This window comes from Ureibacillus terrenus, assembly GCF_006569205.1.
Classification (GTDB): Bacteria; Bacillota; Bacilli; order Bacillales_A; family Planococcaceae; genus Ureibacillus; species Ureibacillus terrenus.
Genome location: NZ_VIGD01000002.1, coordinates 115,344 through 209,636 on the forward strand (window position 1 = coordinate 115,344; position 94,293 = coordinate 209,636).

At 46.3% G+C, this 94,293-nt stretch carries 97 protein-coding genes, 1 pseudogene and 1 riboswitch (1 of these 99 cut by a window edge); of the genes and pseudogenes, 58 read left to right on the forward strand and 40 right to left on the reverse strand.

The genetic code is table 11. The features are described from left to right. Together dptG and dptF are read right to left on the reverse strand one after the other, a co-directional pair. Positions 1-340 carry the beginning of a DNA phosphorothioation-dependent restriction protein DptG gene (gene dptG, locus FKZ59_RS02570; RefSeq protein ID WP_141601168.1) on the reverse strand. Its footprint begins 1,025 nt before the window's first position, so only the first 340 of its 1,365 coding nucleotides appear in the window; its start codon is at positions 338-340; its stop codon lies beyond the left edge, outside the window. A gap of 5 nt (positions 341-345) precedes the next feature. Next, positions 346-2,601 carry a DNA phosphorothioation-dependent restriction protein DptF gene (dptF, locus tag FKZ59_RS02575; RefSeq protein WP_141601169.1) on the reverse strand — a complete coding sequence of 752 codons (2,256 nt, stop codon included), beginning with the start codon at positions 2,599-2,601 and terminating at the stop codon, positions 346-348. Positions 2,602-3,154: 553 nt separating this feature from the next. On the opposite strand from dptF, the gene FKZ59_RS02580 reads away from it, so the two are divergent. The 5 genes from FKZ59_RS02580 to FKZ59_RS14620 all read left to right on the forward strand — a co-directional run bounded on the left by FKZ59_RS02580 (position 3,155) and on the right by FKZ59_RS14620 (position 6,361). Further along, entirely contained in the window at positions 3,155-3,610 is a 456-nt protein-coding gene (locus FKZ59_RS02580; RefSeq protein ID WP_141601170.1) for an SgcJ/EcaC family oxidoreductase, read from the forward strand. A 234-nt stretch (positions 3,611-3,844) separates the two neighbouring features. Continuing rightward, entirely contained in the window at positions 3,845-4,177 is a 333-nt protein-coding gene (locus tag FKZ59_RS02585) for a hypothetical protein (protein WP_141601171.1), read from the forward strand. 86 nt (positions 4,178-4,263) lie between these two features. Then, complete coding sequence (locus FKZ59_RS02590) at positions 4,264-4,881, forward strand: flavin reductase family protein (RefSeq protein WP_141601172.1); 618 nt, start codon at positions 4,264-4,266, stop codon at positions 4,879-4,881. 65 nt (positions 4,882-4,946) lie between these two features. After that, entirely contained in the window at positions 4,947-6,182 is a 1,236-nt protein-coding gene (locus FKZ59_RS02595) for a sensor domain-containing protein (protein WP_141601173.1), read from the forward strand. A 41-nt stretch (positions 6,183-6,223) separates the two neighbouring features. After that, entirely contained in the window at positions 6,224-6,361 is a 138-nt protein-coding gene (locus FKZ59_RS14620; protein ID WP_181733148.1) for a hypothetical protein, read from the forward strand. Between the two features lie 151 nt (positions 6,362-6,512). Here FKZ59_RS14620 and FKZ59_RS02600 read toward each other — a convergent pair whose 3' ends face one another. Then, positions 6,513-6,695, reverse strand: coding sequence for a hypothetical protein (locus FKZ59_RS02600; RefSeq protein ID WP_141601174.1), 183 nt, complete (start codon positions 6,693-6,695; stop codon positions 6,513-6,515). 152 nt (positions 6,696-6,847) lie between these two features. On the opposite strand from FKZ59_RS02600, the gene FKZ59_RS02605 reads away from it, so the two are divergent. Next, positions 6,848-7,435, forward strand: a complete 588-nt coding sequence (locus tag FKZ59_RS02605; RefSeq protein WP_141601175.1) for a YdhK family protein — start codon at positions 6,848-6,850, stop codon at positions 7,433-7,435. A gap of 49 nt (positions 7,436-7,484) precedes the next feature. On the opposite strand, the gene FKZ59_RS02610 is transcribed toward FKZ59_RS02605, so the two are convergent. Beyond that, complete coding sequence (locus tag FKZ59_RS02610; RefSeq protein WP_141601176.1) at positions 7,485-7,682, reverse strand: hypothetical protein; 198 nt, start codon at positions 7,680-7,682, stop codon at positions 7,485-7,487. Between the two features lie 297 nt (positions 7,683-7,979). Here FKZ59_RS02610 and FKZ59_RS14625 point away from each other — a divergent pair, with 297 nt between their 5' ends. After that, the gene (locus FKZ59_RS14625; RefSeq protein WP_181733149.1) at positions 7,980-8,123 is read left to right on the forward strand and encodes a hypothetical protein; all 144 of its coding nucleotides are present in this window, start codon (positions 7,980-7,982) and stop codon (positions 8,121-8,123) included. A 43-nt stretch (positions 8,124-8,166) separates the two neighbouring features. Here the strand turns inward: FKZ59_RS14625 and FKZ59_RS02615 are convergent, their stop codons facing one another. The 3 genes from FKZ59_RS02615 to FKZ59_RS02625 all read right to left on the reverse strand — a co-directional run bounded on the left by FKZ59_RS02615 (position 8,167) and on the right by FKZ59_RS02625 (position 10,269). Then, positions 8,167-8,466 carry a hypothetical protein gene (locus tag FKZ59_RS02615; protein WP_141601177.1) on the reverse strand — a complete coding sequence of 100 codons (300 nt, stop codon included), beginning with the start codon at positions 8,464-8,466 and terminating at the stop codon, positions 8,167-8,169. 138 nt (positions 8,467-8,604) lie between these two features. Then, positions 8,605-9,771 (reverse strand): aminotransferase, encoded by a 1,167-nt coding sequence (locus FKZ59_RS02620; protein WP_141601178.1) that lies wholly within the window; start codon positions 9,769-9,771, stop codon positions 8,605-8,607. Further along, the gene (locus FKZ59_RS02625; RefSeq protein ID WP_141601179.1) at positions 9,772-10,269 is read right to left on the reverse strand and encodes an Lrp/AsnC family transcriptional regulator; all 498 of its coding nucleotides are present in this window, start codon (positions 10,267-10,269) and stop codon (positions 9,772-9,774) included. Positions 10,270-10,562: 293 nt separating this feature from the next. Here FKZ59_RS02625 and FKZ59_RS02630 point away from each other — a divergent pair, with 293 nt between their 5' ends. Continuing rightward, positions 10,563-10,892, forward strand: a complete 330-nt coding sequence (locus FKZ59_RS02630; RefSeq protein ID WP_141601180.1) for a hypothetical protein — start codon at positions 10,563-10,565, stop codon at positions 10,890-10,892. Positions 10,893-10,984: 92 nt separating this feature from the next. On the opposite strand, the gene FKZ59_RS14630 is transcribed toward FKZ59_RS02630, so the two are convergent. Then, positions 10,985-11,128 carry a hypothetical protein gene (locus FKZ59_RS14630; protein WP_181733150.1) on the reverse strand — a complete coding sequence of 48 codons (144 nt, stop codon included), beginning with the start codon at positions 11,126-11,128 and terminating at the stop codon, positions 10,985-10,987. Positions 11,129-11,355: 227 nt separating this feature from the next. Here FKZ59_RS14630 and FKZ59_RS02635 point away from each other — a divergent pair, with 227 nt between their 5' ends. Then, a complete protein-coding gene (locus tag FKZ59_RS02635) occupies positions 11,356-11,637 on the forward strand; it encodes a hypothetical protein (protein ID WP_141601181.1) in 282 nt (93 codons plus the stop codon). Between the two features lie 60 nt (positions 11,638-11,697). On the opposite strand, the gene FKZ59_RS14635 is transcribed toward FKZ59_RS02635, so the two are convergent. Continuing rightward, positions 11,698-11,850, reverse strand: coding sequence for a hypothetical protein (locus FKZ59_RS14635; RefSeq protein ID WP_181733151.1), 153 nt, complete (start codon positions 11,848-11,850; stop codon positions 11,698-11,700). A gap of 242 nt (positions 11,851-12,092) precedes the next feature. Here FKZ59_RS14635 and FKZ59_RS02640 point away from each other — a divergent pair, with 242 nt between their 5' ends. The 4 genes from FKZ59_RS02640 to FKZ59_RS02655 all read left to right on the forward strand — a co-directional run bounded on the left by FKZ59_RS02640 (position 12,093) and on the right by FKZ59_RS02655 (position 14,960). Beyond that, the gene (locus FKZ59_RS02640) at positions 12,093-12,515 is read left to right on the forward strand and encodes a hypothetical protein (protein WP_141601182.1); all 423 of its coding nucleotides are present in this window, start codon (positions 12,093-12,095) and stop codon (positions 12,513-12,515) included. A 113-nt stretch (positions 12,516-12,628) separates the two neighbouring features. After that, positions 12,629-13,234: an NADPH-dependent FMN reductase gene (locus tag FKZ59_RS02645; protein WP_141601183.1), complete on the forward strand. Its 606-nt coding sequence runs from the start codon at positions 12,629-12,631 to the stop codon at positions 13,232-13,234. Positions 13,235-13,601: 367 nt separating this feature from the next. Then, complete coding sequence (gene epsC, locus FKZ59_RS02650) at positions 13,602-14,504, forward strand: serine O-acetyltransferase EpsC (protein WP_246045786.1); 903 nt, start codon at positions 13,602-13,604, stop codon at positions 14,502-14,504. A 117-nt stretch (positions 14,505-14,621) separates the two neighbouring features. Continuing rightward, a complete protein-coding gene (locus tag FKZ59_RS02655) occupies positions 14,622-14,960 on the forward strand; it encodes a rhodanese-like domain-containing protein (RefSeq protein ID WP_141601185.1) in 339 nt (112 codons plus the stop codon). Positions 14,961-15,027: 67 nt separating this feature from the next. Here FKZ59_RS02655 and FKZ59_RS02660 read toward each other — a convergent pair whose 3' ends face one another. Continuing rightward, a complete protein-coding gene (locus tag FKZ59_RS02660) occupies positions 15,028-16,389 on the reverse strand; it encodes a PFL family protein (protein ID WP_141601186.1) in 1,362 nt (453 codons plus the stop codon). Positions 16,390-16,403: 14 nt separating this feature from the next. Further along, entirely contained in the window at positions 16,404-16,685 is a 282-nt protein-coding gene (locus FKZ59_RS02665; RefSeq protein WP_141601187.1) for an ACT domain-containing protein, read from the reverse strand. 73 nt (positions 16,686-16,758) lie between these two features. Next, positions 16,759-16,835: riboswitch (glycine riboswitch) on the reverse strand. Between the two features lie 343 nt (positions 16,836-17,178). Between FKZ59_RS02665 and FKZ59_RS02670 the strand changes: the two genes are divergently transcribed. After that, on the forward strand, positions 17,179-17,709 hold the full coding sequence (locus FKZ59_RS02670; protein WP_141601188.1) for a YceI family protein: 531 nt from the start codon (positions 17,179-17,181) through the stop codon (positions 17,707-17,709). A gap of 205 nt (positions 17,710-17,914) precedes the next feature. After that, the gene (locus FKZ59_RS02675) at positions 17,915-18,151 is read left to right on the forward strand and encodes a hypothetical protein (protein ID WP_141601189.1); all 237 of its coding nucleotides are present in this window, start codon (positions 17,915-17,917) and stop codon (positions 18,149-18,151) included. A 48-nt stretch (positions 18,152-18,199) separates the two neighbouring features. On the opposite strand, the gene FKZ59_RS02680 is transcribed toward FKZ59_RS02675, so the two are convergent. Further along, positions 18,200-19,594: an amino acid permease gene (locus FKZ59_RS02680; RefSeq protein WP_141601190.1), complete on the reverse strand. Its 1,395-nt coding sequence runs from the start codon at positions 19,592-19,594 to the stop codon at positions 18,200-18,202. Positions 19,595-19,927: 333 nt separating this feature from the next. Between FKZ59_RS02680 and FKZ59_RS14640 the strand changes: the two genes are divergently transcribed. Next, the gene (locus tag FKZ59_RS14640) at positions 19,928-20,065 is read left to right on the forward strand and encodes a hypothetical protein (RefSeq protein ID WP_181733152.1); all 138 of its coding nucleotides are present in this window, start codon (positions 19,928-19,930) and stop codon (positions 20,063-20,065) included. A 10-nt stretch (positions 20,066-20,075) separates the two neighbouring features. On the opposite strand, the gene FKZ59_RS02685 is transcribed toward FKZ59_RS14640, so the two are convergent. Continuing rightward, a complete protein-coding gene (locus FKZ59_RS02685) occupies positions 20,076-20,681 on the reverse strand; it encodes a class I SAM-dependent methyltransferase (protein WP_141601191.1) in 606 nt (201 codons plus the stop codon). A 118-nt stretch (positions 20,682-20,799) separates the two neighbouring features. Here FKZ59_RS02685 and FKZ59_RS02690 point away from each other — a divergent pair, with 118 nt between their 5' ends. The 5 genes from FKZ59_RS02690 (at position 20,800) to FKZ59_RS02705 (ending at position 26,320) form a co-directional block, all read left to right on the forward strand. Then, positions 20,800-21,072 carry a DUF1450 domain-containing protein gene (locus FKZ59_RS02690; protein WP_141601192.1) on the forward strand — a complete coding sequence of 91 codons (273 nt, stop codon included), beginning with the start codon at positions 20,800-20,802 and terminating at the stop codon, positions 21,070-21,072. A 165-nt stretch (positions 21,073-21,237) separates the two neighbouring features. Beyond that, a complete protein-coding gene (locus FKZ59_RS14645) occupies positions 21,238-21,387 on the forward strand; it encodes a hypothetical protein (protein WP_181733153.1) in 150 nt (49 codons plus the stop codon). Positions 21,388-21,907: 520 nt separating this feature from the next. Then, entirely contained in the window at positions 21,908-24,043 is a 2,136-nt protein-coding gene (locus FKZ59_RS02695; RefSeq protein WP_141601193.1) for a sensor domain-containing protein, read from the forward strand. A gap of 319 nt (positions 24,044-24,362) precedes the next feature. Beyond that, positions 24,363-25,427, forward strand: coding sequence for a branched-chain amino acid aminotransferase (locus FKZ59_RS02700; RefSeq protein WP_141601194.1), 1,065 nt, complete (start codon positions 24,363-24,365; stop codon positions 25,425-25,427). Between the two features lie 107 nt (positions 25,428-25,534). Next, positions 25,535-26,320 (forward strand): PhzF family phenazine biosynthesis protein, encoded by a 786-nt coding sequence (locus FKZ59_RS02705; RefSeq protein ID WP_141601195.1) that lies wholly within the window; start codon positions 25,535-25,537, stop codon positions 26,318-26,320. Between the two features lie 136 nt (positions 26,321-26,456). Here FKZ59_RS02705 and FKZ59_RS02710 read toward each other — a convergent pair whose 3' ends face one another. Then, entirely contained in the window at positions 26,457-26,873 is a 417-nt protein-coding gene (locus FKZ59_RS02710; protein WP_141601196.1) for a hypothetical protein, read from the reverse strand. After that, on the reverse strand, positions 26,860-27,081 hold the full coding sequence (locus FKZ59_RS02715) for a helix-turn-helix transcriptional regulator (protein WP_141601197.1): 222 nt from the start codon (positions 27,079-27,081) through the stop codon (positions 26,860-26,862). Before FKZ59_RS02715 ends, FKZ59_RS02710 begins: the two co-directional genes overlap by 14 nt. 286 nt (positions 27,082-27,367) lie before the next feature. Between FKZ59_RS02715 and FKZ59_RS02720 the strand changes: the two genes are divergently transcribed. The 13 genes from FKZ59_RS02720 (at position 27,368) to cyoE (ending at position 40,086) form a co-directional block, all read left to right on the forward strand. Continuing rightward, positions 27,368-27,661 (forward strand): RNA polymerase alpha subunit C-terminal domain-containing protein, encoded by a 294-nt coding sequence (locus FKZ59_RS02720; RefSeq protein ID WP_141601267.1) that lies wholly within the window; start codon positions 27,368-27,370, stop codon positions 27,659-27,661. Positions 27,662-27,924: 263 nt separating this feature from the next. Beyond that, the gene (locus tag FKZ59_RS02725; protein ID WP_141601198.1) at positions 27,925-29,541 is read left to right on the forward strand and encodes a peptide ABC transporter substrate-binding protein; all 1,617 of its coding nucleotides are present in this window, start codon (positions 27,925-27,927) and stop codon (positions 29,539-29,541) included. 107 nt (positions 29,542-29,648) lie between these two features. Beyond that, positions 29,649-30,581 carry an ABC transporter permease gene (locus FKZ59_RS02730; RefSeq protein WP_141601199.1) on the forward strand — a complete coding sequence of 311 codons (933 nt, stop codon included), beginning with the start codon at positions 29,649-29,651 and terminating at the stop codon, positions 30,579-30,581. Between the two features lie 41 nt (positions 30,582-30,622). Beyond that, positions 30,623-31,516 (forward strand): ABC transporter permease, encoded by an 894-nt coding sequence (locus tag FKZ59_RS02735; protein ID WP_181733157.1) that lies wholly within the window; start codon positions 30,623-30,625, stop codon positions 31,514-31,516. Positions 31,517-31,530: 14 nt separating this feature from the next. Then, positions 31,531-32,583, forward strand: a complete 1,053-nt coding sequence (locus FKZ59_RS02740) for an ABC transporter ATP-binding protein (RefSeq protein ID WP_141601201.1) — start codon at positions 31,531-31,533, stop codon at positions 32,581-32,583. After that, positions 32,576-33,502 carry an ABC transporter ATP-binding protein gene (locus FKZ59_RS02745; RefSeq protein ID WP_141601202.1) on the forward strand — a complete coding sequence of 309 codons (927 nt, stop codon included), beginning with the start codon at positions 32,576-32,578 and terminating at the stop codon, positions 33,500-33,502. Before FKZ59_RS02740 ends, FKZ59_RS02745 begins: the two co-directional genes overlap by 8 nt. Before the next feature lie 141 nt (positions 33,503-33,643). Next, complete coding sequence (locus tag FKZ59_RS02750) at positions 33,644-34,168, forward strand: sigma-70 family RNA polymerase sigma factor (protein WP_141601203.1); 525 nt, start codon at positions 33,644-33,646, stop codon at positions 34,166-34,168. Beyond that, positions 34,158-35,321, forward strand: a complete 1,164-nt coding sequence (locus tag FKZ59_RS02755) for an anti sigma factor C-terminal domain-containing protein (RefSeq protein ID WP_141601204.1) — start codon at positions 34,158-34,160, stop codon at positions 35,319-35,321. The genes FKZ59_RS02750 and FKZ59_RS02755 overlap by 11 nt, the downstream gene beginning before the upstream one ends. Before the next feature lie 56 nt (positions 35,322-35,377). After that, positions 35,378-35,908 (forward strand): D-glycero-alpha-D-manno-heptose-1,7-bisphosphate 7-phosphatase, encoded by a 531-nt coding sequence (locus FKZ59_RS02760; protein ID WP_141601205.1) that lies wholly within the window; start codon positions 35,378-35,380, stop codon positions 35,906-35,908. 151 nt (positions 35,909-36,059) lie between these two features. After that, positions 36,060-37,511, forward strand: a complete 1,452-nt coding sequence (locus tag FKZ59_RS02765) for a protein adenylyltransferase SelO (protein ID WP_141601206.1) — start codon at positions 36,060-36,062, stop codon at positions 37,509-37,511. Between the two features lie 27 nt (positions 37,512-37,538). Continuing rightward, positions 37,539-37,805: a DUF1292 domain-containing protein gene (locus FKZ59_RS02770; RefSeq protein ID WP_141601207.1), complete on the forward strand. Its 267-nt coding sequence runs from the start codon at positions 37,539-37,541 to the stop codon at positions 37,803-37,805. A 148-nt stretch (positions 37,806-37,953) separates the two neighbouring features. Beyond that, on the forward strand, positions 37,954-39,009 hold the full coding sequence (locus FKZ59_RS02775; protein ID WP_141601208.1) for an AbrB family transcriptional regulator: 1,056 nt from the start codon (positions 37,954-37,956) through the stop codon (positions 39,007-39,009). Positions 39,010-39,198: 189 nt separating this feature from the next. Continuing rightward, positions 39,199-40,086: a heme o synthase gene (cyoE, locus tag FKZ59_RS02780; RefSeq protein ID WP_141601209.1), complete on the forward strand. Its 888-nt coding sequence runs from the start codon at positions 39,199-39,201 to the stop codon at positions 40,084-40,086. 373 nt (positions 40,087-40,459) lie between these two features. Here cyoE and FKZ59_RS02785 read toward each other — a convergent pair whose 3' ends face one another. Together FKZ59_RS02785 and FKZ59_RS02790 are read right to left on the reverse strand one after the other, a co-directional pair. Further along, positions 40,460-41,899, reverse strand: a complete 1,440-nt coding sequence (locus FKZ59_RS02785; RefSeq protein ID WP_141601210.1) for a tetratricopeptide repeat-containing diguanylate cyclase — start codon at positions 41,897-41,899, stop codon at positions 40,460-40,462. 213 nt (positions 41,900-42,112) lie between these two features. Further along, positions 42,113-43,507: a dipeptidase gene (locus tag FKZ59_RS02790; protein ID WP_141601211.1), complete on the reverse strand. Its 1,395-nt coding sequence runs from the start codon at positions 43,505-43,507 to the stop codon at positions 42,113-42,115. 228 nt (positions 43,508-43,735) lie between these two features. Here FKZ59_RS02790 and FKZ59_RS02795 point away from each other — a divergent pair, with 228 nt between their 5' ends. After that, positions 43,736-44,281: an RNA polymerase sigma factor gene (locus FKZ59_RS02795; RefSeq protein ID WP_141601212.1), complete on the forward strand. Its 546-nt coding sequence runs from the start codon at positions 43,736-43,738 to the stop codon at positions 44,279-44,281. Between the two features lie 162 nt (positions 44,282-44,443). Here the strand turns inward: FKZ59_RS02795 and FKZ59_RS02800 are convergent, their stop codons facing one another. From FKZ59_RS02800 to FKZ59_RS02815, 4 genes are all read right to left on the reverse strand, one after another. After that, positions 44,444-44,881 (reverse strand): MarR family winged helix-turn-helix transcriptional regulator, encoded by a 438-nt coding sequence (locus tag FKZ59_RS02800; protein WP_141601213.1) that lies wholly within the window; start codon positions 44,879-44,881, stop codon positions 44,444-44,446. A gap of 37 nt (positions 44,882-44,918) precedes the next feature. Continuing rightward, positions 44,919-45,329, reverse strand: a complete 411-nt coding sequence (gene spx / locus FKZ59_RS02805) for a transcriptional regulator Spx (protein ID WP_141601214.1) — start codon at positions 45,327-45,329, stop codon at positions 44,919-44,921. A 405-nt stretch (positions 45,330-45,734) separates the two neighbouring features. Then, on the reverse strand, positions 45,735-45,923 hold the full coding sequence (locus FKZ59_RS02810) for an SE1832 family protein (protein WP_141601215.1): 189 nt from the start codon (positions 45,921-45,923) through the stop codon (positions 45,735-45,737). A gap of 98 nt (positions 45,924-46,021) precedes the next feature. Next, positions 46,022-47,065 (reverse strand): PseG/SpsG family protein, encoded by a 1,044-nt coding sequence (locus FKZ59_RS02815; protein WP_141601216.1) that lies wholly within the window; start codon positions 47,063-47,065, stop codon positions 46,022-46,024. A gap of 232 nt (positions 47,066-47,297) precedes the next feature. Here FKZ59_RS02815 and FKZ59_RS02820 point away from each other — a divergent pair, with 232 nt between their 5' ends. From FKZ59_RS02820 to FKZ59_RS02865, 10 genes are all read left to right on the forward strand, one after another. Next, a complete protein-coding gene (locus FKZ59_RS02820; RefSeq protein ID WP_141601217.1) occupies positions 47,298-47,852 on the forward strand; it encodes an NADPH-dependent FMN reductase in 555 nt (184 codons plus the stop codon). 305 nt (positions 47,853-48,157) lie between these two features. Further along, positions 48,158-49,501: a spore germination protein gene (locus FKZ59_RS02825; protein ID WP_141601218.1), complete on the forward strand. Its 1,344-nt coding sequence runs from the start codon at positions 48,158-48,160 to the stop codon at positions 49,499-49,501. Beyond that, entirely contained in the window at positions 49,498-50,616 is a 1,119-nt protein-coding gene (locus FKZ59_RS02830) for a GerAB/ArcD/ProY family transporter (RefSeq protein WP_141601219.1), read from the forward strand. The genes FKZ59_RS02825 and FKZ59_RS02830 overlap by 4 nt, the downstream gene beginning before the upstream one ends. Next, positions 50,588-51,715, forward strand: a complete 1,128-nt coding sequence (locus FKZ59_RS02835; RefSeq protein ID WP_141601220.1) for a Ger(x)C family spore germination protein — start codon at positions 50,588-50,590, stop codon at positions 51,713-51,715. The genes FKZ59_RS02830 and FKZ59_RS02835 overlap by 29 nt, the downstream gene beginning before the upstream one ends. A gap of 95 nt (positions 51,716-51,810) precedes the next feature. Next, entirely contained in the window at positions 51,811-52,131 is a 321-nt protein-coding gene (locus FKZ59_RS02840) for a metal-sensitive transcriptional regulator (protein ID WP_141601268.1), read from the forward strand. Between the two features lie 19 nt (positions 52,132-52,150). Next, positions 52,151-52,357 carry a copper chaperone CopZ gene (gene copZ / locus FKZ59_RS02845; RefSeq protein WP_141601221.1) on the forward strand — a complete coding sequence of 69 codons (207 nt, stop codon included), beginning with the start codon at positions 52,151-52,153 and terminating at the stop codon, positions 52,355-52,357. A gap of 79 nt (positions 52,358-52,436) precedes the next feature. After that, the gene (locus FKZ59_RS02850) at positions 52,437-54,656 is read left to right on the forward strand and encodes a heavy metal translocating P-type ATPase (RefSeq protein WP_141601222.1); all 2,220 of its coding nucleotides are present in this window, start codon (positions 52,437-52,439) and stop codon (positions 54,654-54,656) included. Between the two features lie 313 nt (positions 54,657-54,969). Continuing rightward, on the forward strand, positions 54,970-55,605 hold the full coding sequence (locus tag FKZ59_RS02855; protein WP_141601223.1) for a YdhK family protein: 636 nt from the start codon (positions 54,970-54,972) through the stop codon (positions 55,603-55,605). Positions 55,606-55,804: 199 nt separating this feature from the next. Continuing rightward, positions 55,805-56,671: a glycosyltransferase family 8 protein gene (locus tag FKZ59_RS02860; RefSeq protein WP_141601224.1), complete on the forward strand. Its 867-nt coding sequence runs from the start codon at positions 55,805-55,807 to the stop codon at positions 56,669-56,671. Between the two features lie 201 nt (positions 56,672-56,872). Continuing rightward, the gene (locus FKZ59_RS02865; RefSeq protein WP_141601225.1) at positions 56,873-59,056 is read left to right on the forward strand and encodes a DNA topoisomerase III; all 2,184 of its coding nucleotides are present in this window, start codon (positions 56,873-56,875) and stop codon (positions 59,054-59,056) included. A gap of 154 nt (positions 59,057-59,210) precedes the next feature. Here the strand turns inward: FKZ59_RS02865 and FKZ59_RS02870 are convergent, their stop codons facing one another. The 5 genes from FKZ59_RS02870 to FKZ59_RS02890 all read right to left on the reverse strand — a co-directional run bounded on the left by FKZ59_RS02870 (position 59,211) and on the right by FKZ59_RS02890 (position 64,669). Further along, positions 59,211-60,455, reverse strand: coding sequence for a TRAP transporter large permease (locus FKZ59_RS02870; RefSeq protein WP_246045787.1), 1,245 nt, complete (start codon positions 60,453-60,455; stop codon positions 59,211-59,213). 14 nt (positions 60,456-60,469) lie between these two features. After that, positions 60,470-60,982, reverse strand: a complete 513-nt coding sequence (locus tag FKZ59_RS02875; RefSeq protein ID WP_181733154.1) for a TRAP transporter small permease — start codon at positions 60,980-60,982, stop codon at positions 60,470-60,472. 109 nt (positions 60,983-61,091) lie between these two features. Further along, on the reverse strand, positions 61,092-62,120 hold the full coding sequence (locus tag FKZ59_RS02880; RefSeq protein WP_141601228.1) for a TRAP transporter substrate-binding protein: 1,029 nt from the start codon (positions 62,118-62,120) through the stop codon (positions 61,092-61,094). Between the two features lie 335 nt (positions 62,121-62,455). Further along, a complete protein-coding gene (locus tag FKZ59_RS02885) occupies positions 62,456-63,589 on the reverse strand; it encodes a cupin domain-containing protein (protein ID WP_141601229.1) in 1,134 nt (377 codons plus the stop codon). Between the two features lie 129 nt (positions 63,590-63,718). Then, positions 63,719-64,669: a fumarylacetoacetate hydrolase family protein gene (locus tag FKZ59_RS02890; RefSeq protein ID WP_141601230.1), complete on the reverse strand. Its 951-nt coding sequence runs from the start codon at positions 64,667-64,669 to the stop codon at positions 63,719-63,721. A gap of 252 nt (positions 64,670-64,921) precedes the next feature. Here FKZ59_RS02890 and FKZ59_RS02895 point away from each other — a divergent pair, with 252 nt between their 5' ends. Beyond that, the gene (locus FKZ59_RS02895; protein ID WP_141601231.1) at positions 64,922-65,440 is read left to right on the forward strand and encodes a hypothetical protein; all 519 of its coding nucleotides are present in this window, start codon (positions 64,922-64,924) and stop codon (positions 65,438-65,440) included. A 78-nt stretch (positions 65,441-65,518) separates the two neighbouring features. On the opposite strand, the gene FKZ59_RS02900 is transcribed toward FKZ59_RS02895, so the two are convergent. Continuing rightward, positions 65,519-66,280 (reverse strand): IclR family transcriptional regulator, encoded by a 762-nt coding sequence (locus tag FKZ59_RS02900; protein WP_141601232.1) that lies wholly within the window; start codon positions 66,278-66,280, stop codon positions 65,519-65,521. Positions 66,281-66,462: 182 nt separating this feature from the next. Between FKZ59_RS02900 and FKZ59_RS02905 the strand changes: the two genes are divergently transcribed. After that, the gene (locus FKZ59_RS02905) at positions 66,463-67,653 is read left to right on the forward strand and encodes an FAD-dependent monooxygenase (protein ID WP_141601233.1); all 1,191 of its coding nucleotides are present in this window, start codon (positions 66,463-66,465) and stop codon (positions 67,651-67,653) included. Between the two features lie 68 nt (positions 67,654-67,721). Here FKZ59_RS02905 and FKZ59_RS02910 read toward each other — a convergent pair whose 3' ends face one another. Beyond that, entirely contained in the window at positions 67,722-68,474 is a 753-nt protein-coding gene (locus tag FKZ59_RS02910) for an IclR family transcriptional regulator (RefSeq protein WP_141601234.1), read from the reverse strand. Positions 68,475-68,601: 127 nt separating this feature from the next. Between FKZ59_RS02910 and FKZ59_RS02915 the strand changes: the two genes are divergently transcribed. The 3 genes from FKZ59_RS02915 to FKZ59_RS02925 all read left to right on the forward strand — a co-directional run bounded on the left by FKZ59_RS02915 (position 68,602) and on the right by FKZ59_RS02925 (position 70,576). Continuing rightward, positions 68,602-69,096: a DinB family protein gene (locus FKZ59_RS02915; protein ID WP_141601235.1), complete on the forward strand. Its 495-nt coding sequence runs from the start codon at positions 68,602-68,604 to the stop codon at positions 69,094-69,096. Between the two features lie 124 nt (positions 69,097-69,220). Then, positions 69,221-69,703: a Cys-tRNA(Pro) deacylase gene (ybaK, locus tag FKZ59_RS02920; protein ID WP_141601236.1), complete on the forward strand. Its 483-nt coding sequence runs from the start codon at positions 69,221-69,223 to the stop codon at positions 69,701-69,703. A gap of 207 nt (positions 69,704-69,910) precedes the next feature. Next, on the forward strand, positions 69,911-70,576 hold the full coding sequence (locus tag FKZ59_RS02925; RefSeq protein WP_141601237.1) for a YczE/YyaS/YitT family protein: 666 nt from the start codon (positions 69,911-69,913) through the stop codon (positions 70,574-70,576). Positions 70,577-70,801: 225 nt separating this feature from the next. Here FKZ59_RS02925 and FKZ59_RS02930 read toward each other — a convergent pair whose 3' ends face one another. Further along, positions 70,802-71,302, reverse strand: a complete 501-nt coding sequence (locus FKZ59_RS02930; protein ID WP_141601238.1) for a GNAT family N-acetyltransferase — start codon at positions 71,300-71,302, stop codon at positions 70,802-70,804. Positions 71,303-71,526: 224 nt separating this feature from the next. Here FKZ59_RS02930 and FKZ59_RS02935 point away from each other — a divergent pair, with 224 nt between their 5' ends. After that, positions 71,527-72,714, forward strand: a complete 1,188-nt coding sequence (locus FKZ59_RS02935; RefSeq protein ID WP_141601239.1) for a glycine C-acetyltransferase — start codon at positions 71,527-71,529, stop codon at positions 72,712-72,714. A gap of 45 nt (positions 72,715-72,759) precedes the next feature. Further along, a complete protein-coding gene (locus FKZ59_RS02940) occupies positions 72,760-73,827 on the forward strand; it encodes a nucleotide kinase (RefSeq protein WP_141601240.1) in 1,068 nt (355 codons plus the stop codon). Positions 73,828-73,958: 131 nt separating this feature from the next. Here the strand turns inward: FKZ59_RS02940 and FKZ59_RS02945 are convergent, their stop codons facing one another. From FKZ59_RS02945 to FKZ59_RS02960, 4 genes are read right to left on the reverse strand one after another with little or no spacing between them, the layout of a single operon-like run. Next, entirely contained in the window at positions 73,959-74,690 is a 732-nt protein-coding gene (locus FKZ59_RS02945; protein WP_141601241.1) for an ABC transporter ATP-binding protein, read from the reverse strand. A gap of 2 nt (positions 74,691-74,692) precedes the next feature. After that, positions 74,693-75,532 (reverse strand): ABC transporter permease, encoded by an 840-nt coding sequence (locus tag FKZ59_RS02950; RefSeq protein WP_408057425.1) that lies wholly within the window; start codon positions 75,530-75,532, stop codon positions 74,693-74,695. Between the two features lie 15 nt (positions 75,533-75,547). After that, positions 75,548-76,546, reverse strand: coding sequence for an aliphatic sulfonate ABC transporter substrate-binding protein (locus FKZ59_RS02955; RefSeq protein WP_328216034.1), 999 nt, complete (start codon positions 76,544-76,546; stop codon positions 75,548-75,550). 5 nt (positions 76,547-76,551) lie between these two features. Continuing rightward, positions 76,552-77,841, reverse strand: a complete 1,290-nt coding sequence (locus FKZ59_RS02960; RefSeq protein ID WP_141601243.1) for an O-acetylhomoserine aminocarboxypropyltransferase/cysteine synthase family protein — start codon at positions 77,839-77,841, stop codon at positions 76,552-76,554. 190 nt (positions 77,842-78,031) lie between these two features. Here FKZ59_RS02960 and FKZ59_RS02965 point away from each other — a divergent pair, with 190 nt between their 5' ends. Together FKZ59_RS02965 and FKZ59_RS02970 are read left to right on the forward strand one after the other, a co-directional pair. Continuing rightward, entirely contained in the window at positions 78,032-79,090 is a 1,059-nt protein-coding gene (locus FKZ59_RS02965; protein ID WP_141601244.1) for an LLM class flavin-dependent oxidoreductase, read from the forward strand. Further along, on the forward strand, positions 79,091-80,047 hold the full coding sequence (locus FKZ59_RS02970; RefSeq protein ID WP_141601245.1) for an ATP-grasp domain-containing protein: 957 nt from the start codon (positions 79,091-79,093) through the stop codon (positions 80,045-80,047). A gap of 136 nt (positions 80,048-80,183) precedes the next feature. On the opposite strand, the gene FKZ59_RS02975 is transcribed toward FKZ59_RS02970, so the two are convergent. The 6 genes from FKZ59_RS02975 to FKZ59_RS03000 all read right to left on the reverse strand — a co-directional run bounded on the left by FKZ59_RS02975 (position 80,184) and on the right by FKZ59_RS03000 (position 89,099). Next, the gene (locus tag FKZ59_RS02975; RefSeq protein ID WP_141601246.1) at positions 80,184-81,398 is read right to left on the reverse strand and encodes a dihydrolipoamide acetyltransferase family protein; all 1,215 of its coding nucleotides are present in this window, start codon (positions 81,396-81,398) and stop codon (positions 80,184-80,186) included. Between the two features lie 16 nt (positions 81,399-81,414). Next, a complete protein-coding gene (locus FKZ59_RS02980; RefSeq protein ID WP_141601247.1) occupies positions 81,415-82,449 on the reverse strand; it encodes an alpha-ketoacid dehydrogenase subunit beta in 1,035 nt (344 codons plus the stop codon). 30 nt (positions 82,450-82,479) lie between these two features. Continuing rightward, entirely contained in the window at positions 82,480-83,415 is a 936-nt protein-coding gene (locus tag FKZ59_RS02985; RefSeq protein WP_408057428.1) for a thiamine pyrophosphate-dependent dehydrogenase E1 component subunit alpha, read from the reverse strand. A 147-nt stretch (positions 83,416-83,562) separates the two neighbouring features. After that, positions 83,563-84,906, reverse strand: a complete 1,344-nt coding sequence (lpdA, locus tag FKZ59_RS02990) for a dihydrolipoyl dehydrogenase (RefSeq protein WP_141601249.1) — start codon at positions 84,904-84,906, stop codon at positions 83,563-83,565. Positions 84,907-85,133: 227 nt separating this feature from the next. Next, positions 85,134-87,728 (reverse strand): ATP-dependent Clp protease ATP-binding subunit, encoded by a 2,595-nt coding sequence (locus FKZ59_RS02995; RefSeq protein ID WP_141601250.1) that lies wholly within the window; start codon positions 87,726-87,728, stop codon positions 85,134-85,136. A gap of 180 nt (positions 87,729-87,908) precedes the next feature. After that, the gene (locus FKZ59_RS03000; RefSeq protein ID WP_141601251.1) at positions 87,909-89,099 is read right to left on the reverse strand and encodes a pyridoxal phosphate-dependent aminotransferase; all 1,191 of its coding nucleotides are present in this window, start codon (positions 89,097-89,099) and stop codon (positions 87,909-87,911) included. 160 nt (positions 89,100-89,259) lie between these two features. On the opposite strand from FKZ59_RS03000, the gene FKZ59_RS03005 reads away from it, so the two are divergent. From FKZ59_RS03005 to FKZ59_RS03020, 4 genes and pseudogenes are all read left to right on the forward strand, one after another. Then, complete coding sequence (locus tag FKZ59_RS03005; RefSeq protein ID WP_141601252.1) at positions 89,260-90,054, forward strand: carbon-nitrogen family hydrolase; 795 nt, start codon at positions 89,260-89,262, stop codon at positions 90,052-90,054. Positions 90,055-90,263: 209 nt separating this feature from the next. Further along, positions 90,264-90,771 (forward strand): annotated as a pseudogene (locus FKZ59_RS15190) (sigma-70 family RNA polymerase sigma factor); the annotation flags it as partial. A gap of 19 nt (positions 90,772-90,790) precedes the next feature. Continuing rightward, complete coding sequence (locus tag FKZ59_RS03015; RefSeq protein WP_141601253.1) at positions 90,791-91,840, forward strand: DUF4179 domain-containing protein; 1,050 nt, start codon at positions 90,791-90,793, stop codon at positions 91,838-91,840. Positions 91,841-92,042: 202 nt separating this feature from the next. After that, positions 92,043-93,410, forward strand: coding sequence for an RsmF rRNA methyltransferase first C-terminal domain-containing protein (locus tag FKZ59_RS03020; protein ID WP_141601254.1), 1,368 nt, complete (start codon positions 92,043-92,045; stop codon positions 93,408-93,410). Between the two features lie 229 nt (positions 93,411-93,639). Here the strand turns inward: FKZ59_RS03020 and FKZ59_RS03025 are convergent, their stop codons facing one another. Then, positions 93,640-93,972, reverse strand: a complete 333-nt coding sequence (locus FKZ59_RS03025; protein WP_141601255.1) for a DUF3784 domain-containing protein — start codon at positions 93,970-93,972, stop codon at positions 93,640-93,642. Between the last annotated feature and the right edge of the window lie 321 nt (positions 93,973-94,293).

Consider the following 94,293-nt stretch of genomic DNA (forward strand, 5'->3'; position numbering starts at 1 on the left):
TATAGATGATCGGATGAAATATTCTCATATTACCGGACTGATATATAAAGGTATCTACTATCCTTTCCAAATGGGGCTTATCTTCGTCGTCGGCCATGACGGTGTCGCAAATGCTCCTGATCAAACTGTCTCTTTCAATGGATGCGGACTTTACTCCGGCGATATTGCGAAATAGCTGCCCCAGTACAGGAGAGAATCCGTTTTTAAACTTCGCTCTTTCGGGATTTCTTGTCTGGAAGGGCAGAAACGCAGTTTTCTTGTTAATTGTATGCTTCAGTGTCTTCTTTCCATTTGTTTCTTTGACATTTAACGATTTTCGCAAATCCTCTAATCCGTGCAACTAAATCACTGCTCCCTGCTAAATGAATAAGATTCGAATTCTTCATTGTATTTAATGGTGAATGTCAAATGATGCTCCATGTCTTTGACAAGGATTTCTTCCACTTGTTTTCCATATGGAAGTAGTTTGTCAATAAAATCGATAAATTTGATTGAATCTTCCTTGTTTTTCTTGTTCAATTTATAGCCGTTCAGTACTTTAATCACCATTTCATATAATGGGAAATCGATTTCTACTTTGTGGATTTCATTGTGCGATTCGCATTTGAATCCAAGCAGTAGGGTAGTGGTGAATCTCTCCACGTACTCTTTAGCGTTTTTATTGTCGATGGTAATTACGGACGGCTTTAAAGTCAGAGGCTCGGCAATCCGGATTTTGCCTCCCTCATCGTCGATAAAGATGTAATTGTTTTTTGGGCTTCCTTTCCATAAATAGATGGCTTTCTGAATTTCGTAATATAAATCTTGAAGCAAAGGTTTCTTTCCGGAGTTATAGGCATACAAGTATTTCATGTATTTTGAATAAACATCATCTTTGAAAAATACATTTAGATGCGACTTGAACAAGAAGGCTGCCCTAATAAAGAGTTCACATAATTCGCGTTTTGTATCTTTATCGAGATAGGCGATGTCGTCGACGGTTTTTAAATGATTGATCCATATTTGGGCTGAGGAATCAAAAATGATATCCCTGAAAAACATGTAAAAGTCTCCGGAATTATTCAGCTCTATCAAATGTTCGTCGACTTCTTTGACCCTCATGTGGATCGGGTCATGTTTGGCCAATATTTTCAGCAAATAGGATTTCTCGGTGCCTTCAAACAGCAAGTTGGGCAACAGACTTTGCAGCATGTCGATAAAGTCCGCTGTCCGCAGTTCGTCCACAGTGTTTGGAACCAGAATATCATATATGAAATTGAGCAATTCCCGGGTTGAAATGATGACCTTATCCTTGATAATCGTTTTAATGATTAATTGAATGATTTGCTGCTGCAAGGACGGAGATGAAAACATCTCGTAATTTATAAGAAGAGGCTTTGCGACATTCGCTTCCCTGTCTTGCAGATAGGCCTGGTAAAATGGGTTGTCGGCCGTGTTATCCGTTATTTTTTTGAATAATTCGGTTAAATAGCCGGAAACCTGACCGTTTGCGGTCAACTCGAAACTTTTATAGTCGGCAAAGTTGATCAGCTTGAAATGTTCGTGTTCAGGAGGCATTGAAATCGTATTCGAATCGAAAACATTGGCATTTTGTATAAACTCTTTCAGTTTGTTGTATTTGGTTTCCGCATATTCGGATTCGATAAAATTGTTCAATACGCCCAAGTTGATTGCAACAATCAGCTTTTCTTTGCTTGACTCGATCCGTTCATCCGAAAAGGCATCCAATACCTCCGCAAGCGTATCCAGCGAATTTTTTCTCGGGTCGAAACTTTCCGTGGCATCATTGTGGATTTTAAATTGATCCATCAGTTCCGGATATTTGGTGGAAAAATAGCTGATCAAATGGGATTTTCCATCACCGACGCTTCCGCAAAGAAGGATGAGTCGGCTATTTTCGGCTTTTGCGCATTCACGCAAATAATTTTCGAGCCTCTTCTCGATTGGCCGGGACACATGCAAGTATTGTTTAAACCCGCTCAGACCTTTGTAACCTTCAACCGCATCTTGGGAAGACTCCCGCAAACGGTTCAGTTGGAATAACAATCTGGAACCATGAAGTTCGGGCAGTTCATCAGCCGAAACGTCTTGGTCGGGTGCAGTCCTGATGGTGCTTTTGTTCAAGAATTCCGGAAGAAGTTCCTTTAATAAATTTTTCACTGTGTCATCGAGAGTTTCCGGCTTTGGATCTTGATATTCCGGAACTTGGATATCATAACTGACATAGGATTCCATGAACCATTTCAGGGTGCTGTATAAATTGTTATGTACTTTAAGGCCATCCGCGATAGGGGTTTTTCTATCATCATGAGCCGCCCTATTGCCCATTCGCCGAATCCGGTCGAACAGTTTGAATAATTCTTCGTCAATCACCCCGTAGTTTTTTAACAGGACTAATCGCTCGGATTGATTCGTATATTCCGGGTACTCGATTTCTTCGAATTTATAAACATCTTTTATAACAAGTTCGGTCAGTTTTCTGGCCTTTACAAGAGAAGCATCAACGTCTTTGAAAAGTAATGATTCAAATTCTTTGGCAAGCGTCGCCCAGTCGGGATTATGTGCTTTTATAAATTCAAAAGCGGTTTCCTGTTTTTCCATACCACACCACCATTAAAATGTTTTAATTATTGTTATTATAATATAGAAATCTTTAAACTTTTAAGGCAAGTAATGGAATATCAGAGTTTTTACAACTTGAGAAAAGGTTATATCTATTATATAAACAAATAAATTATTTCGAGAAATTGAATTTTTATATTTTGATAAAAACAGCAGATTATTTAATGTATCGGATAAAAATGTTGCTATTAAAGGGTCAGGCAGGAGAAAAGAGAGAAGAGGATTGAAAGGGAGACATATTTACCGGACAGTTTAATATATAAATACGAAAGTCTCCCGGTTCTTCTCGGGACCCATTTTGCATCGGCGCGTGATGCCAACCGGATTCATCCCCAAAATCGGATTCTTCGTAAATTCCCTTTCTCCCAACCCGGATAAAATAATTCCGTCAAATTTCCCGTTTTCTATCGAAAAATTCCTCGTTTTCGAGTATGATACTATTCATAGCAACAATTTCATTAAGCGGAAGCGCTGGTCGGCAAAATGAAAGAATATTCGTACATTTGCAAGCGTTTTCTGTTGACGAGGAGGAATGGATATGTCCACTAGCCAAGAGGTTCAACGTCTATATGAAACATTGATCGATGCCTGGAATCGTCGGGATGCGGAAGGCATGGCGGCGCTGTTCGGGGAGGAAGGGGTGCAGATCGGTTTTGACGGAAGCATCGCGACCGGCAGGGAAGAGATTCTTTCCCATCTTGCGCCCATTTTTGAAAGCGGTCCGACGGCTTCGTATGTGGGGAAGGTGAAGGATATCCGCTTTTTGGGGAATAATGTGGCGCTGTTGCGCGCCGTTGCGGAGATGGCGGCGTCCGGGGAGGCGGATGCCGGGAAGGACGCCAATGCCCATCAGACGGTCATCGCTGTCAAAGACGGCGGCCGATGGTCCATTGAATTGTTCCAAAATACTCCGGCGACGGAGCTTTCGGAAGCCGTGACGGAAGGGCTGCGCCAATTGCTGCTGGACAAGATGCGGCAGCCGGGATGATGGATGAGGCAATCCCCAAGTTGCATTGGATTGCCTCATTTTTTTGACCGGATGCCGCCGATTCTTTTGGCAGGTCCCGTCTTTCCGAATAACCGCTCCCATCCAAATGGAGTCATAATTTCTTTTTTCCATAATACATTGTGGTAATAGGGGTGTCGCCGGCTTGCTGATTGCGGCGCTGCTGGCGGCGTTTTCGGCGGGCGGTGCACATGCATCCGCCGGTGGAGGTGCCGGATGTCCTTTGCGGATTGCGTTCATCGGCGGGATGCCCGTGCCGGTATTCGCCAAGTTCCTTCCGAAACGGCTTCCTTTTTCCATCATCTATCTCATCGCCTCCATTTTGTGGACGTTCATGTTTTTACGGGGAAAACGGGAAGAGGGGAGGCCTCCGTTTCATCCCTGTTCAATGGTGCCAAATGGTCGATAGCGCGGGTTCCCTTCCCCCGTTTCCCCTCCGCCATTGCCCATGGCGCGTGCCGTCCCGCCCCGGCTGCCCGTTTGGCGAAGACCTTTCTTCCCCCATCTTCCGCCGGATCCTCAAATTCATCCGAAATCCCAATCATCTGAAGGCAGGGTTTGCGCCGAATTATAATAAAATATACATAAGAGGCTATGATGGCCGGGACCAATTCCAAAGAAAAGGTGGCGTATCTATGATTTCAATCAATCTGAAAGACCAGAAGGAAAAGGAAAATTACAAGCTTCTGACAAGCACGATCATTCCAAGGCCCATTGCCTTTGTGACGACGCAGTCCCGGGACGGGGTGGTCAATGGCGCGCCTTTCAGCTATTTCAACATCGTTTCCGCCAATCCTCCGCTGATTTCCATTTCGGTTCAACGGAAAGAAAACGGGGAAATGAAAGATACCGCCCGGAATATTTATGATGCGGGGGAGTTTGTGGTCCATATCGCCGACGACGACAATATTGAACAATTCAATATGGCGGCGGCAAATTTGCCAAGCTGCGAAAGTGAACTTGAATATGCGAAATTGACGCCGATAAAAAGTGAGAAAGTCCGTGTTCCCGGTGTGCGGGAGGCGAAAGTCCGCATGGAATGCCAACTCGTCAAAAGCATCGTTTTGGGAGGAAACGGTGCTGAAGCCCCGGGCTGCGACTTTTTTATCGGCGAAGTGGTGTTTGTCCATTTGGACGAACAAATTTACGACGAATCCCGCATCAACATCCGGGAGTTCAAACCTGTCAGCCGCCTGGCGGGGACAAATTATGCCACGGTGGGCAATATTTTTTTCATGGAAAGGCCAAAATAATTAAATGAAACAAAACACGGAAACGCGCCTCATCAAGAGCTTTGATCCTTAAAGGAGAGGAATAGATGGAATATCGACATTCAGTGGACCCCAACGCTTTGGAAATTGTATGGAATCACGCGAATGAAGCCTTGTTTATTTTCGATTACGAAGGAAACATTTTGGAAGCGAATCCCGCTTTTGCCGAGCTTTTTGGAGGGAAGCCGGAAGATTTGCGGATTTCGGTCTGCTGCGAGGATTCGGAGGAATGCGAAGAATTGTTGGACATGTTAAAAAGGGGTGAAGACATTCCATTCCATTTCATCCAAAGAAAACGGAAAGACGGAAAGATATTGGATATTTTGGCTTCCTATGGCGCGGTGAACAAGGGAAAGGTTCTGGCTGTAGGAATGTACAAGGACTTTACCGGAAAGATGGAAATCCACCGGAAACTGAAATCAAGCCATGATGGCTATCGTAAGCTGTTGGACGAGTTTCCTTATGCGGTTCTGATGATCAAGGACGAAACCGTCATCTACGCGAACCGGGCCGGCCTTGAAATCGTCGGAGCAAGTTCCAAGGAAGTGCTCATTGGCAAGCCTATATGGCAGTTGATTCGACCGGAAGAGGAACAGTCCATCAGGCAGCGGCTGATGAAAGGAATGGAAGTGACCGTTCATGAAGAGATTGAGCGGTTCGATGGGAGAAAGCTGTGGGTGGAAATCGCCATGAGGCGCGTCTGCTATGAAAATGAATATGTCCTCCAAATGGTCTTGCGGGATGTCACCGAGAAGAGGAATTACGAGGAACAGTTGAAATTTTTCGCTTACCAGGATCCGCTGACCGGGCTTTTCAACCGGCGCTATTTTACAAAGGAAATGAAAAAGAGCGTGGAAGAGGCAAGGAAAAACAACCGGATGTTCGGCGTCATGTTCATCGATTTGGATGATTTTAAGAAGGTGAACGACTCCCTTGGCCATGAGATGGGCGACCAATTACTGATCCAGTTTGCCGACCGGCTGAAAAAGAAGCTGCGGGAAGGGGACATCATTTGCCGCTTCGGCGGGGACGAGTTTTTGGTGCTGATCAAAAATATCCGCGGGAAAAAAGCTCTTGTGGAAGTGGTCAACCGGCTGCAGGACGCATTGCGCCGCCCCTACCAATTGGGGGAGGAATCGGTGGTTGTCACATCCAGCATCGGCATCGCCATGTTTCCGCATGATGGAACGGATGCAAAGACGCTCCTTTCCTGCGCGGACCAGGCCTTGTACGAGGCGAAGGAGCAGGGGGAAGGTTTTCGTTTTTTCAGAAGCAGGGATTGAATTTGAGTTTTGCGTCCATACTTTATATTGAGGTGAAGGAAATGGAAAACTGGCAATATGCCGAATTGTCCGAAGAGCAATTGGCGGAAATCCGCGCATTGGAGAAGAAATTGGGCTGTGCGCTGATTGCCTACGAACATGAAAAGAACCGGGATGAAAAAGAAGAGTGGAAAAACTGATAGGAATGCTCTATCAGTTTTTCTCTTTTTATGGGGGGCTTGTTGACGGGAGGAGCATGCCCTTCCATGGACTTGGGGGTTTTAAAACGCCTTCCGCGAAAGTGCGGCAGGGAAACGCCGTTCATCCAGGTTTCCCTTTCCCGCGCTTCTTTCATTGCTTTTTGAAAATTTCCGGGTTTTCGATGCGGATGGAAACGACTTCGCCGCAATTTACACAAAACCGGTAGATTTTAAAACTGTATTTCAGGGATATTTTATTTTTTCTGAATCCGACGAAGTCCGAACCTTCCTCGAATTCCCTCCCCCCGCACTTCGGGCATTTTTCGTGTTCCACAGCGCACACCTCCTCTTTTGATTCTACGCTCTCTCTTCCAAGAAGTTTCAGTTTTTTTCATCTACCACAAATTGCTTTTGTATAAACGCCAAATTCATGTATATAAAGAAGAAAATTGCACCACCCTAAAAATAAAAAACAGGGTGATTTGGATGACAAAACATTGGGCATGGAAAATAGCGTTGTTCAGTTTGGTCCTTTTGTTGTCCGCCTGCGGAGGGAAGACGGCGGAACAAATGGACCGGGAGAAAACGGATAATGAAGCGGCTTCCGGGGAAGAAGTTGAAACGAAAGACGCCGATGAAATCAAGGACAGTTCCGGCTCCGTGCCGCTCAATTTGAAAATTGCGGAGAATCCAGCCTTTCCGGTCGGCAGCAAGGTGAAAATTTACGCGGATCATATGGAAGGGATGAAAGAAGCGGAAGGGGTCGTAGTGGCGGTTTATGATACAACGGCATATGAGATTTCCTATCGGCCGACAACCGGCGGCGAAGAAGTGAAACATTACAAATGGGTGATTCATGAGGAGCTGGATGCCTCCAGCGGCGCGCCGATGGAACCTGGAAGGGAATTGGTCATCAATGCCGACCATATTCCGGGCATGAAGGGGGCGACGGCGACAATCGAGTCGGCTGACGAAGGGCCGGTATATATCGTGGATTTTACAACGACCACAGGGGAAGAGGTCAAAAATTATAAATGGCTTGTGGAATCGGAAATAGCTTCCGCGGAAGAATAAATAAAAAAAGCTTGGTTCGCTTGGAACCAAGCCTTTTTTCATGCCCGGATCATCTGGAGAAGACTTTGATCAATAAACTGGCGGCAAATAACAGCATCCCCGCCTGGATCATGATATGCATCGTCCGTTCGAAAGGGGAGAGCCCGCTTTCCTTCCGCTTTTTCTCCAATTGGCGGAAATACACGGCACCTGTGAAAATCATGATGATGATGTAAATGTAAAGCAATATATCCGCGAATAGTTGCATGCCATCCACTCCATTTTTGATTTGCCGGCAGGGGATTGGATTTTTTCCGCTGACCGGCGCTTTATTTTTCTTCCAGCTTCATTTTTACTAATAAAACATATGTGAATCTTGGATCATCCGGCCGACTTCGTTTTCATCCCGCAAATCGTGGACGCCCATTTCATTTTCCGGATCCGCCCGGTTTAATTGAAAATCATAATTTAGCACGGTCCCAAAATGAAGTTCCTGAAAGGTTTTGCTGTATTTTGAGTCCGGATCGGCTTTGATGGCCGCAGCGTTTTCGGAGGCGGAACCGGTTTGATCTTCTTTGCCGGTGCCATCGCCGGAACAGGCGGGAGAAGGAAACAGGCCATTATGAGTGCGAATGCCAACCTGAATTTCCTCATTAAAAAGAGTGTAGCAGGGAAAGGGAAAAATCGAAAGTTTCCAATGTCCCGTTAAGATAAATTTTTTGAAGAATGAAAGGGAAATTGTGCCTATAGGGTCAATTCCCGTGCAGATGTGATTCTGCCGGGTTCATATAAAAGGCGGCATGGACATATGGAGTATCAACTTGGGCGGATGGATAGTTCACATGGGCGGATAAGGCAGCCGCTTGGGCAGATGAAGAGTTCATATGAGTGGATAGGTTTGTCACTTGGACAGATAGAGCAGTCGCTTGGGCAGATAGAGAGTCCACATGGGCGGATAGAAAATCTGCATGGGCGTATGGAGAATTAACTTGGGCAGATAGAGTGATTACATGGGTAGATAAGGATACAACATGGGCGGATAGAGGATCCACATGGGCATATTAGGGATACAACCGGGGCGTATAAAAGCATCCTCAAAACTTGCGCGTATCAGAATGCTGCTGTTATAAAACACCAAAAAGGCTGCCTGAAAAGCTTTCCTTTCCAGACAGCCTTTTTCGCAGCTCCAATTACAAAGAATTGATAAATCGTTTTATTCGTTTCATGGCTTCCCGCAATTCTTCCATGGATGTCGCGTAGGAGCAGCGGATGTGCCCTTCGCCGCTTTCGCCGAAAACATCGCCAGGAACGACCGCAACGCCTTCTTCTTTCAACAATCGCTCCGCAAATTCCTGTGAGCTCAATCCTGTCGATTCAATGGAAGGGAAGGCGTAGAACGCACCGCCAGGCATATGGCAAGTGAGCCCCATTTCATTGAATGAATTCACAATAAAATTGCGGCGGAGACGGTAGCTTTTCACCATTTTGTCCACATCTTCCCGGCCGTTTCTTAACGCTTCAAGCCCCGCATATTGGGAAGTGGTGGATGCGCACATCAGAGCATATTGATGCACTTTCAACATCTCTTTTAAAATTTCTTTCGGTGCGCAGACAAAGCCGAGGCGCCATCCTGTCATGGCAAAGGCTTTGGAGAAGCCGTTCACCAAAATCGTTCTCTCCCGCATGCCAGGAAGGGAGGCCATGCTTGTAAATTCTTCGTCATATGTAAGTTCGGCATAAATTTCATCGGAAATGACAAGCAAGTCGTGTTTCTTGATGACTTCAGCAAGGGCTTCCAATTCCTGTTTGTTCAACAGCGTACCTGTCGGGTTGTTAGGGAAGCAGATCATCAATGCTTTCGTTTTGTCCGTGATGGCCGCTTCGATTTGGCTTGGAAGAATTTTGAAGTCGTTTTCCTTCAATGCCTGAACAGGAACCGGTACACCTCCGGCAAGGGTTACCATCGGTCCATAGGAAACGAAGCACGGTTCAACGACAATCACTTCATCCCCCGGATCCAAAATCGTTCTCATCGCCGTATCGATCGCGGAGCTTGCCCCGACCGTCACGATGACTTCGGATGGGGAATATTCCACGTGATACCGGTTTTTCACATACTTCGTAATTTCTTCGCGCAATTCCGGAAGACCGGCATTCGGCGTATAGGAAGTGTAGCCTTCCTCGATGGAACGGATGGCCGCTTCCCTTACAGGCCAAGGAGTGACGAAATCCGGCTCGCCCACCCCAAGGGAAATGACGCCTTCCATGCCTGCAGCCAAATCAAAGAAACGACGAATTCCTGATGGTTTCAGTTCTCTAACGGTTTTCGAAACATAAGATTTACTTGTTGCCTTCATTTATGACACCACAATTCTCTTATCTTTTTTCTCTTGTTCCAAAATGATTCCATCATGTTTGTATTTCTTTAAGATAAAGTGAGTGGTTGTGGAAACAACGGATTCCAAAGTGGACAACTTCTGGGATACAAAGTTTGCCACTTCGTTCAACGTTTTCCCTTCAACAATCACGGATAAATCATAAGTGCCGCTCATCAAATACACGGATTGCACTTCGTCATACCGGTAAATCTTTTCGGCAATCTCATCGAAACCGACGCCTTGTTTAGGGGTCACTTTCACGTCGATCATCGCCCGTACTCCCTGATGATCGTCCACTTTAGTCCAATCTATCATCGTCAAATATTTTACAATGACTTTATCATTTTCGAGTTTTTTCATAATGGCTTCTGTTTCTTCCACAGTTAAGCCCACCATTTTCGCAAGGTCGGCAGTTTCGATTCGGGCATCTTTTTCCAAAACTCCAAGAATTTCTAATTCTTTTTCGCTTAATTTCATGGAATGACCTCCAAGGATAAGTAGAGTTTAATTAGATTTTAGCACTATGAATCAAGAGTTCAAGTTAAAACTGAAGATGGGAAAAATTTTTTTAAAGCGCATGAAAGGGGTTTTTTCCAGCGTTTCCATGCCGCTCCCTCCAGCCCCGAATGGCGTCCGATATTCTAAAAGATTATTGAAATATTTCATCTCATTGTATATATAGGAGTGGGAACAAATAAAGAATTTAGCAGAAAGTCCATCAATGAAGTTCTTTACTCAATGTCGGAGATGAGCATGAAGGGGGGAGATGCATGAAAATGTTGGGGTCGATCATCGGCATTGTTTCGGCGGTTGCCAGTGTCGTGTTCTGGGGCATCTTTTCTTTCGATAACCCATATTCCCGTCCGGATTCCGAAACGGTCGGCAATCTGTTCGTGGCAGCCGTGATTCCGGCGGCATTTGTTGTTGTAGGACAGTTTATCAAACCGAAATGGTTTATGTTTGTGGTTTTTCTTTTGTCGCTGCCTCTCGGAATTTATTTTTTGATGATGCCCGGGATTTTCCGCGGCTTCAGCGCCGCTTCATTGGGCTACCTTATCAGTTTTTTGTTGCTCTTGGCCGATCAACGAAAGGCCGGCTGATGTGCTATTAAAATATGAAAACGCTTTTAAATTGGTGAAGAATTCAAATAAAAGAGCGAATGGATTCGATTCGCTCTTTTTTTATTCCTTGGCTACGTATTTCTCGGTTTTCTGACTTCGGCTGGCGGATTGTTGTGAATGACCTGGTTGAACTCTTTGGAATATTCTTCCCTTTGGACAGACCGATTCTGTTCTTTTTTCTTTTTCTTGAAGCTTGTCTTATTTTTCTTGGCCATCTCCATCACCTCCCAAAAATTTTACCTTTAATGTGCGCCAATCCGATAAATCTATTCTTCCATGGAATAATTCAAGAATTTTGACATACGGATACGTTAGAGAGGTGAAGGCGATCATAAGAGCGTTTTCTTTTTTTATGGCCCTGCTTTTTCTGGCTTCATGCCAATCATCTGATGAAAAATTGACTTTTTCGGGCGGAACGGAAAATTGGCAGGTGGTTTATGAAGTGGCAAAGGAGAAGCCGGAAACAACCTCGAAAGTCAAAATCAAATACATCGGGGATAAACCGATTCCAAAACAAATCGCTTACCGCATCGATGCACCATCCGGTTCCGCGGTTGATATAGGAAGTTTAAACAAAGAGGGGGAGTTGACGATCCGGGAGGACGATTGTTTGGGATGCCAAGAGATGAATGAAGGGACGGAAATCAATGTCGCCATAGAATGGGGCAGGCAAATTGAAATGTTTACATTGCATTTCGATGAGCAATCCGGAAACCATAAATAAAAGAGCCGTTTCCGCCGTCCGAAACGACTCCTCTATTTGATACCCCTTTGTTTGCGTGGATTACATATCCGCTTCCATTTCAAAACGGGAGTATACAAAATTGTACGTATCCTCCAACATTCGGTCGGAAACGTTCAAAAGCTGCATCGGTTCCACGCCGAAATAAGTCACTAAAAATTGGATGATATTTTTGCGCTCCGTATTGCTTAGCATTATAGCCATCCCCTCCTTTGTGATGTATAACAATTATATTCAATTATTATCTGATATACAACAGGCAGAAGTCTAAATTTTCTTAAAAAAATGTGAACAATTTAATTTGTTGTGAAAAAGAATGAAATATCGGGCAAATGTTCACACTGAAATTTGTGAACCAGATTATATGGGAAAAAAAGCAAACCTGTCGCCGCTTCCATTTTTTGCTTAAGTGAACCCGCTTGAATGGGGGGAAAGAAATGAGCTACTTTCGTGGAGATGCCCATAAAATTTATATGCAGCTCAAGAAAAACCGGGATGCGATTCACGAATCCAAATATTTAAAAGAGCTGAAGGAAGTCCGGGAATTTTATGAGTCGTTGGAAAGCGATGTGCTGCAATTGGTTTATTACCGTTTAGTGAAAGAGAAAAACGGGTCGGGGATGATTCCGATTTTCGTTTCATCGGTTCCCTTTTTATTTTTAATTTTTTCCCGGCAGCTTCAGGAAATTTTGCTGGGGGACGGTTCGAGAAATTGGCTGATTTTCGTTGTTCTTTATATCATGGGCATTACGGCTGCATTGTTTTTTCATTTCAGGGAAAATGCCTGGGCGTCTTCCCATCTTGAAATGATCAAAGACATTTTGGAGGAGAGGAAACGACAGGAAAACGGGAATGCATAGTTTTTTCCGAGGAAGCCATTCCATGTTAATCGGATATTCCAAAGGGGTAAATGATAATAACTACTTCGATAAAGAACAGCATTGAATCAACAAGAACCGGGGAGGTGACGAATATGGGAATGATGGACAAACTGTTGGGGAAAAGTCAGGAGGAGGCGAATGAAATGGAAGTAAAATTGAAGATAGGAATCATTTTGGGAAGCACCCGGGAAGGCAGAGTGAGTCCGCAAGTCGGGGAATATATCAAAGAAATCGCCGAAAAACGGGATGAAGCGGATTTTGAAATTGTGGACATCGCCAAATATGATTTGCCGTTTTTGGGAACGGTCGAGGCGAACGATCCGCGCATCGCCAAATGGAATGAGAAATTGGCGAGTTTGGATGGATTTATTTTCATTGTGGCGGAATACAACCACAGCATCACAGGGGCATTGAAAAATGCGCTTGATTTGGCGAGGGAAGTCTGGAACAACAAGGCTGCGGGCATTGTCAGCTATGGATCCGTCGGAGGGGCCCGGGCTGCGGAACATTTGCGCGGAATATTGGGGGAACTTGCCGTGGCGGATGTCCGGACACATCCGGCGTTTTCGTTATTCACGGATTTTGAAAACATGACGAAATTCAAGCCGGCCGATTACCACAAAGAAATCGTATTGGAAATGGTCGATCAGTTGCTCAGATGGGCAAGGGCGCTAAAATCGATTCGAAATATCACTTAATATTCCGGTGGGAAGTGCTTAAGAGCGGGGGATCCGCTCTTTTTCTTTTTGATGGGCAATTTGGGGATTGGGATTTGTACAGAGGGGCTGCGGCTTGGATGGATGGGAATGGGATTTGGGCGGCTGAGAATGCAACTTTGGCGGATAGGATTTAATCTTGGGCGGACAGAGATGCGTCATGGGCGGATGGGATTTTGTTTTGGGCGGATGGACATAAAACCAGGGAAGATGTTAGTATCATATGTAAACTATTAAATGTATGTAAATATTTACCGGCAGAGAAATATTAGGCAGTTGATAAACATGGCAGAAGTTTTATATGATAGCAATAAATAAATTGAAATAACCTCGACAAAAAATTAGGGTGGTGAATTCATTGAGATTAGAGGATTGGTTGAACAAAGGGATACCGGACATTTCCAAATCATTAATGAAAGTCCACAAACACCATTTTCCCATCGAACAATCCCTTGGTTTTGAAGGCCAGGAAAAAATCATCAAAATCTTGAAGAATTTTCGCAAAGTGCTGTATCCATGCTTTTGCGACACATATAAAGATGAATTGCGCGTGGAGACGAATGTGGGAAATCTTTTAAGATCCACGGCGCTCGATTTGAAAAGCATCATTGCAAAAGTGCTCGAGAATAGCGGAGAAGGCCGGCCGGAAGCGAAGGCGGAGGAAATTGTCATCGATTTGCTCAATAAATTGCCGGAGATACGCGAAATCCTGCAAACTGATATTCAGGCGGCTTACAATGGGGATCCTGCGGCCTTATCATTGGAAGAAATTTTATTCAGCTATCCTTCCATCACAGCCATTACTATACATCGGATCGCTCATGAATTATATGAAGCGGGGGTTCCGATCATTCCGAGAATCATGTCGGAGCATGCCCACAGTTTGACAGGCATCGATATCCATCCGGGCGCCAAAATCGGCGAATATTTCTTCATCGACCACGGCACAGGCGTAGTAATCGGCGAAACAAGCACCATCGGAAAAAATGTCAAAATCTATCAAGGTGTTACCATCGGGGCAAAAAGCTTCCCATTGGACGAGCATGGAAATCCGATCAAGGGGATCAAACGCCATCCGGACATCGGCGATAACGTCATTATTTATGCAGGCGCAACCATTCTTGGCGGGGATACGAAAATTGGACATGATTCCATTATCGGAGGGAATATTTGGCTGACCCAATCCGTTCCGCCATACTCCAGAATCTACAATTCCCAACCGTTGCCTCAAATTAAGCAGAAAAAGGAATAGCGAGGCTTCCCCCTGAAGCAACCCGGATTGCTTGGGGGGGTTTTTGTGAGCGAAGAATGATTGTACGGCCCGGGGGAATGCCGGCCTTGAAGAAAAATTGCGCAGGAGGAATGGAAAGTGGCACTGAAAACCGTCACACCGGAAGAATTATCGGATAAAATCCGGCAAGGGGAGCAGCTCATCATTTTGGATGTGCGCGACCAGGAGAAATACAACCGATTCCATATTGAAGGGGGGAACATCCAATCCCTCAATATCCATAAAACGGAGATTTTCGGACTGGAAGAAAAGGAAGATCAAGAAATTCCGTCACTGCCGAAAGGGAAAGAGCTGATCGTCACGTGCACGACAGGCAACTCTGCGACCAAATGCGCAGCCATTCTGTCGGAGCGGGGATATGAAGTGGCGGTTTTGGAAGGTGGGTTGACGGCCTGGAAAGAATATTTGAAAAAGTGAGCATAAGAAAAAGAGCGGACCGGAAAGTTCATCCCCTTCCGGTTCCGCTCTTGTTCTTTTATTGTCACTAATTCCCCAGCGCTTGCAAAGGCGCCGGAATGTGTCCTCCGCGGCGGATCAGCTTTTCGGAGCTGAACGGATTGACGCCGATCACCGGAGCGCGTCCAAGAAGGCCTCCGAATTCGACCATATCGCCTTCTTTCGCGCCAGGCACAGGAATGACGCGCACAGCAGTTGTTTTTTTATTGATCATTCCAATGGCTGCTTCATCGGCAATCATTGCGGAGATAGTGCTTGCCGGTGCATCTCCTGTAATGGCGATCATGTCGAGGCCGACCGAACATACGCATGTCATGGCCTCCAGTTTCGATAAGCTTAATGCGCCTTCTTCAATGCCCCGGATCATGCCGTTGTCCTCGCTGACCGGGATGAATGCGCCGCTCAATCCCCCGACATAGGATGAAGCCATGGCGCCGCCTTTTTTCACCGCGTCATTCATTAGGGCGAGGGCCGCGATGGTGCCATGGGTGCCGACCCGTTCAAGCCCGATTTCTTCAAGGATTTCCGCAACACTGTCATTCATGGCATTGGTAGGGGCAAGGGACAGGTCCATGATGCCAAATGGCACACCCAAACGTTTGGCCACTTCACGTCCAATCAATTCTCCGGCGCGGGTAATTTTGAAAGCGGTTTTCTTGATGATTTCCGCCACTTCGCCCAAATCGGCATCCGGATAACGTTTTAAGGCATTCAGCACAACTCCGGGTCCGGAAACGCCGACATTCAGCACGACTTCCCCTTCGCCGGATCCGAGGAAAGCTCCAGCCATAAACGGATTATCTTCCACCGGATTGCAGAACACAACGAGCTTTGCGCAGCCAAGGCCGGACTGGTCTTTTGTCCGTTCGGCCGTTTCCTTGATGATTTCGCCCAATTGACGGACCGCATCCATATTGATGCCGGCTTTCGTTGTGCCGACAGAAACGGATGCGCAAACCCGCTCTGTTGAGGCCAAAGCTTCCGGAAGGGCATCGAATAATACTTGATCGCCCTTTGCGATGCCTTTATGCACAAGGGCGGAAAAACCTCCGATGAAATCGATGCCGAGGACCAAGGCTGCGCGGTCCAATGTTTTGGCAAGTTCGACGGCCTGTTCTTTGGTGGCGTTTCCCAGAAGGTCGGCAATCGGCGTTACGGCAATCCGTTTGTTGATGATCGGAATGCCATATTCTTTTGCCACCTTTTCGGCGACAGGTTTTAGATCTTTTGCGTAATGGGTAATTTTATCGTAGATTTTTTGCTTCATTTTATCGAAATCGGAATCGGCGCAGTCCCGAAGATTGATTCCCATTGTAACCGTACGGATGTCGAGGTTTTCGGTCCGGACCATCCGGATGGTTTCCAACATTTCCTGGATTTCAAAATTCATATTTGCACGTCCTTTCACACGCGATGCATTGCCTGGAAAATTTCTTCACGTTGTACCGTGATCACAACCCCGATGGATTTTCCAAGTTCATTCAATTCCTGCTGAAGGGATTCAAGATCTTTCAAATTCGTCACATCAATCACCATCATCATCGTAAAGTATCCCTGCAGGATTGTTTGGCTGATATCCAAAATGTTGATGTTGCGATTCGCAAGCACGTTGGTGACTTTTGCGATAATCCCCACCTGATCTTTTCCAATGACGCTCACAATGGCTTTTTTTCTACGTTCATTCATTTGTTTCACCTCAATTGATGGAATAAAAAAAGGATTGGTATCCCAATCCCAAAGCACAAAGAACAATACGTCCGATTACTCTTCTGTCCTTTTGCCTGAGATTGTGAATCCTTCGGCGCCACAAATCGTGGTCTCTCCAGAAGCTGCTCCTGACTGTAGTGTTACCCACAGCAATCATCGCCACACATATTCAATTTCATACTAAACGATACTAACACCTTTGAAGGAATTGGTCAACTGGGAGAAACTGAAATGCCCGAAAATGAAAAGGGGGATTTGGTTATTAAAAAGCATTTGAAAAAATTAAATGTTTTTTTGTTCCATTAATGGGAATAAAAATAGTAAAGTACCAATCTTGCAAAATTTGAAAGGATTCCGTTGACAAATAATTTGGGGCATGATATATTTATCTTGAATTCAAAATAAATGGATTCGAAATTTTTGTTCATATATATCTCGAATTCGTAATAAAATAATATGGGAGGTATAAGAAATGGCAAAATGGGTTATTGACAAAGCACACTCGGAAATCGGCTTTGAAGTGAGACACATGATGGTATCGAAAGTGAGAGGGCGCTTCAACTCTTATGAGGCGGAAATTGAAGCGGACGATTTGACAAATCCTACAAATGCAAGCATCAGCTTCACTTTTGATGTGGCAAGCATCGATACAAAATTGGAAGACCGCGATAACCACTTAAAATCCGCGGATTTCTTTGATGTGGAAAAATATCCGACAATCACGTTCAAATCCACAAACATCCAGAAGAAAGACGACAATGTATTTGAAGTGACAGGGGATTTGACAATTAAAGACGTGACAAAACCGGTGACATTTGAAGTGGAATTCAACGGCAAAGGCAAAAACCCTTGGGGAGTCGAAGTTTACGGTTTCGAAGCCCATGCAAAAATCAACCGCGAAGACTTCGGCCTTACATGGAACGCCGCCCTTGAAACAGGCGGTGTGCTGGTAGGCAAAGAAGTAAAAATTATTGCCGAATTGGAAGTGAACCCTGGAAATTAATCAATATCGGAAGAGCGGATGCGCTTTGGCATCCGCTTTATTTTTATGCGGACAGAAAGAGCGGTTGAACGGATAAGAATTTTGTTTGTCGGGCATGATGGACATCTGCGGAGAAAGGGTGCGGTACCAGGATGGCAGCGTCGTCCTTCTAAATATTTACTCTATTTACAAAAATGCATATTATATTATAAAAAGAGGGAAATAGGTGATTGCAATGAAGAAGGTGCTTTTGAAAAGTTCTGCCCGATTGGCACCTTTTGTGGCGGCGATGGTGTTTGCGGCCATAGCCCTTGGCATATTCGCGGTGTTTGTTGAAAGATATTTCAATTCCAAAGAAATCGATTTTCTGATAGAAGGCGCGGATAAAAGAAATTTAAGTTATGAATTGATTATCCATAATCCGTTTACCAACGACTATAGTTTCCGGATTTTAGAAGATTGATCCGAATAAAAAAACACCCGATCGTTTTTGAACGGGTGTTTTTTATTTTCATTCCTTATTTAAGGCGCTGTGCTTCCTTCCATACACGAAATACACGACCAATCCGGCAATCATCCAAATCAGGCACGTCAACATCGTGAACTTGGACAATTGGGTAATCATGAATATGCAAAGGATAAATGAAAGGATGGGCACAATCGGGAAGAGGGGCACTTTGAACCCTTCTTTCAGCCCTTCGATTTTCATTTTTCTTGCGACAATGACGCCGATGGATACGGCGGCAAAGGCGATCAATGTCCCGATATTGACAAGCTCCGCCAATTTGTCAATCGGAATGAATCCGGCAAATAAGGAAACGAACAAAGCGTAAATCCATGTGTTTTTCAACGGGATTTTCCGGCGGGGATGAATTTCGGACAAAATTTTCGGAAGCATGCCATCCCGCGCAAAGGAGTACACCAAACGGGTGCCCCCGTACATCATGACGAAAATCACCGTCATCATGCTGATGACCGCTCCGAGGGAAATCACGCCAAATACCCAATCCTGGTTGACCATTTCCATCGCATAGGCGACCGGGTTCCCCACGTTCAGCTCCGTATATGGCACAATGCCCGTCAGCACGAGGGAAACGGCCACATATAAAATTGTACAGATTACGAGCGTCCCGATGATTCCGATCGGCATGTTTTTCTGCGGATTTTTCACTTCTTCCGCAGCGGAAGACACGCTGTCAAATCCCAGGTAGGCGAAGATGACGAGCGCAGCGCCGGTCAGGATCCCTTTAAACCCGAATGGGGCAAAAGGCTGCCAGTTTTCAGGCTTCACATAAAAGACCCCGACGGCAAGGAAGAGCAGGATGATGCCGATTTTGATGAACACCATGGCCTTGTTCAGCCGGTTGGATTCTTTGATTCCCATTGATAACACAGCCGCCAAAAGGACAATGATGAAGATGGCCGGCAAATTGATGAAAGTTCCGTCGGCCGGGCTGAATGATCCCGACAAAGCCTTTGGCAGATGGATGCCAAAACCTTCGATGAGGGATTGGAAATAGGCGGACCAGCCCGTTGCCACCGCTGCCACGGCCAGGCCGTATTCCAGCAGAAGGCTCCATCCGACCATCCAGGCGATCATTTCGCCGAACAGCACATATGAATAGGTATAAGCGCTTCCCGCCACCGGAATGGAAGACGACAGCTCGGAATAACAGAGGGCGGAAAAGGCGCAGACAATCGCCGCAAAAATGAACGAGAATACAATGGCAGGCCCCGCATGCAGGGCGGCCACCGTCCCCGGCAGGATGAAGATGCCTGTTCCGACCACAGCCCCGACGCCGAGGGCAATCAAATCAAACGCATTCATCGATTTATTAAATTGTGTGGTGCCTTGGTGATTCAGCAGTTGAGTCAACGATAATTTCCGTAACAATTGTTTTTTCATAACCATCCAATCCTATATTAAAATAATAAAATTTTGATATTTCGAAAAATCGTAAAAGCGACTTAAGTATAACACTTTTTCGCGTTGAAGTGTTGAAGAATCGAAAAGTAATAATTTTGTTTTTATTAATAAATTTCTGATAATTTAGTTAACTTTATATTATTTTGATATAACGTTTTGGCTTGCGCTAACTCTTTCTTTAAGTTGCGCAACTTCCCGGAACTTAAACGCGGCAAACGGAACGCTTTTGGACATGGCTTCGAAGATGGATTCATAAAAAGGATGGAATGCTATAGAAGAATATGATTTGAAGGGAAAAAGGTGGATTTTTCCATGAATCTGCCGGCGTGGATTAGCATTGTTCTTCCATTTATAGGGTATACATCCAAATGGACCGCATTTTCCATTGCCGGCAGCACGGCGTTTTTGATGGGAACATCCGGAAAGGATGGAAAACAAAAAAGCCATTGAAAATCATGGCCTAAGATAAGCGGTAAATGATAAAGCGCTCGTTCCACACTTTTTCATGCATGGAGGGGATGGGAATTTCAATGGTTTTCGCAAAAGGGGTATAGTGGTTCAAATAATCCAGATAATCGATGGAAGGATAATATAAAATCACATCCACCGGCCGTTTCGCTTCCTCCGTCGAGCGCATGATCCGATGGAGCGCTTTCGTGAAAACCGGCAACGAAAAAGGATTGAAAAAATAAAATTTGTTTTCTTCAGGGCGGATGGGATAATCTTCTGCGAAACAATGGAGAAATTGGATTTTTTCTTCCTTCTTCCGGAATTTTTTGCAATATCGTTCCCGGTTTTTGAGGGCTTCCCTGATGAATTGTTCGTTCATGTCAATGCCAATGACGGAAGCTCCGGTTTTGTCATGCAGAAAAATGCCGACGCGCCCCAAACCGTACCCGAAATCGACGATGGCGTCTTTCTCATTGATGGGATAATATTTGAGCAATTCCTCCAGCGCAGCATAAGGGGTCGGTTCGTAGCGGTTGTAATGGGAAGAGTGATGGATGCCTTCCTTGATTCCGCATGTTTGAATATGGAGATGTCGGTCGTATGCTATTTCGTTCATGACGATTGCCCCGATCTTTCTATATTGAACCGGATTTTCCGGATTGAATATTGGTTGAACGTTTACGAAGATAGTATAATTGATTCGACGATCGTTTTACATAGTGAGGAGAGCGCATATGTTCAAAAAACTATTCGGAAAGAAGAGCGGGCCATTAAAAAACCGGGTGGTATTTTGCGTATCGAATCCGGCGTTTGCCGATCCAGAAGTGTACGATGTCCTGGAACAGCGGGAAGATGTCACGGTGGAAGAAACGGGGTGCAACTCCTATTGCGAAATTTGCGAGCGCCACTATTATGCCCTTGTCAATGGGGAACCGGTTGCGGCAGACAGCGCCAAAGAACTGCTTGAAAAAATAGAAGAAGAATTGGAATTGAATCCGATCGAATAAGGCGGGAAAATCGGCGGTTGGAAAACTGTCGCCTTTCGAACAGGAGCAGCCGTTTTGGCTGTTTTTTTTATGATTTCAATTGCCGGAATCCCCTTGCAAGTAACAGTTTCTTCCCTTATGCATATATCAAAGAATAAACGATTCTATGCCAGCGGAGGGGAAAGAATGGCCTATATTCCCTTAAGTTATGGATTTGAGCAGCTGTTTGGGGATGCATTATATTTTTTGGGCATTTTTATCATCGTCGCAACCATTGTTTGCATCATTTCAGGGTTCATCTGCAGTTTCTTTTACGATGCCGGCGTTTACGTTTAAGGGAGGGCCTTAAACGTTTTTTTATTTCAAATAAATATGGCCGCCTCCCATGAAAACCAAAACCCGGGGGAATGTTTTTTGGAACGGCGCGACAACGCCGGAACGTATAAAACGCATAATCGGCTGGAGCATGGAGAGAAGGATGGAAAACGCGCGAAACACTCCTTCGGGGAACAATTTCTCCTACTTTCCGCACATCAAGCCTGCATCTTTATTCCCATAAACCTCCTTTTCTGCTGTCCGCCAAGGCGAAAACCTTGCGGAACAGCTTTTTTATCCCGGAAATAAATTTTCCGATTCAGGGTTGAAATTTATATTAGAAGTCCTACCAAAACACTTGTCTAAACAAATTCTTCCGCTTATACTTTAAAAAAACAGGAAAAATGGTTTAAAACGAAAGGAATTATTGCAATTTTATCAAAAAATATATTCATATGATTTTCCTGTTATAGTATTTTAGTTATAAAATGGGAATATTGTATATACATTTTTTATTTTTATAAAGGAGTATATACCATTTATGGACAAAAAAACAAAAAACCACGATCAACCGGAGGATATTCAACAATTGCTTTATGAGATAAAAGAGCTGCAAGAGCTGAAATATGCATTAGATCAAACCTCCATAGTCGCCATTACGGATGCGCGTGGGAGAATCACATATGTCAATGATTTGTTTTGCGAAATATCCCAATATTCAAGGGAAGAATTGATCGGTAAAACCCACCGTGTCGTGAATTCCGGTTACCACCCAAAGGAATACTTTAAGCAAATGTGGAGGGAAATTGGAAGCGGCAATATATGGAAGGGAGAAATCAAAAACAAAAAGAAGGATGGGACTTATTATTGGGTTCTCTCCACTATCATCCCTTTTCTGGATGAAAAGGGAAAACCGTATAAGTATTTGTCCATCCGCACGGATATCACCAAAGAAAAGGAATTGGAAGAGGAACTGAAACAAAGCTATAAAAAATATGAATTGATTGCCGAGCACTCCGACAATTTTGTCGCGCTGATCGATGAAGGCGGAAAGTTTTACTACATTTCCCCGACATTCAATATACTGCTGCACTATGATTTGAAGGAATTGGAGCGGCAAAATTTGTTCGATCTTATACATATGGAAGATGTGGACCTGTTAAAAATGGAGATTCAATTTTTATTGCATCAACAAAAAAATGCGGGCACGGGCTATTTCCGCAAGTTGGAGTTCCGGGTGCTCCACGGCGACGGCCGATATATTGATATGGAAGCGGACATGAAAATCGTCCATGATGATGAAAATCCGTCAAAAGATTTCATCCTCATTGCCATGAGCGACATCAGCGCTTTGAAGGAAGCGGAACAAAATCTGTACCATTTATCATACCACGACAGTTTGACGAATTTCCCGAACCGCTCCCATTTTATGAAAGAGTTCCGTTCCCATGTGATGGATATTCAATTGACAAAAGAAAAATTTTCAATTCTGTCCATCGACTTGGACAACTTCAAATTGGTGAACGAGCAGCTCGGGCATGATACGGGGGATTTGGTGATTGTAAAAGCTGCCGAAAACATTCGTGAAGTAATCCGGAATCAGGATTTTGTGGCCCGGATGGGCGGCGATGAATTCATTGTTCTGTTGAAGGATATCGATGAAGAACAAACCAAGCAAGTCGCGAATCGGCTGATTCAGGCCTTCCAAAAACCGATGAACTTGAATGGAAGGGAGTATTCACAGACTTGCAGCATCGGCATTGCGTTGTATCCGGGGCATGGAAAAACTCCGGAAGAGCTCATCAAAAATGCGGATTCGGCTTTGTCGCAAGTGAAACAAAAAGGCAAAAATCACTATGCGATTTACAATAAGGAATTGGAAAGCGTTTCTTTGGAGCGGCGAATCATCGAAAACGCCATGCGGAAAGGGCTGAAGAACCAGCAGTTCTTTTTGGAATACCAGCCGAAATTAAATATCCAAAATAACCGGATTGTTGGAGTGGAGGCTTTGGTCCGTTGGAATCATCCGGATTTGGGGGCGATTTCGCCGGGTAAATTCATTTCTCTTGCCGAGGAAACGGGATTGATTGTCCCGCTGGGTGAGTGGATTTTAAGAGAGAGTTGCCGGCAAGCGAAAGAATGGCAAGAAAAGGGTTTTGGAGAATTGATTGTGGCTGTCAACGTCTCGGTGCGTCAATTGCAAGATCCGAATTTTGTCGGGCAGGTCGAACAAATCTTGAAGGAAACGGGATTTGATCCCCATCTGCTTGAATTGGAAGTGACCGAAAGCATTTTTGCGGATATGAACAGCATGATACCGGTTTTGAAACGGCTCCGCAATCTCGGAATACATATCTCGATTGATGATTTTGGAACAGGATACAGTTCTTTAAGTTACATAAAACACCTTCCGATTGATACGGTGAAGGTGGATGCTTTATTCGTGAAAGATATACATAAAAACGAGGAAAGCAAAGCAATCGTCAGAGCCATCATCAGCCTTGCGAAGACAATTGGGTTGAAAGTGATAGCGGAAGGCATTGAAATCGAGGAACATGTGAACACGCTAAGAAACGATGGCTGCATATTCGGACAGGGATATTATTACAGCCGTCCGTTGAAAAAAGAAGATTTTGAGGATTTTGTCCGGACAAACGGTTTCCATATACATAATTGATCATGATTCATACATAACAAAACATCCAACGCTCCTGCAGATTGCTGCAGGAGTTTTTATTAATATTTATATAACGATAATATTTTTTGAAGGTTCAGTTTTTCAAGTTTTGACATCATCAATATCATGGGGAGTCAAAGCAGGGGAATCCCCTGATAATTACTATTTTCGAAAAACAGTTCATCAAACAGCAATAATAAATAAAAATTAGTTGGATTTCATCGAAATATTCTTTTAACAATTAAGGATAAAAGTATTATACTATTTTAATAACAGAAATATTATTCTGAATATTCGACAAAATACTGGAGGCTTTATTATGACAGAAATCACTATAGAATTAACTGACTGTCCAAAAGAAAAGCCAGCTGCGGATGAACTTGGCTTTGGACACTATTTTACGGATCACATGTTTATCATGGATTACACGGAAGGAAAGGGCTGGCATGATCCACGCATCGTTCCTTACCAAAAAATTTGTCTTGAGCCATCCTCAATGGTGTTCCACTATGGACAAACGGTTTTCGAAGGGTTGAAAGCATACCGGACACCGGACGGGGAAATCCAATTGTTCCGCCCGGATGCCAACTTCAGACGGTTGAACCATTCCAACGAACGGATGGTCATCCCGCCAATTGATGAAGAATTTGCGTTGGAAGCGTTGAAAAAATTGGTGGATATCGACCGGGATTGGGTACCGGATGCGCCGGGCACATCTTTATATATCCGTCCATTCATCATTGCAACGGAACCATTTCTGGGTGTACATCCTTCAAAAAACTATTTGTTCATGATCATCATGTCTCCTAGTGGATCTTACTATAAAGAAGGCATCAATCCGGTAAAAATCCTGGTGGAAGAAAAATATGTGCGCGCCGTTGTGGGCGGTACCGGGGAAGCGAAAACCGGGGGCAACTATGCAAGTTCATTGATTGGACAACTCAATGCGGAAAAAGAAGGCTACGCCCAAACATTATGGTTGGACGGCATCGAAAAACGCTATATCGAAGAAGTCGGAAGCATGAACATCTTCTTCAAAATCAATGGTACGGTCATTACACCGGCATTGACAGGAAGCATCCTGCCTGGTATTACCCGGGATTCCATGATCAAATTGTTGAAATCCAAAAATATTCCGGTGGAAGAGCGCCGCATCACCATTGACGAAGTCATCGAAGCTGCCGAAAACGGAACACTCGAGGAAGTATTCGGAACTGGTACGGCAGCGGTTATTTCTCCGGTAGGGGAATTAAAATATTTGGACAAACGGATTGTGGTCAACGACGGAAAAATCGGAGAAGTATCCCAAATGCTATATGATACATTGACAGGCATCCAGTACGGAAAAATTGAAGATCCATTTGGATGGACTGTGCGCATCTAACCATAATTTGGAACACTGGACCCGCACCTCGGCATTACGGGGTGCGGGCTTTTTGGTTCCGGAGCTGAATGGCAACATTCGGAGGAGTGTGGAAAGGAGAGCGGCGGATGAAAGAATTGCCGATTTATCAAATCGATGCATTTACGGGAGAACCTTTCAAAGGAAATCCGGCGGCGGTCGTTGTGCTGGATGAATGGCTTCCGGATGAAATCATGCAGCAAATCGCGATGGAAAATAATTTATCCGAAACGGCCTTTGTTGTTCATCGGCAAAAAGGGGAATATGAATTGCGGTGGTTTACGCCGAAAACCGAAATCGATTTGTGCGGCCATGCGACCCTCGCCGCGGCCTTTGCGGTGTTCAACTATTTGGAACCGTCCGTTGCGGAAGTGCGGTTCCATACAAAAAGCGGATTGTTGACTGTCGTCAAAGAAGGCTCCCTGCTTGTGATGACATTTCCATCCCGGGAAGGGGAACCTTGCGAAATGCCGGAAGCCCTTGTGAAAGGCTTGGGGAAAAAGCCGAAAGAAGTGTATTTGGCGCGGGATTATCTTGCGGTGTTTGAAACGGAAGAAGAAATCAGGAATCTGGAAATCGATTTGGAGGAACTGAAGAAGCTGGATGCCTTCGGGGTGATTGCGACCGCGAAAGGAAATGGGGCCGACTTCGTTTCCCGGTTTTTTGCCCCCAAAGCCGGCATTGACGAAGACCCGGTGACGGGTTCCGCCCATTGCACCCTTGTCCCTTATTGGAAAAAGATGCTGCGGAAAGAGGAGTTTGTGGCGCTGCAATTGTCGCCGCGGGGAGGGAAACTGTACTGCAAAGATTTGGGAATGGAAATTCAAATTGGCGGGGAAGCGGTTGTTTATATGGAAGGGAAGATTTATGTCTGAAAAATGGATGATGCGCGGCCAACCATCTGCAGCGGCTGCGCGTACCGCGGCCATAATGAAAAGAGGCGCTATGCCTCTTTTTTTGTGCGTGCTGCGGCCCGGCCTGCAAAGAAGGAACCCTTGCCGGATTTTCTTTTCATGTTCTCTTAATGATAAAAGTGCCGATTCCGACCGCCCAGTGGTAGGCGATGAAAAAGCCGAATAAATAAACAAGCGGAATGGATTCTTCCCCCGACAATCCCAAAATGATCACCGAGATGAATATAATGGCCAAAGAAATATGCGATGCATAGGCAATGAACCGGAACAGGTTCCGGGCGATCCGTTCATCCATGTCAGGCACATGATTCTTTTTCCGTTTGATGATGTGCATGGCGATGAACAGGATATAGATGAATGTAAAACCTATAAACGGCCCATTCAAAAACTCGCCATAAACAATCGAGCCGATGAACAACCCCAGAAGGCTCCCCAAATAACAGCATGAATAAATGAAGATTTTCCCCCAATTTTCAACAAGCTTCGCATGTGCTGAACGGTCATTTCTCCCCATCCTCATCATCCTCCTTCAATTCAAATACTTCCTCAATCGGCACATCGAAGTATTTCACGATTTTCAAGGCCAGCTCAAGGCTCGGATTATATTTGTTCTTTTCGATGGCATTAATTGTTTGGCGGGTAACCTGCAAGTCTTCCGCCATTTTCCCCTGGGTGATTCCCTTCTTTTGCCGGATTTCCCGTATATGGTTGATGACTTTCACCGATCACTCCTCCAAACGGATGTAAAGAACTCTTTACATCTACAATAGCATATATGATCGCGGAGTGTAAAGATTTCTTTACATTTGGAGGGATATTTTCTTACAATAATCCGAAAATAAAATTATAATTGGGAAGTTTTCATTTGCTTGCGGAAAGGTATAAAGGATAATAAAGCTTTATGGCGACGGCCACCGTTTGTTGCGGAGGTCGGCAAGGAAAGCTGTCCGTGTATAAGAAAAGCTGCAACAAATTGGAATCAATGCATGAGGAAAGAGGGATGTAATGGTGCGTTCGGAAAAAACGCCGAGGATTTGCGAAAAAGGGCACAAGTTCTACAAGAGCAGCGATTGTGACAGCTGCCCCGTTTGCGAAGCGGAACGGAAACCTGCGGATGGCTTTCTGTCCAAATTTTCCGCACCGGCAAGAAGGGCGCTGGAAAGGGAAGGGATTTTTGGCGTCGAACAGCTTTCAAATTATACCGAAAAGGAGATCCTTTCCCTTCACGGCATAGGGAAATCGGCGCTGTCGAAAATGAAAGAGGCGCTGGAAGAGGCGGGATTAAAGTTCAAAAATGATTGATGCCCGCGGCGCAACTTTTTGATATGTCGGATGAAAACTTTCGACGTGTTGCGCATAAACCCGTTATTATTTTTCTAATATAATTGATATCCCTTTTTGTTCCAAAAAATTAAATATCAAAAATATTAAGTTAATTGGATAAATAAAAAAATGTTTATTTTGATAAAAAAATTTGATACGATGGTAGGGACAGGGCAAATGTCAGAAAAATGACACTTGTGCTATTTTATGAAAAATTTAATAAAGTTAATGGGAGGAAAGTTATGAAGAAGAAGTTTTGGTTACTGTTGGCAGCTCTGTTGACGCTCACTTTGGTGCTGGCTGCATGCGGTGGCGGCAACAAGGATGAAGGAAAAAAATCTTCAGGCAAAAAAGAAATTAATCTTGTTATTCCTTCCGAACCGCCTTCACTGCATCCGGGATTGGCGACGGATACGACTTCCAGCGCAATTCTCGACAACGTTTTTGAAGGCTTGATGACCCGCAAAGACGGAGAAATCGTGAACGCATTGGCTGAAGACTATACAATCAGCGATGACCAGTTGACGTACACATTCAAACTGCGGGATGCCAAATGGTCAAACGGGGATCCTGTAACGGCCCATGATTTTGAATATGCATGGAAATGGGTATTGAATCCTGAAAACGCTTCCGAATACGCTTCCATCCTTTACCCGATCAAAAACGCGGAAGCCTACAACAAAGGGGAAGCGAAAGCCGATGATGTCGGCGTCAAAGCGGAAGACGACAAAACTTTGGTTGTCACATTGGATCAGCCGACGCCTTATTTCTTGGAATTGACTGCGTTTAAAACATACTATCCGGTCAATAAAAACGTGGCCGAGAAAAATCCAAAATGGTACACGGAAGCCGGCGAAGATTATGTAACGAACGGTCCGTTCCTGTTGGATTCCTGGAACCACAACAAAGACATCACATTAAAGAAAAATCCGGATTACTGGGATGCTGACAACGTTGCCCTTGAAAAAGTGAACATCACAATGGTTGAATCCGAACAAACGGCTACGACAATGTTTGATAACGGCGAAATTGATTTCTTGGGTTCTCCATTCCAAACAGTTTCATTGGATGCAATCGACCAATACAAAAAAGAGGGCATTTTAAATATCGAAGACTATGCGGCCATCTACTGGTACAAGTTCAATACAACGGATGAAATCCTGAAAAACAAAAATATCCGTAAAGCGTTGGCGCTTGCAATCGACCGTCAAGGTTTGATCGACAACGTAACAAAAGGCGAACAGAAACCTGCATTGGGCATGGTGCCTGCTGCGATCAAAGGTTTTGAGAAAGATCGCGGCTACTTCAAAGACAATGATGTGGAAGAAGCGAAAAAAGCCCTTGAACAAGGCATGAAAGAGCTCGGAATCAGCAAACCGGAAGATATCAATATCAAAATTTCATTTAATACGAGTGAAGCCCACTCCGCAATCGCCCAATTCATCCAGGAAAACTGGCGCAAAAACTTGGGCATCAATGCGACGCTTGACAACTCCGAATGGCAGGTTTATTTGGACAAACTGTCAAATTTGGATTACCAAGTCGGACGTTTGGGCTGGATCGCGGACTACAACGATGCTTACTCATTCCTGGAGCAATTTGATTCTGCGGATAACGGAAACAACGATACAGGCTGGGAAAATCCGGAATATACAAAATTATTAAGAGAAGCAAACAAACAAACAGATGAAGAAAAACGTCTGGAGTTATTGAAACAAGCAGAAGCGATCATCATGGAAGAATTCCCGGTTGCTCCAATCTACTATTACACTAGCCTTTATGTTGCAAAAGACCATGTGAAAAACATGAAGCCGGACAATTTGGGCAACATTTATTTGAAATATGTTGAAGTTGAATAATTCTGTTTAAACAGGTATAAAGGCTGCTGGGATCGAGATGGATCGCAAGCAGCCTTTCGCTATTTCCGGGATTGTACGGAATTTTCCGATAAAGGAGGGAACGGTTTGTGCTGAAGTACATCATCAAAAGAATCATCCATATTTTGATTGCGTTGTTTTTGATTGTTACGGCAACCTTTTTCCTGATGAAGGCGGCGCCCGGCAATCCGTTTGCCAATGAGAGGGATTTCCCGCCTGAAATCGAAGCCAATTTGAATGCCAAATATGGATTGGATAATCCATGGTACATCCAATACAAGGATTATTTGATCAATACGCTGAAATTTGATTTTGGGGAGTCGATGAAGTACAAAGAACGGTCCACAAACGATATTATTGCGGAAGGGTTTCCTGTTTCGTTGGCCCTTGGACTTGAAGCGATGCTGATTGCCGTCGGGCTGGGTATATTGTTTGGCATCATCGCGGCGCTTTATCATAACCGATTTCCGGATTATATTGCAACGACCATCGCCGTTTTGGGGATTTCGGTTCCTTCGTTCGTATTGGCCGGATTGATGCAATACTTTATTTCCTTAAAATTGGGGTTATTTCCGGTGGCCGGTTGGAACGGCTTCAAGTACACGGTCTTGCCGGCTTTGGCGATCGCCCTGACGCATGCCGGATATATTGCCAAATTGGTCCGTTCCAGCATGCTGGAAGAAAACCATAGCGAATATGTCAAATTGGCCCGCGCCAAAGGCCTCGGCAAATGGACCATCGTCTTTAAGCATACGCTGCGCAACGCGTTGATGCCTGTGATTACATATCTGGGACCTTTGACGGCCGGCGTTGTGACAGGCAGCTTTATCATCGAACAAATTTTTGCGATTCCCGGTCTGGGAAGACATTTCGTCCAAAGCATCACAAACCGGGATTATACCGTCATCATGGGAACGACCGTATTCTATGCGATCATTCTGATGTTCGCGGTTTTGATTGTAGATATTTTATATACTATCATCGACCCGCGCATTAAGCTGAAAGGGGGAGGAAGAAAATAATGGAGAAACGGCATGACACGTACGGCGAATTGACTCCGGAAATGTTCAGGGTGGTCGGCCCGCGGCTTGCGGAAAGCGATCAGATGCCGAAAAAGACCGTATCCTTCTGGAAAGAAGTGTGGTACCGGTTCAGACAAAACAAATTGGCGGTTTCGGGCGTTTTCATCCTGGCCATCATTGCATTGCTTGCAATATTCGTACCGGAGTTTTCCCAATATAGTTATCGGGATCAATTGGGCGTTTACAATGAAGCGCCTTCCAAAGAACACTGGTTCGGCACGGATGATTTGGGACGGGACGTTTTCGTCCGGGTATGGTATGGCGCGCGCATTTCATTGTTTATCGGAATCACGGCAGCCATCATCGATCTGATCATTGGCGTGTTGTGGGGAAGCATTTCAGGCCTGTTCGGGGGACGCGTCGATGACATCATGATGCGCATCGTGGATATTTTGTCCGCAATCCCTTACCTTTTGGTGGTCATCATTCTGCTTGTCGTGATGGAACAAGGGCTCCTTCCGATGATCATCGCGTTGTCGATCACGGGTTGGGTGAACATGGCGCGGATTGTCCGGGGGGAAGTGTTATCGATTAAGAACCGCGAATTCGTGCTGGCCGCCAGAACGCTTGGGGCAAGCAACTGGCATTTGATTGTCCGCCACATCATCCCGAATGCATTGGGCGCGATTCTCGTCACGATGACCTTGACGATTCCGACAGCCATCTTTACGGAAGCCTTCTTAAGCTTCTTGGGCTTGGGCGTCAATCAGCCGATCGCCAGCTGGGGAACGATGGCTTCGGAAGGAATGGGCGGTTTGAGGGTTGCGCCTTGGCGCTTGTTCTTCCCTGCATTTTTCATTTCCTTGACGATTTTTGCCTTCAATGCGGTCGGCGACGGTTTGCGCGATGCACTTGATCCAAAACTGCGCAAGTAGAAAGGGGCGGAAACATGAAGAAACCATTGCTGGAAGTGAAGAATTTAAAAATCAACTTCAAAACATACGCGGGACTTGTCCAGGCGGTAAGAGGAGTCGATTTTACATTATACGAAGGCGAAACGTTGGCGATCGTCGGCGAATCCGGTTCGGGGAAAAGCGTGACGAGCAACGCCATTATGAAATTGATTCCGGAGCCGCCGGGAATCTATGCGGATGGACAAATTTTATTCGAAGGAAAAGATTTGATACCGCTTTCGGATAAAGAAATGTCCAAAATCCGGGGAAACGACATTGCGATGATCTTCCAGGATCCGATGACGGCTTTGAACCCTACCATCCGTGTCGGAAAACAGATTATGGAAGTCATTTTAAGGCATAAAAGTGTGCCGAAACATGAGGCGAAGGAAAGGGCGATTGAGCTGCTCCGCCAAGTGGGCATTCCGATGCCGGAAAAGCGGTTCAACCAATATCCCCATGAATTTAGCGGCGGGATGCGCCAACGGGTGGTCATCGCCATTGCCCTTGCGGCCGATCCGAAACTATTGATTGCCGATGAACCGACAACAGCCCTTGACGTGACAATCCAGGCGCAGATATTGGAATTGTTGAAGGAGATCCAAAAGAAACGCAATACATCCATCATTTTCATTACCCATGATTTGGGGGTTGTGGCGAATATGGCGGATCGGGTGGCGGTGATGTATGCCGGCCAAATCGTCGAATACGGAACGGTCGACGACATTTTCTACAATCCGAAACACCCGTATACATGGGGATTGCTCGGTTCCATGCCGGATTTGAACAACAAAAGCGATGAAAAATTGTATGCGATTCCGGGTTCTCCGCCAAATTTGTTGCATCCGCCGAAAGGGGACGCCTTCGCGCCCCGGAACCAATATGCATTGGCCATCGATTTCGAATTGGAGCCGCCGATGTTTAAGGTGTCCGAAACCCATTATGCGAAGACATGGCTATTGCACGAAAATGCGCCGAAAATTGACATACCGGAACCGATCGTAAGAAGGATGGAAAGATATAAGAAGGAGGCTGGACTGAATGAATAAGAACCATAAAATCCTGGAAGTCAAAAACTTGACCCAATATTTCGGCCCTCCTTCGAACCCGATCAAAGCGGTTGACGGAATCAGTTTTCACATTTATGAAGGGGAAACGCTGGGGCTTGTCGGCGAGTCGGGCTGCGGCAAGTCGACGACGGGGCGCTCCATCATCGGCCTTTATAATATCACCGATGGAGAAGTGATTTTTAAAGGCCAAAATGTCCATCAAATCAAATCGAAAAAAGAGAAAAAGCGGTTAAAGCGCGAAATGCAGATGATTTTCCAGGATCCATATGCTTCACTGAATCCCCGCATGACAGCAGGGGAAATCATCGGCGAAGGGTTTGATATCCACGGCCTTTATAAAAATAAACAGGAACGCCAGGAAAAAATCATTTCTTTGTTGGAAGCGGTCGGGTTGAACCGTGAACATATGATGCGCTATCCCCATGAATTTTCCGGCGGTCAGCGGCAACGGATCGGCATTGCGCGGGCTTTGAGTCTGGACCCGAGCTTCATAATCGCCGACGAACCGATTTCAGCCTTGGACGTCTCGATTCAGGCGCAGGTCGTCAATTTGTTAAAGGAACTCCAGGAAGAACGGAATTTGACATACTTGTTTATCGCCCATGATTTATCCATGGTGAAATATATCAGCGACCGGATTGCCGTGATGTACCGGGGAAAAATTGTGGAGCTTGGGGAAGCTGAAGAAATTTATCATCATCCAATCCATCCGTATACAAAATCGTTATTGTCGGCTGTTCCGCTTCCGGATCCGATTTTGGAACGGAGACGGAAAAGAATACCTTACGTCCATGAAGAAACGCCGGATACCGCCGCAATGCATGAACCGGTGCCGGGCCATTTCGTATACGGCACGGAGGAACAAGTAAGAAAATGGGTGCAGCAGGCGCAACGGTAGGATGTTCTTTGTCCGTATGAAAAATTGAATCACCGATTTGTCGGCTTGGGGGATGAAATTGTTCCCTCAAGCTTTTTTTATGAATTTTTTGCCTCTATTTTGATTTTGATGTAACTTTTTCCTTTCCCGTACGTGGATATAGTGAAAGGAGGGCGTGAGAGTGAAGCGATGAAACTGGAAGAAATCTATGCTTTGTATGTTCAGGACGTCTATCGCTATATTTTTTCCCTTTGCAGAAACAAGGAGCTGACGCAAGATATCGTGCAAGAAACGTTTTATCGCGCCTTCCTCTATCTTGAAAGCTACAACGATGAAAAAATCAAGCCTTGGCTTTTTAAAGTGGCTTACCATACTTTCATCGATCTGATCCGGAAAGAGAAAAAATTGGCGTATGTGGAAGACATGGAGACCTTGAATAAAAAAGTGTCCGAAGCGGCGGAAGATACGGCCATGAACCGGCATCGCATCAAGGAATGGCTGGCGCTGATCGAAGGGCTGCCGCTCCATAAGAAAAATCTCATTCTTTTGAGGGATTACTACCAATTTTCCTGCGAGGAAATTGCCGATATGCTCGGCATGTCCATCCCGAATGTGAAAGTGTCGCTTTTCAGAATCAGGAAGGAGCTGCGGGCAAAAATGAAAGGAAGTGAAAAGGATGAAGTGTGAAGAAACGAGAAAAAAACTGGATGCGTATCTCCATGGAACATGCACGCCCGAAGAAGAGCGCGCCATCGAAGAGCATTTGCACACTTGCGGGGAATGCGGACGGTACATGGAGGAACATCTTAAACGGCAGGCATCCCCGGATGCGGATCCGGCCATTCCGGAACTTTCCCGGGAAGAACAGCGCAAAATTGTCCGCAAGGCGAAATGGAAAAACCGGTTTGCCACTTCCATCGTGGTTTTCAATATTTTCATCATCATCAGCCTTATTTCGATGATGGCGACAGGGATTATTTATGCTTTCATCGGTACCGATGCAAACCGGGTGATCCAGACCGCCGTGCAAATGACGATGCCCAATGTCTACAGCGATGCCGGAGGAACAAATATAAAAGTGTTTTTTAATGCGGATTTGGAAGGAAGCCTTCAGAAAAGGGTGGGCAGCGAAGAACGATATGTCGGGAAATACCATGGAAAAATGATATTGAACCACTTGAATTTTTCTAGGGAATGGGTGGATGGCCGATATGACTTGGACCTCTATTTCCTTCATCCGCAAGTGTTCGCGTCACAGCAGGAAGAAGAAAAGGAGTCTTATCGTAGAGGGGCGAATGAAACCTGGGAAGCGTTAAAAATGTTGCCGGAGGGAACCGTTTCGGAGTTGGCGGTCAGCCTGGATGATGTCTATTCCTTTGATGAGATGTATCAGATTTTGAAAGATTATGATGTGGAAATTGTTTGGTATGCCGTTGATACGGGAACCGAGGAGGAAAGAGATTCCCATCTTTTAAGCATGGGAGAAACCTTGTGGGGGATTCATGAATATGCGTTGCACAGCCTCGTTGAGGAGGACGTTTACCAGGAAAAAGGAGACGGACATATACGCGAAAAAGCTTTTAAGAACGGCTTGGCCTTATTGGCGGAACATGAACGGTGGGCGGAAAAAGTGATCTGGAATTATGATGAAACCTCTATAAAAGATATACAAAAATATGTGGATGAACATGGAGTGAAATGCTACGGGGCCGTGTTGACGGGGCCTACAAAGGAATTGTTGAAACTCGCCGGCAACGAACATGTTATTTATGCGGCTTTGGGGGAAGTGGATTTTTGGAACTGGTACAACAAAGATGCCGGCGGAGCGCTTTATCATTAAACATGCCCATCATGGATTTGAATTCTCCCGCAAACAATAAACACAGGAGGGAGAATATGAAAAAAGCGGTTTTTTTGGACCGGGACGGCGTCATTAATGAAGTGCTGACCGGCCGGGTGAAATTTGTCAACAAACCGGAAGACTTTTATTTGTTGCCGGGTGTGCCGGAAGCGATCCGCAAGCTGAACGGGCATTTTGATTATATTTTTGTGGTGACGAACCAAGGCGGCGTAGGACTTGGTTTTTTGAAAGAATCCGAGCTTCGAAAGATTCATGGGCACATGATGAAGGAATTGAAAAAGCGCGGGGCCATCATCCATGATGTCGCCTATTGCCCCCATAGACCGAAAGCCGGATGCGCCTGCCGCAAGCCGGGTTCCAAAATGATCGAAGATTTGGCCAAAAAGTACAATGTCGACCTGTCCCAATCCTATATGGTGGGGGATACGGATACGGACATCCAGGCAGGGAAAAGGGCGGGGACAAAGACGGTGTTCATCGGCGAAGAGGAATCTTCGGCCGATGCCGTGTTTCCCGATCTGTTCAGCGCAGCGGACTGGATGATCGAAGATGCCCAAATGCATTAAATTTTCCTTTCTGCTGGAAACATGGTATAAAGGGTAAAGATGCAAAGCGGAAATCCCTGTTGGAACGATTGGATTCGCAATGGTCCGATCCGCCGCCGGGAATAAACCGGCCGCTCGTCTGCAACAATAAAATGAAAAAAGGAAGATCCGAATGAAATCTCGTCCTGGATGGAATTTTGACAACAGCTATGCAAAACTGCCGCCCATCTTTTATACAAAGCAAAAACCCGAGCCCGTCGCTTCCCCGAAGCTCGTCATGTTCAATGAATCGCTTGCGGAAGAATTGAATCTGCATCCCGGTGCCCTTCAATCGGAAAAAGGAGCCGCGATATTTGCCGGAAAGGATGTCCCGGAAGGGGCGGAGCCGATCGCCCAGGCCTACGCCGGCCACCAGTTCGGCCATTTCACGATGCTGGGGGACGGGCGGGCCATCCTTTTGGGGGAACATGTGGCCCCCGGCAACCGCCGGGTGGATATCCAACTGAAAGGCGCGGGGCGGACGCCTTACTCCCGCGGCGGCGACGGGCGGGCTGCCCTTGGGCCGATGCTCCGGGAATATATCATCAGCGAAGCGATGCATGCCCTCGGGATTCCGACGACCAGAAGCCTGGCCGTTGCGGCGACGGGAGAGAGAGTCATCCGCGAGCGGGTTTTGCCCGGTGCGGTGCTGACGCGGGTCGCCTCAAGCCATATCCGGGTCGGAACCTTTGAATTCGCGAGACAATTCGGGTCAAAAGAAGATTTGCGGGCCCTTTGCGATTACACAATTGGACGGCATTTTCCCCATCTTCTGAATGCGAAGAATCCGCCCCTTGCATTGTTGGAGGAGGTCATCCGGAAACAGGCATCCCTCATTGCCAAATGGCAGCTGGCCGGCTTTGTCCACGGGGTGATGAATACCGACAATATGGCCATAAGCGGCGAGACGATCGATTACGGTCCTTGCGCCTTTATGGACCGCTACAATCCGGAAACGGTCTTCAGTTCGATTGATGTTTACGGCCGCTATGCTTATGGAAACCAGCCGAAAATAGGCGGATGGAACCTGGCGCGGTTTGCCGAAGCGCTCCTACCGATCATTGATGAAAACAAGGAAAAAGCGGTCCGCCTTGCCCAGGAGGCGCTGGCGGAATATCCCGAAATTTATGTATCTTTCTATCTTGGCGGAATGCGCAAAAAATTGGGGCTTTTCGATGAAAAAGAAGAAGACGGAGCTCTCATACAGGAGCTGCTGCAATTGATGCAAGAGCATAAACAGGATTATACCAATACCTTCAGGGCGTTGACGTTGCAAAAATTTGAGGAGCCTTTCTTTCAAACGGCCGAATTCCGGGAGTGGCATCTACGGTACCTGGCGCGGATCAAATATCAGCATCCGGCGGAAACGGAAGAATTGATGAAGCGGCATAATCCTGCGGTCATTCCGCGCAATCACCGGGTGGAAGAAGCCCTGGAAGCGGCGGTGGAGCGGGGGGATCTTTCCTTGATGAAAAAGTTGTTGGCGGTTTTATCCGATCCTTATGCATATTCGGCGGAACAGGAGGAATACTGTACATTGCCAGAACATCCGGATGAACCGTATATTACGTATTGCGGTACGTAAAATTAGGAAGCAAACGGAGGAATCCATATGGAAAAAATCGAAGTTGGCGAAGTGTTTACAATCGGTGACGGCGAGCAGGAAGAAGAAGTGGAAGTGGTCGCGTCCATGACGGTGGACGGGCAGGATTATGTGGCGGTGGCGTTCACCGAAGATTTGCGCGATGATATTGAAGAGGATATCGAAGTATTTTTCCTGAAAGTCGATGAAGACGGAGATTTTGATGTAATCGAGTCCGACGAAGAATACGATAAAGTGGTGGAAGCCTTCGATGAAATATTGGAGGAAGAAGAGTGAAGCCTATGGGGAGCCTGGGAGCTCCCTTTATTTTGGTTTGGACGGGTTTTCGGGAAACGGATCCCCATCACAAGGCAGGTTCCTTTTTTGAAAATGGTGGTTATGGTAGTCTAACATTAGTAGACCTTGGATGAAGGGGATTTGAATCGTGCAACAAATTTTATCAATGGTGGTCGTACTTGCCGTCAGTCTGCTGGGCGTTTCGGTTTTTACAATATTCCATTTGCCGGTGCCTTGGCTTTTGGGGCCGATTTTTTTTGTTCTGATCAGCCAGTTTTTTATTAAAAAGATTCCCCTTTATTGGCCGCCCGTTTGCCGAAATCTCGGATTGATCATCGTCGGCATCGCCATTGGGCAAAGTTTTGATTTTGATGTTTTTTCGGGTATGGATTGGCTCATTGGAATCATGCTATTGGTAAATGTGATGGTATTGCTGTTCAGCGCAATTTTGGCGTTTGGACTTGTGAAAATGGGGAAATTATCTTTAAAAACCGCCCTGACCTGCACGGTTCCCGGAGGACTTTCGCAGATTGTCGCCTTTGCGGAGGAAGAAAAAGATATTGATTTGGCGGTGGTTACATACTTCCATGTCATTCGTGTGATTGCGATTGTCATCGGAATTCCCCTCTTATTGCACGTCCATGTGGCGGAAAGCGGGGAAGCATCCGCTTTCTCTTTTTCCTCAATGGGGGAATTGATTCTTCTTTTGGCTGCCGCGGCGGGTTCGGTGTGGGTAGGGAAGAAGCTGAAAATTCCGGTCCCTTACTTTTTGTCGCCCGTGCTGTTTGTCATTGGCCTTCAATTGTTTTCCGCAGGCACACCGGAAGTTCCCGGCATCCTGCTTCATTTCGCCCAATTGATGATCGGGGCCTACATTGGCCGATTATTGACTCCTGAAATGCTCGTATTGGGGAAAAGAGTGGTATTATGGGGGATTGCCACTACAGTGATGTTGCTCTTGTTCACTTTTGGGCAAGGATGGATGCTGATGAAGATGATGGGCTATGCTTTGACGACCAGCATTTTGAGCACGGCGGCAGGAGGGCTGGATCAGATGAGCCTGCTCGCAAGCGCCATCGGGGCGGATGTGACGGTCGTGACCATTTTCCAGATGTTCCGGATTTTGTTTATTTTCCTTGTGGTTTTGCCGTTGTTGAAAGCGGCTTGCCATTATATTGACAGGAAGAACGAAGGAAAAGTTTGAAGAATCTCAAAAATTGCTTTCCGCAAGTTTTATTTATACTATATATAGGAGAATTCTCATGGCTTTTCCAACCTACGGATTCGACAAACGACAAACCCGATTGTTGAAAGAGATGAAAAAATGGTATGATATATATTAGTTTAACATCGAAAATAACGGTTGTTTTTGATAAGGGGAATATGACATAAAATGAAGAACAAGAAACTGGAATCGTGGAAAAAAGCTGTGAAAACGGGAATTATCAAGTCGAATTTAATTCCGATGTTTGCCGCTTTAATGCTAGCCCTTTATACGTATCATTTAAGTTTTGTAGAAAATATCCCGAACATGATTTTTGCCCTTGTCGGAACGGCCTGTGTGATTGGTGCGGCCGGTCTTTTCAATAATATTTATGACCGCGATATCGACGCAAAGATGTCCCGCACCAAGTTGAGACCCACAGTGACAGGGGAAATCGATGTTCGTACTTCGATTGTGGTGGGCGTTGTTTTATTGGTTGCCGGCCTTGCCATATTGGCGTTGACGACATGGACCGCCGCGCTGCTCGGATTTCTTGGCGTTTTTTTCTATGTGGTGCCATATACGATGTGGACGAAACGGAGAACCATCTGGAATACGGAGGTCGGCAGCATTTCCGGCGCGATGCCTCCATTGATCGGATGGGCGGCCGTCGCTCCCGATATTTGGCATCCGGCCTGCTGGGCGCTCTTCATCATTATGATCATTTGGCAGATGCCCCATTTCTATGCTTTGGCCATCCGCAAGAAGGAGGATTATGCGGCGGCCAAAATCCCGATGCTTCCGGTGGTCAAAGGAGTCAAACGGACGTATATCCAAACCAACGTATATTTGATTTTGTTGATGCTGACCAGCTTTCTGTTCGTGCCTTTGAGCTGGGGGTTGACGCTTTCTTCCCTGACCCTTGGCGGCATTTGGCTGTGGATCAGCCTGGTCGGTTACCGCCAGATGGACGGCAATAAGTGGGCGAATCAAATGTTTGGCTACTCCCTCATCTATATGACGGCCGTATTCGCGACGGTCATCATCTATGCAGGAGTAGGCATCATGTTCCGTTGATCGGGAAAGAGAAAACCGAAAGCCTTATTCCGCTTTTGGTTTTCTTTTTGCCATGATGGCCCATTTCCGATTTGGACAGGATAAATGGTGGAAATTTATCAATATGTTGTAAAAAATGATAAAATATTAATAAAATATCACCGAATTGTGAACAGGTTTTTGATAAAAATGTGACACATGCTTCGCAAAAATACACAAGGGATGGCGAGGATGCTATAGTAGATTATGCAATGCAGAGAAAACTGTTGTGTATAAAAAATCGCTCTTTTAGTAACGGAAGATTCGCTCAATGAACCACAAAAGCGGATTCACAGATACATAAACGCCTCCCCTAGGATTGGTGCTTGGCACTTTGAAGGTGCCAGGCACTTTTTTAGCAGTTTTCGTTCGAAAGATAGACAATCTGGTTTTTTCCTTGCCGTTTGGCCATATATAGCGCGTGGTCGGCGACTTTGAGAAGCTGGGTGAATTTTTTTGCATAAGGAAGGCTGTTGGTGCAAACCGCCCCGATGCTGACGGTCAGATGGATGTCATGGGACGCATGGTTGATTTGGATTGAAGTAATTTCATTGTAGAGCTGTTTCGCTTTATCCATGATGGAGTGGGGAGGGCAATTTCTGAAGAGGACGATAAATTCATCTCCTCCGTATCGTCCGACAAGAATATTTTCTTTATCTTCATACGCCACTTTTAAGCAAGCTTGCGCCACCTGTTTAATCACTTCGTCGCCCAATAAATGGCCATAGGTATCATTGATGTGTTTGAATGAATCGATATCGATAATGACAAAGCAGATGTGCTGACCTTCCTTTTTCGCTTCTTTCAGCCATTTGTTGCAGGTTGTTTCCAAAAAATAGCGATTGTAGACTCCTGTCAGACTGTCCACATTTGCACGCTTTTCAATCGCCTTGATGCTTTGATGCACATCGAATTCCCTCATCTTGTAGGAGAGGCGGATCGAAAATAGCTTTTCCGCCATTTGGATATATTCCTTCAATGCCTCGTAAGCCTTCTTGTAGTCGCCCCGGGATTCATGGATTTCCGCAATTTCTTTCAAAATCGATTTTAATTTGATCTGGTTTTTAAAATCGGAATAAATTTTGAAAGAATCGTTTAAGAATTGCAATGCTTGATCGTGCTCGCCCTTGGAACGATGGAAAGAAGCTTTGACATGGAGAAAATGAGCTTTTTCATGAGGAAAATGATTGATATACTGGTTCAATGCAAGATGATCGATGATTTCCTCAGCTTTTGTCAATTCGTTCATGCCGATGTGGCACGATGCAATCGTCAAATAAATATGGCATTGCAGCAGGATTTCGCTGGGACAATGTTCTGCGCATATGTGCAGGGCTTTGGATGCATAGTCCAGAGCCTCTCCATATTTCCCTTCCTGCAATAAATAGTTGCTGTAAGTGTTGTAGCTGGTGCCGGCTTCACTGTACATTTCCAATTCTTCGGCGATCTGGATGCATTGCCGCATCGCTTCTTTCGCTTCTTCATAATTTTCTTCGTATTCATATATGAGCGCACTCAGGCGGTATAAATGATACTTGTCCCGGTCATCCCCGAATTCATTGCACAATAATTTATATTCAAGGATATGCTGAAAAGCCGTTTCAATGTCGCCCAAAAAATAATAGCAGCTTGAAAGATGTATGTGCGCGTTCATCATGGCTTTTTGGTCTTCGGTTTCTTTGGCCATTTCCAGCAATTCTTTTGCCGTGTCGATCGCTTTTGTGTATTTGCCGGCGGAAAAGAGGGTGTTCGTGAGATTTTCCAGCCTGGTTAAATGATGCCATTGGGTTTTCATTTGTTACCACCTCTCTTTGAAGGGGGAAGAAATGCTGTGCATTTCTTCCCCAATCCATATTATAAACTTCAAAGGAGTTACTAAATGTATACATTATTTGAAAAAATAAAGGTATTTTATAATTTTTTATTATATATGAAAAACAGTAAAAAATCCTTATACTGCCGGAATGTATTGATATGATGCGTTTCGTTTTTTTTAGAAAATGATAGGTCATTTTACCTGTTTGTCCAGTGATAATTTGGATACTTCGAATAAATAATCACAAAGGACGCGCAAGCCTTTATCGAAGTTTTCCAAATGGAAGTGTTCATTGGGCGCATGGAAGTTTTCCGTAGTCAGGCCGAAGCCCATGAGCACCACCGGAACTTTTAACATTTGGTCAAAGGCAGCGACAATCGGGATGGACCCTCCGCCGCGGGTGAATGCGGTAGGAGTCCGGTACACTTTTTCATAGGATTTGCTTGCCGTTTGAATTAATGGATGATCAAAAGGAGTCAGGTAAGGGGCTCCGCTGTCAAATTCGATCACTGTGACCGTTACGCCCTTCGGAGTGTGTTTTTCGATATGTTTGCGGAGAAGGGCGACAATTTTGTCAGGCTCCTGATCCGGTACAAGGCGGCAAGTGATTTTTGCCCCCGCTTTTCCAGGCAGGACCGTCTTGATGCCTTCGCCGGAGAATCCCCCGAAAATGCCGTTGATTTCCAATGTCGGACGCGCCCAGGTTCTTTCAAGGAAAGAGTAGCCCGGTTCTCCAAACAATTCATCCACGCCCAGTTCCTTTTTCAATGCTTCTTCGTCAAATTCCAGTTCCGCAAAGGCTTTGCGCTCCTCATCCGTAAGCGGTTTGACGTCATCGTAGAAGCCTTCCACCAGAATGTTCCCTTCCGAATCCCTGAAAGAGGCGAGGATTTCCACCAGCGCATGGACCGCGTTTTGCACTCCGCCGCCGTATAGACCTGAATGCAGATCGCTGTTAGCGCCTTGCACATCAATCTGGATTCCCGCAAGTCCCCGGAGTCCGTAGCAGATGGCCGGTTTTCCTGGCCCATGCATGCTCGTATCGGTGATCAATATAAAATCGGCCGACAATTTTTCTTTATTTTTTTCAATATAGGAAGGAAGATGTGGGCTTCCGATTTCCTCTTCCCCTTCATAGAGGAACTTCACATTGACAGGCAAGCTGCCAAGAACGTCAAAAAGGGCTTCGACGGCTTTTAATTGCATGAAGACTTGTCCCTTGTCATCGGACGCGCCGCGGGCATACAATTTATTTTCCCGTATTTCAGGTTTGAAAGGTTCGGATTCCCATAATTCCAGCGGATCCACCGGCTGCACATCGTAATGCCCGTAGAATAGCACAGTCGGCTTTCCTTCCGCATGAAGCCATTCGCCGTATACGACCGGATGGCCCCCGGTCGGATCGATGGACACATTTTCGATGTTCAATTGCTCCAGCTGACGTTTCAGCCAGTGGGCGGCCCGTTCGATATCCCGCTTGTGTTCGGAAAGGGAGCTGATGCTAGGGATGGATAAAAACTCGAACAGTTCCTGCAAATGCTTTTCGCGATTTTTTTTGAAATACTCGTCAAAACGCTCTAGTTCCATGTAAATCCTCCGATTCTCGTTAAATTTGCTAAAAATTAGTATACCACAGAAATCAAAAGACCAACCGATTATCGAAAAATTCAGATAAAATCATGAACATTATACAAAGATAACAGAAATCTTACATGAATGTAATGTAATTGAAAGCTAATCATATAGAGTGTAATACAAATTTTTGGGAAAATGGAGTCAGAAGAAAGGAAGTTCTGATGACGGAGGAATTAAACGATGAGCAATATTTGCGAAGTTTACGATGAGTTTAATCGATACATATATCATTTATGTTTGAAACTGACACGCAACCCTCTGGAAGCGGAGGATTTGATGCAGGAAGTCTGGGTAAAAGTGGTACGCAATAAAGAGCAGATGGAACACGTCGATCATGTCAAAGCATGGCTCACGACCATCACGATGAACACGTTCCGGGACCGGTACAGAAAAAGCGTCCGCAGAAGCAAATATGTATTAAGCCAACCTGAAACATTGGACGTTCCGATTTTGGACTTGGTTCCCAACAACGAAGTATCCACCGAGGAACAGATTGAAAAAGTGGTCGTGACAAAAATTGTGCAGGAAAAGATCAAGCAGTTGGACGTCATTTATCAAAAAACGCTATGGTATTTTTATGTAGAACAATATTCGTTGGCGGAGATTTCAAAATTGATGAAGGTGTCCATCGGCACGGTGAAATCCCGGTTGTTCCGAGCGAAGGCGAGATTGAAAGAAATTTTGTTGTCCGATTATAAATTGGAAGATGTGGTCGTGCCGGTGTAGCGAATTGTCCATGGGGCGGATGTTCAATGGAAATGGGGAAACAGGTATAGAAGCTTGTGGCCAGTGGCCGCAAGTTTTTTTATTAAAGATGGCAAATGCAAGCTGCTTGTCCATGGCAACTTGCATCTAACTAACTTTTACACATATGGTTGAACCCCTTTCTTATTTTTGGGAAGAACCTTCCAAACATTTCTCGAAAATTTTGTGCAATGTCCGGATTTCTTCATTTGTCAACATGCCGAACATGGATTGCACCAAAGCCATGACTTGTGTTTTGGATTCTTCCAATACCCTTCTTCCTTCCTGGGTAATGGCAATTTGGGAGACGCGCCGATCTTTTGAGCTTTGGGTTTTTTTGATGTAGCCGCCTTTCAGCAGTTTGGATGTTAATACTGTTACACCGCCCGTCGTAATTTTTAGCCGCTCCGCAATGACAGAAGGGCGTTTTGGACCTTCTTTTGCGAGCAAGTCCAATAGGAGAATATGTGTTTTCGAAAAACCTAGGTCATTGATTTGATTCCATTCGTTGGACCATTTGCGTTCCAGTGATGCCACCACTTCAAAGAGGGCAGAAATGGTATCATATCTTTGGTTATCCATTATTTTCATCTCCACTTTCATAAAATTGAGCAGGGGATTAGCTTGCGTTTTCTTCGGCATGTCTGATTAATTCGTTCAGTTCATATTCGCGGACTTTGCGAGGAATAAATCGACGGATGTCCATTTCGTTGTAACCGACCTGGATTCGTTTTTCATCGATGATGATTGGGCTGCGAAGCATGCGGGGATGTTCACGGATCAATTCATAAAGTTCCTGGATGGAAAGTTGATCGATGTCCACATCCAAATTTTTGAAGTCGTTTGAGTTTGTCGCGATAATTTCGTCGGTTCCGTTTTCCGTCATTCGCAAAATGTTTTTAAATTCGGATAATGTCAATGGTTGGGATGTAATGCGTTTTTCCACAAAAGGAATGTTGTGCTCTTTCAGCCATTTAATCGCTTTTCGGGATGAAGAGCAGCTGGATTGTGTGTAGATGGTAACTGTCATAGATACCGCCTCCTACTAAATTGGGTTTGAATGATAATTTTTTGTTATTTTTGATAACCAGCATTAATATCTTACAACTAAGATATTTAAAAGTCAATTTTAAATGAAAGTGGATGAACATAATGCATAACCATTTTTCTATTAATTAGTACGTTTTGATTGGGCGAAAGTTTCACTTTTTAATAGAAAATTTGATAGAATTTATTTTTTATTTGGTTAAGTTTCCAGGGCGCCCCATTTTATTTTTTCGTCGAAAGGGGGAGGGGGAGGATTCTTTCCTGCAAAGGAAAAGGACGCCGGAGAAGGTTGTTTCCGCCAGGGATATTTTTAGCTTTTCCAATTTTCCGGGGGATTAAAACCGCTCTTTTGCTAAAATTTCATCAAAAAAATAAATTGCCCGCGGTATTACAGTTCCGCGAGCAGACTGTTGAGCTCCGCAAGCCTTTTTTCCATGCGGGCAAGCCGTTCTTCCGCCTCCATGACAGAGTCGATATGGCCGGTATTTTCAAGCTTTTCGATATCGCCTTGCAAATTGATGTAGTCCATTTTGATTTCCATAATCTGCTGCTCAATCTCGCGTTTTGTCACATGCATTACTCCCATCTTTCCTTGGTCATCAAACTAATTCAATATTCTATCATAAATATGCTTGTTTTTCATACATCCAAGATGAAAATAGTAGATTCCGATGTTTAAAACGAGACGATATTATGGCGTTCATAGGCGAAATCCAAAAGCAGGGATTTGAGCGTTTCGTTGTTTTCATGGATTTCCAATTGAATTTGCTTACGGACGGCCCTTTCCCGTCTTGCTTCGTGCAGCAATAGTTCCATCACCGCGTTTTGGATATTGGATTGCTTCATTTTCCGACCCAATCCCAGGTTGATGAATCCGTTGTTTTCGCGGGGGAAGATATTGTTCAATTCCCGCTCGTTTTGGGCGCTGACGATGCATGGAATGCCTACGGCGGCCACCTTGTATGGAGTGTAGTTGGCATTGCAAATGACAATGTCCGCTTCCGGCAACAGTTTTTCGAGCGGTTTGTCGTCTTTGAATATTTTTGTATTTCTTCGGCTTAACGCCATCAATTGGAGATCGCTGACGGAATGCGGGTATTCACGGTCGATGGCTATTGTCACTTTTAGCGGGATTTGCAGGTGGGTCAAGTGTCTCAGTGTGCGGTATGTCAAGTTGTTGGGGTCTCCATCTTCATATGCTACAACAATATGTGGCGGATCGGATAATTCGTTGGAAACTCTCGATTCGGCAATGGATTTCAGTGTATCGCCAATAGCGAAGGCAAAGCTTCCTGCCAGAATATTTTGGGCCGTTGTTTCCCTCATTTCATCCAGGATGGCAAGAATATTGCCGTCCGCAAGTTCCGCGCCTTCGCCAAAATCATCGAAATGTACGAGCGTCTTGCAGAAAGGCCGTATCGTTTCCACATACTCGATTGTCGTATCTTTCCCGTCTTGTACAATTAAATCCGGCTGCAATTCTTTCAAATGGTTTATTAATTCATCGATATGGATATAAATTATTGGAGAAAGTTGTGCATCTGTAAAGATTTCCAGCGCCTCATCGGACGGTTTTTTCAGGAAAACGGTAACCTCTTCTTCTTTTAGCAGTTTTGCGAGAATGCTGGCTCTTTCAAATGGGTAATAGCCTTTCATGGCACTGTATTCCACAATAAAGGCGATTTTCTTTTTTGGTTTCTTACTCAATTCATTCTGCATACAATCCCATCCTTTCCCAATCATTATTAAGAATATGGCGGAATCTTCAAAAGTATGTGTGAAATCGGAGAAAAAGATTTTTAGTTTTCCAGAGTCCCGGAGCGGAAAATCGCAATGTTTTTCAGACAAAAGACTGAACTTTTTCGTTTGCATAACCGTTCCCTGTCGAAAGATTGGAGCATTTGCTACAATAAACAAATGGATGATCATTACTATATGGAGGACTTGCAACATGAAAATTCTGCTCGTAGATGGTACAGTTTTTGGGACAAAAACGGGTGCGCTATTGAGACAAGTGGAAAAATATATAAAGGAATTTGATTCCAGTTTGGAATTGGAAATATTGTACTTTTCAAAATTAAAACATCAAATCCTGGATGGCAGTCCGCTGAATGATGATATGAAGATGATGATTCAAAAATTTGAAGAGGCGGACGGTTATATCTTTGCAACGCCGATTTACCAGGCGTCCATACCGGGCGTATTGAAAAATGCGCTCGATATGTTGCCGCCGAAAGCATTGCGCTATAAGCCCGCCGCAATAGTGGCAAACGGCGGCACATTCCAGCACCATTTGGTGGTGGAAAATCAATTCCGGCCGATTTTGGATTATTTCCGCTGCCTGGTAACGCCCAACTATGTATATACCCATACATCCCATTTCAATGAAAATGATGAAATCATCGACCAGGACATTCATGACCGGCTGCGTGAACTGGCCCGCGTATTCGTTCAATACTGCAAATTGAGCCAGACTCTGGCGAAAGAACCGATCGACAACCATTAATATGGAAAAAAGATTTTTCCTTCCTTATGCAATCGGGGAATAAAAGCCTTTGAATCTTGGAATGCAAGATTCAAAGGCTTTTTTATTTTTTGGAGCGGGAACAACCGGAATTGCCGGTCCAAGGCACGGACATAACTAACATATGCACGGAGCGAATTAATCAGAAGCGGGTATGAGGGGATAGGCCGATTGGGTATCCTAAGAGATAAATCCGCATGTTCAGGCGCGGGATTGCTCTAACAGAGCTTTTTCAACACTTTTATCATTTATTCAAAAAAATCCGCAGGAAGATTGGAGATACAGCAATGACTTCACAAGAAACGCTTTCATGGGTCATCAGCCAATTCAACGATACATCCGAAGTCATACAAAAACATTTAAATTACGGAAATAAACAGGCGACCCTTCTGTTCATTAAAACGCTGATCGATCAGGAATTGTATCAGAAATACATCATCAATCCATTTTTCGAATTGCCTTCCCAGGAGCAGTATCACCTTTATTTGACGATGTTGCCGCAATTCCAGGAAGTCCCTTCCAAAGAGAAGGCGCTCCAATTCCTGCTGGAAGGGAATGTTCTTGTCGCCATTCAGGAGAAGTTGTATTCCATTGATTTCAAGTTGTCCAAAAACAGCGATGTCAATTCCACTTCCGTCGAAACGACCATCCATGGTTCCGAGCTGGCATTAAGCGACAATCTGATGACCAATATCAACATCATCCGCTCCTCTTATCACCAGCCGTCGCTGACCATCGAATATTACTTGAAAGGGGAAGTGAACAGGCCGAAAGTCGCCCTTGTGTACGACCAAAAAAAAGTGAGGAAAAAAGCGTTGCAAATGATCAAGGAAAAGCTGGATCGGATTGATAAACAAGTGATTACGGAGGCGTACGAATTCAACAATTTTTTAAATGATAAACGGTTTTCGCTGTTCCCTCAGATGATTTTGACGGAGCGCCCGGACCGTGTCGTCTACAATCTGGCGGGCGGGAAGGTGGTCCTGCTGGTGGACGGCAGCCCCCAATGCATGATGGCGCCTGCCGTGTTTTTCGATTTTTTGACAACCATGGAGGATGATTACCATACGTTGCTGATTTCCTATTATCTGAAGTTGCTGCGCTATCTCGGCATCTTTTTATGCATTCTGCTGCCCGGCATCTACATTGGGGCGGCATCCTTTTCGCCCGAGGTGTTCCGGACGGAGCTGATGCTGACCATAGCGGGCAGCCGGATGGGGGTTCCTTTTACTTCCTTCGTCGAAGTGCTGTTCATGCTGTTTTTCATGGAATTGCTTTTGGAGGCGAGTATCCGTTTGCCGAAAGCCATCAGTGCGACGGCCGCGACCGTTGGAGGTCTGATTTTGGGGACGGCGGTAACGGAAGCCGCCCTTGCTTCGAACATCATGGTCATCATTATTTCGGCCGTGGCCATTTCGACTTTTGTCATTCCGGTGAATGAAATGGCGTTTGCCATCCGCATCGTGCGGTTCCTTCTCATTTTGACGACAAGCATTTTTGGTCTGGCGGGGCTGACATTGGGCCTGCTCTGCATCATCATGTATCTGGTCAATCTCTCAAGCTTCGGGGAACCGTTTTTGAGACTGTATAACTACCGAAAAGGTGACAAGAATTCGGAGGGACAGGCGTGAGTCGGTTTTATTATTATTTGATTTTGATCAATATGATTGCCAATATCATTTCCGCTGTTCCTACCATTCTTTTGCGCTACAGCGAGGATGGGTCCGTTTCGGCTTTGATTTTGGGCGTTTTTTTGGGGACTGTGATCGTGGTCTTTTTTACGAAGTTCTTCAACGCCTTCCCGGGGATCACTTTTCCCGAGATGCTGGTGCAGACAACGAAAAAATGGTTTTATTACCCCTTATTGTTTCTGATGGCGATCATGTGGTTCCTGGCGGGGGTCAGCACGCTGATCACTTACACGTTCCTGCTCATCCGGTTTTTTACGCCGGATATCCCGCTTACGCTCATGGGGCTGACGCTGGTTTTATCGGTCATATTCGGATGTTTCATGAAGACCGACCGGGTGCTGTATACCATCGAAATCGTGTTTTTGATCAACTTCCCGATCATTGTGTTTATCATCTTCAAAGCCTATACGAGCAAGGATTTAAATTGGGATTTCATCAAGGAGGCGATGCTGCATGTGGTGGAAATGCCGAATGTCAATGCCGTCGCTGCTTGCATTTTTTTATCGCTGGGCGTGGTGAATCTTGTCATTTTCAACCGTTTCTTCACGCATAAACAGCATTTTGGCTTGAAACAAATCATCGTCATCGCTTTTATCGCTTCTGCGACGATTTTTACCACCTATTTTGTCCCGATCGGATTCCATGGCATAAAAGAGATCGACGAGCTTGTTTATCCGTGGATTGCGACGAGCGACTCGATGAGAATGAGGTTTTTTTTGATTGAGCGCCTGATTTATGTGTTTTTGCTTCTCTATTTGGGCATGGCCTTTTTGAGCATTTTGATCCACTGGCATGTATCGGTGGAATTGTTCAAGTTTATTTTCAAGCTGGAAAAATGGAAATATAAAGACTTGAACATCGGATATGGGATTCTGATTTTGTTGTTTGCCGCCAGTTCTTTATTTATCATCCTGACATTGTCGGAATACCAGCTGTTCCGGTATTCGGTTTACTTTTTTAATCTGACCGCCGTCATTTTTTTTCTCATGCCATTCCTATTTCTCTGGATACGTAGGAGGATGAAAGGTGCCGACAAAACAAAAGGGGAAAACTAGATTTTTCGTTCTGATCGCATTGTCGTTTTTGCTCTTCCTCTCCGGCTGCGGGGAGTTCAAAGATATTGATAAGATGGTGTTTGTTTCGATGATTGGCATTGATAAATCGGATAATCCCAAAAAACCTTACAAAATCATCTTAAAGCTTTATGTGCCGACGAGTTCTTTCAGGCAGAATCCGACACCCCAATATTCTTACCTCATCAAGGACGGAGAAACATTGGCGGAAACGATTGCGATACTGGAAGCCCATCTTGATAAGGAATTGGATTTTGGGCATTCGAAGCTGATTGTCCTGGGGGAGAAAATGATGGAAGATGAGAAGAACAAAGAAATTTTGGACTTTTTGATCCGGAGGCCGGATATTCAGATGATTTCCTATGTGGCGATGGGGAGGCCGAATGCCGAAGAAATTGTGAAATTTGTTCCGAACGGGGAAACGTCGTTGCAGCCGACACTCTTCAATTACTTTGGTAATACCGGAGCGGAAAGTTCATTCATCATCACCACCCATTTGTTTGATTTCAGGAGAACGATGAACGAGTATGGAATCGACCCGATTCTGCCCATTGTGGAAATCAATGAACCAGGGTCCCATTTTATCATCGATAAATCGATTATATTGGCAAAAGACAGGATTCCATACGAGCTGGATGCCGAGAAAACTTTGTTTGTGAAAATTCTTGCGGATTCCGCCAAAAGCGTGTTTTTTACTGTTGAGAGAGAAGGGGAGCATTTTGTGACCAGACTTGATAACATTAAGCCGAAATATCGGGTGGAACGGGACGGGAACCAAGTGACAATCCGGATCAAAATCAAATTGACCGGCATCATAACGGAATCGAGAAATACTTTGGATAATAGGAAATTGCCCGAATATAACAGAATGCTCGAGCAAGAAATGAAAGAAAAGTTGAACGCATTGATCGATGAAATGAAAATGAAAGGGTACGATCCGTTCGGTTTCGGGTTGAGGCTGCAGAGCCATACTTTGCCGAAAGACCGGATGACCGACCAGGAATGGAGAACGGCATTCAAAAATGCGAAAGTGGAAGTCGTTGTGAAATCCAATTTGAAAAGTACGGGAAGCATTCAGTAGGGGGAGGAGGCGGCCGGATTGGCAGGCCGCAATCCTTCATTCCATTTGCATACCATACAGTGGTATGGTATAATGTAGTCAGAGACTGGGGGTTGATGAAGCTGGAAAACCATCTTAACGAGGAGAGCTGTTCCCACCGAAAAAGCCATCATCCGGAACAAGTCAAGAAGGATTTAATCACCCGTTTGAACCGCATTGAAGGGCAAATTCGCGGCATAAAAGGAATGATTGAACGGGATGTGTATTGCGATGATGTCATTACGCAAATCGCCGCGACCCAATCGGCATTGAACAGCGTCGCCAAGATTTTATTGGAAGGACATATCAAAGGGTGCGTGGTGAGCAGGCTTGCCGAAGGGGACCAGGAGATTCTCGATGAACTGATTGTCACGATCCAAAAATTAATGCGCAAATAAAATGGAGGAGGAAATGAACATGGAAAATGTCACATTACGGGTGAAAGGAATGTCCTGCAATCATTGCGTAAAAGCGGTGGAAGGAAGCGTCGGCGCTTTGGACGGCGTACAGGAAGTGAAAGTCGATTTGCAGGCGGGCACAGTGGATGTCGCATTCGACGCGTCAAAAGTTACGCTCGATCAAATTAAAGAAACGATCGATGATCAAGGGTACGAGGTGGAATAAGAAATGGGGGCGTCCGCTCCTCTTTTCTTTTTCCGCTTTACATACCCTATGACGGTATAGAAACGGGGTGAACCTCGGAATGAGCAAGGAACAAAGCAATCATTTAAAAGAAATTACTTTGCAAATTACCGGCATGTCTTGCGCGGCCTGCGCCAACCGTATCGAAAAAGCCCTCAACAAAATGCAGGGGGTGGAAAGCGCGGCGGTCAACCTTGCCCTGGAAACGGCGACGGTCGAATTCAATCCTTCCGAAGTCAGCGTTTCCGATCTCATCGGACGGATCGAAAAATTGGGCTATGGCGCCCGCGTCAAAGAAACCGAAGCGGCCGATGACCGGGAGCGGGAAATCAGAAAGCAATTGATCAAATTCATTGTCGCCGCTTTCCTTTCATTGCCTTTGTTATGGACGATGGCTGCGCATTTCCCGTTTATGTCCTTTATTTATATGCCGCATGTTTTAATGAATCCGTGGGTGCAAATGGCGTTTGCCACACCGGTTCAATTCATCATCGGATGGCAATTTTATAAAGGCGCCTACAAAGCTTTGAAAAACGGCGGCGCCAATATGGACGTCCTTGTTGCGCTCGGCACGTCCAGCGCATATTTTTACAGCTTGTATCAAACAATAAAAGCGCTTAACACCGGCATGCATCCGAACCTTTATTTTGAGACGAGCGCGGTATTGATCACGTTGATTCTGTTGGGGAAATGGTTTGAAGCAAAAGCGAAAGGCCGGTCTTCCGAAGCCATCAAAAAATTGATGGGCTTGCAGGCAAAACAGGCCCGCGTGATCCGGGACGGCGCGGAAAAAGAAATTCCGCTTGAAGAAGTCGTTGTGGGCGACATCCTGCTCGTAAAGCCGGGCGAGAAGATCCCTGTCGACGGGGAAGTGATAGAAGGAGCCGGTGCCGTCGACGAATCGATGCTGACGGGGGAAAGCATCCCGGCAGATAAGACGGTGGGCTCGGCAGTGTTCGGTTCCACCATCAATAAAAACGGCTTTATTAAAATGAAAGCGACCAAAGTCGGCCGGGATACCGCCCTCGCCCAAATCATCAAAGCGGTGGAAGATGCGCAAAGTTCGAAAGCGCCGATTCAACGGCTCGCCGATCAAATTTCCGGCATATTTGTGCCGATTGTGGTCGCCATTGCATTGATCACTTTTGCCGCCTGGATTTTCTTCGTTGCGCCAGGGGAAGTGGCGCAGGCCCTGGAAGCCATGATTTCCGTGCTGGTCATAGCCTGCCCTTGTGCATTGGGGCTTGCGACGCCGACATCGATCATGGCCGGTACGGGAAGAGCGGCGGAATACGGCATTTTGTTCAAAGGCGGGGAATATTTGGAACAGACCCATCAACTCGACACGGTCGTCGTGGATAAAACGGGTACGGTTACAAAGGGGGAACCGGCTCTGACAGATGTGATAACAGCGGAAGGAAAAGAGGAAGAAACTTTCCTTTCATTCATCGGTTCCGTCGAAAAACAGTCGGAACACCCGTTGGCCCAGGCGATAGTGGAAGGCATAGAAGGGCGCGGAATCGCTCTCTGGGAAGCGCGGGAATTTGAAGCCATTCCGGGCATGGGCGTGAAAGGCATTGTGGAAGGAAAAGAAGTCCTTGTCGGAAACAGAAAATTCATGCAGGCCCACCGTATTGACATCGGGGAGGCCTCATCCCAAATGGAGCGGCTTGAAGAAAAAGGAAAAACGGCCATGCTCGCAAGCATTGGCGGCGAGTATGCGGGACTGGTGGCTGTCAGCGATACGTTGAAAGAATCGTCAAAACGGGCGATACAACGGCTGAAGGACATGGGCATTGAAGTCATCATGTTGACGGGCGACAATGAACGGACGGCGAAAGCGATCGGGGAAGAAGTGGGCGTCGATCATGTCATCGCGGAAGTGCTGCCTGAGCAAAAGGCGGAAGAAATCAGGAAATTGCAGAAGGCAGGAAAGAAAGTGGCGATGGTCGGGGATGGAATCAACGACGCGCCTGCATTGGCCGTCGCAGATATCGGCATGGCAATCGGCACCGGCACGGATGTGGCGATGGAGGCGGCGGATGTGACGCTGATGCGCGGCGATTTAAACAGCATTGCCGACGCCATTTTGATGAGCCGCAAAACGATGCGGAACATCAAGCAAAACCTGTTCTGGGCCTTTGCCTATAACACCATCGGCATCCCGGTTGCCGCGGCGGGATTTCTTGCCCCATGGGTGGCCGGCGCCGCCATGGCGTTCAGCTCCGTTTCGGTGGTATTAAATGCATTGCGATTGCAGCGGGTGAAACTGAATCATTAAAGGTGGCAGGGCTGTCCGGGAAGAACCGCCATTTCCGGCAGCCTTTGCGCTTTACCGGCATCCTTTACGTCCTGCCGGCGGTTTCTAATGGCAAACATGCTGGCCGGTAAAAATGGCATGATTACGGTTAAAACCCAAGAAAGTTCCTCAGGTGATGATTGGCAATTTTCAAAAAGCCTGAAATAAACGATCGCAAAGGCCGGCCACACAGGAATCCCGCAGGTATCTTGCTTAACTCCGATGCATAAATCCCAGGGAAATGCAGATGCTGTAAATATAGCAATTGAGGAGACTGCCAAAAGGAGGACTTTGAATGAAAAAGCTGCTTCTAATACTTACAGCGTTTTTGAGCATTTTCCCATTAACGGCTTGCGGCAATAAAGATGATTTGACAACGAAAAATGAAAAAAATCCGACGGAATTTTTGGACAGTGAAGATGTGGATGTAACGAACAACCAGGTGGATGGAGAAAAAGTGGTAGGAGAGAACATGGACGGGAAAGAAGGGCATGCGGATGTGACCCATTCCACTTGGGGAAAAATTCCGGAAGGCTTGAAGGAAGCGAAAAATCCAAAGTTCAAGGTGGGCGACAAAGTGATCATCAACGCGGCCCATGACGCCGATATGCAAGGATCGGAAGGCACAGTTGTCGGGGCTTATGAATCGACGGTATATTCCATTACGTATACATCCACAACGGGCGTGCAGGAAGAAAACAAGAAATGGTTTGTGAGGGAAGAAATCGAGCCCCTTGGCGAAAAAACTTTGAATATCGGCGACCGGGTCATTATTGAAGCCGACCGCGAAGAGGGAATGAAAGGGGCGGAAGGAACAATCGACACCGCGGAGGAAACGGTGGTCTACATGGTCGATTATGTCAATAAAGATGGGGAAAAAGTGGAAAACTATCAATGGCTCAAAGAAAGCGAATTGTCCCCTGCGAAATAAAACAGGCTGTAATGGAACGGTTTGATAAGAGCGGATGGGAAGAAATCCGCTCTTTTTTTGTTGAGAAAATAAGTCTTCATATTCCAAAAGGGGCAGCCGATTCCTTTCATGAAAAGAAAATTCATTTTTTATAATTTGTTTATAGGCAGTTTTTTATATTAAGATATGAATATCACATGTTATTCAAAGGATGAAGGCTATGAAAATGAATATTCTGGTGACAGTTGATTCCAATTATCTCCATCCGTTAACGGTCATGCTGAAATCATTGTTCATGAACAATCCGAATGAACAGTTTTCGATTTATCTTGTCCAATCTTCCATACCTGACCAGCAGCTCGAATTATTGGACGCTTTCATTTCCGGCGAAGGCCATGAGTTCCACAACATTCCGATCGATGATCAATTATTCAGCGATGCTCCAACCCTTATGCATTATACGAAAACGATGTACTATCGTTTGCTCGCCCACAAATTTTTGCCGCAACATCTTGACCGCATACTTTATTTGGATCCGGATATTTTGGTGATTAACCGAATAAGGGAATTATATGAACTTGATTTGGAAGGGTACCTTTTTGCAGCCGCAGACCATCGGACCATGCCGATCAAAGAAATCAATAAGATCCGCTTCAATCCTTTCGACCTGGAAGCCTACTACAATTCCGGCGTCCTGCTGATGAATTTGCCGCTTTTGCGGGAAACCATCGATGAAAAGGAAATTTTTGATTTTGTGGAAAAATATCATTCCAAGCTCATCATGCCCGACCAGGATATCATGAACGCCCTTTATTCGAAGAAAATCAAGGGCATTGATGAAGTCAAATACAATTATGATGCGAGGTATTACAATATTTATAAACTGAAAAGCAGCGGGCTCTTCGATATGGATTATGTCATGAACCATACCGTCATCCTGCATTTCTGCGGAAAGAAGAAACCGTGGAAGAAAAATTACAGCGGAAAATTCCACTCCTTGTACAAACATTACGAAAAGATCACGAACGACGCCGTTGCGGCATTGGAAGGCGCGAAAATGGGAGCGGCCAGCGAGAAGGCGAATTGAACAGAGAGAAAAAAGGCTTGATTCTCTTTTTGAATCAAGCCTTTTTTAACTTTGGACGGAAATGGCGGGCAACTTTTGCTCTCCGTTACCTCACATTTGCATTTCGCCGTATTATTGATGCATGCCGGGGATGCCCCTGCAAATGAACGAACATGGAAGATATGCTATAGTAGTCATATGATATATGAAAGGATGTAACGCATGTCAAAAAGTTTAGTGTTAGCGGAAAAGCCTTCGGTGGCCCGGGATATTGCCCGGGTGCTGAAATGCCATAAAAGCGGAAACGGCTATCTGGAAGGGAATCAATACATCGTCACCTGGGCGCTCGGCCATTTGGTGACCCTCGCCGATCCGGAGCAATATGATGCGAAATATAGAACATGGAGGCTCGAGGATCTGCCGATGCTGCCGGACCCGATGAAACTGACGGTCATCAGGCAGACGGCAAAGCAGTTCAATGCGGTCAAGGCGCAGCTTCACCGGAAAGATGTCCGGGAAATCATCATCGCCACCGATGCCGGAAGGGAAGGGGAGCTCGTTGCCCGCTGGATCATCGAAAAGGCGAACGTCCGGAAACCGATTAAACGCCTTTGGATTTCATCGGTGACGGACAAAGCCATCAAAGAAGGATTCAACCATTTAAAACCGGGGAAACTCTATGAAAATCTGTATGCGTCCGCCGTTGCACGTTCGGAGGCGGACTGGTATATCGGGCTGAACGCGACCCGGGCGCTTACGACCAAATACAATGCCCAATTGAACTGCGGGCGCGTGCAAACGCCGACGCTTGCCATCATCGCCGCCCGGGAAGAAGAAATCAAAAACTTTGTGCCGAAAGACTATTATGGAATCCAGGCGACAGCAGGCAAAGTGGCGCTCACATGGAGAGATTCCTCCGGCAACACCCGGAGTTTCCATAAAGAAAAAATCGAATCCATCATCCAAAAAATCAATGGCAAACACGCCATCGTGACGGAAGTGGAGAAAAAGAAGAAAAAATCCTATGCTCCCGGCCTGTACGACTTGACGGAATTGCAGCGGGATGCCAATAAGCTGTTCGGCTTCTCCGCGAAGGAAACGTTGAACATCATGCAGCGGCTGTATGAACATTATAAGGTGCTGACGTATCCAAGAACCGATTCCCCATACCTTTCATCCGATATCGTTCCAACCATTCCGGAAAGACTGAAAGCTTGCGGCGTCGGCGAATACCGCCAGCTTGCCGACGATATTTTGAAAAAGCCGATCAAAGCCAACAAATCCTTCGTGGATGATGCGAAAGTCAGCGACCATCATGCCATCATCCCGACGGAGCAGCCGGTCGACCTTTCCGAATTCACCGACCGGGAACGGAAAATTTACGATCTGGTCATCAAACGTTTCCTGGCCGTGCTGCTTCCGCCTTCGGAATACGAAGAAATGACGGTACATGCGAAGATCGGGGATGAAACGTTCATCGCAAAAGGGAAACATATATTGAACCCAGGATGGAAAAAAGTGTTTGCGGCCGATGTTGCGGAAGAGGATGAAGAAGATGTGCGCGAACAGGTGTTGCCGCCGATTGCCAAAGGGGACAAACTGACGGTTTCGGACATCCAAATGACGCGGGGGCAAACGAAGCCGCCAGCACGTTTTACGGAAGCGACCCTGCTTTCCGCAATGGAAAATCCGGTGAAATATCTGGGGACGAACGACCGGAAGCTGGCCGAAACATTAAAATCCACCGGCGGACTCGGAACGGTGGCGACAAGGGCCGATATTATCGAGAAGCTGTTCAACAGTTTCATGATTGAAAAACGCGGCGGAAAAGAAATTTACTTGACCTCAAAAGGGCGCCAACTGCTCGATCTGGTGCCGGAAGACTTGAAATCCCCCGCTTTGACCGCCGAATGGGAAATGAAGCTGGAACAGATCGCGAAGGGCAAAATGAGAAAAGAAGTGTTCATCAATGAAATGAAGCGGTTTACGAAGGAAATCGTCCGGGAAATCAAGACGAGCGGCAAAACATTCAAGCACGATAACCTTTCGACGAAACATTGTCCGGAATGCGGAAAATTGATGCTGGAAGTGAACGGGAAGAAAGGCAAAATGCTCGTCTGCCAGGACCGGGAGTGCGGATACCGGAAAACCGTTTCCCAATTTACGAATCATCGCTGTCCAAATTGCCATAAGAAGCTGGAATTGTTTGGGGAAGGGGAAGGAAGAATCTTCGTCTGCCCATGCGGGTTCCGTGAAAAATGGTCCACGTTCCAGGAAAAACTGAAGAAACAGACGAGCGGCAAGGTGGACAAGTGGACGCTGCAAAAATATTTGAAAAAGGAAAACGAATCCTTTACGAACAACGCCCTTGCGGAAGCGTTGAAGCAATTGAAACTCGACCAATAAAACGGTTCGGATGCAGGTCGCATTTGCCAAAGGGTGCCATGGAATGTTGCGGCCGGCTCTGAAAAGTTTGGCATACACTGAACAGCAGATTGGTTGCTGGGATGACGGAAAAAAGCGGATGGGAAAAATTATTCCCATCCGCTTTTCCGTTTTTTTATTTCGTTGCATATGGCAGCCATAGGGTGAGGGAAGGAATATACGTCAGCATCAGCAATACCACAACGGAAGCGATCAAAAACGGCCATAGCGATCTTACCAATTCGCCGATCGGCACCCGTGTAATCGAGGATGCAATGAACAATCCGGAACCGACCGGAGGGGTCAATATCCCGATTGTCAAGTTGATGCAGATGATGATGCCAAAATGAATCGGATCCACATTATATAATGGTAGCAACGGCATGAAGATCGGAACAAGGATGATCAGCGCGGCAATGCCGTCCATGAACATGCCCAAAATCAACAGGAAAATGTTCACGAGCAACAGGAAGACAATCGTGCTGTCCGAAATGGAAACCATCCATTGGGCGATTTGCTGCGGAATCCGTTCGAACGCCAACATCCATCCGAAAATATTGGCCATGGCAATCAAGATCGTAATGACCGCCGTAGTGGAAACGGTGTTGATCAAGATTTTTGGAATTTGCGACAGTTTCAGCTCACGGTAGAAGAACAGTCCCACCAAAAGCGCGACAAAACTTGCTATCGCCGCGGATTCCGTTGCGGTAAAGGCCCCGCTCAAAATGCCGACGATGATGATGAGCGGAACAGCCAGGGCAGGGAGCACCCCCAGGAAGGAACGGAACATTTCCCCGGCCGATGCCCGCTTTTCTTTCGGGAAGCTTTCTTTGAAACCGATGAAAGCGATGATGATCATAAAGCCCAGCCCCAATAAAATGCCGGGGATGACGCCTGCTTTGAACATGTCGGCAATGGAAGCGCCGGAACTCACACCATAAATGATGAACAGCATGCTCGGCGGGATGATGGGGCCAAGCAATCCTGCCGCCGCTGTCGTCGTGGTGCTGAAAGATTTGCTGTAGCCCGATTTTTCCATTTCCGGCACCATGGTGCGGCTCATCATGGCAATTTGGGCCGTGGCGGATCCGATGATGGCCGCGAGCATCATGTTGGCCGCGACGTTAACGTAGGCGAGCCCGCCGCGGAAATGTCCGATGAATTTTTTCGCAAAATCCACAAGCCGTTTTGTAATGCCCCCGAAGTTCATCAATTCCCCGGCAAGCATGAAGAGGGGAATGGCGAGCAGTCCGTAGTTTTCCATCCCGGAATAAAGCCGTTGAGGGACGGTGACGAGAAGCGTCAAATTACCCGTGGCAAAAATGTAGACGACCGTTGTGATGCCAAGCACATAGGCAATAGGGACGCCCAGAAGCAGCAATACGGCAAAAGCGATTATCGCGATGATTGGAAGTCACCCCCGTCTTTTTCGGATTGCCGGAAGGACTGGATTGTGTTATTGATGACATGAACCGTCGCGAAGGCGAATGAAACCGGGATGCTTAAATAAAAGTAGATTTTCGGCCAGTTCAATGCCGTTGATTTTTGGACGAAAATATTCGGCTTCATGATCCAATCCGACGCCAAATAAAGGACATAAGCGACAAAGATGAGCAGAATAAGGTTGCTGATGGCATGGATATATTTTTTATATTTGTCCGGAACCGCATCGACCAAAATGGTGATGGCAGGGGATGCTTTTTCCTTCAGCACCATGCTTCCGCCGATAAACGTAATCCAAATCAGGCAGAAGATGGCCAACTCGTCCGACCATAGCAAAGGATTTTTGAACACATAACGGAAGAAGAAACCGCCCACCATTGACACCATCAATGTCAATGCAAGGATCAATGCCAGCACCTTCTCGATGGAATAGACAACATCGCTGATTTTGCTTAATACTCTCAAATGAAAACACCTTCTATCTATGAAAAGATTCATTGGGACATTAAAGGAAAAGGGGACTTGCCACTTATTTTGTCACGGATAAGTCAGAAAGTCACCAAACATCAAAAGCTTACTTGCCGCCCTCGGCTTCTTCGATAAAGGCTTTGATAATATCCGATTTTTTGGAAAATTCATTGCGGACTTCATTTGTCACTGTTTGGAATTTGGAAGGATCGATTTCTTCCAATACTTCAATGCCCGCATCTTTCAATGCCTGCAAATTGGATTCTTCGCGTCTAATGGCTTCCTGCACTCCCCAGTCCACCGCATTTTTCATCGCCGTGCGGATGATTTCCTGATCTTCAGGAGTTAATGAATCATAAACCGCTTTGCTCATGACAATCACGGTAGGGAAGGTCATTTGGTTCGTCAGCGTCAAATACTTTGCAACTTCATAATATTTCTCAGTGACCAAAGCATCCAAATCGATATCGATGCCGTCGATGACACCTGTCTGAAGCGATGTGTACACTTCATTCAGCGGCATGGCTGTCGGGCCGGCTCCGACTTTTTCCCAGTAGGATTGCATTGCCGGGCTTCCGATGATCCGGATTTTTTTGCCTTTCAAATCTTTCGGAGATTCCGCAAAGCCGTCTTTCATGAGAACGTGGCGGTTTCCGGCAAACATGAAATCAAGGCCCACCAAACCTTGCGAACTTAACTCTTCCAGCATTTGCTTCGCAGGTTCGGATTCCCGCATCTTCACGGCTTCCTCCAGGCTTCCGAACAGATAAGGCATAAACCATGCATTCAATGAATCTTGGCGTGTACTCATATAAGCGTTTGTCATAAAACCGAAATCAATGGCGCCTGTTTCCAGCTGCTGCACCATATCCGCTTCCGTCCCCAATGTGGAGGCAGGGTGGATTTCAATATCAAAACGTCCGTCGGAAAGTTTTCTCAGTTCTTCCCCGAATTTTTGGGCCGTCACGTTCCAAACATGGTTTTCTTGTACCACGTGGGCAATTTTGAATACGCGTGTTTCTCCCTCGGCGCTTGCATTGTTGCCGGATGTGGAAGATTCATCTCTTCCGCATGCTGCCAAAGCAAGAGCCAAAATCCCCATGATGAAAGAATATAATAGCTTTTTAAAATGCATAATGATCCCCCTTGTTTGAATAAAAGTATTTATATGAAGACTATTTGTAATAAACAAACAGGCAATATTACAAGATAGTCTTTTGTCGATAAATTCCGACATTTGCAGCGGAAAATAGAAAGTTTTCAGTAAATTCATTGATATACTTTGAATAATTCTGTTTAAACCCATTATGTATTTCATCAATAGTGAACTCGTTACACTAATAATATAAATTCGTCAAAATAGTGTCAATATTTTTTCACACTTTGAAACTAGAAAAATAGTGCATTTATTAGAAAATAATCGATTAAAAAAGCAGAATCCCGTTTGGGGATTCTGCTTTTCTTTGGCCCTTATCTGAAGGCTGCCTTAAATTCTCCCGTGATTTCTTGGAATCCATTATTCGTTTCATATTTTTGCTCTACTTCCAGATCGAAGCGTTCCATGATTGGCAGGTCGTTCACGGAGAACAGGTAGGAGTCTTCGGATGCAACGTGTTCATACCAAGCCCAGTTCGGCACGACGAAGTAGTCGCCTTGCTTCCAGTCGAACCGCACGCCGTTGATGACGGAATAGCCGGAGCCCTTGTGCACGTTGTAAACCGTCGAGTGCGTATGGCGCAACGCTTTTGTATGGAATCCTTTCGGCAAGAATTGCATGCGGGTGCCCAAAGTAGGGTTGGCTGATTTTCCTGTGGACGGATTGAAGTATTCAACGGCATAACCGTGATGCGGATCCGGGTCGAATTCCATTAATCCTTTAATGGCATCGACTGTCCGCTGCCATTTGAAGTTTGCGAGCGGCGCTATCGTATACTTGCTGTCGCCGACAGGGCGGACGATGCCTCCCTGGTAGCGTTTTTCGCTGAAGTTGTCCGGAACTTCCGGCCGTTGCAATCCGTCTTCCGTATCTTCATATGGGTCAAAGAATGTGCCCCCGATGGCGAATACAGTCGGAATGTCCAAAGCGTCCATCCAAAGCATCGGTTCGGTGCCGACGTGTTCATGGCCATGCCATAAACCTTTCGGAGTGATGAGGAAATCTCCTTCTTCCATGAACACCCGCTGCCCCTGGACGATCGTGTAGGCGCCGGAACCTTTGGAAATGAAGCGCATGGCGTTTTGAGAGTGGCGATGGGACGGCGCTTTTTCGCCAGGCAGCAAACTTTGGACGGCAACATAGATTGTTTGGGTTGTCGATGCCCATCCCCAAGGTTTGCGGTACGTTAATCCCGGGTTTTGGAAATAGATGGCACGGCGCTCGCCGCCGCGTTCAGGCGTGAAGATTTGGGTCGCTTCCGCCATTTTCTTTTCGATCAATTCGCTGCTCCAAAGATAGGCTTCCGCCTGTGGAGTCGGCGTGCGGTGCATAATTTCAGGAATGGCTTCCCAAAGCGGTCCAAGGTGATACTGCTGAATGTCCCTCGTGAAGTCGGTTACAATGGAGCTTTTCATAAATTCTTTCATTTCTTGGCTTACTTCTCCCATAATCATTCCCCTTTGCTCATTTATTTTTTGTAGAAGGGGCGGTTAAGCGCCGGCGCAAACTTGCTCATCATGCGCCGGTCCTGGCCCCGTGTATTTATTTTGTAAAAGGGAACAGCTTAGCGCTGCCCGCTAAACATTGGCAGGTTGTTTGACGGCTTTCACTTTGTTTTCGAGAACGCCGATCTTCTCGATTTCGATTGTGACAACATCGCCGTCTTTCAAGAATTGCTGAGGGTTCATGGCAAAACCGACACCGCCTGGAGTGCCTGTCAATACAAGATCGCCCGGTTCCAGTGTCATTAAGCCGGACAGGAAGGAAACAAGTTTTGGAACGGTAAATACGAAGTCGTCGGTATTCGTGGATTGCCGCACTTCGCCGTTTACTTTCAACACCATATCGAGCCCTGCCGGATCGCCGATTTCATCTGCCGTGACGAGGTGAGGCCCCAAAGGGAGGGAACCGTCCACCGTTTTGCCTTGCAGCCATTGGAGGGTGCGCCGCTGAATGTCGCGGTACGTCACGTCGTTGGCAATCGTATAACCGGCCACATAATCGAGGGCCTCTTCTTCGGAAACGTTGCGGGCCTGTTTGCCGACAACAAAAGCAAATTCCATCTCATAATCCAGCTGTTCTGAAATAGGGAAGTGCGGAATATCGTCTTCCGGGCCGATGATGGTGTTGGCAAACTTTGCAAAGATGACCGGATGGGTCGGGATTTCACGTCCCATTTCCTGGATATGTTTCCGGAAGTTGTGGCCGACGCAAATAATTTTTCCAGGTTTTTGGACAGGCGCTTCAATTTTTACTTCGCTGCGGTTGTAAATCACTTTTTTATCAAATCGATCAGGGTTTTCTAGGATGAAATCGATGGCGCCTTGGGCAAGTGCCAGCGATTCTTTCCCTCCCTGGAATAATTCATCGGTGATGGCCGGTACAAATGCGTGGGCGATTTCTTTGTACCGATATTTGCCCAGTGCCTGTAATTGCGCTTGATAAGCATAGTTCAGGTCGATTACTTGATCGTTCACAATTGCTCCGGCACGGGTGTGTCCACCTGCTGTATAGTTGACTAATTTCATTCATTGACCTCCTATATTATAATTTTAGTGAATTTTGTTCGCTATTTATATAAAAATATTAATCTCGCGTTTCAATGTTGTCAATATTTTTTGTTTTCAGAAATATTTTTCTGCTTGCCTCCAAAATCTGGGTGATTTATGAGCAGAATGGGATGTATCACTGCAAAAATAGAAGCGTTATGTGTATAAGCAGGAATTGCAAGTGCCCAAGAGGATGGAGCAAGCGCCCAAGCGGGGAGTGTAAATGCCCGAGTGGGGAGTGCAAGTGCCCGAGTGGAAGGGGCAAGCGCCCAAGCGGGGAGTGCAAGCGCCCGAGCGGATGGGGTGAGCGCCCGAGCGGGGAGTGCAAGTGCCCGAGCGGGGAGTGCAAGCGCCCAAGCGGGGAGTGCAAGCGCCCAAGCGGGGAGTGCAAGTGCCCGAGTGGATGGGGTGAGCGCCCGAGCGGGGAGTGCAAGCGCCCAAGCGGGGAGTGCAAGTGCCCGAGTGGATGGGGTGAGCGCCCGAGCGGGGAGTGCAAGCGCCCGAGTGGATGGGGTGAGCGCCCGAGCGGGGAGTGCAAGTGCCCGAGTGGGGAGTGTAAGTGCTCGAGCAGGGAGTGCAAGCGCCCGAGCGGGGAGTGCAAGTGCCCGAGCGGGAAGTGTAAATGCCCGAGTGGAAGGGGCAAGCGCCCGAGTGGGGAGTGTATTTGCTCAAGAAGATGGATTATGTGCCAAGCATGAAGTATATCCGACCAAGAGGAGCTCCATCTGCCCAAGCGGAATCCCCAAGTAGACCGGTTCGTCCATCATCAACAAAAAAGGAGCGGATGGCTTATGTCCGCTCCCTTGATCTATTGGGTTTTTGATAGTTTCATAGACTTTCAGCGTTTGCTGAAAATCCGTATTGGGCGGAAAGTTCCCTGCTGATGTCCATAATGTACCGGCTAGTCGGATGATCCGGGGAAGTCGGCACGGTTTCGGTGTAGCCGACGATGGTGATGGCGCCCAATAATTCTTGCTCATAATTTAAAATCGGGACGCTGAAGGAAGAAACATGGCTTACCAACGGCTCGATTTTCGATGCAAAATAACTTTTTCTGGCCGTTTCCAATTCTTTGTCGAGTTCTTTCAACTGTTCCTCATTCAACTTGGCTCTTTCGGAATCCAGCCAATTCTTCACCAGTTCATTACGGAAAGATGCAAAAATGACGCCCGTCGATGAACCCAAGGGCAAGTTTGTCCCGATTTGCGCACCGATGTTGATTCCATATAATGCATCCGAAATGTAGGAAACGAGGGGACCCCCTGCGGAAGGAACCGCAAGAAGAGCGGTAAGCCCCGTCTTTTTGCTGATTTTTTTCAAATATGGAATCACGGTTTCCACGATGGAAGATTGTCCTTTCGCAATGTTGCCCAATTGAATAAGTTTGTGTCCCAAAGAATAGGTATTATCAGGGTTGCGTTGAATCGCCCCGAATTCATGCAGGGTCGTCAAATATTTATACAAATTGCTTTTTGTCATTGATGTAATGTTTTGGATTTCCGTAAACTTTAACGGCTCTTTATGATTTGCGATGATTTCTAAAATATTCAAACCGATTTCCAGGGACTGGATCTTGTTTTCCTTTGACATGACATTCCTCCGATAGACTATGATGTTCGATATTATAGCAAAGAATCGTTTAAGAAAGAAATTTTTGATTTTTTCGATGAAATTATTGACACTTGGTTGTATTTTATTATAAAGTTTTCTTAAAGAGAACACAGTTCTCTAAAAATGGACTCGTTAAATCGAACAAAGGGGTGGAATTTGTGATGTCAAAAATCAGTGATGTGATTGTAGTAGGCGGCGGTATTGGGGGATTGGCCGCTGCTTTGGCCGCAAATGATGCGGGGAAATCTGTCGCCGTGTTTGAACAGGCGCCGGAATTCGGGGAAGTCGGGGCAGGTCTGCAATTGGCCCCAAACGCGCTGGAAGTGTTGGATCGGTTCGGAGTAAAAGAAGAAATATTGAAATACGCAGTATTGCCAAAACGATTGGTGCTGAAAGATATCTATTCAGCAAAAGAAGTGGCTTCTCTTGATCTGGGAGAAGGATTCCAAAAAGAATTCGGCCAGCCATACATCGTCATGCACCGTTCCGATTTGCACCGCGTATTGCTGGAGGCATGCCAGAAACGCGGCAACATTAAATTTTTCACAAATTCAAGAATTAAAACCGCGGAGCAGGAAAACGGTTCGGTTACAATCATCACGGAGAAGGGCGACAGATATTCGGCGGATGCCGTCATCGGTGCGGATGGCGTAAAATCCAATCTCCGGAAATTGTTTGTGGACGATGAGCCGGTGAATTCCGAGTATGTGGCATACCGCGGAACGATTCCGATTGAAGAAGTAAAAGACCACGTAACATTGGACGATGTGATCATGTGGATCGGTCCTAATCTCCACTTGGTGCAATATCCGATCCGCCGCGGAGAACTTTTCAATCTGGTAGTCGTTTTCAAATCTTACGATACATCCAAGGAAGACTGGGGAACGCCGGAAGAATTGTTCCGCCGCTTCGAAGGGGCGCATCCGGACGCGCAATATTTATTGAAATTCATCAACCGTCAATTCAAATGGCAAATGTATGACCGGGAACCGATCGACACTTGGTCAAAAGGCAATATCACATTGCTGGGCGATGCGGCCCATGCGATGCTGCAATATCTTGCGCAAGGCGGTGTACAAGCGCTTGAAGATGCCTGGTGCTTAAGGGAAAAACTGATCGAATGCGATACGTATGAAGAAGCTTTCAAAGAATATGAAAAAATCCGCGCTCCAAGGGCGGGAATGGTTCAACGGAGCGCCCGCAGATGGGGAGAAATCATCCATGCGGAAGATGAAGTGCTAAAAATGGTGCGGGATGCATTGTTTGAAAGACATAAACCGACGGATTACCATGTGGTGGACTTCCTGTACGGCATCTTTAAGAAGGAGAAAGAAGTTTCCGGCGTCAATTAATCTATGAAAACAAAAATAAGAAATGAAAAATGCGTTAGTCGCACTGCGCTAACGCATTTTTTCGCACTTTATTCCCGGTAGCCGTATATTCTGGACATTTCTTTGCAGATGTCGATGACTTTCTGGATCGTTTCATCTTGCGGATCGGTCGGGATGTTTTCGGTGAATCCGATGACGGCGACGGCAGCGATGATTTCATTTTGATAGTTTAAAATCGGCACGCCAAAGGAAGAAACATGGTTGACAAGCGGTTCTTTGGCAAAGGCCACATGGGAGCGGCGGATTTCCTCCAGCTCCTTCTGAAACTGCTCTGTTGAAAAATTCGGAATCTTTTCTTGTTCCTGTTTGATCCATTGGGCCACTTCCCTGCTGTTTGCGTAGGCGGCAAACACCTTTCCTGCCGACGACATGAGCGGCAATTTTGTGCCGATTTGGGCTCCTATGTTGATGCCGTAATTGGTATTCCAAATGTTTGTGATGACCGGGCAATCGTTCAGCCAGACGGAAAGGGAAGTGGACATTTGGGTAATGTTGCTGATTTCTTTAAAATACGGCGACAATTTGTTTATCATATCATGATTTCTCATGGCCGCGTTCCCGTATTCCAGGAGTTTGTAGCCAAGGGAATAGGAACCTTGGCGATCGCGGTACAACAGGTCGAGCTGTGTCAATGTATTTAAATATTTATAAAGATTGCTTTTTGAAATTCCCGTCTTTTGCTGAAGTTCCGTAAATTTGACCGGAACATCGCTTTGCGCTACGACATCAAGGATTTTGATTCCCTGGCTCAGTGAACCGATCGTTGAAGAAGATTTTGTCATAGAGATATTCCTTTCTGATATAAGATGAAACATTTGCATATTTCCGATTAATAGTTTAATATATTGTGCTAAGAATTATCAACATAATGAATTTTATTCTCTATTTTGATAAAAAGGGGAGTAGGGTATGACTGTTCACGTTTTAGATGACAAAATCACGTCTTTCAAAAACAGCATCGATCGAATCGTTGATGTGCTGCAAAACACCGATGAAGAAAAATTGTATATTCAGCCTTCGGAAAAAGAGTGGTCTGCTATGCAAATTGTATCACATGTACTGGAAGCGGTGGATTTCTGGGTGGCAGATCTGGAAGCTTTACTAATTGTACCAGGGGCGAAATGGGGGCGCAATCATGAGCACGTCCGCCGTTTGGCAGCGGTGAGCGACACGGTTGTATCGCAATTGAAAAGGGAAGAAGCGATTGAAAAACTGAAAAAACTTGTTCCGAAAGTAGAGCAGGCTTTATCCAAAGTGAAGGAAGAGGATTTGGAAAAAACGGCGCCGAGCTACAACCCGAATTTTGATGGCAAACCGCTGTCTTTTCTGATCGACCACTTGATTGTCGGGCATGTGGAAAGCCATTATGGACAACTTGTCCGTCACCTTGAAAAAGTGAAATAAAGGAACAAGAAAAAGATCGTTTCGATGGCGGAACGATCTTTTTTTGGCGCAATTTCGAAGCTTCCTTCCATGAAAAATTTGTTATGATAGTTATTGCACGAATGGAAATTGAAGGTGATAGGATTTGGCGAAAAAGAAAGCGGCAAAGACGAATGCCATCCGGTTGTTGGAGCAGCGGAATATGCCATTTCAGGCCATCGCTTACGAGACGGAAGGGGCCATCGACGGCGTATCGGTTGCCAAGAAAATCGGGCATCCCGCGGATCATGTTTACAAAACCCTAGTCACGACGGCGGGGGCCGGGAAAACGTATGTGTTTGTCATTCCGGTGGAGAAGGAGCTGGATTTGAAGGCAGCCGCCAGAGCCGCGGGGGAAAAGAAAGTGGAGATGCTTCCATTGAAAGATTTGTTTGCGGCAACGGGGTATGTGCGCGGCGGGTGTTCGCCGGTCGGCATGAAGAAGCAGTTTCCGACGTTCATTGATGAATCGGCAAAAGATTTGGATTATATAATCGTTAGCGGCGGCAAAATTGGCATCCAGATTCGATTGGCCCCGGCGGATTTGGCAGAGGCGGCCAATGCGGAGTTTGCGCCTGTCGCGAAATGAACGGTTTGTTGTCCGGTATCTGCTGCGGTTTAACACCGGAATGTGTCTCTTTTCGACGGAAGTTACCGTTGTCCGGCGTTTCCGGGATAAAGGAAGGCCGATGCCGGCCCGATTTTTTGGGGTGAAAGAAGAGAAGGAGGAACGGCAGAAGAGGTTTTGCTGTTTGACACTCGCATTTGATATGGATGGAAAGAAGGCGTATCGGAGATGAGAAGAATATATGCTTGGCGGTGGGGCTTTTATCTGGCCGGGTTATGCATCATGTCATTGGGGATCACGATGGTGATCAAGGGGGAAAAAATTGGAGTCAATGCATGGGACGTGTTACATATTGCGTTATATAAAACCATCGGCTTGTCGATTGGTTCATGGGTGATTATTACGGGACTTGTCATCGTGGCTTTTACTTCCCTGATGTACAAAAGTTTTCCGAAAATCGGCACTTGGTTGAACATGCTGCTGACGGGGGGGTTCATCGACTTTTTTTATTGGCTGTTGCCCGATGCGGATACTTTTCTCTTTCAGCTCCTGTATTTTCTGGCAGGCATTTTTGTTTTAAGCTTCGGCACGGGCATGTATATATCCCCGAACCTGGGATCCGGCCCGAGAGACGGGCTGATGATGTGGATCGTGGAAAAACTGGGCGGAAGCATCAAAGTGGCGCGGATATCCATCGAATTGACCGTTGCCTTGATCGGCTGGCTGTTAGGCGGGCCTTTTGGCGTGGGGACGATTCTGATTGCGGTGGGATCCGGCTATATTGTGCAATTTGCCTTGCCGTATTGCCAAAAGTTATTGCTGAAATGCATCGGCGAAGAGGCGCTGGAAGGGGAAAAGCCATTTATTCCGGTGATAGGAAGAGAGACGGATTAAAACAAGCGCAAATGGAAAGAGCCTTCCATTTGCGCTTGTTTATTTGAGAAGTGTTTGCCGATACGGCGCATGAAATTAATAGATATTTTAATCGATGCATAAGTATGTTGATGACAAACACGGCTCATGAAATTTGATGCAGCGTACCTGGATGTCCGCTTCTTCATGAAGGCCTGTTGCGGATATAACTAAGCGGATTCCGCAAATCCGCAGACCATCTTATGCCTACACTTTTTTTCCGACAATCACCAAATCCCGCTTGATGCCATCCAGTTTTGCCACTTCCGGCAAGAGCCCCCATTTTTCAAATCCGAAATCAAAAAACAGACGAAGGCTCGGTTCATTATGTGCAAAGATGAAGCCCAGAAGCGTTTCGATTCCCAATTTCGGGCATTCCCCGATGACCTTGCCCAAAATCTTCTTGCCAAGTCCTTTTCCCCGGAAGTTTTCATGGAGGTAAATGCTGATTTCCGCGGTTGCATCATAGGCTGGCCGGCCGTAGAAGGATTGGAGGCTTACCCAGCCGCAAATGGTTCCGTCATATTCGGCCACCCATAAAGGCCTTTTTTCCGGAGTGTGTTCATGAAACCAGTCCAACCGGTCTTCCACCGTGACCGGTTCGGTATCCGCAGTGACCATTCTGCTTGGAATGGTTGAATTGTAGATTTCCACAATGGTCGGCAAATCTCCAAGGATTGCAATCCGAAAAACGATATCGTTTGTCATCTTAACCATCCTTTTAAATTCATATGTACAGAATTGATGAATTCATACTACCACTCTTTTGTTCCAGTATAAAATAAAAAATGCTCCGAAAGGGCTTGTTTATTTTAGGAACCATTGCAAGGGGGCGGCTGCCGTTTAATGTCGCAGAAATCATGAAATATTCGATGAAGAATCCGAAGCTTGCGTCATATATTGTTTCGAGGACCCAATCAGGAGGTGCAACATTGGCAAAAGCTTTGGATTCTTTTTTGGAAGAAAACTTGCAGCAACTCAAAAGCCAAGGATTGTATAACGAGATTGATGTCATCGAAGGGGCGAATGGCCCTGTCATCGAAATCGACGGGAGACGGTTGATCAATTTATCTTCCAACAATTATTTGGGATTGGCAACGAACGGGCAATTGAAGGAAGCGGCCAAATGCGCCATTGACCGGTACGGGGTAGGAGCGGGGGCGGTCCGCACCATCAACGGGACCCTCGATCTGCATCAAAAGCTGGAAGAAAAAATTGCGGAGTTTAAAGGCACGGAAGCGGCCATCAGCTACCAGTCCGGATTCAACTGCAATATGGCCGCCATTTCCGCGGTGATGGATAAGGACGACTGCATATTGTCGGACCAGCTGAACCACGCTTCCATCATCGACGGTTGCCGATTATCAAAAGCGAAAATCGTCGCATATGCCCATTCCGATATGGATGACTTGCGCAGAAAGGCAAAAGAAACGGCGGAGTCGGGGCGCTACCGGAAAATCATGGTCATTACCGATGGCGTGTTTTCCATGGACGGGGATTTGGCGAAGCTGCCGGAGATTGTGGAAATTGCAAGGGAATTTGATTTGATCACTTATGTGGATGATGCCCACGGTTCAGGGGTCACCGGCAATGGAAGGGGGACGGTAAAGCATTTCGGGCTGGAAAAAGACATCGATTTTCAGATTGGAACATTGTCGAAAGCGATCGGCGTTGTCGGCGGGTATGTGGCAGGGAAGAAGAAGTTGATCGACTGGCTGAAAGTGCGTTCACGTCCGTTTTTATTTTCAACGGCCGTACCTCCCGGGGACGTGGCGGCGACCATTGCGGCGATTGATTTGTTGATGCGGTCGGAAGAATTGACAAGGAGATTGTGGGAAAACGGAAATTACTTCAAAGAAGGGCTGAAAAAGCTCGGGTTTGTTACCGGCAATTCGGAAACACCGATTACCCCGTGCATCATCGGGGATGAAAAATTGACCCAGCAGTTTTCCAAGAGGCTTATCGAAGAAGGCGTTTATGCGAAAGCGATTGTCTATCCGACCGTGCCAAAAGGGACAGGGCGCGTCCGCAACATGCCGACCGCCGGCCATACAAAAGAAATGCTGGATGAGGCCCTTGCCGTTTATGAAAAAGTAGGGCGGGAGCTCGGAGTTATTTAATGTTCTGTTTCAGGTGCCAGGCACTTCAAAAGAAAGGATGATCCATTGAAAGGTTCGATTACGAAGTTTTTTGGGCAGGCGTTGACGGGGCAAGGGTTGAAGGATCTTTATCAGGAAATCGCGAAAGAGGCGGAGGAAGTCTATTTTTTAAAGGGAATTTTCGGTTTCAACGCTTCCAATTTATTGAAGGAAATCGGCTATTTTTATGTGAACAGGGGTTTCGATATCGAATTTTTCTACGATCCCCTTTTTGAAAATACCGTCCAGGCGACTTTCGTAAAAGGCATCGGCATCTTGTTTCTCCAAAGTTCCAAACCTTCCATTGAACCGACGCGACTTGGCACCCGCGATCATGTCATTTCCTTCTATGACTGTTTAGATAAGGGGATTCTGAAAAAACATGGCCAACGTCTAAAACAGCTTTCGGAAGAAGCGGAAGAATGGCATCATCAATTGTTTGATGCGCTCCGTTCCGCCATCGAAATCCATGACGAGTGGGAAAGGCAGACACGGAAACATATGGACTGGAAAGCGCTGGAGGAACATCAGGAGGAGCTTCTTGACCAGATTTTTGACGGCATGCTGCTCAATAAAACAGGGACGCTGACCCATCGTTTATTTGGAACGCTGACACCGGTTGGGGCAAGAGATTTTCTGCAAAATATCACCCGCAATTTGGAAAGAAGGTATTTTATTAAAGGATTGCCGGGCACTGGAAAATCGACCATGCTGAAAAAATTGGCGCAGGAGGCATTGAAAAGGGGATTTGATGTACAACAGGTGTGGTGCGGCCTGGATGCCAGATCCATCGATATGGTCATTTTGCCGGAGCTGAAGTTTTGCATTTTCGACAGCACAGCCCCCCATGAATATTTCCCAGCGGAAGGAAGGGTGGGGGATCAGATTGTTGACATTGCCAAACATTGTCCATTAACGAAAGAGACGGAAGAGAAGATTCAAGAAATCGAAAAAGAGTACAGGGGAGCGATTCTCCATGCAACCAACTACGCCAAGCTGTATGCGGAAGCGGAAAAAGAGATCCGCGGGATTGTCGACCTGGCAACGGATGTTTCCAAATGGAAAAAGCAATCGGCCCGTTTGTTTGGAAAGTGATGAATCACCGAATTGATGCAATAAACTGAATCTTATTGAAACCGTTTATAAATGGAAAAACCGGACGCTTTTTTGCGCCCGGTTTTTCCTTATAACAGGGGGGAGTCTTGTATATTAAAGCGGACACAGCGCTAACTGTAGACCGCTTCAATACCTAGCGAGTGCAATATCTCCGCTTTCATGCGGGCAAGGGTTTCGCTGCCGCGGTTTCTTGGCCGCGGTTCATCAATGCGGAATTCCCGCTCCACCTGCCCGGGCTTTCCGGATAACACGAGGATCCGGTCGCACAAGTATAAAGCTTCATCGATATCATGAGTGACAATCACCGCCGTCAGCTGCTGCGATTTCCAAATTTTCAGCACCAGATCCTGGAGCTGCATTTTGGTAAACGCATCGAGCGCGCTGAAAGGTTCATCGAGAAGGAGCAGGCCGGGATTGGTCACAAGGGCTCTTGCAATCGACACCCGCTGTGCCATTCCGCCGGATAATTGTTTGACATATAAATTTTCCGCATGCTCCAGTCCCACTTCTTTCAACAGCTCCCGTGCGGCGGCGATGTTTTCTTTTTTATTCCTATTCAGGCCAAATTGAACATTTTCAAGCACTGTCAGCCATGGGAAAAGCCGGGGTTCCTGAAAGACGACCCCGATTTCTTCGTGGGGCCCCTGAATTTTTTCTCCGTTGATGAGGATGTCCCCGCTATATCCTTGATCGAGGCCGGTAATGGCTTTCAAAATCGTGCTTTTCCCCGAACCGCTTTTTCCGAGCAGCCCGATGATTTCCCCCTTTTCCACGGAAAAGGAGACATTCCGCACACCGTTTTCGCCCCCGAAAATGCGGGTGAGCCGATTGATGGTCAGCATATTTACCCTCCTATCGCGCTTGTATCCCGCCAAGCCAATACTTTATTTTCAATGATTTTCACGAACCAGTCCGTCAACTTTCCGACAATCGCGAACAATAGGATGCTGGCAATGATGATGTCGGGGGAGGAGGAGTTTTGGCCGATCACCAATAGATACCCCAATCCTTCGCTCGCCCCCATCAATTCAGCGGCAACGACGAACATCCATCCCAATCCGAGCCCGCTCCGGAGCCCGGTGAAAAAGGAAGGGAGGCTCGCCGGGAAGATGATGCGTTTGACCAATTGGAAATGGCTCAAGCGATATACTTTCCCGACTTCGATCAATTTGCGGTCCACGTTCAAAATGCCGCTGACGATGTTCAAATACACAGGGAAGAAGACCCCGACAGCGATTAAGCTGATTTTGGACGCTTCCCCGATGCCCATCCATAAGATGAAGAGGGGCACCCAGGCCAGGGAAGGAATCGATTTGAACGCCTGGATGATCGGGTCGAAGATTTTTTCGGCTTTGCTGTAAAATCCGACAACAGAACCTAGTAGTACCGCGGCCAGCGTGCCGATGAAGAAGCCGATGCCGACCCGGTAAAACGTGATGCCGACATGGGACCATAAAGAACCGTCCTGCACAAGGCGCACAATCCGTTCAATGACATTCTTTGGTGAAGGGAGCTGGTAGGACGGAATGAATCCTGTTTCCGTTGCGGCCGTCCAGACGGCAAGCAGCAGGACAGGCAAGATAAAGCCGAGCAATATGTTCGGATTTCTTTTCTTTTTCCCGGTTTTTTTCGTTTCAAACGAAAGAGGGATTGTTTGGGGTATTTCGGTCGCTTTTTTGCTCAAATCCGGTAAACCTCCTTATTTACTTGCTTTTTCGGCAAAAGATGGGTCGATCAATTCATCAATATGTTTTGTTAAATCCGCTTTCTGATCGATGACGCCCGCTTTTTGCAAGATGTCTCCTGCCGCATGAAGGGCTTCTTTTTGTTCATCGGATGGGATGTATACATCAAATTTTGTGCGGTCCAATTGCTTTTTCGCTACGTCCAAATCAATTTGGGCCTCTTTTGCGATGATTTCCGCCGTTTCTTCCGGATGTTCAAGAATCCATGCGCGGGCTTTTTCATACAATCGGATCACTTTTTCCACCGCTTCCGGATGTTTTTCCGCAAACTCTTTCCGGACATTCAGGAAGTTGTACGTATTGAAATCGATGTTCCGATAGAAAATTTTTGCGCCGCCTTTCAATTCGGCCGTCGCCATGATCGGATCAAGGCCTGCCCAGGCATCCACATCGCCTTTTAATAAAGCCTGGTAGCCGTCCTGGTGCTGCAAGTTGACGAATTGAATATCCTTTTCGGACAAACCGGCTTCATTCAATGCCCGAAGCAGGAAGATGTATGGATCCGTGCCGTAAGTGGCCGCGACTTTCTTTCCTTTCAAATCTTCCACCTTTTGGATGGAAGGATCTTTTGTAAGGAGAGCCGTCCATTCGGGAGTGGAAGCGATATAGATGTTTTTGATCGGCACATCTTTCGTTTTGGTAATCAATGTCGCCGCTCCGGCCGCGGACCCGAAATCGATGCTGTTGGAAGTCAGGAATTCCAACGCTTTGTTGCTTCCCTGGCTTAATGTCCATTCCACTTTGACGCCGTCTTTTCCAAACTCTTCTTCCGCCCAGCCGTGGTGCTTCAATATGAGACTGGCAGGAGAATAATAGGCGTAATCCAAACGGATGGTTTTCAATTCTTCATCATTATTGCCGGAAGCGCCGTTTGATGAGCATCCTTGCAGAATGAAAGTGAAGGTAAGTAATAAGGTTAGCACTATGGCAATGTTCTTTTTCAACGTAAACACTCCTTTTAAATGGTTTGCAATACTGCTTTTTTCAATGCCTGATCCAAGTCTTCCTTGATATCTTCAAAGTCTTCGATTCCGCAGGAGAGGCGGATCATTTCTTCCGTAACCCCGGTTTTTGCCAGATCCTCTTTCGACAACTGTTGGTGGGTTGTCGTCGCCGGATGGATGATCAAGGATTTGGCGTCGCCGACATTGGCGAGGTGGGACCAGAGCTTTGTTTCATCCAGCACTTTTGCGGCCGTTTCCCGGTCGCCTTTTACGCCGAAAACGACGATGCCTCCAAAACCGTTTTGAAAATACTTTTTGGCATTTTCATAAGAATCGTGGCTTGGTAGACCCGGATAGCGGACCCATTCCACCGCTTCATGCCGCTCCAAATATTGTGCGAGTTTCAGAGCATTTTCAGAGTGGCGCTGCATGCGGAGGTGCAACGTTTCTAGGCCGAGCAGCAAAAGGAAAGCGTTGAAAGGGGATAAAGAGGCTCCGTAGTCCCTTAAAAGCTGTGCTCTCACTTTTGCTGCAAAGGCTTCGCGTCCGAATTTTTCGTAGAAGCGCACGCCGTGGTAAGTCGGATCGGGCTCCGTAAATTCAGGGAAGCGTCCGGAGTCCCAAGGGAAGTTTCCGCTGTCGATGATGACGCCGGCGATGGCCGTTCCGTGTCCGCCAATCCACTTTGTAGCGCTATGGATGACGATGTCCGCCCCCCATTCAATCGGCTTTGTAATATAAGGCGTCGTGAAGGTGCTGTCGATGACGAGCGGTATGCCGTGAGCATGCGCCACTTTGGCGGTTCCTTCGATATCCAGGACATGCAGGCTGGGGTTTCCGATCGTTTCCGCAAAAATCGCCTTTGTTCTATCTGTAATTTTTTCTTCAAATTGCTTCGGATCGGTGCCGGGCACAAAAATGACGTTTACACCGGCCCTTCTCAAAGTGGCATCCAACAGGTTGTATGTACCGCCATATATATTGGAGGAAGCGATGATTTCATCGCCGGGTTTTGCCAACGTCAATAAAGCCAACGTGATGGCCGCCTGGCCGGAAGAAGTCGCGACGGCGCTTACTCCACCCTCGAGGGCGGCCATCCGTTTCTCGAAAACATCCACCGTCGGATTGCTCATCCGGGAATAGATGTGTCCTTCTGCTTCCAGGGCAAAGAGTTTGCTGGCATGTTCGGCGCTATTAAAAACATAGGAAGTTGTCTGATATATAGGAACAGCTCTCGAGCCGTAGTCGCTGTCCGGGGTATGCCCGTGATGGACGGCGAGGGTGTCAAATCGTAATTCGGTCATTGGAAATGTCTCCCCTTCGAGTGAATTTTTTGAACATTTTGTTATCGAACATGATAAATCATATTAACCCAATGTGTCAACTATGTTTTGTAGGAAAAATTCTATTGAATTAAATAGAGTAATGTGATAGGATTAGTACAATTAAAAAATCTGATAGTTTCGAAAAGAAAGAAAGGAAGGCGGATTCAAGATGAAATATGGCTTTTGGATGCCAGTTTGGGGCGGCTGGCTGCGAAATGTGGAAGATGAAAATATGCCCACTACCTTTGAATATTTGAAAATCTTGGCGCAAAATGCGGAACAGAAAGGGTATTCGATGACGCTCATTCCGGAATTGTTTTTAAATGACATTAAAGGGATCGAAGCGCCATCGATGGACGCATGGTCCACAGCGGCTGCCATCAGCGCCGTAACGGAAAAACTTGAAATTTTGGTTGCGATCCGTCCGGGATTCTACAACCCGGCCACTTTTGCGAAAATGGCCACAAACATTGACCACATCAGCGGCGGAAGACTTTCATTGAATATTGTTTCCGCATGGTGGGAAGAAGAGGCGAGACAATACGGCGGACAGTTTACATCCCATGATGAACGGTATGCACGCACGGAAGAATTTATTGAAGTGTTGAAAGGATTATGGAATCATACGCCTTTCTCTTATAAAGGAAAGTTCTATCAATATGAAAATACTTACCTGGAACCGAAGCCTCTCCGCAATCGCCATATTCCGCTCTACGCCGGAGGGGAAAGCGAGACGGGCAAGCAGACGATTGCCAGAACTTGCGACTCTTACGTGATTCACGGAGGAACGGTTGAAGAAGTAAGGGAAAAGCTTGCCGACATGCAAAGACGCCGCGGGAAATTAGGAAAACCGCCTTTTGAAACCTTTGGAATGGCCGCGTTCGTCATTTGCCGGGATACGGAAGAAGAGGCAAGGGAAGAATTGGCCCGCATCACGGATGTATCGGAAGGAAGCCCGGGCTATGCGGGATATCAGGACTTTATCAGCAAGTCCCAACTGAACGTAAATGTCAGTCTGGAAGACTATTCGGTCTCCAACCGCGGCTTGCGTCCGAATTTAATCGGAACGCCTGAGCAGATTGCAAGACGCATTTTGGAATATGAAGATGCCGGCGTGAACCTGTTGATTCTGCAATTCTCTCCTCAATTGGAAGAGATGAACCGTTTTGCCGAAAAAGTGATGCCTTTGGTGGAAGAATTGAGAAAAGAAAAATTAGGAGTGAAATAAATGTCAAAAATCTATGTCATCCACGAAAACGATGAATGGACAGTCCATTTAACAAAACGTTTAGATGAATTGAACCTCCCTTATGAATTGTGGCATTTGGACGAGGGGACGGTCGATCTGACGAAGGAGCCTCCGGAAGGGGTTTTCTACAGCCGCATGAGCGCTTCATCCCATACGCGCAACCACCGTTTTGCGCCGGAATTGACGGGGGCGGTCCTTGCATGGCTGGAGCATCATGGCCGCACGGTATTGAATGGAACAAAGGCCTTATCATTGGAGTTGAGCAAAATCAATCAATACATCGCCCTTGAAAAAGCGGGAATCCGCGTGCCGAAAACAATCGGCGCGGTGGGCAAGGAGCAGGTTGTCAAAGCGGCCGAAAGTCTGGGGAAAACGCCGTTCATCACAAAGCACAACCGCGCAGGGAAAGGGCTTGGCGTGCAACTATTCCATTCCATCGACGCATTGAAGGAATATCTCGAAAGCCCGGCTTATGAAGAGCCGGTGGACGGCATTACGCTGATCCAAGAATATATTAAGGCGCCGGAATCCTACATTACGCGCGCGGAATTTATCGGCGGCAAATTCTTTTACGCCGTGCGCGTGGATACATCGAAAGGGTTCGAGCTTTGCCCTGCGGATGCCTGCCAGATCAACGATTTATTCTGCCCGGTCGGCGAACAGGTGGAACAGAAACCGAAATTTGAAATCATCGACGATGTGGATTTGGAACAAATCGCGAAATATGAAGCGTTCTTGCAGGCAAACGACATCGCCGTCGCAGGCATCGAGTTCATCAAAGATGAAAACGGCACCGTTTATACGTACGATATTAATACCAATACGAATTACAACAGCGATGCGGAAGCAAGAGCGGGCAAATACGGCATGCTGGAAGTGGCGAAGTTTTTAGGGGAAGTGCTGGAAAAAGAGAAAGCGGTGGCCAGCGGGGTCTGATGGAGATTTTTGAGTCGGGCCCGCGCTTTTGCCGGCGGTGAAACCAAATAAAACGGCTTAAGCTTCTTCGGGAAAGCTTAAGCCGTTTTGATTGTTGAAATGAAATTGAGGGAAGGTGGGTAAACCATTTCCGTTTTTATAAAAGCAGGCGATAAGGGTCTTGCAAGTAGTCGGCGATTTTTCCCAAAAATTCCGCAGCCGGTGCACCATCGATAATTTGGTGATCGTATGTTAAGCTGAGCGGCAACTTTAATTTCTCCACCACTTCGCCATCCTCCAATGCCAGTTCTTTTTGGATGGCGCCGACACCTAAAATGCCGACTTCCGGTGTATTCAAGATCGGGGTGAAGTATTCGATTTCATAGCCGCCCAAGTTTGTAATCGTAAAGGTCGATCCGCTGTAAAGGCTTCCGTCCAGCGTGCCTTGCCGCGCTTCGGTTGTCACCTTCTTGATGGCAGCGCCAAGCTGGGACAAAGACATGAGATGCGCGTTTTGTATTACGGGAACGACCAAACCGTCTTCCACCGCTGTGGCCATCCCGATATGCACTTCCTCAACGCGGATATATTCGCCATTATGGTACCAGGCGTTCATATCCGGCGTATCTTTTAATGCCAAAACAACCGCTTTTGTAAGAAGGGTATTGATGCTCAGTTCATTATGGACAAGCGGGTCTTTCACTTTTGACTTGATCTCATCGCGGAATTTCATTAATTCGGTAATATCCACTTTTCGATGGTTCGTTACTTGGGCGGTTGTTTGGACGCTGCGCATCATTCGCTGGGCAATGGTCTTGCGCAAACCGGCAAGCCCGGCACCGTATGAAACGGCCGATGCGGATGGCGCGCGGTCTTTTGCCGGAGACTCCATAGAGGCCTGATATCTTAATATATCCAGCCGTGTTATTCGTCCATTGCCGCCTGTACCGACGACATTGCGGATATCGATGCCAAGTTCTTTCGCCATTTTGCGGGCGATTGGCGTAATAAAGATTCTTTCTCCGTCATCTTTTTTCTTTGATTCCGTTTTTGCGGGCTCATTTGCCGCCGCTGTTTTGACTGCCTTCGGTTCCGGGGCGCCGGCTGATGGGGTAGGGGAGCCGATCTGTTCACCGGGTTTTCCGATATACGCGATTGGCGCCTTGCTTGGTACGACATCGCCCACTTGAGCGACAATTTTAATGATCGTGCCGGACTCCGGTGCAACGACTTCGCTCGTCAATTTCTCCGAACTGATTTCCGCCACTGCATCGCCTGCCTGCACTTCATCTCCTTCATTTACAAACCAATGTTCTACTGTGCCCTCTGTCATTGTCAAGCCCAGTTTCGGCATCAATATTTCCGTAGCCATGATGAATCCCCCCTCTCTATTTGGCTCTCAGGTCATCGATGATTTCTGCTGCCACTGTCAACACTTTTTGCGCATCCGGAATATATAGTTTTTCAAGATTGGCAGCGAATGGAACAGGTGTGTTTGGCGCGCAGACGCATTTAATTGGTCCGTCCAAATAGTCGAAAGCTTTGTCTGCCACAACCGAAGCGATATCCGTTGCCGTGTTGTTGTGCGGATTGGATTCATCGATGATAATTAAGCGGCCTGTTTTCTTCACGGACTCCAGCACCGTTTCTTCATCCCATGGGGCAACAGTGCGCAGGTCGATCACTTCAACCGATACATTGTCCTTTTCCAGGATTTCCGCCACTTCCAGGCCGACGTACAGCATTTTTCCGATGGTAACAATTGTCAAGTCCTTGCCTTCACGCTTGATGGCAGCCTTGCCGATCGGGATTGTATAATACTCTTCCGGCACTTCGCCTTTCATGCCGTACAATGTTTTATCTTCCGAAAAGATGACGAGGTTGTCATCTTCAATGGCGGAGAGGAGAAGCCCTTTTGCATCATATGGTGTTGCGGGGACGACGACTTTGACGCCGGGAATCGAACCGAACAGTCCGTAGTAGGAGCCGGAGTGCTGGGCGGCCGCGTTCACTCCCGCACCGTGCATTGTGCGAACCGTCATGGGAACTTTCGCTTTTCCTCCGAACATGTATCGCATCTTCGAACCTTGTCCGATGATGGAGTCAAAGCAAAAGCCGATAAAGTCGCTGAACATCAGCTCGGCCACAGGGCGCAGACCGGTTACGGCCATCCCAACGGCCGCAGCCATATAACCCATTTCGGATAGCGGCGTATCGATGACCCGCTCACGGCCGTATTTCGGTGCAAGGCCGCGGGTGACGCCCATTACGCCGCCCCAGGCATCTTCGTTGGCTTCTTCCAAATGTTGGACTTCCGCGCCGCCTGCAATATCTTCACCTAATAAAATGACGTTTTCATCTTTTGCCATCGCTTGGTCAAGCGCTTCATTGAGTGCGTTCATGAATAAAATTTCTCTGGCCATTCTCTATAACTCCTTTCCAAGTTTTTTAGATTAGTCCGCAAAAACATCTTCATAGAGCGATTCAGGCGATGGTTCCGGACTTTCTTTGGCGAATTTGATCGCCTCTTCAATATCGCGGATGGATTCTTCTCTCAATTGATCCAATTCTTCTTCCGTCAGCAAGCCGTTTTCGATGGCGTATTGGCGGAAAACTTCGAGCGGATCCACTTCCGCCCATTCTTTTTCTTCTCCGCTGGGCGCTTTGTAAGTCTGTTCGTCACCTTCAAAGTGTCCGTGGTTCCGGTAAGTGACGCATTCGATTAACGTCGGACCTTCGCCTTTGCGCGCGCGTTCAATGGCTTTGCCGGCCGCTTCATAAACGGCGACGACATCTTTTCCATTCACCCGGACGCCAGGCATATTATAGGCGACGGCTCTTTCCGCGATTGTGCGGGAAGCGGAAGAATACCATTGAGGAGTGGATTCGGCGAAGAGGTTGTTCTCACATACAAAAATCACCGGCAGCTTCCAGATGGACGCCATATTCAAACATTCGTGGAATACGCCTTCGTTGGCCGCGCCGTCACCGAAGAAACAAACGGCAACCCGGTCCGTTTTCTTATATTTGTTGCGCATGGCCGCGCCGGTTGCCAGCCCGAAACCGCCGCCAACCATTCCGTTGGCTCCTAAAATCCCTTTGTCCATGTCGGCGATGTGCATGGAACCGCCTTTACCTTTGCAAAGGCCTGTCGCTTTCCCGAAGATTTCGGCCATCATTCCTTTTAAATCGCCGCCTTTGGCAATACAGTGCCCGTGTCCGCGGTGGGTGCTGGTTATGTAGTCTTCATCTGTCAGATGGGCACAAACACCGACAGCAATGGCTTCTTCACCGGCGTACAAGTGCACGAACCCCGGAATTTCACCGGCAGCGAAGAAACGTTTTACATTTTCTTCAAAATTTCGGATATCTTCCATTGATTTGTACATGGATTTTGCTTTGTCTTTCGTCAATTCCACAGCATCGGTAGCTGCGCGAATCTCCAAATCCACCAATTCCTTCACCGACGTATCGACGCTCGCAAACAATTTGGGCATGCCTTTCGTTTTTTCCGCCATTTTGATTCCTCCTTTGATTTATTGATGTTTCATTATTCTTTTTGCTGTTTCCTGGATCAACTCCGAAACGGTAGGGTGGGCGAAGACAGTATTCGCCAATTCATCGACGGTACCTTCAGCTTCGCGGACGGCAAGGATTTGGTGGATCAGGTCCGCCGCGTCGGGTCCGACAATGACGGCCCCCAATATTTCCCGGTACCTCGTTTCGGATATGATTTTGACAAAGCCTTCCGTTTCATTGGCGCAAATGGCCCGTCCATTGAATGAAAACGGCATTTTTTCGACGATTACGTCATAGCCTTTTTTTCTTGCTTCTTCTTCGCTCATCCCGAATTCGGAAACTTCCGGATCGATGAAAAGAGGGCGGGGGATGCTGTATGGTGATACGGGCCTTTCTTTTTTTCCGTTTATGGCACGGACGGCTTTTACGCCTTCCGCACTGGCCGCATGGGCGAGTGTATGGCCGCCGATTAAATCGCCGACCGCATAAACGTTTTTCATGCTCGTTTCATAGTATTCGTTTACTTTGACAAATTGTTTTCTTTCATCCAGTTCAAGTCCCATCGCCATCGGGATTTCCAGGTTTTGTTTTCTGCCTGTCGCCACCAGAAGCCGATCAAAAGGAATCTCTTCATCGGAAAGAAGGACGCTTCCTTTTTTCACTTTTTGGACGGAAGCTTCTACAATGATTTTTATTCCCATGCTCTGAAGCTTTTCTTTCACAATGGAACGGGCGTCCGGGTCGACCGTCAACAATATGTCCGGTGCGGCTTCAATGATCGTGACATCGGTGCCGAAACTTTTCATCGCATAGGCCAATTCCACGCCAATCACCCCGCCGCCGATGATGGCCAAGCGATTCGGCAATGTCTCCATGTCAAAAAAGGTGTTCGTCGTCAAATAATCGATATCGCTTAAACCCGGGATGTCCGGGATGAAGGGGGCGCCGCCCGTGGCAAGCAATACATGTTTTCCGTAGTATCGCTCTCCATTCACTTCAAAAATTTTGCCTTCTACGTGTTTCGCTTCTCCTGTAATATAATGGATGCCATTTCTTTTAAAGGTCATATGGATGCCCGATTGCAGGGTGGAGATGATTTTGTTTTTCCTTCTCACAACGGAGGGGAAATCGATTTGATTCACTGCAACCGATATACCGTTCTTATTCAGGGCTTGTACGGCGGACAACCAGCGGCTGTATTGCAAATACGCTTTGGAAGGGATGCAGCCGACGTTGAGGCAGCAGCCGCCGACGGCATTTCTTTCAATCACCGCCACTGAGTTCCCCAGCTGTGCGGCTTCTTCCGCAGCTACATATCCGCCGGGCCCGGCTCCGATAATGAGCACATCAAAGCTCTTCAAGGAGTCACCTTCTTTCCTTTTACAAATGCACGAACAACTTCATTAATCCGAATTTTCGGAATAATGAAAACGGTTGCAAATCAATTGTATCGGATTTCAAAAAATACGTCTATACAATTTTCAGAAAATTGATGTGAATACGAAGAAAAAAATAGCAGTTTCGAAGAATTGTAGTGTTGAAATTTGGGAGAGGGGACAGGGCTTCCTCTCCTTCATTTAAACGGGAATCAAACCGGTTCATAATGGAAAACCGGTTTACCATTTTGGATGGAAACAATAATGCGGACATTTTCACCGATTTGATTGGCAATGATGTCCCGGGCAAGCGGTGTTTCGATGTGCTGGACGATAAACCGCTGAATTGGGCGCGCCCCATATATCGGATCGTATCCGTTTTCCGCAATCCATTGGATGACATCCGAAGTGGCGTGCAGAATCAATTTGTTTTCCCTTAACCGTTCATTGAGTTCTTCCATCAATATTTCGGCAATCGCCGTCATTTGTTCTTTCACCAGCGGGCTGAACAGGATGGTTTCATCAATCCGGTTTATAAATTCCGGCCTGAAATGGGCGCGCAATTCGTTCATGACCGCTTCCCTCGCTTCGGATGTAATGGCATTATGCCTTTCAATAGAATCCAGCAGCCGTTCCGATCCGATATTGCTTGTCATAATTAAAATCGTGTTTTTAAAGTCCACCGTCCGGCCCTGGGAGTCCGTAAGCCTTCCTTCATCGAGCACCTGCAATAGAATATTGAACACATCCGGATGGGCTTTTTCGATCTCGTCCAGGACGATGATGGAATGGAGCCGATGCCGGACCGCCTCCGTCAAGTGGCCCCCTTCGTCATAGCCGGCGTATCCCGGCGGAGGACCGATGAGTTTCGCGACAGCGTGTTTTTCCATATACTCTGACATGTCCAGACGCACCATATCCAGCTCTGTACCAAACAACACTTTTGCCAGCACTTTGGCGAGTTTCGTTTTGCCGACGCCCGTAGGTCCGAGGAACAGGAACGAGCCGGTCGGTTTATTCGGATTTTTGATTCCGGCCCTTGAACGCAGGACGGCGTGGGTCACTTTTTTCACCGCTTCATCTTGTCCCACGATGTATTTGTGTATTTCGTCTTCCAAATGCAATAGCCGATTCCGTTCATTTTCCATGACGCCCGTGATTTTGATTCCGGTCAGTCTTTCCACGACGCGCCCGATATCTTCGGCGGTTACCACATTATCGATGAAGGTTTCTGTTTCCCTTAGCGACTCCCATTGTTGTTCCAGCTCTTTTAGCCGCTTTTGCGATGCGGGAATGTCATGGGTGTCCAATTGGACGATTTGGCCGACGTCATTGTTCTTTACCGCTTTTTCATATAATTTATGCAATCTTGCCAAATTCCTTTTTTCCCGCTGCATGAAATGGAGCAGTTCCAGCTCTTTTGCCCATTGCTTCTCCATTTTTTCTTTTTCGCTTTCCAAACTTTTCAGCTGCCGTTCAAGGGCGTTCCTGTCCAATGTCGGGTCGGGGTCCAAATCTTGCTTATAAAGGGCGATTTTTGTCCGCAAAATTTGTTCGTTGATGTTCTTGATGGAACGGGGGACTTCATTTAAGGAAATCCGTTTTACTGCGCTCGCTTCATCCATCAGGTCAATGGCTTTATCCGGCAAATACCGGTCGGTGATGTAGCGTTTCGAAAGTTTGGCCGCCGCTTCGATGGCTTCATCCGTAATCAGTGTTTCGTGATACAATTCATAATCTTCTTTGATGCCCCGCAGTATTTCGATGGTTGCCTCAATGGACGGCTCATTGACGATCACCCGTTGGAAACGGCGCTCCAATGCCTTGTCTTTTTCGATATATTCCCGGTATTCATCTTGCGTGGTTGCGCCAATGCAGCGAAGTTCCCCGCGGGCAAGCATCGGCTTTATGATATTTCCGGCATCCATGGAGCCTTCTGTCCGTCCTGCGCCGACAATCGTGTGGATTTCATCAATGAAGAGAATGATCCGATTATTGGATTTTTTCACATCGTTTAATACGGCTTTTAATTTTTCTTCAAATTCCCCGCGGTATTTGGCTCCTGCGAGAAGGGAGCCCATGTCGAGACTGTAGACGACTTTGTCGCGCAAATTATTTGGAACCTCTTTGTTCACAATTTTTTGGACCAAGCCTTCGACGATGGCGGTTTTCCCAACCCCGGGGCTTCCTATCAATATCGCATTATTTTTATTTTTTCTTGTCAGAATGCGGATGATATCGTTGATTTCTTTTTCCCTGCCGACAACCCGGTCCACTTTTCCGTCTATGTATCTTTGATTCAAATTGACCGCATATTTGTTTAATGAATCGTACAGCGCTTCCTGATGGTCGGATGTGACGCTTTGCCCGTCCCGCGTTTGATTCAATTTTTCATAGATGGACTCTTTGGTTACATGATGTTGGGTCAAATATTTTGTGATCGGATTAAAATCCTGTTCAAACAGGGCAATCATCAAATGTTCGACGGAAATAAAGCGGTCCCGCAGACGTTCCGCTTCGATTTCCGCCTGTTTGAACAGCCTTTTCAGGCGCTGGCTTTCTTTTTCTCCATAGGCGATTTCCGTGCCCGATATAGATGGGATTTTGTCCACTTCCTTATTGACGAGTTGAATCAGTTCATCCATATCAATGTTTAATTCCCGGTAAAAGTTGTAGGCAAAGTGGCCCGGTTGCAGCAAAGCGGCCCAGAGATGGGGAATATCCAGCTGGTAGTGCAACTTCTTTTGGGCCATCTTTTTCGCATGAAGGATTCCTTCTTTTACGGCGATTGTATATTTTATGGTCATGTTATCACCCTTTTCTGTGGAGTGGCCAATTGTTGTAAATCTATCGTAAGCGAAAAATCCTGCGAAAATCAATCTTATTTCTGAATTTTTCGTCAATTGAACCGTAGATCTTTGAAGATATGGGAGGGAGACGGGCAAAAATTTTACCCCCTCCGCCTGTTCGAAGGGGAGGGGGTGAGTTCATTTCTGAACTTTTGCTTTGTTTTTTTGGAAAATTCCTAATGCTTCAATGCGGCGGATGGCTTCGCGGATCCGTTCTTCCTCCACCAGCAGGCCGACCCGGATATAGCCTTCGCCGTGCTCGCCGAATCCGTTTCCGCTTGCGACTGCCACATCCGCTTTTTCCAATAGGTAATCGGAAAATTCTTGGCTCGTAAACCCTTCCGGAACCGGCAACCATGCAAAGAAGGAGCCTTTTGGCGCTTTTACGTTCCATCCGATCCGGCGGGCTTCTTCCACCAGCACATTGCGGCGGGATTCGTAAATGTTTCGCAATTCTTCCACACAGGATTGATCGCCATTCAATGCATAGGCGGCCGCGCGCTGTACGGCAGGGAAGAGGCTGCAGAACAGATGGTCTTGCAACAAGTTGATGGCTTCAATGATGCTGCGGTTTCCCACCGCAAAAGCGACGCGCCAGCCGGCCATGTTATAGGTTTTGGATAATGTGTAAAACTCGATGCCGACTTCTTTTGCCCCTTCCGCTTGCAGGAAGCTGACCGGTTTCTTCCCGTCGAATCCAAGGGCTCCGTATGCGAAATCGTGAACAACGGCAATACTGTGTTCTTTTGCAAATTGCGCCGTTTTTTCGAAGAACGCCAAATCGGCTGTGGCGCCCGTCGGATTGTTTGGATAGTTCAAATACATCAATTTTGCCCGCCTTTTCACTTCATCAGGCAAAGCGTCATAATCCGGGAGAAAATCATTTTCCTCAAGCAAGGGCATGGTATCGAAATGGACTTCCGCCAACACCGGACCGGATAAATAGTCGGGATACCCCGGATCCGGAAGCAGCATATAGTCGCCGGGATTGAGCACACACAACGGCAGCTCGACCAGGCCGGCCTTTGCGCCGCCCAAAATGGCCACTTCCTTCTCCGGGTCGATGTCCACATTGTATTCTCTTTTGTAGAAGCCGGCTGCCGCCTGTTTAAGTTCGGGCATGCCACGGAAAAGGGAATATTTATGGGTGGCAGGATCGGCTGCCGCTTCCTGGAGCGCTCTGACGATGTGGGGAGGGGTCGGGCGGTCCGGATTGCCTTGCCCCAAATTGATTACATCGCGTCCTTCCGCAATCGCAGCATTGACTTTTTGCACAAGGGAAGCAAAAAATTGAGTAGGGAGTTTTTGGAGTTTATCGGATAATTCCATGTGCATCCTCTTTTCTTATTGATTTAGTCGGTTAAGGTACAACTTGATGGAATTCTCAAAATCTGTCATTCTGTATTTTAAGGAAATTCCCGTTTATAATTATAAGTAGATATGTAGGAATATTATTATTTTTTTGAAAAATTGTCTAGGGGGATTTGAGATGAAAATTGGTTGCATTCAAATGAATGTCGGGTTTGGGAAGGTGGAGGAAAACTTCGAACGGGCGGAGCGGCTGATTCGCGAAGCGGTTGAGAAGGGCGCTGAAATTGTGGTATTGCCCGAAATGTGGAATACCGGTTATGCCCTGGAAAAGTTGGAGGAATTGGCGGACGAAAACGGCGACCGCACGAAAGCCTTTCTTCAACGCCTTGCCCGGGAGCTGAATGTACATATTGTCGGAGGCTCTGTCGCGACAAAGCGAAACGGCAAGTTTTATAATACGATGTATGTGGTGAACCGCGATGGGGAATTGGTGAGCGAATATAGCAAAGCCCATTTGTTCAGATTGATGGATGAGGAGAAGTACTTGGAAGCGGGGAATTCCATGAACCGCTTCGATTTGGACGATCTTCCGGCAGCGGCTGTCATTTGCTATGATATCCGCTTTCCTGAATGGCTCCGGGCCCATGCATTGGCCGGGGCGAAAGTGCTGTTCGTTTCCGCCCAATGGCCGACTCCGCGGATTGATCATTGGAAAATTTTGTTGCAAGCCCGCGCCATTGAAAATCAATGCTTCGTTGTGGCAGTGAACCGGATTTCCCGCAAACCTGAAAACTTCAATGGGCAGTCCATGGTGATTGAACCTTGGGGTGAAGTGTTATGGACCGGCGCAGAAGATGAAGAGTTGGCGGTCATTGACGTAGATTTTTCAAAAGTGGATGAAGTCCGCACACGAATTCCGGTATATGACGACCGCCGCCCGGAATTGTACGGGAAAGTGGTGGAGCAAAAGTAAAGGATTGGATCTATGGACCGAGCAGGATGGGATGCTCGGTTTTTTTATTGGATTTATTGAAACTTGAGTGGACGTCATTTTTTTGAATGGTGTTGGCAATTATTGCATACCAGAAATAGAGGTTTTTTGACTGTCGATAAAAAACTTTAATCCTTTGAAACTTTTCCTTTATTCCGGAAGCTCTAATTAATGAAAGGAGGATTAAGAGAGTGAAACATGATATCGAACTAGTGAAAAAAGCAATCAAAGGAGATGCGCAAGCCTTTGAACAATTGCTTTTTAAAGAAGAACAAATGCTTTATTATAAAGCGCTTTCCTATGTTGGAAGGAAAGAAGACGCACTGGACGTTATCCAAGAAACAACTTGCAAAGCGTTTTTAGCGATTAAAGATTTGCGAAATCCCGAATATTTCTCGACATGGCTCTTCAGAATTCTCATTCGTGAATGCTACCAATTATTGGAAGAAACGCGATCGAATGATTCCGTACGATGAAATGGAACTATTAAGGAAAATGGAACACAAACAGGAGCTGCCATCTGATTCTTTACATTTAGGCGAAGCATTATCAAAGTTAAATGAATCCTATCAAACCTCGATTATTTTATTTTACTATCACGACCTGTCTATTCGGGATATTGCTGAAGTGATGGGAAAACCGGTTGGAACAATCAAAACCTATTTGCGAAGAGCAAAAAAACATTTAAAAAATGAACTGGAAAGGAGTTATAAGTTCAATGAAAGAACAACATTTCGATGTGTTTCCGCAAGCCGAAGTTCGATCGGCGATTCGCACTGGAATTGCTCAAGCACAAGAGCAAATGGATGGAAAGGTGAAAGCTCCTTTATATAAAAGAAAAATCACTTATCTTTTAAGCTGTGTGGCTGCAGTATTTGGATTATTATTTATTTCAGCTCAATATTCTCCTGCGATTGCAACGAGTTTATCGAAAATCCCTTTAATCGGTTCTGTTTTTGGCGATTCCGACTTAATGGGTTTACAAAATGCCTACCAAGAAGGGTTAATCGACGAAATTGGCGAAACACAAACAATTAATGGAATATCCGTTACGTTAAATGAGGTTCTATCTGATCAAAGCAATATTACAATCGGCCTCATTATTGAGTCTGAAAGGGAATTAGGTGAACATTATTTCGGTGCAGGCATGGATATTACGATTAATGGAAAATTGCCTAAAGCAGTTTCAGGTTCTTATGGAGAAGAAATGATTTCATCAACCACTCGTACAGCCATTCAAATGATCGGCATTACCGAAGAGATGCCTGACCAATTTGAACTGGGGCTAACGCTTAAGGGAGAAAAAGGGGAAAAATGGCACTTCTCAACGCCAATCAAGAAAATAAAAGACATAAAAACAATTCCTGTTCAACATGAACAAACAGTAGATGGCATACAACTCAAGGTAACAGAAGTGTCCATAAGCAAAACAGGTGTAAGTGTATCTTTTGAGAGTTCTGAAAAAGTGGACGATTTTGATAAAACGAGAGGGCAATATATCGATTTCCTAGTAGTAGACCAAGATGGCAACAAACTGACAAACCTGTCAGGCGGAGTGACAGGGGAAAGAATGAAAGATGCCATCGTGTATAAAAGTAAAAAGCAATTTGATCCAATTGACTCAAAGGTGACGGAATTGACCATTACCCCATATTTGGAGATTCCATCGAGTGGTGGCGGGGCAGATGAAAACGGTCAATATATCGAAAAGGATTATAGTGGGCTAAAAGATGTTAAATTTGAACCATTTACAGTGAAAATACCTTAATGATTGAAAAGGGCGTCCTGAATTTACAGACGTCCTTTTTTGATTATAGCCCTGTTTGGGCAAATCACCAAATAATAATGGAATAGTTAATATTTCTAATTTCACAATATCAGTAAATATCTTCACCAATACGGTTAATAAAAATATGTTCACCACCCCAAATATCAAAATGAATGATAATATACTTTTTGAGGTGAATAAATTGAATCTTCCACAAACCTTTCAAGAAAAAATGAAAAACTTATTGCAAGAAGAATATGATGCCTTTATTCGAAGCTATGAAGAAGAGAAGAATCAGGGCTTGCGAATAAACACGCTAAAAATTTCAATAGATGAATTTTTACAAATGAATCCTTTTACAACCGAGAAAATCCCTTGGGTGAAGGAAGGCTATTTTTATCCTGGCAATGAACGGCCAGGAAAACACCCTTACCATGAAGCGGGGTTGTATTATATCCAAGAGCCGAGCGCGATGGCGGTAGGGGAATTGGCGGATCCCCGGCCGGGAGAGCGCATCCTCGACTTGTGCGCGGCGCCGGGAGGGAAGACGACCCACCTTGCCTCCGAAATGCGGGGGGAAGGACTGCTCGTTTCCAATGAAATCCATCCGCAGCGGGCGAAAATTTTATCGCAGAACGTGGAACGGATGGGCATCCAAAACGCCATTGTGGTAAATGAAACGCCTGAGCGTCTTGCCGTCCGTTTCCCCGGCTTTTTCGACCGGATCCTGGTCGATGCTCCTTGCTCCGGGGAAGGGATGTTCCGGAAAGATGAAGAAGCCCGCCTGCACTGGAGTCCGGAAAATGTGGCCCTTTGCGCAAGACGGCAGGACGAAATCCTCGACCATGCCCAAAGCATGTTGAAGCCGGGGGGACGGCTCGTCTATTCCACATGCACCTTCTCGCCGGAAGAAAACGAGGGAACAATCAGCCGCTTCCTTGAAAAGTATCCGAACTTTGAAATTGAGCAAGTGGAAGTGTACGAAGGCTTCAGCCCGGGAAGAGCCGATTGGGTGGAAAAGGCGGCTCCCGGCATTGAGAAGACGATCCGCATTTGGCCCCATCTCGTGAAAGGGGAAGGGCATTACATCGCCGTGCTGAAAAAGGTGGACGGGGATGAGGCGCCCCGCATCAAATATGCCAAATCGAAACTCGATCCGAAAATGTTGAAGGCCTATCAGCAATTTGCAGGCGAAACATTGAACAGGACGCCTTCCGGAAATTTCATCGCATTCCATGATCAACTGTATGCGCTGCCGGAAGAGGCGCCGGCTTTGGATCAACTGAAGGTGCTGCGTCCGGGCCTGCATTTGGGAACGTTCAAGAAAAACCGCTTCGAGCCTTCCCATGCCCTCGCTTTGGCACTAAGCGGGGAGGATGCGAAAAACGTGTGGAATCTTCCCGCGGATTCGGAGGAAATCCTCGCTTATTTGAAAGGGGAAACCTTGCAGGCAGGCGGTCCAAAAGGCTGGTATCTGATGACCGTGGACGGCTATTCCATCGGCTGGGGCAAGCTTGCCGGAAATGTGATGAAAAACCATTATCCGAAAGGCCTGCGCTGGATGGGATAGCAGGCGCCTGCGCTGGCAGGCTGCCGCTTTATGTTTCGCGCAGGTTGTTGCATCCTGGCGGGATTTTCATTTGTTGCGGCTTTGCCCCAAATGTTTTACAAAAAATGAAAATCTACCCTGCACAAGTCAACAATTGAACATTTCCACATACATTAGAAATAACCTCTCGAGGCTGCTTTTTACGGCTTTGGGGGGTGTTTTGTTTTGGGCCGTTGCGGAGGCGCCTGAATCAACTTTTCCTGAACCGGTTTCCGGTGTTCAAATAAATGATCATAAAAACCACGACGCCGACAAACAGGGCGATTCCCGCAATCAGCAACCATAATATTTCAAATATCTCCGCTATCGTCCATACGACCATCAGCCCGGCCAAAACGAACATGTTTTTGCCGACAAACCGGCATAAGGCGGGTTCGTCGTACTTGGCTTTTTCTTCTTCCGGCAATGTATTATAACCGGCGATCAAAAAGCCGCCTTTTCCTTTGTATAAATAAAAAGCAAGCAGCAGCATGGGCACCGCGATGATCCCGTTAATCATAATCAGGGCCAATTTTTCATTCATGCCTTTATTCGCCTCCTTTCTTTGATTATAAGGAAATTGGGTATTGATTGATATATTTATATTTTGTTAATGTAAATAATTTAAAATTCAGTTATTTCATATGGAATTTTCTGTAATTTCTCCAAATCTTCAGGTTTTTTTCAAGATTAATGAACACCATTGGGGCTTTTGTTATAATGAAGCAGGATTTCAACCCCGAGTTCGACAGTTTTGAGGCCATTTTAGGCAAATGAAAATGGCCAAAATGCTGTTATATCAAAGATTTCGCGATGCGGATCCTAGAAAAAAACACTGAATTTCATAGGCACACGACTTGTTTAT

Bases quoted from the DNA above. Each gene is read 5' to 3' on its own strand.
- dptF (WP_141601169.1), bottom strand. From the start codon at position 2,601: ATGGAAAAACAGGAAACCGCTTTTGAATTTATAAAAGCACATAATCCC.
- FKZ59_RS02580 (WP_141601170.1), top strand. From the start codon at position 3,155: ATGGATATGTCCACTAGCCAAGAGGTTCAACGTCTATATGAAACATTG.
- FKZ59_RS02585 (WP_141601171.1), top strand. From the start codon at position 3,845: ATGTCCTTTGCGGATTGCGTTCATCGGCGGGATGCCCGTGCCGGTATT.
- FKZ59_RS02590 (WP_141601172.1), top strand. From the start codon at position 4,264: ATGATTTCAATCAATCTGAAAGACCAGAAGGAAAAGGAAAATTACAAG.
- FKZ59_RS02595 (WP_141601173.1), top strand. From the start codon at position 4,947: ATGGAATATCGACATTCAGTGGACCCCAACGCTTTGGAAATTGTATGG.
- FKZ59_RS14620 (WP_181733148.1), top strand. From the start codon at position 6,224: ATGGAAAACTGGCAATATGCCGAATTGTCCGAAGAGCAATTGGCGGAA.
- FKZ59_RS02605 (WP_141601175.1), top strand. From the start codon at position 6,848: ATGACAAAACATTGGGCATGGAAAATAGCGTTGTTCAGTTTGGTCCTT.
- FKZ59_RS02610 (WP_141601176.1), bottom strand. From the start codon at position 7,682: ATGCAACTATTCGCGGATATATTGCTTTACATTTACATCATCATCATG.
- FKZ59_RS02620 (WP_141601178.1), bottom strand. From the start codon at position 9,771: ATGAAGGCAACAAGTAAATCTTATGTTTCGAAAACCGTTAGAGAACTG.
- FKZ59_RS02625 (WP_141601179.1), bottom strand. From the start codon at position 10,269: ATGAAATTAAGCGAAAAAGAATTAGAAATTCTTGGAGTTTTGGAAAAA.
- FKZ59_RS02630 (WP_141601180.1), top strand. From the start codon at position 10,563: ATGAAAATGTTGGGGTCGATCATCGGCATTGTTTCGGCGGTTGCCAGT.
- FKZ59_RS14630 (WP_181733150.1), bottom strand. From the start codon at position 11,128: ATGGCCAAGAAAAATAAGACAAGCTTCAAGAAAAAGAAAAAAGAACAG.
- FKZ59_RS14635 (WP_181733151.1), bottom strand. From the start codon at position 11,850: ATGCTAAGCAATACGGAGCGCAAAAATATCATCCAATTTTTAGTGACT.
- FKZ59_RS02640 (WP_141601182.1), top strand. From the start codon at position 12,093: ATGAGCTACTTTCGTGGAGATGCCCATAAAATTTATATGCAGCTCAAG.
- FKZ59_RS02645 (WP_141601183.1), top strand. From the start codon at position 12,629: ATGGGAATGATGGACAAACTGTTGGGGAAAAGTCAGGAGGAGGCGAAT.
- FKZ59_RS02660 (WP_141601186.1), bottom strand. From the start codon at position 16,389: ATGAATTTTGAAATCCAGGAAATGTTGGAAACCATCCGGATGGTCCGG.
- FKZ59_RS02665 (WP_141601187.1), bottom strand. From the start codon at position 16,685: ATGAATGAACGTAGAAAAAAAGCCATTGTGAGCGTCATTGGAAAAGAT.
- FKZ59_RS02670 (WP_141601188.1), top strand. From the start codon at position 17,179: ATGGCAAAATGGGTTATTGACAAAGCACACTCGGAAATCGGCTTTGAA.
- FKZ59_RS02680 (WP_141601190.1), bottom strand. From the start codon at position 19,594: ATGAAAAAACAATTGTTACGGAAATTATCGTTGACTCAACTGCTGAAT.
- FKZ59_RS14640 (WP_181733152.1), top strand. From the start codon at position 19,928: ATGAATCTGCCGGCGTGGATTAGCATTGTTCTTCCATTTATAGGGTAT.
- FKZ59_RS02685 (WP_141601191.1), bottom strand. From the start codon at position 20,681: ATGAACGAAATAGCATACGACCGACATCTCCATATTCAAACATGCGGA.
- FKZ59_RS02690 (WP_141601192.1), top strand. From the start codon at position 20,800: ATGTTCAAAAAACTATTCGGAAAGAAGAGCGGGCCATTAAAAAACCGG.
- FKZ59_RS14645 (WP_181733153.1), top strand. From the start codon at position 21,238: ATGGCCTATATTCCCTTAAGTTATGGATTTGAGCAGCTGTTTGGGGAT.
- FKZ59_RS02695 (WP_141601193.1), top strand. From the start codon at position 21,908: ATGGACAAAAAAACAAAAAACCACGATCAACCGGAGGATATTCAACAA.
- FKZ59_RS02700 (WP_141601194.1), top strand. From the start codon at position 24,363: ATGACAGAAATCACTATAGAATTAACTGACTGTCCAAAAGAAAAGCCA.
- FKZ59_RS02705 (WP_141601195.1), top strand. From the start codon at position 25,535: ATGAAAGAATTGCCGATTTATCAAATCGATGCATTTACGGGAGAACCT.
- FKZ59_RS02710 (WP_141601196.1), bottom strand. From the start codon at position 26,873: ATGGGGAGAAATGACCGTTCAGCACATGCGAAGCTTGTTGAAAATTGG.
- FKZ59_RS02725 (WP_141601198.1), top strand. From the start codon at position 27,925: ATGAAGAAGAAGTTTTGGTTACTGTTGGCAGCTCTGTTGACGCTCACT.
- FKZ59_RS02735 (WP_181733157.1), top strand. From the start codon at position 30,623: ATGTTCAGGGTGGTCGGCCCGCGGCTTGCGGAAAGCGATCAGATGCCG.
- FKZ59_RS02740 (WP_141601201.1), top strand. From the start codon at position 31,531: ATGAAGAAACCATTGCTGGAAGTGAAGAATTTAAAAATCAACTTCAAA.
- FKZ59_RS02745 (WP_141601202.1), top strand. From the start codon at position 32,576: ATGAATAAGAACCATAAAATCCTGGAAGTCAAAAACTTGACCCAATAT.
- FKZ59_RS02755 (WP_141601204.1), top strand. From the start codon at position 34,158: ATGAAGTGTGAAGAAACGAGAAAAAAACTGGATGCGTATCTCCATGGA.
- FKZ59_RS02760 (WP_141601205.1), top strand. From the start codon at position 35,378: ATGAAAAAAGCGGTTTTTTTGGACCGGGACGGCGTCATTAATGAAGTG.
- FKZ59_RS02765 (WP_141601206.1), top strand. From the start codon at position 36,060: ATGAAATCTCGTCCTGGATGGAATTTTGACAACAGCTATGCAAAACTG.
- FKZ59_RS02770 (WP_141601207.1), top strand. From the start codon at position 37,539: ATGGAAAAAATCGAAGTTGGCGAAGTGTTTACAATCGGTGACGGCGAG.
- cyoE (WP_141601209.1), top strand. From the start codon at position 39,199: ATGAAGAACAAGAAACTGGAATCGTGGAAAAAAGCTGTGAAAACGGGA.
- FKZ59_RS02785 (WP_141601210.1), bottom strand. From the start codon at position 41,899: ATGAAAACCCAATGGCATCATTTAACCAGGCTGGAAAATCTCACGAAC.
- FKZ59_RS02790 (WP_141601211.1), bottom strand. From the start codon at position 43,507: ATGGAACTAGAGCGTTTTGACGAGTATTTCAAAAAAAATCGCGAAAAG.
- FKZ59_RS02795 (WP_141601212.1), top strand. From the start codon at position 43,736: ATGAGCAATATTTGCGAAGTTTACGATGAGTTTAATCGATACATATAT.
- FKZ59_RS02800 (WP_141601213.1), bottom strand. From the start codon at position 44,881: ATGGATAACCAAAGATATGATACCATTTCTGCCCTCTTTGAAGTGGTG.
- spx (WP_141601214.1), bottom strand. From the start codon at position 45,329: ATGACAGTTACCATCTACACACAATCCAGCTGCTCTTCATCCCGAAAA.
- FKZ59_RS02810 (WP_141601215.1), bottom strand. From the start codon at position 45,923: ATGCATGTGACAAAACGCGAGATTGAGCAGCAGATTATGGAAATCAAA.
- FKZ59_RS02815 (WP_141601216.1), bottom strand. From the start codon at position 47,065: ATGCAGAATGAATTGAGTAAGAAACCAAAAAAGAAAATCGCCTTTATT.
- FKZ59_RS02820 (WP_141601217.1), top strand. From the start codon at position 47,298: ATGAAAATTCTGCTCGTAGATGGTACAGTTTTTGGGACAAAAACGGGT.
- FKZ59_RS02825 (WP_141601218.1), top strand. From the start codon at position 48,158: ATGACTTCACAAGAAACGCTTTCATGGGTCATCAGCCAATTCAACGAT.
- FKZ59_RS02840 (WP_141601268.1), top strand. From the start codon at position 51,811: ATGAAGCTGGAAAACCATCTTAACGAGGAGAGCTGTTCCCACCGAAAA.
- copZ (WP_141601221.1), top strand. From the start codon at position 52,151: ATGGAAAATGTCACATTACGGGTGAAAGGAATGTCCTGCAATCATTGC.
- FKZ59_RS02850 (WP_141601222.1), top strand. From the start codon at position 52,437: ATGAGCAAGGAACAAAGCAATCATTTAAAAGAAATTACTTTGCAAATT.
- FKZ59_RS02855 (WP_141601223.1), top strand. From the start codon at position 54,970: ATGAAAAAGCTGCTTCTAATACTTACAGCGTTTTTGAGCATTTTCCCA.
- FKZ59_RS02860 (WP_141601224.1), top strand. From the start codon at position 55,805: ATGAAAATGAATATTCTGGTGACAGTTGATTCCAATTATCTCCATCCG.
- FKZ59_RS02865 (WP_141601225.1), top strand. From the start codon at position 56,873: ATGTCAAAAAGTTTAGTGTTAGCGGAAAAGCCTTCGGTGGCCCGGGAT.
- FKZ59_RS02880 (WP_141601228.1), bottom strand. From the start codon at position 62,120: ATGCATTTTAAAAAGCTATTATATTCTTTCATCATGGGGATTTTGGCT.
- FKZ59_RS02885 (WP_141601229.1), bottom strand. From the start codon at position 63,589: ATGGGAGAAGTAAGCCAAGAAATGAAAGAATTTATGAAAAGCTCCATT.
- FKZ59_RS02890 (WP_141601230.1), bottom strand. From the start codon at position 64,669: ATGAAATTAGTCAACTATACAGCAGGTGGACACACCCGTGCCGGAGCA.
- FKZ59_RS02900 (WP_141601232.1), bottom strand. From the start codon at position 66,280: ATGTCAAAGGAAAACAAGATCCAGTCCCTGGAAATCGGTTTGAATATT.
- FKZ59_RS02905 (WP_141601233.1), top strand. From the start codon at position 66,463: ATGTCAAAAATCAGTGATGTGATTGTAGTAGGCGGCGGTATTGGGGGA.
- FKZ59_RS02910 (WP_141601234.1), bottom strand. From the start codon at position 68,474: ATGACAAAATCTTCTTCAACGATCGGTTCACTGAGCCAGGGAATCAAA.
- FKZ59_RS02915 (WP_141601235.1), top strand. From the start codon at position 68,602: ATGACTGTTCACGTTTTAGATGACAAAATCACGTCTTTCAAAAACAGC.
- FKZ59_RS02925 (WP_141601237.1), top strand. From the start codon at position 69,911: ATGAGAAGAATATATGCTTGGCGGTGGGGCTTTTATCTGGCCGGGTTA.
- FKZ59_RS02930 (WP_141601238.1), bottom strand. From the start codon at position 71,302: ATGACAAACGATATCGTTTTTCGGATTGCAATCCTTGGAGATTTGCCG.
- FKZ59_RS02945 (WP_141601241.1), bottom strand. From the start codon at position 74,690: ATGCTGACCATCAATCGGCTCACCCGCATTTTCGGGGGCGAAAACGGT.
- FKZ59_RS02960 (WP_141601243.1), bottom strand. From the start codon at position 77,841: ATGACCGAATTACGATTTGACACCCTCGCCGTCCATCACGGGCATACC.
- FKZ59_RS02965 (WP_141601244.1), top strand. From the start codon at position 78,032: ATGAAATATGGCTTTTGGATGCCAGTTTGGGGCGGCTGGCTGCGAAAT.
- FKZ59_RS02970 (WP_141601245.1), top strand. From the start codon at position 79,091: ATGTCAAAAATCTATGTCATCCACGAAAACGATGAATGGACAGTCCAT.
- FKZ59_RS02975 (WP_141601246.1), bottom strand. From the start codon at position 81,398: ATGGCTACGGAAATATTGATGCCGAAACTGGGCTTGACAATGACAGAG.
- FKZ59_RS02980 (WP_141601247.1), bottom strand. From the start codon at position 82,449: ATGGCCAGAGAAATTTTATTCATGAACGCACTCAATGAAGCGCTTGAC.
- FKZ59_RS02985 (WP_408057428.1), bottom strand. From the start codon at position 83,415: ATGTACAAATCAATGGAAGATATCCGAAATTTTGAAGAAAATGTAAAA.
- FKZ59_RS02995 (WP_141601250.1), bottom strand. From the start codon at position 87,728: ATGACCATAAAATATACAATCGCCGTAAAAGAAGGAATCCTTCATGCG.
- FKZ59_RS03000 (WP_141601251.1), bottom strand. From the start codon at position 89,099: ATGGAATTATCCGATAAACTCCAAAAACTCCCTACTCAATTTTTTGCT.
- FKZ59_RS03005 (WP_141601252.1), top strand. From the start codon at position 89,260: ATGAAAATTGGTTGCATTCAAATGAATGTCGGGTTTGGGAAGGTGGAG.
- FKZ59_RS03015 (WP_141601253.1), top strand. From the start codon at position 90,791: ATGAAAGAACAACATTTCGATGTGTTTCCGCAAGCCGAAGTTCGATCG.
- FKZ59_RS03025 (WP_141601255.1), bottom strand. From the start codon at position 93,972: ATGAATGAAAAATTGGCCCTGATTATGATTAACGGGATCATCGCGGTG.